This is a genomic window from Marinobacter sp. KMM 10035 (assembly GCF_046537445.1).
GTDB lineage: Bacteria > Pseudomonadota > Gammaproteobacteria > Pseudomonadales > Oleiphilaceae > Marinobacter > Marinobacter sediminicola.
The window spans coordinates 288,358-403,700 of record NZ_JBBVMG010000002.1; the positions used below are offsets into that span (position 1 = coordinate 288,358).

General features: G+C 53.2%; 87 protein-coding genes, 3 tRNA genes and 3 rRNA genes (2 of these 93 only partly in view). 44 read left to right on the forward strand and 49 right to left on the reverse strand.

Annotation, left to right across the window (positions count from 1 at the left end; genetic code table 11):
* The 3 genes in view from AADB16_RS13305 to AADB16_RS13315 are tightly spaced (each overlapping or abutting the next) and all read left to right on the forward strand, a layout consistent with a single transcriptional unit that may run on beyond the window.
* Window positions 1–3,346 carry the 3' portion of a NahK/ErcS family hybrid sensor histidine kinase/response regulator gene (locus AADB16_RS13305; protein WP_410803940.1) on the forward strand. 176 nt of this gene lie to the left of the window's left edge, so the window shows 3,346 of its 3,522 coding nt (coding positions 177–3,522); its start codon lies off the left edge, out of view; it ends in the stop codon at window positions 3,344–3,346.
* A complete protein-coding gene (locus AADB16_RS13310; RefSeq protein ID WP_410803942.1) occupies window positions 3,343–4,974 on the forward strand; it encodes a response regulator in 1,632 nt (543 codons plus the stop codon). Before AADB16_RS13305 ends, AADB16_RS13310 begins: the two co-directional genes overlap by 4 nt.
* On the forward strand, window positions 4,971–5,651 hold the full coding sequence (locus AADB16_RS13315) for a sensor histidine kinase (RefSeq protein WP_410803944.1): 681 nt from the start codon (window positions 4,971–4,973) through the stop codon (window positions 5,649–5,651). Before AADB16_RS13310 ends, AADB16_RS13315 begins: the two co-directional genes overlap by 4 nt.
* A gap of 78 nt (window positions 5,652–5,729) precedes the next feature.
* Here the strand turns inward: AADB16_RS13315 and rrf are convergent.
* The 9 genes from rrf to AADB16_RS13360 form a co-directional block, all read right to left on the reverse strand.
* Window positions 5,730–5,845 (reverse strand): 5S ribosomal RNA (gene rrf / locus AADB16_RS13320).
* 89 nt (window positions 5,846–5,934) lie between these two features.
* A 23S ribosomal RNA gene (locus tag AADB16_RS13325) occupies window positions 5,935–8,830 on the reverse strand.
* A gap of 309 nt (window positions 8,831–9,139) precedes the next feature.
* A tRNA-Ala gene (locus AADB16_RS13330) sits at window positions 9,140–9,215 on the reverse strand.
* Window positions 9,216–9,336: 121 nt separating this feature from the next.
* A tRNA-Ile gene (locus AADB16_RS13335) sits at window positions 9,337–9,413 on the reverse strand.
* 107 nt (window positions 9,414–9,520) lie between these two features.
* Window positions 9,521–11,061: ribosomal RNA gene (locus tag AADB16_RS13340) — 16S ribosomal RNA — on the reverse strand.
* Together the 16S, 23S and 5S rRNA genes with 2 tRNA genes alongside form the textbook arrangement of a ribosomal RNA operon.
* 523 nt (window positions 11,062–11,584) lie before the next feature.
* Window positions 11,585–12,781 (reverse strand): formate-dependent phosphoribosylglycinamide formyltransferase, encoded by a 1,197-nt coding sequence (gene purT / locus AADB16_RS13345; protein WP_410803945.1) that lies wholly within the window; start codon window positions 12,779–12,781, stop codon window positions 11,585–11,587.
* A 53-nt stretch (window positions 12,782–12,834) separates the two neighbouring features.
* Entirely contained in the window at window positions 12,835–13,017 is a 183-nt protein-coding gene (locus tag AADB16_RS13350) for a DUF1289 domain-containing protein (RefSeq protein WP_298453750.1), read from the reverse strand.
* A 12-nt stretch (window positions 13,018–13,029) separates the two neighbouring features.
* Window positions 13,030–13,557: a gamma carbonic anhydrase family protein gene (locus AADB16_RS13355; protein WP_410803947.1), complete on the reverse strand. Its 528-nt coding sequence runs from the start codon at window positions 13,555–13,557 to the stop codon at window positions 13,030–13,032.
* A gap of 13 nt (window positions 13,558–13,570) precedes the next feature.
* Window positions 13,571–14,152 (reverse strand): NUDIX hydrolase, encoded by a 582-nt coding sequence (locus AADB16_RS13360; protein WP_309045562.1) that lies wholly within the window; start codon window positions 14,150–14,152, stop codon window positions 13,571–13,573.
* A 96-nt stretch (window positions 14,153–14,248) separates the two neighbouring features.
* Here AADB16_RS13360 and AADB16_RS13365 point away from each other — a divergent pair, with 96 nt between their 5' ends.
* A complete protein-coding gene (locus AADB16_RS13365; protein WP_410803948.1) occupies window positions 14,249–14,812 on the forward strand; it encodes an NUDIX hydrolase in 564 nt (187 codons plus the stop codon).
* Here AADB16_RS13365 and AADB16_RS13370 read toward each other — a convergent pair.
* Together AADB16_RS13370 and purL are read right to left on the reverse strand one after the other, a co-directional pair.
* Complete coding sequence (locus AADB16_RS13370) at window positions 14,807–15,118, reverse strand: YqfO family protein (protein ID WP_309045564.1); 312 nt, start codon at window positions 15,116–15,118, stop codon at window positions 14,807–14,809. The genes AADB16_RS13365 and AADB16_RS13370 overlap by 6 nt on opposite strands.
* A 422-nt stretch (window positions 15,119–15,540) precedes the next feature.
* Entirely contained in the window at window positions 15,541–19,446 is a 3,906-nt protein-coding gene (gene purL / locus AADB16_RS13375; protein ID WP_410803949.1) for a phosphoribosylformylglycinamidine synthase, read from the reverse strand.
* A 289-nt stretch (window positions 19,447–19,735) separates the two neighbouring features.
* On the opposite strand from purL, the gene mltF reads away from it, so the two are divergent.
* On the forward strand, window positions 19,736–21,247 hold the full coding sequence (mltF, locus tag AADB16_RS13380) for a membrane-bound lytic murein transglycosylase MltF (RefSeq protein WP_410804570.1): 1,512 nt from the start codon (window positions 19,736–19,738) through the stop codon (window positions 21,245–21,247).
* Window positions 21,248–21,250: 3 nt separating this feature from the next.
* On the opposite strand, the gene AADB16_RS13385 is transcribed toward mltF, so the two are convergent.
* Window positions 21,251–21,736 carry a regulatory protein RecX gene (locus AADB16_RS13385; RefSeq protein ID WP_410803950.1) on the reverse strand — a complete coding sequence of 162 codons (486 nt, stop codon included), beginning with the start codon at window positions 21,734–21,736 and terminating at the stop codon, window positions 21,251–21,253.
* 198 nt (window positions 21,737–21,934) lie between these two features.
* Here AADB16_RS13385 and AADB16_RS13390 point away from each other — a divergent pair, with 198 nt between their 5' ends.
* Window positions 21,935–24,394, forward strand: coding sequence for a DUF349 domain-containing protein (locus AADB16_RS13390; RefSeq protein ID WP_410803951.1), 2,460 nt, complete (start codon window positions 21,935–21,937; stop codon window positions 24,392–24,394).
* A 12-nt stretch (window positions 24,395–24,406) separates the two neighbouring features.
* Here the strand turns inward: AADB16_RS13390 and AADB16_RS13395 are convergent, their stop codons facing one another.
* The gene (locus AADB16_RS13395; RefSeq protein WP_309045569.1) at window positions 24,407–24,670 is read right to left on the reverse strand and encodes a late competence development ComFB family protein; all 264 of its coding nucleotides are present in this window, start codon (window positions 24,668–24,670) and stop codon (window positions 24,407–24,409) included.
* 211 nt (window positions 24,671–24,881) lie between these two features.
* On the opposite strand from AADB16_RS13395, the gene AADB16_RS13400 reads away from it, so the two are divergent.
* The 4 genes from AADB16_RS13400 to AADB16_RS13415 all read left to right on the forward strand — a co-directional run bounded on the left by AADB16_RS13400 (window position 24,882) and on the right by AADB16_RS13415 (window position 31,560).
* A complete protein-coding gene (locus AADB16_RS13400; RefSeq protein ID WP_410803953.1) occupies window positions 24,882–26,090 on the forward strand; it encodes an acetyl-CoA C-acetyltransferase in 1,209 nt (402 codons plus the stop codon).
* Window positions 26,091–26,122: 32 nt separating this feature from the next.
* Window positions 26,123–28,273: a 3-hydroxyacyl-CoA dehydrogenase NAD-binding domain-containing protein gene (locus AADB16_RS13405; protein WP_410803954.1), complete on the forward strand. Its 2,151-nt coding sequence runs from the start codon at window positions 26,123–26,125 to the stop codon at window positions 28,271–28,273.
* A gap of 321 nt (window positions 28,274–28,594) precedes the next feature.
* Entirely contained in the window at window positions 28,595–30,766 is a 2,172-nt protein-coding gene (locus AADB16_RS13410; protein WP_410803955.1) for a carboxy terminal-processing peptidase, read from the forward strand.
* The gene (locus tag AADB16_RS13415; protein WP_410803956.1) at window positions 30,766–31,560 is read left to right on the forward strand and encodes a helix-turn-helix domain-containing protein; all 795 of its coding nucleotides are present in this window, start codon (window positions 30,766–30,768) and stop codon (window positions 31,558–31,560) included. The genes AADB16_RS13410 and AADB16_RS13415 overlap by 1 nt, the downstream gene beginning before the upstream one ends.
* Here AADB16_RS13415 and mtnA read toward each other — a convergent pair.
* The gene (gene mtnA / locus AADB16_RS13420) at window positions 31,549–32,646 is read right to left on the reverse strand and encodes an S-methyl-5-thioribose-1-phosphate isomerase (protein ID WP_410803957.1); all 1,098 of its coding nucleotides are present in this window, start codon (window positions 32,644–32,646) and stop codon (window positions 31,549–31,551) included. The two genes, AADB16_RS13415 and mtnA, sit on opposite strands and share 12 nt — an antisense overlap.
* A 137-nt stretch (window positions 32,647–32,783) precedes the next feature.
* On the opposite strand from mtnA, the gene AADB16_RS13425 reads away from it, so the two are divergent.
* From AADB16_RS13425 to rdgC, 8 genes are all read left to right on the forward strand, one after another.
* Window positions 32,784–34,124 (forward strand): TRZ/ATZ family hydrolase, encoded by a 1,341-nt coding sequence (locus tag AADB16_RS13425; RefSeq protein ID WP_410803958.1) that lies wholly within the window; start codon window positions 32,784–32,786, stop codon window positions 34,122–34,124.
* 35 nt (window positions 34,125–34,159) lie between these two features.
* The gene (gene ubiG / locus AADB16_RS13430) at window positions 34,160–34,876 is read left to right on the forward strand and encodes a bifunctional 2-polyprenyl-6-hydroxyphenol methylase/3-demethylubiquinol 3-O-methyltransferase UbiG (RefSeq protein ID WP_410803960.1); all 717 of its coding nucleotides are present in this window, start codon (window positions 34,160–34,162) and stop codon (window positions 34,874–34,876) included.
* The gene (locus tag AADB16_RS13435; RefSeq protein ID WP_410803962.1) at window positions 34,866–35,528 is read left to right on the forward strand and encodes an HAD-IA family hydrolase; all 663 of its coding nucleotides are present in this window, start codon (window positions 34,866–34,868) and stop codon (window positions 35,526–35,528) included. The genes ubiG and AADB16_RS13435 overlap by 11 nt, the downstream gene beginning before the upstream one ends.
* Window positions 35,529–35,593: 65 nt before the next feature.
* On the forward strand, window positions 35,594–36,343 hold the full coding sequence (locus tag AADB16_RS13440; protein ID WP_309045578.1) for a YciK family oxidoreductase: 750 nt from the start codon (window positions 35,594–35,596) through the stop codon (window positions 36,341–36,343).
* Entirely contained in the window at window positions 36,343–36,576 is a 234-nt protein-coding gene (locus tag AADB16_RS13445) for a glutaredoxin family protein (protein ID WP_309045579.1), read from the forward strand. Before AADB16_RS13440 ends, AADB16_RS13445 begins: the two co-directional genes overlap by 1 nt.
* Before the next feature lie 13 nt (window positions 36,577–36,589).
* Complete coding sequence (yaaA, locus tag AADB16_RS13450) at window positions 36,590–37,360, forward strand: peroxide stress protein YaaA (RefSeq protein WP_410803964.1); 771 nt, start codon at window positions 36,590–36,592, stop codon at window positions 37,358–37,360.
* 24 nt (window positions 37,361–37,384) lie between these two features.
* Window positions 37,385–37,585 (forward strand): DUF2788 domain-containing protein, encoded by a 201-nt coding sequence (locus AADB16_RS13455; protein WP_298453683.1) that lies wholly within the window; start codon window positions 37,385–37,387, stop codon window positions 37,583–37,585.
* Between the two features lie 19 nt (window positions 37,586–37,604).
* Window positions 37,605–38,531, forward strand: a complete 927-nt coding sequence (rdgC, locus tag AADB16_RS13460) for a recombination-associated protein RdgC (RefSeq protein WP_410803966.1) — start codon at window positions 37,605–37,607, stop codon at window positions 38,529–38,531.
* Between the two features lie 43 nt (window positions 38,532–38,574).
* Here rdgC and AADB16_RS13465 read toward each other — a convergent pair whose 3' ends face one another.
* Window positions 38,575–41,319, reverse strand: a complete 2,745-nt coding sequence (locus AADB16_RS13465; RefSeq protein ID WP_309045582.1) for a GNAT family N-acetyltransferase — start codon at window positions 41,317–41,319, stop codon at window positions 38,575–38,577.
* A 158-nt stretch (window positions 41,320–41,477) separates the two neighbouring features.
* Here AADB16_RS13465 and AADB16_RS13470 point away from each other — a divergent pair, with 158 nt between their 5' ends.
* Window positions 41,478–42,401, forward strand: a complete 924-nt coding sequence (locus AADB16_RS13470; protein ID WP_309045583.1) for a histone deacetylase family protein — start codon at window positions 41,478–41,480, stop codon at window positions 42,399–42,401.
* A 9-nt stretch (window positions 42,402–42,410) separates the two neighbouring features.
* On the opposite strand, the gene AADB16_RS13475 is transcribed toward AADB16_RS13470, so the two are convergent.
* Window positions 42,411–43,328 (reverse strand): flagellar protein MotY, encoded by a 918-nt coding sequence (locus tag AADB16_RS13475; protein ID WP_410803967.1) that lies wholly within the window; start codon window positions 43,326–43,328, stop codon window positions 42,411–42,413.
* Window positions 43,329–43,478: 150 nt separating this feature from the next.
* Here AADB16_RS13475 and pyrC point away from each other — a divergent pair, with 150 nt between their 5' ends.
* Together pyrC and rnt are read left to right on the forward strand one after the other, a co-directional pair.
* The gene (gene pyrC, locus AADB16_RS13480) at window positions 43,479–44,510 is read left to right on the forward strand and encodes a dihydroorotase (RefSeq protein WP_410803968.1); all 1,032 of its coding nucleotides are present in this window, start codon (window positions 43,479–43,481) and stop codon (window positions 44,508–44,510) included.
* Window positions 44,511–44,554: 44 nt separating this feature from the next.
* Window positions 44,555–45,211: a ribonuclease T gene (gene rnt, locus AADB16_RS13485; protein ID WP_298453667.1), complete on the forward strand. Its 657-nt coding sequence runs from the start codon at window positions 44,555–44,557 to the stop codon at window positions 45,209–45,211.
* A 67-nt stretch (window positions 45,212–45,278) separates the two neighbouring features.
* On the opposite strand, the gene AADB16_RS13490 is transcribed toward rnt, so the two are convergent.
* The gene (locus AADB16_RS13490; RefSeq protein ID WP_410804572.1) at window positions 45,279–47,264 is read right to left on the reverse strand and encodes an SDR family oxidoreductase; all 1,986 of its coding nucleotides are present in this window, start codon (window positions 47,262–47,264) and stop codon (window positions 45,279–45,281) included.
* A 373-nt stretch (window positions 47,265–47,637) separates the two neighbouring features.
* Here AADB16_RS13490 and AADB16_RS13495 point away from each other — a divergent pair, with 373 nt between their 5' ends.
* Window positions 47,638–47,937, forward strand: coding sequence for a hypothetical protein (locus AADB16_RS13495; RefSeq protein ID WP_309045586.1), 300 nt, complete (start codon window positions 47,638–47,640; stop codon window positions 47,935–47,937).
* 61 nt (window positions 47,938–47,998) lie between these two features.
* The gene (locus AADB16_RS13500; protein WP_410803969.1) at window positions 47,999–50,851 is read left to right on the forward strand and encodes an insulinase family protein; all 2,853 of its coding nucleotides are present in this window, start codon (window positions 47,999–48,001) and stop codon (window positions 50,849–50,851) included.
* Here AADB16_RS13500 and AADB16_RS13505 read toward each other — a convergent pair.
* Window positions 50,838–51,473: a TIGR04282 family arsenosugar biosynthesis glycosyltransferase gene (locus AADB16_RS13505; protein WP_410803971.1), complete on the reverse strand. Its 636-nt coding sequence runs from the start codon at window positions 51,471–51,473 to the stop codon at window positions 50,838–50,840. The genes AADB16_RS13500 and AADB16_RS13505 overlap by 14 nt on opposite strands.
* A complete protein-coding gene (locus AADB16_RS13510; protein WP_410803973.1) occupies window positions 51,460–52,167 on the reverse strand; it encodes a TIGR04283 family arsenosugar biosynthesis glycosyltransferase in 708 nt (235 codons plus the stop codon). Before AADB16_RS13510 ends, AADB16_RS13505 begins: the two co-directional genes overlap by 14 nt.
* A gap of 86 nt (window positions 52,168–52,253) precedes the next feature.
* On the opposite strand from AADB16_RS13510, the gene AADB16_RS13515 reads away from it, so the two are divergent.
* The 3 genes from AADB16_RS13515 (at window position 52,254) to AADB16_RS13525 (ending at window position 59,367) form a co-directional block, all read left to right on the forward strand.
* Window positions 52,254–52,330, forward strand: a tRNA-Arg gene (locus AADB16_RS13515).
* A 279-nt stretch (window positions 52,331–52,609) separates the two neighbouring features.
* Complete coding sequence (locus tag AADB16_RS13520) at window positions 52,610–58,519, forward strand: DUF4011 domain-containing protein (RefSeq protein ID WP_410803975.1); 5,910 nt, start codon at window positions 52,610–52,612, stop codon at window positions 58,517–58,519.
* 83 nt (window positions 58,520–58,602) lie between these two features.
* On the forward strand, window positions 58,603–59,367 hold the full coding sequence (locus AADB16_RS13525; protein WP_410803977.1) for an ion transporter: 765 nt from the start codon (window positions 58,603–58,605) through the stop codon (window positions 59,365–59,367).
* Window positions 59,368–59,527: 160 nt separating this feature from the next.
* Here AADB16_RS13525 and AADB16_RS13530 read toward each other — a convergent pair whose 3' ends face one another.
* Both AADB16_RS13530 and AADB16_RS13535 read right to left on the reverse strand, forming a co-directional pair.
* The gene (locus AADB16_RS13530) at window positions 59,528–60,271 is read right to left on the reverse strand and encodes a hypothetical protein (RefSeq protein ID WP_410803978.1); all 744 of its coding nucleotides are present in this window, start codon (window positions 60,269–60,271) and stop codon (window positions 59,528–59,530) included.
* A gap of 115 nt (window positions 60,272–60,386) precedes the next feature.
* Window positions 60,387–61,499 (reverse strand): SDR family oxidoreductase, encoded by a 1,113-nt coding sequence (locus AADB16_RS13535; RefSeq protein WP_410803980.1) that lies wholly within the window; start codon window positions 61,497–61,499, stop codon window positions 60,387–60,389.
* Between the two features lie 80 nt (window positions 61,500–61,579).
* On the opposite strand from AADB16_RS13535, the gene AADB16_RS13540 reads away from it, so the two are divergent.
* Window positions 61,580–62,041: a MerR family transcriptional regulator gene (locus AADB16_RS13540; protein WP_309045591.1), complete on the forward strand. Its 462-nt coding sequence runs from the start codon at window positions 61,580–61,582 to the stop codon at window positions 62,039–62,041.
* Here the strand turns inward: AADB16_RS13540 and AADB16_RS13545 are convergent.
* From AADB16_RS13545 to AADB16_RS13565, 5 genes are all read right to left on the reverse strand, one after another.
* Entirely contained in the window at window positions 61,939–62,670 is a 732-nt protein-coding gene (locus AADB16_RS13545) for an ABC transporter permease (RefSeq protein WP_309045650.1), read from the reverse strand. The genes AADB16_RS13540 and AADB16_RS13545 overlap by 103 nt on opposite strands.
* A 5-nt stretch (window positions 62,671–62,675) precedes the next feature.
* A complete protein-coding gene (locus AADB16_RS13550) occupies window positions 62,676–63,623 on the reverse strand; it encodes an ABC transporter ATP-binding protein (protein WP_410803982.1) in 948 nt (315 codons plus the stop codon).
* Window positions 63,620–64,780, reverse strand: a complete 1,161-nt coding sequence (locus AADB16_RS13555) for an ABC transporter permease (RefSeq protein WP_410803984.1) — start codon at window positions 64,778–64,780, stop codon at window positions 63,620–63,622. Before AADB16_RS13555 ends, AADB16_RS13550 begins: the two co-directional genes overlap by 4 nt.
* 3 nt (window positions 64,781–64,783) lie before the next feature.
* The gene (locus tag AADB16_RS13560; protein WP_410803986.1) at window positions 64,784–65,680 is read right to left on the reverse strand and encodes an ABC transporter substrate-binding protein; all 897 of its coding nucleotides are present in this window, start codon (window positions 65,678–65,680) and stop codon (window positions 64,784–64,786) included.
* A gap of 165 nt (window positions 65,681–65,845) precedes the next feature.
* Window positions 65,846–66,976 carry an aminotransferase class V-fold PLP-dependent enzyme gene (locus AADB16_RS13565; RefSeq protein WP_410803987.1) on the reverse strand — a complete coding sequence of 377 codons (1,131 nt, stop codon included), beginning with the start codon at window positions 66,974–66,976 and terminating at the stop codon, window positions 65,846–65,848.
* A 378-nt stretch (window positions 66,977–67,354) separates the two neighbouring features.
* Between AADB16_RS13565 and rnk the strand changes: the two genes are divergently transcribed.
* Window positions 67,355–67,738, forward strand: a complete 384-nt coding sequence (rnk, locus tag AADB16_RS13570; protein ID WP_298450458.1) for a nucleoside diphosphate kinase regulator — start codon at window positions 67,355–67,357, stop codon at window positions 67,736–67,738.
* 45 nt (window positions 67,739–67,783) lie between these two features.
* Here rnk and AADB16_RS13575 read toward each other — a convergent pair whose 3' ends face one another.
* Entirely contained in the window at window positions 67,784–69,406 is a 1,623-nt protein-coding gene (locus tag AADB16_RS13575; RefSeq protein WP_410803989.1) for a methyl-accepting chemotaxis protein, read from the reverse strand.
* A 228-nt stretch (window positions 69,407–69,634) separates the two neighbouring features.
* On the opposite strand from AADB16_RS13575, the gene AADB16_RS13580 reads away from it, so the two are divergent.
* A complete protein-coding gene (locus AADB16_RS13580) occupies window positions 69,635–70,300 on the forward strand; it encodes a hypothetical protein (protein WP_410803990.1) in 666 nt (221 codons plus the stop codon).
* A 3-nt stretch (window positions 70,301–70,303) separates the two neighbouring features.
* Here AADB16_RS13580 and AADB16_RS13585 read toward each other — a convergent pair whose 3' ends face one another.
* A complete protein-coding gene (locus tag AADB16_RS13585) occupies window positions 70,304–70,927 on the reverse strand; it encodes an L-threonylcarbamoyladenylate synthase (protein WP_410803991.1) in 624 nt (207 codons plus the stop codon).
* A gap of 41 nt (window positions 70,928–70,968) precedes the next feature.
* Window positions 70,969–71,295: a BolA family protein gene (locus tag AADB16_RS13590; protein ID WP_410803992.1), complete on the reverse strand. Its 327-nt coding sequence runs from the start codon at window positions 71,293–71,295 to the stop codon at window positions 70,969–70,971.
* A 279-nt stretch (window positions 71,296–71,574) separates the two neighbouring features.
* On the opposite strand from AADB16_RS13590, the gene AADB16_RS13595 reads away from it, so the two are divergent.
* From AADB16_RS13595 to AADB16_RS13610, 4 genes are all read left to right on the forward strand, one after another.
* Complete coding sequence (locus AADB16_RS13595) at window positions 71,575–73,737, forward strand: DNA topoisomerase 3 (protein WP_410803994.1); 2,163 nt, start codon at window positions 71,575–71,577, stop codon at window positions 73,735–73,737.
* Between the two features lie 71 nt (window positions 73,738–73,808).
* Window positions 73,809–74,513, forward strand: coding sequence for a response regulator transcription factor (locus AADB16_RS13600; protein WP_410803996.1), 705 nt, complete (start codon window positions 73,809–73,811; stop codon window positions 74,511–74,513).
* On the forward strand, window positions 74,510–76,147 hold the full coding sequence (locus AADB16_RS13605) for a FecR domain-containing protein (RefSeq protein WP_410803998.1): 1,638 nt from the start codon (window positions 74,510–74,512) through the stop codon (window positions 76,145–76,147). Before AADB16_RS13600 ends, AADB16_RS13605 begins: the two co-directional genes overlap by 4 nt.
* Before the next feature lie 31 nt (window positions 76,148–76,178).
* The gene (locus AADB16_RS13610; RefSeq protein WP_410803999.1) at window positions 76,179–78,746 is read left to right on the forward strand and encodes a CHASE2 domain-containing protein; all 2,568 of its coding nucleotides are present in this window, start codon (window positions 76,179–76,181) and stop codon (window positions 78,744–78,746) included.
* Between the two features lie 48 nt (window positions 78,747–78,794).
* Here the strand turns inward: AADB16_RS13610 and AADB16_RS13615 are convergent, their stop codons facing one another.
* The 10 genes from AADB16_RS13615 to AADB16_RS13660 form a co-directional block, all read right to left on the reverse strand.
* Window positions 78,795–79,220: a fibronectin type III domain-containing protein gene (locus AADB16_RS13615; protein WP_309045603.1), complete on the reverse strand. Its 426-nt coding sequence runs from the start codon at window positions 79,218–79,220 to the stop codon at window positions 78,795–78,797.
* 327 nt (window positions 79,221–79,547) lie between these two features.
* The gene (locus AADB16_RS13620; protein WP_200203974.1) at window positions 79,548–80,759 is read right to left on the reverse strand and encodes a YncE family protein; all 1,212 of its coding nucleotides are present in this window, start codon (window positions 80,757–80,759) and stop codon (window positions 79,548–79,550) included.
* 179 nt (window positions 80,760–80,938) lie between these two features.
* Complete coding sequence (locus tag AADB16_RS13625) at window positions 80,939–81,781, reverse strand: hypothetical protein (protein ID WP_410804002.1); 843 nt, start codon at window positions 81,779–81,781, stop codon at window positions 80,939–80,941.
* On the reverse strand, window positions 81,771–83,015 hold the full coding sequence (locus tag AADB16_RS13630) for a hypothetical protein (protein WP_200365590.1): 1,245 nt from the start codon (window positions 83,013–83,015) through the stop codon (window positions 81,771–81,773). Before AADB16_RS13630 ends, AADB16_RS13625 begins: the two co-directional genes overlap by 11 nt.
* Entirely contained in the window at window positions 83,015–83,650 is a 636-nt protein-coding gene (locus AADB16_RS13635) for a condensin complex protein MksE (protein WP_200203967.1), read from the reverse strand. Before AADB16_RS13635 ends, AADB16_RS13630 begins: the two co-directional genes overlap by 1 nt.
* Complete coding sequence (locus tag AADB16_RS13640) at window positions 83,643–87,368, reverse strand: ATP-binding protein (RefSeq protein ID WP_410804005.1); 3,726 nt, start codon at window positions 87,366–87,368, stop codon at window positions 83,643–83,645. The genes AADB16_RS13635 and AADB16_RS13640 overlap by 8 nt, the downstream gene beginning before the upstream one ends.
* Before the next feature lie 147 nt (window positions 87,369–87,515).
* Window positions 87,516–88,115 carry an NAD(P)H:quinone oxidoreductase gene (gene wrbA, locus AADB16_RS13645; RefSeq protein WP_309045609.1) on the reverse strand — a complete coding sequence of 200 codons (600 nt, stop codon included), beginning with the start codon at window positions 88,113–88,115 and terminating at the stop codon, window positions 87,516–87,518.
* A 121-nt stretch (window positions 88,116–88,236) separates the two neighbouring features.
* Entirely contained in the window at window positions 88,237–88,935 is a 699-nt protein-coding gene (locus tag AADB16_RS13650) for a pirin family protein (protein ID WP_410804007.1), read from the reverse strand.
* Between the two features lie 49 nt (window positions 88,936–88,984).
* Window positions 88,985–89,944: a quinone oxidoreductase family protein gene (locus tag AADB16_RS13655; RefSeq protein WP_410804008.1), complete on the reverse strand. Its 960-nt coding sequence runs from the start codon at window positions 89,942–89,944 to the stop codon at window positions 88,985–88,987.
* A gap of 34 nt (window positions 89,945–89,978) precedes the next feature.
* A complete protein-coding gene (locus AADB16_RS13660; protein ID WP_309045612.1) occupies window positions 89,979–90,437 on the reverse strand; it encodes a DoxX family protein in 459 nt (152 codons plus the stop codon).
* A 164-nt stretch (window positions 90,438–90,601) separates the two neighbouring features.
* On the opposite strand from AADB16_RS13660, the gene AADB16_RS13665 reads away from it, so the two are divergent.
* Complete coding sequence (locus tag AADB16_RS13665; RefSeq protein WP_410804010.1) at window positions 90,602–91,501, forward strand: LysR family transcriptional regulator; 900 nt, start codon at window positions 90,602–90,604, stop codon at window positions 91,499–91,501.
* Window positions 91,502–91,538: 37 nt separating this feature from the next.
* On the opposite strand, the gene AADB16_RS13670 is transcribed toward AADB16_RS13665, so the two are convergent.
* Both AADB16_RS13670 and AADB16_RS13675 read right to left on the reverse strand, forming a co-directional pair.
* Window positions 91,539–93,425, reverse strand: coding sequence for a monovalent cation:proton antiporter-2 (CPA2) family protein (locus AADB16_RS13670; protein WP_410804012.1), 1,887 nt, complete (start codon window positions 93,423–93,425; stop codon window positions 91,539–91,541).
* Window positions 93,426–93,620: 195 nt separating this feature from the next.
* Window positions 93,621–94,439, reverse strand: a complete 819-nt coding sequence (locus AADB16_RS13675) for a sterol desaturase family protein (protein WP_410804014.1) — start codon at window positions 94,437–94,439, stop codon at window positions 93,621–93,623.
* Between the two features lie 162 nt (window positions 94,440–94,601).
* On the opposite strand from AADB16_RS13675, the gene AADB16_RS13680 reads away from it, so the two are divergent.
* The 8 genes from AADB16_RS13680 to AADB16_RS13715 all read left to right on the forward strand — a co-directional run bounded on the left by AADB16_RS13680 (window position 94,602) and on the right by AADB16_RS13715 (window position 102,151).
* Entirely contained in the window at window positions 94,602–95,636 is a 1,035-nt protein-coding gene (locus tag AADB16_RS13680; protein ID WP_410804016.1) for an AraC family transcriptional regulator ligand-binding domain-containing protein, read from the forward strand.
* Between the two features lie 153 nt (window positions 95,637–95,789).
* Complete coding sequence (locus tag AADB16_RS13685) at window positions 95,790–97,046, forward strand: glycerophosphodiester phosphodiesterase family protein (RefSeq protein ID WP_410804017.1); 1,257 nt, start codon at window positions 95,790–95,792, stop codon at window positions 97,044–97,046.
* A gap of 193 nt (window positions 97,047–97,239) precedes the next feature.
* Window positions 97,240–98,184: a phosphate/phosphite/phosphonate ABC transporter substrate-binding protein gene (gene phnD / locus AADB16_RS13690; RefSeq protein ID WP_410804019.1), complete on the forward strand. Its 945-nt coding sequence runs from the start codon at window positions 97,240–97,242 to the stop codon at window positions 98,182–98,184.
* Window positions 98,185–98,220: 36 nt separating this feature from the next.
* Window positions 98,221–99,099: a phosphonate ABC transporter ATP-binding protein gene (phnC, locus tag AADB16_RS13695; RefSeq protein WP_410804021.1), complete on the forward strand. Its 879-nt coding sequence runs from the start codon at window positions 98,221–98,223 to the stop codon at window positions 99,097–99,099.
* Window positions 99,096–99,905 (forward strand): phosphonate ABC transporter, permease protein PhnE, encoded by an 810-nt coding sequence (phnE, locus tag AADB16_RS13700; RefSeq protein WP_410804022.1) that lies wholly within the window; start codon window positions 99,096–99,098, stop codon window positions 99,903–99,905. The genes phnC and phnE (AADB16_RS13700) overlap by 4 nt, the downstream gene beginning before the upstream one ends.
* Window positions 99,902–100,711 (forward strand): phosphonate ABC transporter, permease protein PhnE, encoded by an 810-nt coding sequence (phnE, locus tag AADB16_RS13705; RefSeq protein WP_410804024.1) that lies wholly within the window; start codon window positions 99,902–99,904, stop codon window positions 100,709–100,711. The genes phnE (AADB16_RS13700) and phnE (AADB16_RS13705) overlap by 4 nt, the downstream gene beginning before the upstream one ends.
* 29 nt (window positions 100,712–100,740) lie before the next feature.
* The gene (locus AADB16_RS13710; protein ID WP_410804026.1) at window positions 100,741–101,655 is read left to right on the forward strand and encodes an HAD-IIA family hydrolase; all 915 of its coding nucleotides are present in this window, start codon (window positions 100,741–100,743) and stop codon (window positions 101,653–101,655) included.
* 103 nt (window positions 101,656–101,758) lie between these two features.
* A complete protein-coding gene (locus AADB16_RS13715) occupies window positions 101,759–102,151 on the forward strand; it encodes a hypothetical protein (RefSeq protein ID WP_410804028.1) in 393 nt (130 codons plus the stop codon).
* Between the two features lie 252 nt (window positions 102,152–102,403).
* On the opposite strand, the gene AADB16_RS13720 is transcribed toward AADB16_RS13715, so the two are convergent.
* The 8 genes from AADB16_RS13720 to AADB16_RS13755 all read right to left on the reverse strand — a co-directional run bounded on the left by AADB16_RS13720 (window position 102,404) and on the right by AADB16_RS13755 (window position 112,147).
* Window positions 102,404–103,045, reverse strand: a complete 642-nt coding sequence (locus AADB16_RS13720) for a diguanylate cyclase domain-containing protein (protein ID WP_410804030.1) — start codon at window positions 103,043–103,045, stop codon at window positions 102,404–102,406.
* Window positions 103,042–104,151: an EAL domain-containing protein gene (locus AADB16_RS13725; RefSeq protein ID WP_410804032.1), complete on the reverse strand. Its 1,110-nt coding sequence runs from the start codon at window positions 104,149–104,151 to the stop codon at window positions 103,042–103,044. The genes AADB16_RS13720 and AADB16_RS13725 overlap by 4 nt, the downstream gene beginning before the upstream one ends.
* A gap of 6 nt (window positions 104,152–104,157) precedes the next feature.
* Window positions 104,158–105,771: a methyl-accepting chemotaxis protein gene (locus AADB16_RS13730; RefSeq protein WP_410804034.1), complete on the reverse strand. Its 1,614-nt coding sequence runs from the start codon at window positions 105,769–105,771 to the stop codon at window positions 104,158–104,160.
* Window positions 105,772–105,848: 77 nt separating this feature from the next.
* Window positions 105,849–106,685 (reverse strand): lysophospholipid acyltransferase family protein, encoded by an 837-nt coding sequence (locus tag AADB16_RS13735; protein WP_410804036.1) that lies wholly within the window; start codon window positions 106,683–106,685, stop codon window positions 105,849–105,851.
* Window positions 106,682–107,440 (reverse strand): GNAT family N-acetyltransferase, encoded by a 759-nt coding sequence (locus tag AADB16_RS13740; RefSeq protein WP_410804038.1) that lies wholly within the window; start codon window positions 107,438–107,440, stop codon window positions 106,682–106,684. Before AADB16_RS13740 ends, AADB16_RS13735 begins: the two co-directional genes overlap by 4 nt.
* Before the next feature lie 144 nt (window positions 107,441–107,584).
* A complete protein-coding gene (locus AADB16_RS13745; RefSeq protein ID WP_410804040.1) occupies window positions 107,585–108,319 on the reverse strand; it encodes an alpha/beta fold hydrolase in 735 nt (244 codons plus the stop codon).
* Complete coding sequence (locus AADB16_RS13750) at window positions 108,319–109,425, reverse strand: M14 family zinc carboxypeptidase (protein WP_410804041.1); 1,107 nt, start codon at window positions 109,423–109,425, stop codon at window positions 108,319–108,321. The genes AADB16_RS13745 and AADB16_RS13750 overlap by 1 nt, the downstream gene beginning before the upstream one ends.
* A 13-nt stretch (window positions 109,426–109,438) precedes the next feature.
* Window positions 109,439–112,147, reverse strand: a complete 2,709-nt coding sequence (locus tag AADB16_RS13755; protein ID WP_410804043.1) for a glycosyltransferase — start codon at window positions 112,145–112,147, stop codon at window positions 109,439–109,441.
* 343 nt (window positions 112,148–112,490) lie between these two features.
* On the opposite strand from AADB16_RS13755, the gene AADB16_RS13760 reads away from it, so the two are divergent.
* Window positions 112,491–114,233: an alkaline phosphatase D family protein gene (locus tag AADB16_RS13760; protein WP_410804045.1), complete on the forward strand. Its 1,743-nt coding sequence runs from the start codon at window positions 112,491–112,493 to the stop codon at window positions 114,231–114,233.
* A protein-coding gene (locus AADB16_RS13765; RefSeq protein ID WP_410804047.1) for a metallophosphoesterase crosses the window boundary here: on the forward strand, window positions 114,233–115,343 show its 5' portion. 47 nt of this gene lie beyond the right edge of the window; the window shows 1,111 of its 1,158 coding nt (coding positions 1–1,111); it begins with the start codon at window positions 114,233–114,235; the stop codon falls past the right edge of the window. Before AADB16_RS13760 ends, AADB16_RS13765 begins: the two co-directional genes overlap by 1 nt.

The following is a 115,343-nucleotide window of genomic DNA, read 5'->3' on the forward strand; positions in this document are numbered from 1 at the left end:
AGGCCGGGCCACTCAAGAAGGTCTTGGGTTTCTGCCTATCTATCTCGGCCCCTTGCTCGTCTTTGTATTCGGTGCGCCACTGCTACGACGCATCATCTATATAAGTAAGCGCAACAACAGCACCTCTATCGCAGACTTCATTGCTTCTCGCTATGGCAAATCCCAGCTATTGGCCGCTATGATCGCCGCCTTTGCTCTGATTGGTAGCGTGCCGTATATCGCTCTGCAGCTGAAAGCAATCGCCATGGGTTTCAGCGTGCTTTCCAACACCGGAACCGGAGCCCAACAGCTAAGCACTGCGGCATGGAGCGACGCAGCCTGGTACATCACCCTCGCTCTCACCGCGTTTACCGTGCTTTTTGGTACTCGCCACCTGGAATCTACCGAGCACCACCGTGGAATGATTCAGGCCGTGGCCTTTGAGTCGCTGATCAAGCTTATTGCCTTTGTGGCGGTTGGGCTGTTCGTCGGATATGGGCTCTATAACGGCTTTGGCGACTTGGTGGGCAATATAAAGCAAGCCGATCTGACCGGTATTCTTACAACCGATGGCATTGAGGCGCCTGCGTTCATCACACAGACGCTCGTTGCCATGCTTGCCATTATCTGCCTACCAAGGCAGTTCCACGTAATGGTGGTCGAGAATGCTGACCACCGGGACTTCGAAGTCGCACGCTGGGCAATGCCCGTATATCTCATTGTGGCCAGCGCCTTCGTTCTGCCCATTGCAGCGGCTGGTCTTTTGGCACCAGGAGCAGTCGCGAGCAACCCGGACATCCTTATTCTTCAGCTACCAATCATGGCTGGCAAAGAGTGGCTGGCGATTCTCGCGTTCCTCGGAGGCGGGTCGGCAGCGGCCGCCATGGTTATCGTATGTTCCGTCGCGATCGCCACCATGGTAAGCAATGAAATTATCATGCCGGCTCTACTCAAATTTTTTCGGCCTCGGATGAACCGGCAGGCCGATCTAAGCTCCCTGCTTTTGGGAATACGCAGGGTGGCAATTTTTGTGGTTCTGCTGACGGCTTACGGTTTTTACCGTATGGCAGGGGCAGACTACAGCCTGACGTCATTCGGGCTTTTGTCTTTCGCAGCAGCGGCACAATTTGGGCCAGCATTAGTAGGAGGCATTCTGTGGCGGCGCGGTAATGCCACAGGCGCCGCATGGGGTCTGGGGCTTGGCTTTTTCATATGGTGTTACACCCTTTTGCTGCCCGCGCTTGCATCAACAGGCTGGTTTAGCGATTCACTCATCAACGAAGGCATGTGGGGCCTGAGTTGGACCAGACCAACCGCGCTGTTCGGACTGGACCTCGACGAGACCAGCCACGGCATTATCTGGAGCTTGGGAACAAACACTCTGGTTTACGTCCTGCTGTCACTAGTCACGCGGCAAAGGGTGCGCGAGAAGATTCAGATTGCCTCATTCTTTCAAGACCCTCACCCGAAAGGCGATACCGTCCATCACCAGAGCTGGCAAGGTGAAATACTCACATCAGACCTTCAGGCACTTAGCGACAGGTTTATGGGCGAGGAGCGCTCTGAAACAATTTTTCATAACTATGAGCGCCGCAATGCGGTGAGGCTTCACCTGCACCGCCCTGCATCCTCCCATTTGATGAAATACGTAGAGCGCCAGCTTGCCTCGGTAATTGGGGCATCTACCGCAAGGGTCGTCTTGGAATCGACCCTCACGGGCCGCGATATGCAGATCGAAGACGTAGTTAGCATCGTCGACGAAGCCTCGCAAGCCATGACGTTCAGCCGCGAGCTGTTGCAATCAGCTATTGAGAACATCAGCCTTGGCGTGTCAGTGGTCAACCAGCAACAGCAGGTGGTGGTCTGGAATCAACGATACCTTGAGCTTTTCAGCTATCCGAAAGGTTTTGTAAAAGCCGGTAGACCTGCAGAAGATCTGATGCGCTATAACCTGACAAACGTCCACCTGCCAGCACGGCGTATTGATGAAATCATTTCAGACCACTACGCCAGCATGCGAGAAGGCAAACGTATCTCCTACGAGCGCCAGAGGCCAGACGGAACCGTCGTCAAGATAGATGGCAGCCCAATCCCCGGCGGCGGTTATGTAACGACATTCCAGGATGTTACAGCCATGCGTCGCACTGAGCAGGCGCTAAAAGAAACAAACACCTATCTTGAGCAGCGGGTTAAAGAGCGAACCCAGGAACTGCAAGTTATCAACGAGCAGATGCTAAAAGCCAAGTCGGTTGCGGAGAAAGCGAACCAAAGTAAAACCCGCTTTCTGGCCGCTGCCAGTCACGACCTCTTACAGCCTCTGAATGCTGCTCGCCTTTTTACTTCAGCACTTGCAGGTAAAGCCAGCAGTCCTGAGACAGAAGAACTTGTCGACCACATCGACAGTTCACTCGGAGCAGCGGAAGAGATCATCAGCACCCTTCTCGATATTTCCAAGCTCGATGCAGGCGCACTGGAACCAGACCTAGGCGTATTCCCGGTTAACGATATCATGCGCCATCTGGCAACAGACTTTACAGCGATTGCCGAAGATCAAGGCCTCAAGCTGCATGTAGTACCAAGCACAGCATGGATCTACTCAGATTCAAAACTGCTCCGGCGGGTGATACAAAACTTCCTCTCCAACGCAATTCGCTATACGACACAAGGCAAAATCCTGATGGGCTGCAGGCGCCTGAAGGGCTACCTGCGCATCGAGGTTTGGGATACTGGTCCGGGCATACCGGAAGATCAATTAACCTTGATCTTTGAGGAGTTTCGCCGCTTTCAACACGGAAGAGACAAAAAAGGTCTCGGTCTGGGCCTGGCAATTGTCGACCGTATCAGCGGCATGTTGAACTATCCTGTAAGTGTCCAATCCGTACAGGGCAAAGGCAGTGTCTTTGCCGTAACAGTTCCCCTTGCGCAAGCTATAGAAGCACACCAAGCCACGGAGAAAATTGCAGCAAAAACCTCTCGGCGCGTTTCCAGCCTTAGTGGCCTGAACGTTCTGTGCATCGACAACGACCCTGCAATTCTGCAAGGAATGGTCGCCTTGTTAGGGAACTGGGGATGCGACATCACACCTGCTGAAAGCCTGGATACAGCTCTGGAAAAGCTCGGTGGTATGCAGCCCGACATCATACTTGCGGATTACCAGCTTGATGACAACAAAAACGGGCTGGACGCAATGGATGCCATACGTGAATCGGTACAACACGTCGTACCAGGCATTCTGATAACCGGGTATATGGCTCCGGAAGTACGGGATGATGCTATTGATCGTGGTTACCAGATTCTCTACAAGCCAGTTAAGCCAGCAGCCTTGAGAGCCATGGTGAACAAATTACTGAAACAAAAACGCTCATGAGTACCCCCGTTAAGAGTGTGTTCGCTAAGCTCTCTTATCTCGTGGTTGACGATTTCGAGAACTTCAGGATCTCCATGCTCCACATGCTTCGCAGCTGCGGCGCCGACAATATTGAACTGGTCGCCCACGCCAAACCCGCCATAGATTACTGCACCTACAATCACGTAGATGTAGTGCTCTGTGATTACAACTTGGGCAAGGGCAAAAACGGTCAACACATTCTTGAGGAGCTTCGTTATAAAAAGCTTCTGAAACGGTCCTCGCTGTTTCTCATGGTTACCTCGGAGTCATCCAGAGAAATGGTTATGGGTGCACGGGAATACCAGCCAGATGCGTACCTCACGAAGCCAATCAACCACGCAATGTTGGAAAAGCGCCTTAGTAGCCTGATAAGTCAACGTAACGCTTTACTCCCGATCAACCGTGAAATAGACCGGGAAAACTATCCCGAAGCCATTTCGCTTTGCATTGCAGCCCTAACGCGACTACCACGGTACAAAACATGGTTAATGAAAACCTTGGGAGAACTCTATTTCCTGTTAGGGGACCTCTCGCACGCGATCAGGGTATACGACGACGTTCTGTCCCAACGCGAACTTTCATGGGCCCGGGTCGGGCGCAATAGGGTGCTCCTTGCCAACCATCGCTACGACGAAGCAGTTGAAAGTTTGCGGAAGCTGATCACGGTCCACCCTGACTACATGGAGGCCTACGACCTTCTAGCCGAGGGGCTAGAGCGTCAAAATCGCTCCGGTCAAGCCCAGAAGGTTCTGGAACATGCAACAACCCACTCTCCAAACGCCCTGCTTCGGCAAAAACACCTGGCTGAGTTGGCAGAAGTGAATCAGGACATGGAAGCAGCTGCAGATGCATGGCGGCAAACGGTTCGCCTAGGTGCCCATTCTATTCACCACAGTTCTGACCACCATATCGCTCTGGCTCATGCTCTTTGTGACCTGAGCGACGGTGAGAAGGATGAAGAGAGCGAAGCATTAGCGCATGAAGTAACTGCAGTTCTAGACAACATGGAAAGACAGTTTTCGGACAACGAAGTCATCGAACTTCGTAGCCTTATCATCCAATGCAGGATAAAGGCCGGGCTTGGAGAGGCGGAAGAAGCCAATTCAATACTTGAGAGCATCAGGGAAAGAATACACCAGACCGACCCTATGGACCTGGATACAGGGCTGGACTATGCAAAAAGCTTGTATCGACTGGACCACGCAAGCGAAGCAATAAGGCTGCTGGGACATCTACATGAGCAATATCGTCTAAATCCTGAAGCTGCCAGAAAGATCGAGAACCTATTGGACGAACCCGTCAGCTTCCGTATGAAAATCAAAGCCCGCGGCCTTAACCGGGAAGGGATCGCAGATTTCGAATCCGGTGCCTTCAAACAGGCTGAGCGTACTTTTTCTAAAGCACTTGAGATAATCCCCAATCACCCCGCGCTTAATCTCAATCTGGTTCAGGTGTTAATCAAACAATATGAAGAAACAGGTACAGCCGATATGCTGATCGAACGCTGTCAGCATCACCTTAGTCGTTTGGCTGCCCTTCCGGAGCAGCATGGGCAATACAGGCGTTACCTGGCTCTGCAACGAAAACTGAAGGCACTAACTTCATGAAAAACCGAAATATCGACTTTTCTATGGTTCTCGGTCTGGCGGTACATGATATGAAAAACTCGCTGGGGATGCTGCTCAACTCCCTGGATGAGCTACGAACCGAACATGAAGCAAAGCTGAACGAATCCTCAAAGTTTAATACCCTCCAATACGAAGCTGAGCGGATTCATAACGATCTGGTACAGCTGCTGGGAATATACAGACTTGGGGAAAACAACCTGTCAGCCCATATAGAAGAGCATCCGATCTCGGAGTTCTTGTCTGAACACCTTGCCAGGCATACGCCACTTCTAGACGGGTTGGGAATTGAGTGTTCTATTGAATCCGATGCCATCAACGGGTTCTTCGATGCAGATCTGCTTACAGGTGTTTTGAACAACACCATCAACAACGCAATACGGTATACAAAGAGCCAGATCAAACTAACCGCAACGGAACGCGGGGGTTACCTTGTTATCGGGGTAGAAGATGATGGAGAGGGATACCCCGAAAGTATGCACCATACAGGGACCCTTAGTTTCAAATCTTTGGACTTCAATACTGGAAGTACCAGCCTTGGCCTTTTCTTCGTATCTGCCATTGCCAACCTTCACAGCGAAGGAGATCGACGCGGCTACATTAAGCTCCACAATGGCGGTGATTTAGGTGGTGGCGTTTTCGAAATATGGCTTCCCTAAATGCTTTTACAATTATTTTTATAATTTCGGACATAAAAAAACCCCAGCCTCTTGCGAAGCTGGGGTTTGGTATTAAGAGTCTGACGATGACCTACTCTCACATGGGCAAATGCCACACTACCATCGGCGCAGGCCTGTTTCACTTCTGAGTTCGGGATGGGATCAGGTGGTTCCAAGCCGCTATGGTCGTCAGACAAAACGGTTGATCACTGGGGGACGAGATAGATGTTTTCTGTGATGTTGATTCTTTCGTTGCGTCATCCGCAATTGTCTTGGGTGTTATATAGTCAAGCCGCACGAGCAATTAGTATCGGTTAGCTCAACGCCTCGCAGCGCTTACACACCCGACCTATCAACGTCCTGGTCTTGAACGGCTCTTTAGGGACCTCGAGGGTCCAGGGAGATCTCATCTTGGAAGGGGCTTCCCGCTTAGATGCTTTCAGCGGTTATCCTGTCCGAACATAGCTACCGGGCAATGCCACTGGCGTGACAACCCGAACACCAGAGGTTCGTCCACTCCGGTCCTCTCGTACTAGGAGCAGCTTTCCTCAAATCTCCAACGTCCACGGCAGATAGGGACCGAACTGTCTCACGACGTTCTAAACCCAGCTCGCGTACCACTTTAAATGGCGAACAGCCATACCCTTGGGACCGGCTTCAGCCCCAGGATGTGATGAGCCGACATCGAGGTGCCAAACACCGCCGTCGATGTGAACTCTTGGGCGGTATCAGCCTGTTATCCCCGGAGTACCTTTTATCCGTTGAGCGATGGCCCTTCCATACAGAACCACCGGATCACTATGACCTACTTTCGTACCTGCTCGACGTGTCAGTCTCGCAGTTAAGCGGGCTTGTGCCATTACACTAACCGTACGATGTCCGACCGTACTTAGCCCACCTTTGTGCTCCTCCGTTACGCTTTAGGAGGAGACCGCCCCAGTCAAACTACCCACCACACAATGTCCTCGATCCCGATAAGGGACCAGAGTTAGAACCTCAAACATGCCAGGCTGGTATTTCAAGGTTGGCTCCACGCAATCTGGCGATCACGCTTCAAAGCCTCCCAGCTATCCTACACAAACATATTCAAAGTTCACTGTGAAGCTATAGTAAAGGTTCACGGGGTCTTTCCGTCTAGCCGCGGATACACCGCATCTTCACGGCGATTTCAATTTCACTGAGTCTCGGGTAGAGACAGCGCCCCCATCGTTACGCCATTCGTGCAGGTCGGAACTTACCCGACAAGGAATTTCGCTACCTTAGGACCGTTATAGTTACGGCCGCCGTTTACCGGGGCTTCGATCAAGAGCTTCGCACGAATGCTAACCCCATCAATTAACCTTCCGGCACCGGGCAGGCGTCACACCGTATACGTCCACTTTCGTGTTTGCACAGTGCTGTGTTTTTAATAAACAGTCGCAGGGGCCTGGTATCTTCGACTGGCTTCTGCTCCGTCCGCGAGGAACTTCACATACCACCAGCGTGCCTTCTCCCGAAGTTACGGCACCATTTTGCCTAGTTCCTTTACCCGAGTTCTCTCAAGCGCCTTGGTATTCTCTACCTGACCACCTGTGTCGGTTTGGGGTACGGTCTCGAATAGCCTGAAGCTTAGAAGATTTTCCTGGAAGCAGGGCATCAATGACTTCGCTCCCGTAAAAGGGTGCTCGTCGTCACGTCTCAGGATTGTGGATCCGGATTTGCCTAAACCCACTCCCTACACGCTTAAACCGGGACAACCGTCGCCCGGCTCACCTAGCCTTCTCCGTCTCTCCATCGCAGCTATCCAAGGTACGGAAATATTAATCCGTTTCCCATCGACTACACCTTTCGGTCTCGCCTTAGGGGCCGACTCACCCTGCGCCGATTAGCGTTGCGCAGGAACCCTTGGTCTTCCGGCGTGCGGGTTTTTCACCCGCATTGTCGTTACTCATGTCAGCATTCGCACTTGTGATACCTCCAGCAAGCTTCTCAACTCACCTTCGCAGGCTTACACAACGCTCCCCTACCCCGCATACAAAGTATGCAGCCGCAGCTTCGGTATCCAGTTTGAGCCCCGTTACATCTTCCGCGCAGGCCGACTCGACTAGTGAGCTATTACGCTTTCTTTAAAGGATGGCTGCTTCTAAGCCAACCTCCTAGCTGTCTGAGCCTTCCCACATCGTTTCCCACTTAACTGGAATTTGGGGACCTTAGCTGGCGGTCTGGGTTGTTTCCCTCTTCACGACGGACGTTAGCACCCGCCGTGTGTCTCCCGGATAGTACTCACAGGTATTCGGAGTTTGCATCGGGTTGGTAAGTCGGGATGACCCCCTAGCCGAAACAGTGCTCTACCCCCTGTGGTATTCGTCCGAGGCGCTACCTAAATAGCTTTCGGGGAGAACCAGCTATCTCCGGGCTTGATTAGCCTTTCACTCCGATCCACAAGTCATCCCCTGGCTTTTCAACGACAGTGGGTTCGGTCCTCCAGTTGATGTTACTCAACCTTCAACCTGCTCATGGATAGATCGCCCGGTTTCGGGTCTATGCCCAGCGACTAATTCGCCCTATTCAGACTCGGTTTCCCTACGGCTCCCCTAAACGGTTAACCTCGCCACTGAACATAAGTCGCTGACCCATTATACAAAAGGTACGCCGTCACAGAACAAGTCTGCTCCGACTGCTTGTACGCATACGGTTTCAGGATCTATTTCACTCCCCTCACAGGGGTTCTTTTCGCCTTTCCCTCACGGTACTGGTTCACTATCGGTCAGTCAGGAGTATTTAGCCTTGGAGGATGGTCCCCCCATATTCAGACAGGATACCACGTGTCCCGTCCTACTCGATTTCACTAGACTCAGGTTTCGGATACGGGGCTATCACCCACTATGGCGGCACTTTCCAGAGCCTTCTCCTACCAGTTGTCTAGCTTAAGGGCTAGTCCCCGTTCGCTCGCCGCTACTTAGGGAATCTCGGTTGATTTCTTTTCCTCGGGGTACTTAGATGTTTCAGTTCCCCCGGTTCGCCCCTTACACCTATGTATTCAGTGCAAGGTACCCGACCGAAATCGGGTGGGTTTCCCCATTCAGAAATGCCCGGATCACAGCTTGTTTGCCAGCTCCCCGAACCTTATCGCAGGCTTCCACGTCTTTCATCGCCTCTGACTGCCAAGGCATCCACCGTATGCGCTTAGTTGCTTGACTATATAACCCCAAGACAACTGTGTTCCATTCATCAACGCCCTGGTAAACCAGGAGGCCAATAAGTGGAGACAGTTCCTTGAAGCGATATAACAACCACTTCAACGACAACACCGGATAACGCTTGAAAAAATCGCTATCACATTGAACACATTTTCTCGGAGATAATGAGAAAACGTCTTCGTGTTCTATCTCGTCCAATTTGTTAAAGAGCAAATCTGACCCAGTGATCAGAAAGAAGGATTTCGAACTTAACAAAGTTGAAACACTTGTTTCTGTACACTGACCGAAGTCAGGTGACCAAGTAATATTTGGTGGAGCTAGGCAGGATCGAACTGCCGACCTCCTGCGTGCAAGGCAGGCGCTCTCCCAGCTGAGCTATAGCCCCAATTTAAGCTATGCCACCTCACTCATACTGAGTAGAGATGTAAATTGTTCAGATCAAGGCATCGAGGGGCGCCGCATAGCCAGCTATGCAAGTCACTCGATAACGCCGAGCTGAGCAATTTTGGTGGGTCTGGGTGGACTTGAACCACCGACCTCACCCTTATCAGGGGTGCGCTCTAACCACCTGAGCTACAGACCCGGTTTTGCTTGCCACAGACAAGCCAAGTCGGGCCTGAAAGACCCTTGCTCTCTTTATCAATCAACCAAGTAATTCGTGTGGACTCTGACCGAAGCTTCAACTTCGTTTAAGGAGGTGATCCAGCCCCAGGTTCCCCTAGGGCTACCTTGTTACGACTTCACCCCAGTCATAAACCACACCGTGGTAATCGTCCTCCCGAAGGTTAGACTAACTACTTCTGGTGCAATCTACTCCCATGGTGTGACGGGCGGTGTGTACAAGGCCCGGGAACGTATTCACCGTGACATTCTGATTCACGATTACTAGCGATTCCGACTTCACGGAGTCGAGTTGCAGACTCCGATCCGGACTACGATACGTTTTGTGAGATTAGCTCCCCCTCGCGGGTTTGCAACCCTCTGTACGTACCATTGTAGCACGTGTGTAGCCCTGGCCGTAAGGGCCATGATGACCTGACGTCATCCCCACCTTCCTCCGGTTTGTCACCGGCAGTCTCCCTAGAGTTCTCAGCATTACCTGCTAGCAACTAGGGATAGGGGTTGCGCTCGTTACGGGACTTAACCCAACATCTCACGACACGAGCTGACGACGGCCATGCAGCACCTGTGTCAGAGTTCCCGAAGGCACCAATCCATCTCTGGAAAGTTCTCTGCATGTCAAGGCCAGGTAAGGTTCTTCGCGTTGCGTCGAATTAAACCACATGCTCCACCGCTTGTGCGGGCCCCCGTCAATTCATTTGAGTTTTAACCTTGCGGCCGTACTCCCCAGGCGGTCAACTTAGTGCGTTAGCTGCGCCACTAAGGATTCAAGATCCCCAACGGCTAGTTGACATCGTTTACGGCGTGGACTACCAGGGTATCTAATCCTGTTTGCTCCCCACGCTTTCGCACCTCAGTGTCAGTGTTGGTCCAGGTAGCCGCCTTCGCCACTGGTGTTCCTTCCTATATCTACGCATTTCACCGCTACACAGGAAATTCCACTACCCTCTACCACACTCTAGCCGAGCAGTTCGAAGTGCCGTTCCCAGGTTAAGCCCGGGGCTTTCACATCTCGCTTACTCAACCACCTACGCGCGCTTTACGCCCAGTAATTCCGATTAACGCTTGCACCCTCCGTATTACCGCGGCTGCTGGCACGGAGTTAGCCGGTGCTTCTTCTGTGAGTGACGTCAATCCTCAAAGGTATTAACTTTGAGGCCTTCCTCCTCACTGAAAGTGCTTTACAACCCGAAAGCCTTCTTCACACACGCGGCATGGCTGGATCAGGGTTTCCCCCATTGTCCAATATTCCCCACTGCTGCCTCCCGTAGGAGTTCGGGCCGTGTCTCAGTCCCGATGTGGCTGATCATCCTCTCAGACCAGCTACGGATCGTCGCCTTGGTGAGCCATTACCTCACCAACTAGCTAATCCGACTTAGGCTCATCCAATAGCGCAAGGTCCGAAGATCCCCTGCTTTCCCCCGAAGGGCGTATGCGGTATTAGCAGCCGTTTCCGACTGTTGTCCCCCACTACTGGGCAGATTCCTAAGCATTACTCACCCGTCCGCCGCTCGTCAGCGGGGTGCAAGCACCCCCTGTTACCGCTCGACTTGCATGTGTTAAGCCTGCCGCCAGCGTTCAATCTGAGCCATGATCAAACTCTTCAGTTTAAATCATATTAAGATCCGAAGATCTTATAACCTTTGCTCAAGACAAAACTCAATTTTGACGAGTCGCTTGCCTTGGTATTTCTTGTCGAAATACTCCAGCCAGCGCCCACACGAATTACTTGGTCAATTTGTTAAAGAGCGTTTGAGCCGTTGCTCAATCAAGGTGGCGTATTCTACATCGTCTCGCCGCCTTGTCAACCGCTTAATTCGAGAGAAGTTAAAAATGAACTTTTCGAATCAAACCGTCACTTCCTAATCCAGATGAGCCATTCTACAGCGTTTCCTCATCTTGTCAACCACTTGCTCGAAGAAAACATTTAAAAATCTTCAATTCATTCAAGCGGTTACTCTTTGATCGGGAAGCGTCTCAGCTGTGCTCCCCTCGAAAGAGATGCGCATTCTACAGAGCTTGGCGCGGGTGTCAACGGTGCAATACAACTATTTCTAATTTTACCTCTGCCGCGCCGAGCACAACGTCCACTCTTAGCGCTTTCATAGTCGACCGGGGTCTTTGTGATCCTGCTTACAGGCAAACCTCGACCGCCCTAACTGCGGCGATGGCTTTGGATTTTGCCTCGTCAATAGTAGACCCTTTTGCCAGAGCAACACCCATCCGCCGACGCCCTACAAGTTCGGGCTTACCAAAAAGCCTTAACTGCACATCCGGCTTTGCAAGCGCTACGCTCAATCCGCTGAATGCTACAGATGAGGAATTCCCTTCTGGCAAAATGACTGCTGACGCAGAAGGCCCCTGCTGCCGAATGACCGGAACCGGCATTCCGAGTATGGCTCTAGCATGCAAAGCAAACTCCGACAAATCCTGAGATACCAATGTAACAAGACCAGTATCATGAGGCCGGGGAGACACTTCTGAGAAATACACATCGTCCCCGTGTATGAACAACTCCACTCCGTACACCCCATACCCACCGAGATTCTCGGTAATTTTTAAAGCAACTTCACGCGAACGCTCCAATGCTTTAGCGGTCATGGGCTGCGGCTGCCAAGATTCACGGTAATCGCCCTCTTCCTGGCGGTGCCCTATAGGCTCGCAGAAGCTAACGCCGCCGGAGTGCCTGACGGTCAGCAGGGTTATTTCATAATCAAACGTCACAAAGCCTTCAACAATAACCCTACCCTTTCCCGCACGACCGCCTGTTTGCGCGGACTCCCAAGCGGCTTCAATCTCACTTTCATCGCTAACCGTACTCTGCCCTTTACCAGAGGAACTCATCACCGGCTTAACAACGAGGGGCATTCCTATCGCCTTAACCGCTTCCAGGAATGCCTCTTTTGTGTCAACAAACCGGTAAGGCGACGTTTTCACTCCCAGCTCCTCTGCAGCCAGGCGCCGAATCCCTTCCCTGTTCATAGTCAGATGAGCTGCCCTTGCGGAAGGTATTACCCTATGACCTTCCTGCTCAAGCTTGATCAATTCAGCTGTCGCAATGGCTTCGATTTCGGGCACAATGAGATCAGGCTTTTCAAGTTCGACAATGTTTCTTAACGCCTGCGCATCCAGCATATCTATTACGTGACTACGGTGAGCTACCTGCATGGCGGGTGCATCGGGGTAACGGTCTGCAGCGATCACCTCAACCCCAAACCTCTGCAACTCGATCGCCACCTCTTTACCAAGCTCTCCGGAACCGCACAGCAACACTTTAAAAGCATTTGCTTTAAGTGGCGTGCCCAGCGTTACATTCCCAGCGTCATTCAAAACCCGATCCTCCAGAAAGTACCTGAACTATCTCAGGCATCTTTTGCATTCAGTTAAAGAGCTACTTCCCGCTCCCGCTCAGCGACTTTCACAAGCACAGCCTTACGTTCGCAATTGGTCATTGAGGTCCAGCGCAGGATCTCATCACCGGTACGCTGACACCCTATGCAGACATCCCGCTCATCAAGAGCACATATGCTCACGCAGGGCGAGCGAACCTTATCCTCAACAGCCATAACAAATTAATCTCAATTTTTTACAGGCTTCAAGCTCTTCACATAACGGCTTGCGTTGTGTACGTAATGCGCGGCACTGAGTTCGAGCATCTTCTTTTGCTGCTCTGTGAGCTCCCGCTTAATTTTTCCCGGAGAGCCCACCACCAATGAGCCATCAGGAATAACCATTCCTTCGGGGATAAGGGTGTTGGCACCAATAAGGCAATACTTTCCGATCTTGGCACCATTCAAAACAACCGCATTAATACCGATCAGTGAATAGTCCCCAACTTCACAACCGTGAAGCATGGTTTTATGACCGACGGTAACGCCCCGCCCTAGTGTCAGCGGGATACCCGGATCTGTGTGGAGAACAGAGCCGTCTTGAACGTTTGTCTCTGGCCCAATCGTAATAAGTTCGTTATCTCCACGGATCACAACGTTGAACCAGACACTGCTTTTATCGTGAAGCTCCACATTGCCAATCACCGTCGCATTCTCTGCGACAAACTGACTACTGCCTTTTAACTCCGGGACACGGCCATCCAACTCATAGAGCATTCTATTTTCCTTATCATGTTCGGGGTTTGAGCAAATCGATATCAGCATCGTACACAGCATTTAAAAAATCGACCAGAACCACAGCAGAGAGCCCCCAAATTTGATATCGCTCCCACCGGTAGCAAGGCACATGAATTGTCTGATCCTGAAAAGGGATTGCATCTGTTCGCTCGCGCTTGTCTTCGAGAAAGAAAGAAAGAGGTACACGAAAGACGCTATCAATTTCACCGGGGTTTGGTTCCAACGGATACTCCACCGGCACAACACCAACGTATGGAGAAACAAGTATCCCGTGAAGTGACATTACCTGGCTCAGCGGTGAAATAATTTCCACCTGATCTGGCGGCAGGCCAATTTCTTCATGGGTTTCCCGCAGCGCTGTCGCGGCCAATGACAAATCTCCGGGATCTCGCTTTCCGCCCGGGTATGCAACCTGCCCGCGATGGGTGCTCAAATTCGCCGAACGCAGCGTAAATATCATTTCCGGATTGCCAGTATCGTCAGTAACCGGCACAAGGATGCCTGCTTCGGTATAGTTCAGATCGAGCTTCCGAGGCGCATAGTCCGTTAAACGCTGTACAAGTAAATCACGCAAACCGGAACTCCTGGAAAAATCTGGTGTTGAATGAGACAGCAGTAGCTACGATCATTAAACTTAACATTCGTTGAATTCAAGTATACGGGGAAAAATATGAAGTACTGCAGCACATGCGGCCATCCGGTTAAACAGCGTATCCCCGAGGGCGACAACCGTCACCGCTATGTGTGCGTTAACTGCAGCACAATACACTATCAGAACCCACGCATCATTGCGGGCACTGTTCCGGTATGGGAAGGGAAGATCCTTCTTTGCCGTCGCGCGATTGAACCTCGTTACGGGTACTGGACGCTTCCTGCGGGATATATGGAAAATGGCGAAACTACGGTTGAAGCGGCCGAGCGCGAAACTCTGGAAGAGGCCCTGGCCGAAGTGAATGTTAAAGGCCTCTATTCGATTATCGATGTTCCGCATATTAACCAGGTGCACATGTTTTATAGGGCGACGCTCAAAAACGGGAAATTTGGCGCTGGCGAGGAGTCCCTTGAAACCCGCCTGTTTGCTCTGGATGAAATCCCCTGGGACGATATTTCTTTCCCTACTGTGCGCAAAACCCTGGAGTTGTTTCTGGAGGATCTGAAAAATGATTCCTTCGGTGTGCACATACGTGATATCCGGCGCCCTATCGCCACGACCCGAAGCAAAGACGATCTATAATACTTCCATGCGATAGATCTCGTAAGCAGGCTCTTCATAGGGGTGAGCCTGCTTGAGCGCCGCAACCGCTTTACGGATTAGTTCGTCGGTGCAGACAAGCTCAACCTTGAATTCTTCCACAACCTCCAGCCCCCCACGCTCTCCCAAAAAAGGGTTGCTACCCTCGAGGGGACGAAACTGTCCCTGCCCACTACATTGCCACGCACAGGAATCGTAATCACCTATGCGCCCCGCACCAATATCAAAGAGTGCTTGTTTGGTTTTTTCCAAATGTGTTCCGGGCACGAAATAGCATATTTTATACATGAAACCCCCTTTGGGCAGGACATTTTTTGTACAGATTAATGACTTAGGCACTTACCCACAGATTCTGTGGATAACTCTGGGGAAAGTTTTGGGGAACACCTCTATAAACCCCGTATTTACTGCACTCTCGTTAAATTGGTGACAAATTCACCTGATAAATTTAAGCACTATATTTCAATGAGTTACAGGCCTTGCGCAAACATTGAACGCCAATGCACTACATTGTTCACAGAACGCACAAGACAGAACTCTTAATGTGCATAAACATACTGAGTCAAGGAGTATTTTTCCAATATAGCCGCTTTATTTGCTTGATAAATTCAAAAAACCCGAAAATCAGACACAAAAAAACCGACTCCAGTAAGCTCTCCTTTTGAGGCTCGCCGAAGCCGGTTTTTCCAGTCCTACAATCGTTCAGCTCATCAGCTAAACCAGCGTCTGGCATTACGGAACATGCGAATCCAGGAACCGTCCTCCTGCCAATCCGCGGGGCGCCATGAGTGTTGGACAGCGCGGAACACACGTTCAGGGTGAGGCATCATAATGGTAATACGACCATCCCGAGTAGTTGCCCCAGCTATGCCATCTTGCGAGCCATTTGGATTATAAGGATAACGCATCGTCGCTTGGCCCCGATTATCAACGAAGCGCAGAGCTACTCGCTCGCTTTCTGCGAGCTCTGAAGCAGACGCACTGCCTGAAAACTCTACCCGGCCCTCACCATGAGCGACAGCTATTGGCATGCGGGATCCCGCCATTTCTTCCAGGAATGCTGAAGGTGACGGCATTACCTCAACCATCGCCAACCGTGCCTCGAATTGTTCCGACTGGTTGCGAACAAAGCGTGGCCATCCCTCACTGCCCGGAATTAGCTCGTGCAGGTTGGACAGCATCTGACAGCCATTACATACGCCCAGCGCAAGAGTGTCCTGGCGGTTAAAGAAAGCGGCAAACTGGTCACGAACACGGTCATTGAACAGAATGGATTTCGCCCAACCTTCACCGGCACCCAGCACATCCCCGTATGAGAACCCGCCGCAAGCCACGAGACTGTTAAACGTCTCGAGATTCACTCGTCCGGATAGCAGATCGCTCATGTGCACGTCGACAGACTCGAAACCAGCCCGGTCGAACGCCGCGGCCATCTCAACCTGCCCGTTAACACCCTGCTCACGCAATACAGCAACTTTCGGGCGAATACCCTTGTTGATATAAGGTGCCGCAACATCCTCGTTCACATCGTAGGTAAGTTCAGCATGAAGCCCAGGGTCACCCGCATCAAGCAGGTTATCAAACTCTTCCTGCGCACAATCTGCGTTGTCCCTGAGGGACTGTATGCGATAACTGGTCTCAGACCACAGACGCTGTAGATCGGTTCGCGAATCATCTGCAACCATTTCGCCTTCAAAGGCCAGTCGCAGGCGATCCTGATCATTCAATGTGCCAATAACACTGATGTGGTCCCCCAAGCCAGCAGCTGAAAACTGCTGCAGAACGAAATCCGTGTCACCCCTGCGCACCTGAATAACTGCGCCCAATTCTTCATTGAACAACTCACGCACTAACTGGCTAGCGTCGTCCGCCAATCCATCGAGTTTGATATCTATGCCGGTATGGCCAGCGAAGCACATCTCTGCAAGCGTCACGAACAGACCACCGTCCGAGCGGTCGTGATAAGCCAGAAGCTTTTCGTCGGCATTCAATCCCTGGATAACCGCAAAAAATGCTTTGATATCTTCCGGATCGTCGAGATCAGGCGCCACGGCACCAACCTGACGGTATACTTGAGCCAAAGCCGATCCACCCAACCGATTCTGCCCAGCGCCCAGATCAATAAGGATCAGATCCGTGTCTCCGGCATCCGTTATCAGCTGGGGCGTGAGGGTGCGTGAAACGTCGGTAACCGGTGCAAACCCACTGACAATCAAAGAAAGTGGCGCAGTAACGCTCCTCTGTTCGCCGTTATCCTCTTCCCAAACCGTCTTCATGGACATGGAGTCCTTGCCCACAGGAATGGTAATTCCCAGCTCCGGACACAACTCCATACCAACGGCGCGCACTGTTTCGTAGAGGTTTTCATCCTCTCCGGGATGGCCGGCTGCAGACATCCAGTTCGCTGACAGGCGAATATCAGATAGCTTGCCAATTGCAGCGGCTGCCAGGTTGGTAATGGCTTCCCCTACTGCCATCCGGCCAGATGCAGGCGCATCAATGGTTGCGATCGGCGTACGCTCGCCCATGGCCATGGCTTCACCAGCCAGGACATCAAAGGAGCTTGCCGTAACAGCAACATCGCTGACCGGCACCTGCCATGGACCAACCATCTGATCTCGTGCAACAAGCCCGGTAATTGTGCGGTCACCTATGGTGATCAGGAAATTCTTGGAACCTACCGAGGGCAGCCTCAGAACTCTGCGAATGGCCTCTTGGAGACCAATCTGGGTGGAGTCAAACAGCGGCTTGCTAAACGATGTTCTGTTAATACTCCGGTGCATGCGGGGCGGCTTGCCAAAAAGCACATCCATCGGCAGATCAACAGGCTTGTCGTTGAAATAAGAATCGCTCAACTCAAGATGATGAGCTTCAGTTGCCTCACCAATAACGGCATATGGGCAGCGTTCACGACGACACAGAGCATCGAAAAGCTCCAGATTCTCGGGAGCCACTGCCATGACGTAACGCTCCTGAGATTCGTTGCACCAGATTTCCAGTGGTGACATGCCGGGCTCATCGCTGGGAATATCCCGCAACTCAAACTTTCCGCCACGACCACCGTCCTTCACCAGTTCAGGCATGGCATTGGATAGACCGCCAGCGCCAACGTCGTGGATGAAGCACATAGGATTCTGCTCACCCATCTGCCAGCAGCGGTCGATAACTTCCTGACAGCGGCGCTCCATTTCCGGGTTATCACGCTGCACGGACGCAAAATCGAGGCTCTCGTTACTGGAGCCGGAGTCCATAGAGGAAGCAGCGCTGCCCCCAAGACCGATAAGCATGGAAGGACCACCCAACACGATGAGTTTGGCGCCTACAGGTATCTCGCCTTTTTCAACGTGCTCTGCGCGGATGTTACCAAGACCGCCAGCGATCATGATGGGCTTGTGATAGCCACGAACTTCATCACCCGCGGGGCCGGCAACCTTCTCTTCAAATGTCCGGAAGTAGCCGGCGATATTGGGACGGCCAAACTCATTATTGAATGCGGCGCCGCCAATGGGGCCCTCAATCATAATATCCAGAGCAGAAGCGATCCGCTCAGGCTTGCCGTAATTGATTTCCCAGGGCTGGGGATCATCTGGCATGTTGAGGTTAGAGACAGTAAAGCCTGACAGCCCAGCCTTCGGCTTGGAGCCGCGACCGGTTGCGCCTTCATCACGAATTTCACCGCCGGAGCCAGTTGCAGCCCCCGCTGCAGGTGCTATTGCCGTCGGGTGGTTATGGGTCTCCACCTTCATAAGAATGTGGATGTCTTCCTGGTTATAACCGTAAACGCCAGTTACCGGATCCGGGAAGAAGCGGCCGCCACGACTGCCCTGGATAACCGAAGCATTATCCTTATAGGCAGACAGTACACCTTCGCTGTTCATCTCATAGGTGTTACGGATCATGGCAAACAGGGATTTCTCCTGGCCCTCACCATCAATATCCCAGGAGGCATTAAATATTTTGTGGCGGCAGTGTTCGGAGTTTGCCTGGGCAAACATCATCAGCTCTACATCGGTAGGATCCCGCTCGAGACCTACAAACGACTTCACGAGATAATCGATTTCATCATCCGCCAGAGCCAGCCCAAGGCGCCTGTTTGCCTCTACCAGCGCGGTTCGACCGCCGGCCAACACAGAGATTCGCTCCAGAGGACGCGGCTCATCACGATTGAACAGCAACTGGGCGCCGCCCATTTCATGAAAAACCTTCTGGGTCATGCGGTCGTGGAGCAGCGCGGCAACATTCTCGCGCTGGTCGAGACCTAGCTTTTTGCTTGATTTAATGTAGAAGGCCGTACCGCGTTCAATGCGCTGAATCTGACGCAAACCGCAATTACGGGCGATATCCGTTGCCTTGCTGGACCAGGGAGACAAAGTTCCCGGGCGCGGCACAACGAGGAAAAGCACGCCATCTGGCTCTTCAACCGGAACGCTGGGACCATAGGTCAGCAGCCGATCAAGGATGGCCTGCTCGGAATCGGAAAACGCGCCCTCCAGATCCACAAAGTGCATAAACTCGGCATAAACATGCTCAACCTCAGGCACGATGGCCTTGATTCTGACAAACAGCTTATGGGAACGAAATGGTGAAAGCGCGGGAGCGCCGCGAAGTTCAAGCATGATATCAACCTGTATCGCGCGAAACGGGGAAGTCCGGGTGCATTCTGAGAAGGCGCATATCATACTCGAAAGCTCAGCCGGGATACAGCGCTGGAAAGCTTATTCCGCCAGCCTACATTTGACATTATTTTGCGCAGCAATTGATCAACTTGATTGACCCCTCTCACTGCAACAGGGATCATTGGGTTGTGGACATGGAGTCCACACGCACCACGACACCGGATGCCGCCAGCCAGTTTGCGCGCATCCTGTTGATCCAGCGGTAACGGAGAACAGGGACTTGCCAAGAATTTTGACTGTATACAATGCAGCAACGGCTTACAGATCGCTCCTCGCCTGCACACTGGCCTTGCTTGCCCTCGCAGGGTGTAGCCAGCCGAGCACCCTTCAGGAAATTCGCAACGAGGGTGTTCTGCACGTGATTACCCGGGTCGCGCCTTCTATCTATTATGAGGGGCGCGAAGGCCCCACAGGCTATGATTACGAACTGGCCAAACTCTTCGCCGACGAACTGGGAGTCGAACTCCGCCTCCGGATTGCGGAAGACAACACCGAAGTTCTTTCCGTCCTTTCCCGTGATTTTGCGCACATCGGGCTGGCGGGTTTGTCTGCGCAACCACTTTTTGAAAACCAGTACAAAACACTTCCCACCGGCATTATGGCGCAGTCGGTCGTTGTTTATAATCGCGATGTTGAGCGGCCCGAAACCCTTGCAGACCTGACGGGGCAAATGCTTCATCTGGTTCCCGACAGCAACCACGAGTATCAGCTTCAAGCTCACACGGACGCAGCTTCAGGTGTTTCCTGGCAAGTTCATCCAGGGCTGGATGCTGCTGGCATTCTCGCACGCGTTGAAACTGGCGAACTCTCCTATGCAGTCGTTTCCTCCAATGAGCTTGAACTGAACCACGTCTTTTTCCCTCAAGTTAAGCAAGCATTTGCGCTTGGTGACGCCAGCGAACTGGCATGGCTGCTCCCGGCAAGCCAGGACGACTCGTTGGTGGGTGCAGCCAAGGCATTTATTGAAAAGATGCAGGTCAATGGCACCATCGCTCAGCTTTCAGAGCGCTTTTACGGGCACCTAGACCACCTGAACTATGTTGGCGCCCGTACCTTCATGCATCATGTGGAAAACCGACTGCCAACCTACGAGTCTCTTTTCCGGGATAACGCTGCCATATTCAATATGGACTGGCGCCTGCTCGCGGCTATTGGTTATCAAGAGTCGCACTGGCGCCCGAATGCGGTGTCCCCAACTGGGGTTCGCGGGCTGATGATGCTGACGCGCAACACAGCAAACTACATTGGTATCAACAATCGACTGGATGCGGAAGAGAGCATTCAGGGCGGCGCCAAGTATTTCCGCATGGTGCATCGGAGAATTCCCGAGCGCATTGCAGAGCCTGATCGCACCTGGTTTGCTCTGGCCTCTTATAACGTAGGCTACGGACATCTGGAGGATGCTCGAAGGCTCACAGAAAGTGCCGGAAAGAACCCGGACCGCTGGATGGACGTAAAAGAGTTTTTGCCACTACTCGCGCAAAAAGAATGGTACAAACAGACCCGCTACGGGTACGCCCGTGGCCACGAACCAGTCCTCTACGTCCAGAATATTCGCCGATACTATGACGTACTCGCCCGGATGATGGAGCCAACGGACAATGTAACTGCTTCAGCCTCACCGTTTGTCGGTCTGGAGCAGAGCACAGATGCACATTCCTCGGCAGAGCTTACGGGAGATGGTGCTGACATGAGAGCTGGGCTGCCCCCCGAGCTTGGAATGATACCGCCTACGCTATAACGCCTAGAAGTCAAGATCAGACGCATCGTTGACGTCCAGAACCCGATCTACCTGACTAGCGGTAAACCCCCTGCGAGTTAAAAATCGGGCCTGCCGCAGCTTTTCGTCCCAGTCATCGCTAAGATCCGACAACCCGAAACGCTTTTCCCTCAGCAAAAGCGCATTTCGAATCCAGTCTGCATCACCAAGTTCGTCAACACAGGCTGGCGTCTGATGAATACCACGCTGCTGCAATTCAGCGAGTACTTTCAACGGACCATAACCCAGATCAATTCGTTGCCGGGAATAGACATCCGCAAACCGATTGTCATCCAACCAACCTTCGCCCTCATAGTCGTCCAAAACCTGTGAGATGATTGAGCTATCAAGCTTCCGCTGGCGTAATTTCAGCGCCAACTCCTGTCGGCTGTGCTCTCGACGAGCAAGCAACCTCAGCGCGACCGAGCGCACTTTGTATTCCTGTTCGCCGCTATTTTCCTGTTTTACCATTCAGCCCTTCCCGCAAACGTTCACAAAACGCTAGACTAGCCCCGATTTTATAATGTCGACGCAGGTTTTGACCCTCACTACCTGAACCTGCGACAAACGTGTCCGGCACTCTGAACCTGAATATCCGAGTGCCGATGGCCGGTGCCGGTTTACTTTGCCCGACACCGCAGACTGGTTTCAATCCCTAAGGATAACGTCATGGCTGCATTCCTCCAGAAACTGTTTAAATCCCGCAAACCCGCTCCATCAGGTCGCAAAGCGCCAGATCGCCCTCAACCTCCGGCAGAACCAGTGGAGGACAAACGCGCAGAGTTGCGGGAAGAGCAGCTTCAAATGTTGCAGGGCACCCCAAGTCAGGAAATTGCGGCAAACCTTGCCATTGAGGGCTCAACAGCAGACATCCGGCTTAGAGCTGCTGACCTGGTGCAGGATGGCGATCTCCTGCAGCGAGTACAAAAGCAGGCAAAAAGTCGCGATAAGGGCGTGTACCAGCTAGTGCGGCAAAAGCTGCAGTCTATCCGGGAAGAGCAGGCCGTTAAAGATGCTGTTTCAGCCACTATCACTACGCTGATCCGTAATGCCCACGACCAGGCTAAAAGCGACGACACCAGCCTGTTTGAGGCCCGCCTGGACACACTTCTCAACCAATGGGCTAAAGTAGAAGCCAGTGCGACGCCAGACCAACTGAGTGCGTTCCTTAAATCAGTGCATCGCTGCAGAGAGCGGCTCGCTGAAGTGAAAGCAGTGCAAGATGCTGAAAAACTGGAGATTGAACAGCGACTTCAGCGAGAGGAAACCCTAGAACTGATTTCGCAAACCATGAACGATCTCCGGCAGCAACCCACAGACACTCTTGCGTCACTTGCCTCGTTGGACGCACTTCAGAAGACTCAGGAAAACCGTTGGCTGGAAGCGACCCGCGAAACTCACGTTGATAAGCAGCAACAGAAATCCTATGAAGCTTCGATGATGGCGCTCCGCAATTACACCAACGCCATCCGCCATATCACCCAGTCAACAGAATCACTACTTGCGATCGCGGAGATCATGATTCAGGACGCAACCCCTGAAGACCAGAAGCGTGCCTCAGATCTGTTGGTTGAGATTAATTGGCCCGAAGGTTTTCCGGCTCCAGACACGCTGGATCCCGCAATTAAACTAGCTGGCAAGCCCAAAGCACCGGCAAAAGCCACCGAGGACCACAAGCAGCAACAGGCGTCGTCAGAGAGCCTGAAAACCACGCTGGATCAACTGGAAGAAGCCCTGGAAGCCAAACGACTCAAGAGCTCCCGTGAACTCCTGAAAAGTGCCCAGCAACATTTGAAATCCCTCGACCATCGCAATAGCAAGGGGTTTCAAGCCCGTATACAACTGCTGACCGGCCAGCTCAGGGAGCTAACGGACTGGCAAGGGTTTGCCACTGAACCCAAGCAAATCGCTCTTTGTGAGCAGATGGAATATCTCGCCGAACAGTCCATGGAGCCAGAAGCTAAATCCGAGCGCATAAAAGACCTGCAAAAGGAATGGCGGGAACTGGGTGGGTCATCAGATCGCCTCTTGTGGGCGCGCTTCAAACAGGCTTCCGACAAAGCGTATGAGCCCTGCAAAGCCTACTTCAAAGCCAAATCCGGCTTGAAACAGGCGAACCTGGATAAGCGCAAAACGATCTGCGCCGAGCTGGAGCTTTTTGTTGACGGCGCAGACTGGAGCAGCATCGACTGGAAAGCTGTCGAACATATTCTTCAAACAGCCCGCCAGGAATGGAAATCTGCCTGGCCTGTGGAATTCCGGGATAACCGGCAGGTGCAGAAGCAGTTCGATGGTTTACTGAAAAAGCTTGAAGCGCCCATTGAGCAAGAGCGTCAAAAGAATGAAGCTCTGAAGCTGGCAATTGTTGAACAAGCACAAGCTCTGACTACCCACGAACCTTTGCAGGAAGCCATGAACAAGGCAAAAGCACTGCAGTCGGACTGGAAGGCGGTTGGTATTACCCGTCACCGCGAAGATCGCAAATTGTGGCAGGCATTCCGCAAGGCCTGCGATGAAATCTTTGCTCGCCGTGAAGCTCAGCGTACGGAACAAGAGCACGCGGCAAAAGAAGCCGATTCGGCAGCAGAAACCTTGCTGCAAAAGGTTGCGGGTGTCGATTCCGATCAAGATGAGCAGTCGCTGGCAAAAGCCATTGCTGACCTACGCAGCATTGATGTTGCTCAGACATCAGCAGCAGTAAGAGAGCAAGTTGAGCAAGAAAAACAGCGATTGAGCCAAGCGGTTGCAGCACAGAAACTCAAAGCGGGCATCGCCGAATGGCAGGCACTTGTACTCGCGCGCGCCGTAGGCGATCTAGCTCCGGATATTTTGCCAGATAAGTGGGCGGCCCTTGCTGAAAATGCGGGTGAATTGGACGACCAGGAAATCGTCATTCGCGCAGAAATTCTTGCCGGCATACCCTCTCCTGACGCAGAACAAACAAAGCGTATGGCAATACAGGTTCAACGGCTGGCTGCAGGCATGGGGTCAACGGAGAAAACGGACAATGCTATGCAGGGCATCGAAGGCCTTGTAGCAGGGTGGTGCCTCAAGGCACCTGACGAAGGGGCCGATCTGTCGTTGGCAAACCGTTTGAACAGGGCACTGGATAGCCTGATTGCAGGCTAAATCTCGGGAGTCTCACTCCCGCTGATGTTCCCTTACAAACTCCCTGGCATTCTTGACTGCTGCCAGGGAGTTGTCTTTCATACCTCTAAGCTCTTCGTCCGCCAAATAGAACATCATATCGATGGTGTGCCGGTAGTATCGGGAAGGCAGCCGGTTCAAGGCCACACACATAACATCAGTTAAAAAATCTGCAGTGTCCCCGGGTTCTCTGGTCGCCTCTATAGCATCCATCACCAAACGTTCGTAAAAATTGTCGATAGCATTATTAAAAGACATGGCGCCGCACCTTTATAAGCCCATTTTTGGGCATCCGCAAAACCTCTCACCCAATCCTAAACATAGAAGTCGCAGGCTCGCCTGTCACTACCTCTGAGCAATTTTGCCAACGCGATTGGCAGGTGGCGTCATTACCCACATGGCCATCAAAGGGCTATGGTGACGTTTCTCGAAAATAAATCCCCAAGCAATAAACACCAGAGGACAAGCAATGACCACCGAGGCGTATATCTTCGATGCGGTCCGCACTCCCAGAGGGCGTGGCAAGAAAGACGGATCACTGCACAGTGTAAAACCCATTACGTTACTGACTACTGTGCTCAATGCGCTGCAGGAGCGGAACAACCTCGATACCTCTCAGGTAGACGATATTGTTCTCGGCTGTGTTACCGCCGTTGGTGATCAAGGTGCAGATATCGCCAAGACAGCCGCACTCGCAGCTGACTGGGACGAGAAAGTCGCCGGCGTTACCCTCAACCGGTTCTGCGCATCAGGCCTTGAGGCCGTTAATCTGGCAGCCATGAAAGTCCGCTCCGGCTGGGAAGACCTGGTTGTTGCTGGTGGCGTGGAGTCTATGTCCCGCATCCCTATGGGTTCTGATGGTGGTGCCTGGGCCATGGACCCGCACACCAACATGCATACCGGCTTCATGCCGCAGGGCATCGGTGCCGACCTTATTGCCACGCTGGATGGCTTCAGCCGTGAAGACGTCGATGGTTTCGCCGTCAAGTCGCAGCAAAAAGCAGCGAATGCCTGGAAGAACGGATACTTTGCCAAGTCCATTGTTCCTGTTACCGACCAAAATGGCGTCGTAATTCTTGATCGCGATGAGCACGTTCGCGGTGACACCACCATTAAGTCTCTTTCTGGCCTCAGACCTTCTTTCCAGATGATGGGAGAAATGGGCTTTAACAGCGTGGCTCGTGAAAAGTATCACTACGTGGAAACAATCAATCACGTGCACCACGCCGGCAATTCCTCTGGCATGGTAGATGGCGCAACCGGCCTTCTGATTGGCAGTGAAGCCAAGGGTAAGGAAATGGGGCTCAAGCCCCGTGCTCGCATCGTAGCCACTGCGGTCACCAGCACCGATCCGACCATCATGCTGACAGGCCCTGCCCCGGCTGCGCTCAAAGCGCTGGAAAAAGCCGGCATGACCGTGGATCAGATCGACCTGTTTGAAGTAAACGAAGCCTTTGCCTCTGTGGTAATGCGCTTCCAGAAGGAACTCTCGGTTCCGGATGAAAAAGTGAACGTCAACGGCGGTGCAATCGCCATGGGCCACCCTCTCGGCGCTACCGGCGCAATGATTGTGGGCACTCTGCTGGACGAGCTGGAGCGCCGTGAGTTGCGCTTTGGTCTGGCGACGCTATGCGTCGGCGGCGGCATGGGCATCGCCACTATCATTGAGCGGGTCTGAACCCCACACTTTTTCTGTAAGGAGAACCGATTATGAGTGCCATCCGTTATGAACTGGGTTCAGATCAGATTCTGACCCTCACCATCGATATGCCCGGCCAGTCTGCGAATACCATGAACATGGCATTCCGTGAAGCCCTCGACGAAACAGTCTCCAAGGTCCAAGGCGACCTGGAAAACATTCGTGGCATTATCATCGCCTCTGCCAAGAAGACTTTTTTCGCTGGTGGCGATCTGAACGAAATCCACAAAGTTACCCGTGACGACGCTCAGGCCTTTGAAGACATGGTCAACGGCATGAAGGCGCAGATGCGTGCGCTGGAAACCAGTGGTAAGCCTGTCGTTGCTGCAATCAACGGTGCTGCGCTGGGGGGTGGATTCGAAATTGCTCTGGCTTGCCATCACCGAATCGTGCTGAACAACAACAGCATTCAGCTGGGTCTTCCGGAAGTCACGCTTGGCCTGCTCCCAGGTGGCGGTGGTACTCAGCGCCTGCCCAGAATGATTGGCCTTGAAGCAGCATTCCCGCTGCTGATGGAGGGCAAGAAGCTACGCCCTGCTGCCGCCCTGAAAGCCGGCATTATTGACGAGTTGGCTGACTCCCCCGAAGACATGATGGCCAAGGCTCGGGCGTTTATTGATGCCAACCCCAAGTGCCAACAGCCTTGGGACCAGAAAGGCTACAAAATGCCAGGTGGCGCGCCCCACCATCCTGCGATGGCTCAGAAGCTGCCAATCGTGCCGGCCATGCTAAAGCAGAAGACCAAAGGCTGTTACCCGGCGCCTGAGTGCATTCTGGCAGCAGCGGTTGAAGGTGCCCAGGTAGACTTCGATAGCGGCAGCCTGATTGAAACCCGCTATTTCGCTGAACTGGTGATTGGCCAGGTCGCCAAGAACATGACAGGCACCTTCTGGTTCCAGTTGAACGATATTAATGCCGGTGGTAGCCGTCCAGAAGGCGTAGAGAAAGAGACCTTTAAAAAGGTGGGTGTACTGGGCGCGGGAATGATGGGTGCTGGTATCGCATACTCCACCGCTATCCGCGGTATAGATGTAGTGCTAAAAGACGTCACTGTCGAAGGCGCTGAAAAAGGCAAAAGCTACTCCGAAAACCTGCTGGCAAAACAAGTTAGTCGCGGCCGCATGACCGAAGAGAAAAAAGCGGAAATTCTGGGCCGCATCACGGCTACGGACTCTGCCGACGACCTGGAAGGCTGCGACATGGTGATCGAAGCCGTGTTTGAAGACAGCGACCTGAAAGCGAAGGTTACTGCAGAGGCCGAACCGAAGCTTGCAAACAACGGCATTTTTGCCTCTAACACCTCCACGATTCCCATCACCCAACTTGCAGAAGCTTCCGCCAAGCCGGAAAACTTCATCGGGCTGCACTTTTTCTCTCCTGTAGACAAAATGTTGCTGGTGGAAATCATTGTTGGCGAGAAGACGTCAGACGAAACATTGGCAAGAGCGTTCGACTACGTTCAGCAAATCGGCAAAACGCCGGTGGTTGTGAACGACAGCCGTGGCTTCTTCACATCCCGCGTTTTCGGCACCTTTGTTAACGAAGGGATCTCCATGCTGGGCGAAGGTATTCACCCCTCAAGTATCGAGAATGCCGGTTTGCTCGCAGGCATGCCTGTCGGCCCACTGACCATTTCCGATGAAGTCAGCATGACTCTTATGCACCTCGTTCGTAGCCAGAGTAAAAAGGATCTGGAAGCAGCCGGCGGCACATGGAAGCCACACCCTGCAGAAGCGATCATCGACCAGATGGTTAACGATCATGGCCGTCCAGGCAAGGCTGCCGGTGCCGGTTTCTATGAATACCCCGCCAAAGGCAAAAAGTACCTGTGGCCAGAACTTGAAACTCTCTATGTGGACAGCGAAAAAGCCCGCAAGGTCGAGTTGCAGGAACTGAAAGACCGGATTCTGTTCATTCAGGCCATTGAAACCGTTCGCTGCCTGGAAGAAGGCGTACTGCGCACCGTGGAAGATGCCAACATTGGTAGTATCTTCGGTATCGGGTACGCACCCTGGACTGGCGGCGCCATACAGTTTATTAACCAGTATGGTGTGAGAGCGTTCACAGAAAGAGCCAAAGAACTGGCTGCAGCCTACGGCGAGCGCTTTACCCCACCCGCGTTGCTGCTTGAGCACGCAGAGCAGGAAAAGCCCTTCGTCTGAAGGTGCTGAGCGGCGGAGGACACTGTCCTCCGCCGCTCGTTATACCTGGAACAATCCATACAACTCTCTCGATGTGCCCATGATCAAGCGGCATCCTGTGCAGCACGCCATTGCTACAATTCTCGGTAAACCTCCTCTACCCTGTTGATTCCTTATCTTTTTATGACTGAAAAACACCGGGTCATGGACAGATTGTCACGAACCGATACGTCATACCTATAGCAACGGGTGTAGCCCTTGCCTACAATAAATCTATCAGCCCACGGGTTAACCGGTTCCAGAACTGTCTGGCAGGTACCCAGCATCGTCAGGTATCTATCTATGACCATCGCGGAAAAAGCATCTGTTCGTCGCGCCCCGCTCAAAGCCGGCCGGATGGGTGTGTGCAAAGCGCTTACCGTCGCCCTGCTGCTGTCAGCACCTTTTGGCGCACAGGCAAAAGCGGTCGAACCGGAAGTCTATACACCGGTTGCGCCAACGATTGACCAGGCGCGCGCCAACATTCTCATTGCCAGGCAACTGCAGTTCACCCATTTCCGCGACCTTGGTATCAGCGACAAGCTTTCCGGCGATGTGTTTGACGCCTACCTGAACTATCTGGATGGCCAGCGAGTCTATTTGACTGGTGGCGACATTCAGGCGATGAACAAAGTCAGAAACCGGTTGGGGTCTGCCCTCAAAACCGGCCAATTGCAGCCGGGGTTTGATATCTACAACCTGGTTCAGCAGCGCATTATTGAGCGCCTGCAGTTCGCTTTGGAAACCCTCGACAAGGGCATTGATAACCTCGACTTCACCACTAACGAGACCATCCTGCTCGATCGCTCTGAAGCCGAGTGGGAGCCGGATCAGCAGGCTCTCGATGCACTTTGGGTTAAGCGCATCAAAAACGCCGTATTGGCTCAGCGCCTTAACGGTGCCGACGACGCTGATATTATCGATACCCTCCAGCGGCGCTACGAAGGCCAGCTTAAGCGCGCCTACCAGGCCCGCAGCGAGGATGCGTTCCAGGCTTATATGAATGCTTTTGCCGGTATGTGGGATCCTCACACCTCTTATTTTTCGCCGCGCACCTCTGAAAACTTTAACATTAATATGAGCCTCTCCCTTGAAGGTATTGGTGCGGTTCTGCAAGCGGACAACGAGTACACGAAAGTTGTCAGGCTGGTCCCCGGTGGCCCTGCGTCCAAGCAAGGACAGCTCAAGCCCGCCGACAGAATTGTTTCGGTTGCTCAAGAAGATGAAAAGCCGGTTAACGTGATCGGATGGCGACTGGATGAAGTGGTCGATCTCATCCGCGGCCCACGCAATTCCTTGGTAACGCTGGAAGTCGTTCCTGCCAGTTCAACTGATGAAACCCTGACCAAGTCCATCTCCATCAACCGCGATGAAGTAAAACTGGAAGAGCAAAGCGCCAGCAAAGACACCATCGAGCTTGACCGCAATGGCGAGAAATACACCGTTGGCGTGATTACCATTCCGACGTTTTATGCAGATTTCCGTGCTATGCAGGCCGGTGATCCCAACTACAAAAGCACGACACGTGACGTGCGGAAGCTAATTGCAGAGCTTCAACAGGATGGAGTAGACGGTCTTGTAATGGATCTGCGCAACAATGGCGGCGGCGCCTTGCATGAGGCCAATGACCTGGTCGGCCTGTTTATCGATACCGGTCCCACCGTGCAAATTCGCAACTCCAGCAACGAAGTTCAGGTTCTCAATGACGACGATGCATCCGTTGCCTACGACGGGCCTTTGGTCGTGCTTACCAACCGCATGAGCGCATCGGCTTCCGAGATTTTTGCGGGTGCTATTCAGGATTATGGCCGCGGTCTGGTAGTGGGTTCACAAACCTTTGGTAAAGGCACTGTACAGGCCGTTCGTCCTCTCAACCACGGTCAGCTGAAAATCACCCAATCAAAATTCTATCGGGTATCGGGCGGCTCCACCCAGCACAAAGGTGTGATTCCGGATATTGAGATTCCTTCCCGTATCGACAAAACCCGTATCGGCGAAGATGCTTTGGACCATGCTCTGCCCTGGGATCAGATCGACGCCGTTCCCCATACCCGCTACTTTGATTTCAGCGGCATCATTGAAGAACTTCGCAAGCGTCATGACGATCGTTTTGCGACGAGCCCGGATTTCAGACTCCTACAGCAAGAAATCGACTTTCTGAATGAACAGCGCCAAAGGAAAACCGTAAGCCTTAACCTGAACGAGCGAACTATTCAGCAGGAGCAAATAGAACGTACCCGGTTGACCATTGCCAATGCCCGCAGGGAACTGCGTGGTGAGGAGCCTTTTGAGAATCTGGAAGAGCTTGAAGACTGGCAGGATCAGCAAGCAGCAGACCTTGGATCTAGCGATGAGGAGCTCGACTTCGTGATTCGTGAAGGCGGTGACATCATGGCGGATATGCTGGAGCTGGATAAGCGCATGGCCTCCATCCTTACCCCGCAGCAGTTTGCAGCTCAGGCGGAAGCTCTGTAATGAGCCAAAAGGCTGACAAACCGGTAGCCAACGACCAGGAACGTCAGAACAAAGCGCGAGCCATGCAGGACATGCTTCTGGATGCGCTGCACGCCATGCGCTCCCAGGAAGAGGTGGATGTGCTGCGCAAACCGACACCGTCGGCTTCGGAAAAAGCGCCTGAAGGCATTATCGACCGCCTTGCCAGCCTCACCGGATCGGCCTTTCGCTTCGGTGCTCGTGCTACGGATACGTCCTTGCGCGTAGGTCGGGCATTGATCAACTCCCAGGACCAGCTCAGAGCTATGCTGGCAGCCGGGCAGTCTCTCAAGGATATTCGGGAAGTGGCCGGGCTGACGCTTTCGGAAATGAGCGAAGCGCTCGATCTTCGTGATAAATCCGTTCTTGAAGCCATCGAGAACGGCACTGCCACCCTATCCTTTGAGCTCATACTCCGCTTGACCGCTCTCATTGCACGGAATGATCCCATCCCGTTTATTATGCGAACCACCCGGAACTACAACCCGGAAGTTTGGCAGATCCTGAATGACTGGGGTGTTGCGCGAGTACCCTTGCAGTTTGAGCGGGAGCGGGAGTTTATCAATATCTTCCGCCGCCACGATTCGGCCCGAACGCTCTCGGATGAAGGCTTTCGCAAGGTTCTGGATTTCACCCGGCAGAGTTTTGAGATGTCCCTGCACTTTGCTGAGGATCAGGAAAAGCAGGTGGCGGAACTACGGGAAAGCCTTGCAAAACAAAGCGACGAACTCCCCGCCAGCAAGTCCGCCACTGGCAAAAAGCCCTCAGCCAAATAGCCCGTGCATCCCCGAAACACCCGGATTCTGCACCACACCTTTTTCCGTTACGATCAGATCGATCAAGCTTGCTGGCGTTACGTCGAACACCGGGTTGAACACCGGCACGCCCTCCGGGGCTAGCGGAATGCCTCTTATCTCCCGAACCTCTGTGCCACCCCGCTCCTCGATCGGGATTTCTGCACCAGACTTCAGCGCCATATCCACGGTGCTGGAGGGTGCCACAACCATAAATCCAACCTTGTGATACCGCGCCAATACCGCAAGGCCGTAGGTGCCAATTTTGTTGGCAACATCGCCATTGGCTGTAATCCTGTCGGCACCCACGATGATCCACCGCACCTCACCCGCTGCAAGAATCGCTGCCGCTGCGCCATCGGCATTCAGGGTTACCGGGATACCATCCCGCATTAATTCCCAGGCAGTAAGACGGCTGCCCTGCAGCCAGGGCCGGGTTTCATCCGCGTATACTTGTTTCAGCAGGTTTTTCTCATGCAGCCGACGAATAACACCCAACGCGGTGCCGTAACCACCGGTCGCAAGCGCACCTGTGTTGCAGTGGGTAAGGACCGAGACAGGAGCTGGATAGTCGGAAGAAAGCTCCATCGCTTCAAGTGCGTAATCTGCCATTGCGAGGTTCGCGGCAAGATCCTCTTCATGAATGGCAATGGCTTCATCTTCCAGCCGCTGCCGGGCTTCATCCAGCGCTGCACAGCCCTCAAGCACTTGCTCCATTCGCTGTAAGGCCCAGAACAGGTTCACAGCCGTTGGCCTTGATGCAGCCAACTCCCGGACAGCCATTTTGATCTCAGCTTGCCAGTCATCACCTTCCGCTTTCCGGGCAGCCAGTGCGACACCGTATGCAGCACTGATACCAATCGCCGGGGCGCCGCGCACCACCATGTCGTGAATGCTCTGCGCCACGCCGGTAGCGGATTCCAGAGATAGCCAGTGCTCCTTTGCAGGCAGCAAGCGCTGATCCAGCAATTCCAGGCTGCCACCCTGCCACCGAAGGGCAACCGTACCTGCAGATCGCGGATCAGAAGAAGGGGTATGTAAAGGTCGGGATTCTCTGGGATTATTCATCGTCTGGCTCCGCTTTCATAACGCTGAAAACGGCCAGTATAACGGTTATACTTCCGGGCTACATTTTATCGTTCGGCGCGCTTGTGCATTCCTAAGCGCACAATCGCATTTGTCGCCGGCACTGCAAGGTAGGGTTAATGACGGCAGATACTATCACCGCAGCCGATATGCGCATCAACGCTCGATGGCTGATTCCAATAGAGCCTTCCGGAGTGGTGCTTGAGCATCAGGCCGTTATTATTCAGGGCTCGCGGATTGTGGCGGTATTGCCCGTGGCACAGGCAGATCGCGAGTTCCGTACCCGAGAGACCATCAACCTTCCCCACCATGTGGTTATGCCCGGGCTGATCAACATGCATGGGCACGCCGCAATGTCGCTGTTCCGGGGCATGGCAGACGATCTCCCATTGATGACCTGGCTTAATGACCACATCTGGCCTGCGGAAGGCCGTTTTGTCAGTGAACAGTTTATTATCGACGGCACGCAGTTGGCCATGGCAGAAATGCTGCGAACCGGCACAACCACATTTTCAGACATGTATTTTTTCCCGGAGATTGTGGCCCAGTTGGCTCACGATACCGGCATGCGCGCTCAAATCTGCTTTCCCTTGCTGGACTTCCCCACGGCGTGGGGCAGCGGGCCAGATGACTATCTGAACAAAGGCGAGGCGCTGATCAATGAGTGGAAAGACAACACTTACATCATGCCAGCCATTGGCCCCCATGCGCCCTACACTGTATCCGACGAGCCGCTGAGCCGCGCTGCTGCACTCTCCAAGAAAACCGGTGCCCGCATTCAGATTCATCTACATGAAACCGAATTTGAAGTGACAGAAGCTAAAGAAAAACACGGTGAACGCCCAATTGAACGGCTTGCGAAACTTGGTGTTCTAGGTGCTAAAACCCAGTGTGTCCACATGACCCAGGTCAGTGACTCAGACATTACCCTGCTAGCGGACTCTGGCGCGCACGTTATCCACTGCCCCGAATCCAACCTCAAGCTCGCCAGTGGTCTTTGTCCTGTTCATAAACTCCTGGAAAATGGCGTTAATCTGGCCATAGGCACAGACGGTGCCGCCAGCAACAATGACCTGGATCTGTTCGGCGAAATCCAAACAGCCGCTATGGTCGCCAAGGTCGTCGCCAACGAAGCCACCGCACTTTCTGCTCATCAGGCGCTGCAGGTGGCCACGATCAATGGCGCCAAAGCGCTGGGGCGGGAGCATGAGCTGGGCTCATTGGTGCCTGGCAAATTGGCCGATATCATCGCCATCGATCTCAGCGATCCTTTTATCCAGCCGGTTTACGATCCGGCTTCCCATCTTGTTTACAGCAATCATGGCCGCGCGGTAAGCCATAGCTGGATTAACGGCGTACCTCAGGTACAGGATGGCAAATTGACGCGCATAGACGTACCGGACCTCATGCTCCGCGTTACAGACTGGGCTGAGAAAATCCGCGAGCAACAGGCTGTCTAACCGAATTTCGATAGATTGAGCAGGTAGAAGAGACGATGACAAACCAGAACGTTGACCGTAACGAGATTGCCAAGTTTGAAGCCTTGGCTAGCCGCTGGTGGGACCCCACCAGCGAATTCAAGCCTCTCCACGACATTAATCCCCTTCGCCTCAACTACATCGATGAGCGCGTATCCCTCGCGGGCAAGCGAGTAGCAGACATTGGCTGTGGCGGCGGGTTGCTGTCTGAGGGCATGGCTTTGCGCGGTGCTCATGTAACCGGTATAGACATGGGCGAAGCACCTCTGGCTGTAGCCCGGTTGCACGGACTGGAAAGCGGAATCAAGGTGAACTACCAGAAGATCACAGTTGAAGAGCTTGCCCGGGATCCTGAGCACGCCGGCCAGTACGATGCTGTCACATGTCTTGAGATGCTGGAGCATGTGCCCGATCCGGCTTCTGTTATCAAGTCTTGCTCCGCACTGCTAAAGCCCGGCGGGCACCTGTTTGTATCCACCATCAACCGGAATCCCAAGTCCTTCCTGCTGGCCATTGTGGGTGCCGAATACGTGCTAAACATGCTCCCCAAGGGTACGCACGAGTGGAAAAAGTTCATCCGGCCGTCAGAAATGTCCGACCACCTGCGTCACGCAGGGCTGGATGTGCGCGAGCTCACCGGCATGACCTACAACCCCATTACCCGCTCCTACAAGCTGGGCCGGGATGTAGACGTAAACTATCTGATGCACGCCCGGGATACCCGTGAAGACTGAACGGCCATCGACCGTTCTGTTTGATCTGGACGGCACCCTGATCGATACAGCACCGGATTTTATACGCTGCCTGAACGAGCTGCGCCAAATCGACGGGCTCCCGGCGCTTCCAGCGGAGCACATACGCCGATCCGTTTCCAACGGAGCCCGGGCCATGGTGCGTGTGGGCTTTGGGCTGGAGCCTGAGCACCCGGGCTATCTTGCCAAACACACCGCCTTTCTGGATCTATACGAAGCGGGCGTTGCCGTTGAAACTCGCCTTTTTGAAGGCATGGACTCCCTGCTTCAATCACTGGAGCAGCGGGAAATACCCTGGGGAATCGTAACCAATAAGCCAGTACGTTTCGCCGCACCGCTGGTTCAGGCCCTGGGTCTAGCTGAGCGCTGCGCATCGCTGGTGTGCCCGGACCACGTCACTGATCGCAAGCCTCATCCGGAATCCCTGTTTCTTGCGTGCCAGCAAATTGGCGCAGAACCTGAGCAGGCGATTTATGTAGGCGATCATGAAAGAGACATAGTGGCCGGCCGCAATGCCCGCATGAAAACCATCGCCGTGCGCTATGGCTATATCGAAGAGCCGGAAACCGTTGACCTATGGCAAGCCGACATGATCGCTGACACCGTGAACGATCTCGCAAAGCTGTTACAATAGCGCGCTTCTGAAACGGGCCATTTTAAACACACTGATGAACTCCCAGTCTGCTACGGAGACAGGTTATGCAAGATTACCAGGCACCCGCTGATCTTCTGAAAGACCGCATCATACTGGTTACCGGTGCGGGCAGCGGAATCGGCCGTACCGCCGCAAAAACCTATGCCGCTCATGGCGCCACGGTCATCCTTGTGGGCCGAACCCTGAGCAAGCTGGAAACGGTCTACGACGAAATCGAAGCCGCCGGGCACCCCAAGCCGGCTCTTGTGCCTATGAACTTCGAAGGCGCAGCGGTAAAAGATTACGAAGAACTGGCCATGACCCTGGAAGATAACTTCGGCAAGCTCGACGGTATCCTCCACAACGCAGGGATTCTGGGTGACCGCAGCCCGGTGGAAATGTACGACCCGGAAACCTGGAACAAGGTTATGCACGTGAACGCAACAGCGCCGTTCCTGCTTAGCCGTGCGATGATTCCCTTGCTGCGTAAATCTGATGCGGCTTCGGTTATCTTCACCTCGTCTGGGGTCGGACGGCAGGCAAAAGCTTACTGGGGCGCTTATGCCGTTTCCAAGTTTGCCGTTGAAGGCCTTAGCCAGCTTCTGTCTGATGAGCTGGATGACAAACAACATAACGTGCGGGTAAACAGCCTAAACCCCGGCGCCACCAGAACCAATATGCGGGCACATGCCTACCCGGCAGAAAACCCGCAACAGAACCCGGCGCCGGAAGAACTGATGCCTATCTATTTGTATCTGATGGGCACCGACAGCGCCGGTGTAAACGGCCAAAAGCTGGATGCACAGCCGAAGTAATGGAACTGCTTTTTTACACTACGTCCCAATGCCACCTGTGTGATTTGGCCGAAGCTCTGCTGATAAGCACTCCGATGCCAGTACCAATACCGGTGGATGTGGTGGACATTGCGCAATCGGAAGAGTTAGTCGAGCGCTATGGCACGCGAATCCCGGTGCTCCGGCGCAAGGATACTGGGCACGAACTCAACTGGCCATTTACCCGGGAACAGTTACTCACGTTTCTGCAATGAGGAATTATCTGACATGTTGATGGTTATCTCACCCGCTAAAACCCTCGATTATGAGAGCCCGCCGGCAACTGAAACCTATACCCAGCCGGATTTCCTGGACGATGCCTGCGAGCTGATTGATCAGCTCAAAGAGCTGGAGCCCCACCAGGTCAGCAATCTGATGAGCGTCAGCGACAAGCTGGGCCAATTGAATGCTGAGCGCTTCCAGAATTGGCAAGTGCCCTTCTCTCCAAAGAACGCGCGCCAAGCCATATTGGCTTTCAAAGGTGACGTGTACACCGGGCTGGACGCACAAAGCTTCAGTGAGCAGGATTTCAGCTTTGCACAAAAGCATCTGCGCATGTTGTCCGGGCTTTACGGCATTCTTAAACCGCTTGATCTGATGCAGCCCTACCGGCTGGAAATGGGTACAAAGTTTGAGAACAAGCGTGGCAAGGATCTTTACGCATTCTGGGGGGACAGTCTTACCCAGGAAATGAATCGCCTGCTGAAAAGCGACGACGAAGTACTGGTAAACCTGGCCTCGAATGAATACTTCAAAAGCCTGAAGAAGAAAAACCTTGATGGCCGGCTGATTACCCCCCAATTCAAGGATTGGAAGAGCGGTCAGTACAAGATGATCAGCTTCTACGCCAAAAAGGCCCGCGGACTTATGTGCCGCTATGCCATCCTGAATCGCATTACCGATGCCAACGACCTCAAGGGCTTCGACCTTGACGGTTACTATTTCAGCGAAGACCAATCCGACAATAATAACTGGGTTTTCCTGCGAGATGAACACTAATCCAGATTAAGCTCGGAGCAACTCATGAACGAAGCAGTTTTTTCCCAGATCGCCATGCTGGTGTTTCTGACAGGCCTTATTGGCTGGATGGGTTTCATCGTTTGGGACCTGGCCAAAAAATCCCAGGCCGGAAAGTTTGGCACCATCGCCCTTTTTACAGTACTGGGCGCAGGTGTTTTCGGCTTTATCGTCAAAACAGTACTCGTAGAAATCATCCAAATATGAACGACAAGGATCAAGCCTGATGTGGTTTCGCAATGCCCGCGTTTTCCGTTTTACCAAGCCGTTTGATATTTCTGCTGAAGAGCTGGAAGAAAAGCTCAGCGGCGATGCATTCAAACCGTGCGGTCCACAAGAAACCGCCCGCCAGGGCTGGGTTCCGCCACTGGGTAAACACGGTGAATTACTCGTTCACAGTGCCAATGGCTATCACCTGATCGCGCTGCGCAAAGAAGAGAAAATCCTGCCTGGCCCGGTAATAAAAGATGCGGTGGAAGAAAAAGCCGAAGCCATCGAGATCGAGCAAGGCCGCAAGGTTCGCCGTAAAGAAAAAGAAGAGATCAAAGAGCAGGTCATGCTGGAAATGCTGCCCCATGCATTTTCCAAGAACCGGCGCAGCTTTGCGTACCTTGCACCGAAAGACGGCTTTATGATTGTTGATGCAGGCTCCGCAAAACAGGCGGAAGATTTGGCCTCATCACTGCGCAAAAGCCTGGGATCTCTGCCTGTACGCCCGCCCGCTCTGGAGCAGGCCCCTATCTCTACCTTTACTGGCTGGTTGAACGAGTCCATCGACCTACCCGCCAGAGTGGTTTTAGGCGATGAGTGCGAACTGAAGGATCCTTCCGAAGATGGCGGCGTGGTTCGCTGCAAAGGACTGGATTTGAAGGCAGACGAAATCCGCAACCATCTGAATGCCGGGATGGAAGTGACCAAGCTGGCCCTTACCTGGGACGACAATGTCTCTTTCGTTCTGGATGAGGAAATGGGGGTTCGCCGGCTGAAGTTTGGCGAAACACTTCAGGACCAACTCGATGATGTCGATGTGGATGACGCTGTCGCGAAATTTGATGCTGCCTTTACACTGATGACTCTTGAGCTGTCCAAACTGATCCCTGGCTTACTGGAAGCCTTGGGCGGGGAAGATCGCTCCGCCCTCGTCGAAGGATAACCCTCCAGGCCCAAAAGTCCCACTGAAGCACTCAGCAAAAGCTTCAGTGGGTATACTTCCCCAACCTTTCTTTCTGCCATTCATTTTCCGGCTCATTCAGTACCAGCCGCAAATCCATCACTTCTTCTTCGACGTTGTACTTGATCTCAAAGCCCAGATGCTCCGCCAGTTGCAGCATCGGTCGGTTGTCTGCCAACACATCACCGACCATCTCTACGGTGCCACGGGCGCGACAGTAATCGATCATTTTCTGCATCAGCGCGATTCCCAGGCCTTCACCCTTCATTTTGTCGTGGACCATCACAGCAAACTCGCATCGCAGGTTATCTGCGTCAGTCCAGGTTCTTACGGTGCCCAGAGTTTCTTCGCCGTCACCATCCTCTTTCGGGGCATTTGCGATGAATACCATCTCCCGGTCGTAGTCGATCTGCACCATCTGAGCTACGTCTTCCCGTGAGAAGTGTTTACGGTACTGGAAAAAACGATAGCGAATGGACTCTGGGGATTGCAGCTCATGAAACTCCCGATGCGACGGTTCATCCTCAGCCAGAGCCGGGCGAATAATCACCCGGCGACCGGACTTGGGCAATACCAGCCATTCCTCGAGTTCTCTTGGATAGGGCTGAATAATCGGCTTTCCAGGTACCTCGGACAGATTGATTGCCACCTTTACCGCAACAGCGCCTTGGTCATTGAACAGGAGAGGCGAAATCTCCAACCCGCGGATCTCAGGTATATCGATCACAATCTGAGAAAGGGTCACCAGTGTTTCAGACACCGCTCGGATATCCGTTTCCGGTTTCAGGCTGTGCTCCCTCAGAAGCTTGTACATATAGGTGCGGCGCAACAACTCCCGTGCCAGAACCATGTTCAGCGGCGGAAGCGCGATTTGTCGATCCGTCATCACGTTCACATGGGCACCGGATGCACCACAGACCACCAGAGGCCCGAACTGGGCATCTCTGGTGATGCCCACGCTGAACTCAATACCGCCAACATGCTGGTAGGAGTGTTGCATTGCAAAACCGAGAAACCCGCTCTCGGGGAAGTATTCCTGATACTGCTCCATTAAAAAGCTACAGGCATCGATGATTGCAGCCTCGCTACTCAGCTTCTGCACCGTCGCCTTATGACGACGTTGCGCCACAGTCAGGTTGGCAAACGGATGGCAGGCCTGTTCGTGCACGACGGTAACGTCTACAGGGCGACGCTCAATAGAGAAGGCTTCTAGCACCTCCTCCACATCGTCACAGTAAATCGTCTCAATGGTATTGATACCGTAATCACGAACCACTTCCCGCGCTTCTTTGCTAGACAGATGCAAGCGTCCTGAACGCAACGCGTTCATGACCACTCGGCGGGTTTTCGTATGATCCGAGAAATGGTCGGTGAAGGATTCGGGGGTTTCTTTCAGCAAGCGCTGGAGCCTCTGGTGCCGCACATGCTGCATGAACGCCACAATGGCCTTTTCCGGGTTGAAGAAGGAAGGCAGACCCGCCCGATAAAACTCATCACGGGCCTCCATTACCGTGCTCTGCCCAAGCCAGCAGGTAAAGATATTCAACCGCGTACCCTTTGCGGCCTGCACGACCGCATCGGCAATTTGCAGACTGTCTTCCGTCAAACTGGGCGCGTAAAGCACAAGCACGTTGGCTACTTCAGGGTCCTTAGCCAGAATCTTGATCGCCTTACCATAAAGCTCGGGGGATGCGTCATAGTTCAGGTCTATAGGGTTTTTGCGTGTCCAGTACGTTGGCAAAAGTTCGGCCAGAGCGCCGACACTGGCTTCAGACAAGCGGGCAAGCTCTCCGCCCAGATCCGCCAGGCGATCCACAGCCAAAACCCCCGGTCCTACGCCATTGGCCATGATGGCGAGTGTCTCTCTACGCAGCGGGCGCATGCGGGTCAGCGTTTCCAGGGCATCAAACATTTGCCCCAACCCATCCACCCGAAGAACACCCGCACGCTGGAGCATGGCGTCGTATATAGGATCGCTGCGCCGGATACCTTCAGGCAGCTCATGGGTCATCCATTCAGACTCCGGCACTCGGCCAGATTTAACGCAAATTACGGGCTTGGTTCTGGAAGCCACCCGCACCGCAGACATAAAGCGCCGCGGGTTTGGGATGTGTTCAATGTGCAAGAGAATGGCTTGGGTCTGGGTGTCCTGGGCAAGATAATCGATGAGATCGTCATGATCGATGTCCATACCATCGCCAAGGGTGAGGAAATAGGAAAAACCAACACCTCGGGCAAAGGCCCAATCGATGACTGAACTGGCGATGGTGCCCGACTGCCCTACAAATGCCACGCGGCCGGGCAATGCTCCCATGTGTGCATAGGTGGCGTTCAGGCTTCTGGCGGGTACCATCAAGCCGATGGTATTAGGCCCCAGCACTCTGATCCCCGTGTCCTTTGCCGCATCTCGTACCGAATACATAAGTGGTTGGCCGGTTTTACTGTGAGTACGAGACATGCCACCTGTCATCACGATGGCGGTGCGCACGCCGGCTTCACCCAATCGCCTGATGGTTTTTGCTACGGTCTGGGGAGGTGTACAAACAATAGCCAGATCTGGCGAGAACTCCATTTTGGATACTTTTCTAACACAGGGCACGCCGTGAACGTTGTCATAGTCCTTCTGGTTGACAACCAACAGCTTACCCGGATAGCCGCTGCTCATCAGGTTTCGCAACACCATACCACCGAGATTTCCAGCACGCTCAGACGCCCCGATCACTGCGATGGAAGCAGGATTGAACAAACTTTCCAGGTACTGGGTGCTCACGCTCTCTCTCCTTGATATGTTGTTAACGCTATATTATGCATTGATGAGCCCTTGTGAAATGCCTACTACCCTTATACGGCTAAAGAAACTCGGCGCTATCAGGTTATCCCTGATAAGATCAAAGAAAATACAAGTATAGCTGGGACGTTTCGAGAATTATGACCACCGCATTTTTTTCTCATGATGATTGCATGAAACACGACATGGGGCCGGAGCACCCCGAAAGCCCAGCCCGCCTGGCAGCCATCATCAGCTACATCGCCGACACCGGTATCGCGGAAAAACTAGACTGGGTACGCCCGGAAGAAATTACCCGCGACCAGCTCTTGAGCGTGCACCCGGAAAGCTACCTGCAGCAGCTAGATATGTTGCAGCCCTCACGGGGGCGGGTCTTCACCGATCCGGATACTGCCATGATGCCCGATACTCTGCGCGCCGCAAGGCTTGCGGCCGGTGCAAACATTCAAGCAGTCGACATGGTTATGAGTAGCCAGGTAACCAACGCATTTATCTGCGCACGCCCACCCGGTCACCATGCTGAACGCACAAAGTCCATGGGCTTTTGTTTTTACAACAACATTGCTTTGGCTGCCATGCGCGCGCTCAATTTCCATCATCTTGATCGAGTTGCCATTGTCGATTTTGATGTGCATCAAGGTAACGGAACTGTGGACATTGTGAGTGGAGATGAGCGGATACTGATGTGCTCCAGTTTCCAGCACCCGCTTTACCCCCACTCCCACGTACATCGTCAAGCTGACAATATCGTGAACATTCCCATAGAGGCAGAGTGCTCTTCCGCGGATTACCGGAAACAGGTAGAAGCAGGCTGGATGAAGCGCCTGAATGCCTTCAAGCCTCAGGTGATTCTGATATCTGCTGGGTTTGATGCCCACCGGCTTGATCCGATGGCGGAACTGAATCTGGAAACCGAGGACTACCGCTGGTTGACCGAAATGCTGACAAGCGTTGCAAGCGAACATAGCAACGACCGTATTATTTCAACGCTGGAAGGTGGTTATCACCTGAAAGCTCTCGCAGAAAGCGTAAACGCCCATCTGGACGTATTGAGTTCGATTTAGCGGGTTTCCTTAGCCTGCGCTGGCGCCACCGTAGCCATTAGCTTGTTGTAAGCCCGGGCGCTCGCCCTCCCGCTGCAAACGTATGGTTGTGCGACGGTTTTCGCCATAGTTTCTGGACACCGGATACTGATCCCCATGAGCCCGCACGGTAATCAAGTCGGGGTCTATCCCGCGATCTTTCAAATAGTCTGCCACTACATTGGCGCGCTCCTCAGAAAGCGCACGATTGTCGATTCGACTGCCAACTCGGTCGGTATGCCCATCAATAAAGACCCGCTCTACTGTGGAATCCGCCATTAAATAGGCAACAATATCATCCAACAGATCCATGTCTGCACCCGAGAGCGTTGCGCTGCCGCTTGAAAACGCCACCCGTGAACGACCAATCTGATCAATGTTAACCGGCAACAGATTCGCGGCGCATGACCTATAGCGCTGATACTGCCCGTTGAAGTTAATATTCGAGACCTGCACCCGCACCGGGCTGCCGTCATACCAGGAATCCCGGGTAACGGTGGGGCGCATGCCGTCCAGCAGGCTTTGCGCAAGAATTACCGCATGACGGGTTTCAAGCGATACCTGCCGGAGCCCTTCAGACACATCAACCGTGCCTACCGAGCGTGGAGCGACCCCGGGGCGCCACGGTGGCGCCTCAACAAAAAGAGAGCCTCGCCCGGGGCGCATAAGATGGGATTCGGATTCCAGAAAAAATGACAGATTTTCCCCGGCACGGTGCCGAAAAACAGCCCGGCCGTAACCTGGAACATCATGCACCAGCGAACACTCGAAAACGGACTCGGCAAGATACCACTGGCTGTTCGATATTCCGGCACCATAGCTTGCGGCTTGGCCTGATCCGGGCAGAACAATGCCGAGCGCCAGTGTTGCCAAAAGAGTCTGTGTTCTTTTCGTGAATGCGAGTGCCATAAGAGCCATACCGTTATTTCACGGATGTTTCGTGGTTTCACTGTTTAACGGCACCTGCCCCGTGTTCTTTAATCGGCGAGAGGAAAAACAATCACTGGCACCTTCTGCTATAATCTGCCAAATTTTTTAAGGCATTGCGGAAACCAGACCATGACCGATCAGCTTACTCTTGTGCGCCCCGACGACTGGCACCTCCACGTTCGCGACGGCGACGCCCTGAAGAGCGTTGTGCCTGCAACCGCAGCCTGTTTCGGGCGAGCGATCATCATGCCGAACCTTGCGCCCCCGGTAACCAATGCCGCTGAAGCCTCGGCATACCGGAACCGCATTCTGGCAGCCGCCGACGGAACCGCCTTCCAGCCATTGATGACGCTTTATCTGACCGAATCCACCAGTCGAGAGGACATCCTCGAAGCGAGCGCAGAGGGTATTGTTGCAGCCAAGCTTTACCCTGCGGGGGCCACCACCAACTCCGCGTCCGGCGTGCAGGACATCCGCAACATCTACCCGGTACTGGAAGCCATGTCAGAGTGCGGCATGCTGTTGCTTGTTCATGGTGAGGTTACCGATACAGACATTGATATTTTTGACCGGGAGAAAGTGTTTCTCGAGCGAGTACTAGCCCCGACACTGGAGGCGCTTCCCAACCTCAAGGTTGTACTTGAACACATAACCACCGCTGATTCCGCGGAGTTTGTTCGGCATTATCAGGGCAGCAACTTGGCTGCAACGCTTACGCCTCAGCACCTTATGTACAACCGCAATCACATGCTGGTGGGCGGGATCCGCCCTCACCTGTACTGCCTTCCGATTCTCAAGCGCAATCGCCACCAGCAAGCCCTGAGGGATGCCGTCGCCAGCGGAGACAAGCGATTCTTTCTGGGAACAGATTCTGCCCCCCATGCAAAAGACAAGAAAGAAGCTGCCTGTGGCTGCGCAGGCTGCTATTCCGCGTACGGTGCGATCGGTCTGTATGCAGATATTTTTGAAGAGCTTGGCATTCTCGATCAACTGGAAGCCTTTGCGAGTTTTAACGGTGCGGATTTCTATGGTCTTCCACGAAATACCGATACCATTACACTGGTGAGGGAGCCTTGGATAATGCCCAACGAACTACCCCTCGCGGACGGCACCATCGTTCCGCTAAAAGCAGGCGAAACCATCAACTGGCGCCAGGTATAAACCTGCCCCTAATTCCTTGATAAACGGCCAAGACCGGAGTTTTAGTGACTGACGAAAACAGACAATCGCACCCAATGTCCCGCAGATTCCGTGGTTTCCTGCCCGTCGTTGTCGATGTGGAAACCGGTGGATTCAACCCGGACCGTGATGCTCTGCTGGAAATAGCTGCGGTGATGCTGACCATGGACGAAGACGGCCGCTTGCGCCGTGCAGAAACCCATTTGCAACAGATTGACCCTTTTGAGGGCGCCAACCTGGAGCAATCTGCATTGGATTTCACCGGAATAGACCCTTGGAATCCGGAGCGTGAGGCTGTACCCGAGCGCGAAGGATTGAGTGAAATATTCCGCCCCATCCGCAAAGCGGTAAAAGCACACGATTGCAAACGAGCCGTTTTGGTAGGTCACAACGCGACCTTCGATCATAACTTTGTATTTGCCGCAGCACAGCGGGCAGAAATCAATCGAAACCCGTTCCACCCCTTCTCCACATTCGACACTGCCACTCTGGCCGGTCTGGCCTATGGGCACACAGTGCTTGCGCAAGCCTGCAAATTGGCCGGTATTCCTTTTAGCAACAAGGAAGCCCATTCCGCAGCTTACGATGCAGAAAAAACAGCCGATTTGTTCTGCGGGATAGTCAATCGTTGGCTGGACCTGGGCGGGTTTCCGCCACCTTTTATGATGGACGAAAGCGAATAGAATACAGCAGGCACAAAAAAACCCGCATTGCGGGTTTTTTTGCTTCAGTGCTATGAACAATCTCGGCTTACCAGTGGATGCCCCGCATCACGGCTGCAAATGCCACCTGCTCTGTCGACACCTTGGGCTTCTCAGTCGACTTTCCACCTACTGCCTGAGTTGAGTCCGGGAACATGCGGTAGCCGGTATTCATCACGATCTCGCCCACCTTCGGAGCTAGTGCGTGCAATACCTGCGCAGTGATACCAAGGCGCGTAGCAACTCGCTTGGGGCGATCAATGATTGAATTGGTCACCAGATCAGCAGCCTCTTCCGGCGACAGGGTCGGCACGGAATCGTAGATCTTGGTGGGTGCAATCATTGGCGTTTTCACCAACGGCATATTGATGGTGGTAAAGGTCACGTTTCGATCTGACCATTCAGACGCCGCACAGCGACTGAACGCATCCAGTGCTGACTTCGATGCCACATAAGCAGAAAAGCGCGGAGCGTTGGTAAGAACGCCAATGGATGAAATATTCACCACATGCCCACGACGACGCTCAAGCATGGAAGGTGCAAACCCCATGATCAAACGTACTGAGCCGAAATAGTTCAGCTGCATGGTGCGCTCAAAGTCATGGAAACGATCGAACGACAGCGACAACGAACGGCGGATCGAGCGCCCCGCATTGTTCACCAAAACATCGACGTGGCCATGGTTATCCAGTACGGTTTTCACAAACCGGTCGCAATCATCCATATCGGAGAAATCACACTGGTAGGCGTGTACATTGCCGCCTTTGGCTTCCAGAGAAGCAGCCACTTCATCCAATTTTTCTTTTGTACGGGCGCCTATTACCAAGATAGCGCCGGCTTCTGCCAGCTTCTCAGCCGTTGCCAAGCCAATGCCTGAAGTAGCACCGGTAATCACGCACACCTTGCCACTCACCGTACCTTTCAGCGTACGATCCTTGAACAGATCGGGGTCAAGGTTGCGCTCCCAGAAATCCCAAAGCACCGGGGCATAATCCTCAAGGCGAGGTACTTCAATGTCTGTTCCCTTCAGCGCTCTCTCGGTTTCGCGAGCATCAAAGCGCGTGGGGTAATTAATGAAAGACAGAACGGAGCGTGGAATACCCAAATCATCAAGTATCGAACTGGTGATCTGCTTAACCGGCGGCAGGTTCTTCAGGCTCTGGCGAATAAAGGGCGGAATAAACCCGAACATGCGGGAATCAATACGCATGCCCATCTTGGGAGCGTGGCCAGCCTCGCAGAAAATATTGAGAATTTCGCCGACTTTATACGGGTCGGTATCCACAAGATGGAAGCATTTGCCGTCCTCGCCTTCCAGGTGCGCAATGTGATCCATTGCATCCACCACAAAGTCCACGGGAACAACGTTCAGCCTGCCACCTTCAACACCAATCGTCGGCACCCACTGAGGCAGTGTGCGGCGAATTTTCTGGATCATTTTGAAGAAATAATAGGGGCCATCGATCTTATCCATTTCGCCCGTTTTCGAATGGCCAACCACCATGCCCGGGCGGTAGATGCGGAATGGCACCTTGCACTCTTCACGCACAACCTTCTCAGATTCGTGCTTGGTCATCAGGTAGGGGTGATCCAGCTTTTCGGCTTCTTCAAACATGTCCTCGCGGAAAATGCCCTTGAACAGGCCCGCGGCAGCAATAGATGAAACATGGTGGAAGTGCTTTGCTTTCATCGCGCCGGCAGCATTTACGGCCGCTCGCGTACCTTCAATATTCGTGGCCTGTTGGGCTTCTTCATCGGCGCCCATATCGTAAACGGCCGCGAGGTGGAAAAAGTGATCGACCTTTCCTGCCAGTGCTTTCAGGGTTTTGGCATCTATACCCAGGTTCTTGCTAGTGAGGTCGCCAATGACGGCCTTCACACGGGATTCATCGACACCCCATCCTTCCCTCAATGCATCAAGCTTACCCAGGGACCGCTCTCGCACCAGCAGGTGCACAGTGCCGCCGCGTGCCAATAATTTTTCCACAAGAAAACGGCCAATAAACCCGGTACCACCGGTCAGGAAATAATTCATTGATAATCCACCCTGCTTGTTGCTCTGTTGTTGTCTATCCATGCCAACCGTCTTAGACCAAAGTCTTATAACGAACTTTAACGGTCGGCATTGTACTTAATTGCAACCTTCATGTATCGGTCTATTTTAGAGCCTTTACTCTGTAACCCGTTGTTTTAACTAGAGCTATTACTCTAAAACCAACTTGAGACGAGTGTGCATTTTCCCGACACATTAAAATTTAGACTAGCACAGTAATCGGCTCCCGCCCTCCCCAGCGACGAATTACCGCAAAGCAATGAAACAGCCTGCCAGCAATGCGATAATCTGGAACTTATTGCCTCTTCAGGCGTCAGTCCTTTTCACAGACCAAGCGATATCCGGAAACCAGAGCATGCAGAACGATAACCCGAACACCGAACGTTACATCGCCATTGCCCGCGCCTGCTTGAAAGCCATTAATGATACGGCGAAGAATGCCGGGGACAGGGACCAAAAAATCCAAGCGGTATACCAAGCCATCGATACTGCTTTCCAGGCGGAGTTTGCAGACTACCGCCAGTCCGTCGCTATTATGGCATCGGTTCTGGAGCGTATTGCGTCTGGCGAACTCGACGGTGGGAAAGCAGCAGATCTCGCCCGCAAGACCCTCGATCAACAACCGGATAGCACTCGCAAAACAATGATGCACTGAGCACCATTTACCGGCTTCCGCTCGCATCTATTCAGGCTCCCAAACGGATAACAGAGGCTTTATGCATATCAGCTTTCCAACGACTATTCGTATGCAGCTGCTGGCTGCACATGTACTTGCACTGCTTTTGCTATTCTTTGTCAGTTCGCCATCCTTCGCGGAAACATCCCCGGACAAAAGCCCGAACGACAACAACGAATACTGTTTCATTGAGCTGGATAACGGTTTGCGGGCCATCCTGATTTCCGATAAAGCGGCTGAAAAAGCGGCAGCTTCCATGAACGTGGCCGTCGGCAGCGGTGATGACACGAGAGAGCGAGAGGGCATTTCACACTTCCTGGAGCACATGCTGTTTCTGGGTACAGAAAAGTACCCTGAGCCCGGCGAGTATCAGCAGTTCATCAAGAGCCACGGCGGTAGCCATAACGCCTTTACTGCTTTCCGCAACACCAACTACTTTTTTGACATACAGGCCGATTACCTGGAATCAGCCCTTGACCGCTTCGCCCAGCAATTTGCCGCGCCCCTGTTTACTGCCGAGCTTGTCGACCGTGAACGCAATGCCGTGCATTCGGAGTTCAGTGCCAAACAAAAGGAAGATGGTCGGCGCTTCTATTCAGTCAAGAAAGCCGCCAGCAACCCTGAGCACGCATTCCACCAGTTTGCTGTCGGAAATCTGACCACCCTTGAAAATACCGATGCCAATCCTCTTCGGCCAGACTTGATCGAATTCTGGAAAAGCCATTACTCCGCCAACCTGATGACGCTCGCGGTTTACGGCCCACAGTCTCTCGATGTGCTGGAAGCCATGGTGCGAGTGCGTTTTGGCGCCATTGAGAACCGCAACCTCAAGCCTAAGATTCACTCCGCCAGCCTGCTGAACACCAATACTCTGCCCGCCAAGGTATCTGCGGAAGCCATCAAGGATGTGCGCAGCCTGTCGCTGTCGTTCCCGATTCCATCGCAGCAGGAAAACTACCGAACCAAGCCCGCCAGCTACATTGCCAACCTCTTGGGCCATGAAGGACCGGGAAGCCTGTTTGATGTGCTCAAGAAGAATGGCCTGGCGGATAATTTGTCTGCCGGCATGGGGATGGACACGGGTACAGACGCCACTCTGGACATAAGCATTGCGCTTACACCCGAGGGCCTTAGCCGGCATAAAGAGATCGTAGCTCTGGCATTCCGATACATCGACGTCATTCGTGATCAAGGCATCAGCCAGAAGCGCTTTGAAGAAATGCAACAACTGGCCCAGATCGATTTTCGCTTTCGCGAACAAAGCGAGCCCATGCACGAGGTTATGCGCCTTTCGAGCCAGCTCCAGGACTATCCGGCAGACGACATCCTAAGCGCACCCTGGTTGATGGAACGTTACGCACCCGACCAATATCAGGCCATTCTCTCCCGGCTAACCCCGGAGAACGTGATGGTCTATTTGCTGGCCCCGCAGCTTGAACTGAACAACCCGAACCTAACCCGGTGGTATGAAACACCCTGGCAACTTGAACCTCTGGATGTGCAAGCGCTTGAGTCCGACGCGCCCAGAGCGCTGGCCAATGCGCTTCGGCTTCCACTGCCCAACCCGTTTGTGCCTGAAAACCTTACCATGGTGCCAGGCAAGACCATGGACAAGCCCGAACTCTTGAATAGCCGCGACGGCATGGCTATATGGTTTGCACGGGATACGCGCTTCAACACGCCCAAAGCCAACGTATTTTTCAGCTTGCGCACCCCTGCGGCCCGTGTGTCTGCCCGTAGCAGTGTGCTTACACACTTGCTGGTAGACAGCATTAACAGCAACTTGAATGCCTGGGCTTATTCCGCACGCCTTGCCGGGCTCGACTACAGCATTTACCCACATTTGCGCGGCGTCACCGTGCGCGTGGGTGGCTACAACGACAAGCTGCACACCTTGATGAATCGCATTCTTATGCAGATTTCAACACCCCATATAACGCAGCAGCGTTTTAATATCGCCAAGCAGAACCTGATAGACAGCTTGCAGAACAAAGCCAAGGACCGGCCGGTGGCCCAGACATCTGAGTTCATCCAGACAGCTCTGCTAGAGGGTGCCTGGAGCACGGAAGAAAAGCTACGCGCAGCTCGGGAAGTCACCCGCGATGAACTCATATCATTCACCGAGGCACTGCTCTCGGAAGTAGACCCGGTGCTACTGGCACACGGCAACATAACGGAAGCCTATGCGCTTAACCTGGCACAGCAGATTGACGCCATTGTGCTGGGAAAGAGTGAATTTGTAGCGGTTGAACGCAGCCGAGTTCGGAAGTTACCGACAACCGAAATGCTTGTTTCGCTGGATGTAGAGCACCCGGACACCGGATACACGCTATACGCACAAGGCAAGAACACCAGCTTTGAAGAACGCGCCCGCTTCCGCCTGCTCGCACAGATTATAAGTAGCCCGTTCTATGAGGAAATCCGCACCACGCGCCAACTCGGCTACATTGTGTATGCCACTCCGTTTGAAATGCTTGAGACACCCGCTCTGGGCTTTGTGGTTCAGTCCCCAAGCGCCAGCCAGAACGACATAGACAAAGCAGTTCACGAATTCGCCGCAGGCTTTGAGGAGACTCTCGGCAATTTGGATGAACAGCGCCTGAAACGCGAAAAACAGGCAGTCATCAGCAGTATTTTGGAACAGGATCGCCAACTGGGTGAGATTTCAGGTCGCTACTGGCGTGAGATTGACCGGGGCTCAGATGGCTTTGATTCCCGCGAACAACTCGCAAAGGCCGTTAATGCTGTCAGCCTTGACGAGCTGGAGGCTACCTTCCGCGACTCAGTACTGAACAGAAACAGCGCTCTGCGTGTCGTGACGGGTGGAGAGGGTTTGGGCGCCAACGAAGCCCGGGACCTTATCCTTCAGCAACCAGCGGTTATTGCAAAGTAAGCTGAAAACGCACCCAATCCTCAGGCTCATCCACGTCCCAGCGGGGCTCCAGCAAGCCAACGCTGAGCCCCAGTTTTTTGAGCCGAGCACAGGTTTGCTCAAGCACACCAGCGGTGCCCCACTCAATGCCATCAAGCATGCCGGGAACAATCCGGCGAGCACCAATCAGCACGTAACCACCGTCATCGGACGGCCCCAGGACAACATCGTAGTGTTCAAGGCCAGTCACCGCCTGGTGCACATAGCCCGGTTCGACCGATGGGCAATCGCTGCCCACAATTAATGCGTGGGCGTGTGATTGAAGGCCGTTCTCCAGAGCATTCAACATGCGACTACCCAGGTTAGCGCCCTGCTGTATTCGCTGTCCCAGCCCCCGATGCTCGATAGCGCGAACAACCTCCACCGCATCAACAGGAACAGACTCTACCTCTCTATCCCACCAGAACTGCACTGTAAGGCCTGAGCTATACAGATTTTCGAGCACCGCAAGCGTAAGTGTTAAATGTGCTCTCAAAGCCCCATCAACGCCCAGCGCAGGTATAAGGCGCGTTTTTACCCGGCCCGCTTCCGGCCATTTAGCAAACTGCATCAACACTGCATTGGGGGAGTTAGTCTTTGCCATTACGAACATCCGAACGGTAGGAGTGAGCGAGGGCCTCCGGGGACTCCCCGCGCCAATATCGCCAGCGTAAGCGCCACATAAGAAAAATCGTTTGCCATACACCCCCCTGCTCCCAGCGCCGGCTATCCGTAATGACTGGGTTCTTTATGCAGTAAGGGCGGGAAACAAGCCGAAGCCGGCGGGAAATCTCAATATCTTCCATGATGGGCACAGGCTCGAATCCCCCGAGAGCTTCAAAAACATCCCGGCGCATAAACAGCGCCTGATCGCCCGTGCAAAGACCCGTTAAGCGCGAGCGCTGGTTCATAAACCAGGCAATCACCCGGAACATCGCCCCGCGGCCGCTCAAGCGCACATTGAAGCGCCCCCAAGCTTTATCGCTTCGAAAAAAACTTGTCAGGGACTCCAGGGCGTTTAGAGGAAGGCGGGTATCCGCATGAAGAAATAGAAGAACATTGCCTTTAGCAACAGAGGCGCCTGCGTTCATCTGCACAGCCCTGCCCCTTTCTGAGTGAATCACCCGGTCTGCAAGCGGGCTTGCCAGTGCGACGGTACCATCAACACTACCAGCATCCACTACAATCAACTCATGCCCTCTGGTACGTAACGGTTGCAGGACCTCGAGCGTCTCTACAATGCCTGCAGCCTCCATCCAGACAGGCACTACGATACTTAGCACGAAAGGGTCAGACACAGCACGCTCCCAAAGCAACAGAAATCACGGTAACACCTTGAGCCATAAGCCTCAGGCCGTTATCATACCGATCTTCTTAACGAAGCGCCTTCGTAGCTCATCTGGATAGAGCGTCCCCCTCCTAAGGGGAAGGTAGCAGGTTCGAGTCCTGCCGAGGGCACCAACTTTCCTCCCACACCAGCGCTAACATCACAGGGCCCGCAACAATGCTGACCGGATCGCGCCGCTTGAATAGCCCGATCGACGATCCGAGCTCCACACCTCGCCCGCAGCTAAATACTCAAGATTCCGCTCGTAGTTACATAGCGGGATATTTCGAGTAATAACCTAGATTACGAATCAGCACCCGCAGTTGGCTGGCACCAACACTCCCACTTTGCAAATAACATAGCAATTTGTGGCATCATGATATATCTACTCTGTATAACCAAGGATCGGACGCGTGACCTTATCTATCCATGCCGATGTAGCTCCAACATTTTCTTTGGCGGCCCAACAAAATGCATACCCTCTGCTGAAACGGGTTTTAATCACACACCCCGATGCTGTTGATGAGTCCAGCACCAAAATGGTTACGGACATACGCGTCCGGCTATCCTGCCAACCCCAGTTCGTTGAGGCTGAGGAATGGTTGATAGATCGCCTTGAGTCCGGGCAATCAGTCAGATTGCAAGATCGCCCCCTGAAACCCAACTATGAAAAGTTGAGTGGATTAACTGAAGAAGTGTTGGTTCAGTTGTTATTTTCGGTGTCATATGTAGATAACAATGGGCAAAGCCATGAGCTATTTGAAAATCATCAGGTGAGCTTCCTGCCTGCTGATTACTGGGGTGGAGAGTCCAGGCAGGCAGAGCTGCTTGCTGCCTTTGTTCAACCAAACGTGCATACCGTAGAGTCCATTACCAGTCGAGTTGCGCAAGGCTTGAGAAATGCAGGGCAGAACAGCGCTATTGATGGGTATCAGTCTAATACGCGAGAGCGTCCTTTCCTGTTCGGCTCAGCTCTTTGGTCAACCCTGTTCAATGAACGACTGATGTACCTTACACCACCAAATGGATGGGCTAAGCTTGGGCAACGCATCCGCTCTGCTAGCGACATTCTTGAACATAAAACAGCCGCATGTCTCGATACCTCAGCGCTCTTTGCCAGCTGCCTCGAAAATATGGGACTGAATCCAGTGATCGCACTAACCAAGACTCACGCTTTCGCTGGCTTTTGGCTAATCGATGAATGCTTCCCTGTTCTCACGAACGACGACCCGATCGATTTGCGCAAGCGAATGGATACGGCTGATATCGTGATGTTTGAGACCACGCTCGTTACAAATGACACTCCGGTCACTTTCAAGCAGGCAATTGAACGCGCAAAGACATTGCTCGAAGAAGATCGCGAATCTGAATTCGTCATGCTGATCGATATCAAGCAAGCACGGGCAAGACGTGTGAAGCCGCTTGGAATAGTTGAAGATAAATCAGCATATGGCACTGCGTTGAGCGAAAACGGAAAGACATCATTAGCGCTCGGAATAGATGCACCACCTCCACTTCCGCCAGTTCGAGGCGATGAGCGGTTGATAGAGGATACGCCAGATACCCGCGTGGATATGTGGCAGCGAAAACTGCTGGATCTCACGAAAAGAAACCCTCTACTAAACATAAAAAGCTCTGCATTAAAGCTGTTCTGCCCGGATCTACCAACTCTTGAAGATATGTTGGCCGGCGATGAGGTATTTAGCTTTGTATCAGCAGAAGAGACCCCTTTAGTCAGCAATGAACGAAGCACAGAAGCGTTCCGTCTGAGCACAGGTGCAGACTTGCACCGCGAGTTCGCGCTGCAGCAACTCAACAATAAAAAGCTAATTATTAACGATACAGCTAAGCGAAAAGACACCAAATTGGTCGAGTTATTGCGCAAGGCCAAGAACGACCTTGAAGAAGGTGGTAGTAATACCCTATTTCTCGCACTGGGCATGTTGCGCTGGAAAGAAATGCCAGAAAGCGACAAATCATACCGCGCTCCATTGATCCTGCTGCCGGTAAAACTGGAGCGGCGCAGCGCCCAAGCCCCCGTCAAGATGCGCCAACTACAGGATGAAGAGCCCATTTTCAACCTTACGCTCATCGAGATGCTACAGACAGACTATGATATCAATTTGGATTCTTTGCGCCACGATCTTCCTGAAGATGAATCTGGAGTGGATGTTGCAGGCATTTGGAATATTGTTCGCGCTGCCATTAAAGAACAGCCTGGATTCATTGTGGTGGAGGAGATTGTTCTGGGCTCCTTCTCATTTGCAAAGTACTTGATGTGGAAGGATCTCAGAGATCGCACTGAACTCCTCAAGCAGAGCCCCTTTGTCGAACACTTGGTTGACCACCCTTCTGCAGCTTATCAACAAGAAAGTCATTTCATCGAGCGCAATCAGGTTGATGAGAAGATAAAACCGGAATCTTTCTACGCGCCACTCAATTGTGATTCGTCTCAGATGGTTGCTGTAGAAGCTTCAAGCCACCCGCAAGATTTTGTGCTTGAAGGACCGCCCGGAACCGGCAAATCGGAGACGATTGCTAATATCATTTGTCACAACCTCGCGCTGGGACGAAAGGTGCTGTTCGTGGCTGAGAAGATGGCTGCGTTGCAGGTCGTCTATCGCAGGATGGAAAAGGTCGGGTTGGCACACCTTTGCTTGGAGTTACACTCCAATAAAGCCAATAAAAAATCCGTTCTGGACCAACTAGGAGCTGCTTGGTCTCATCGTGAATCAGAAACCCAGACCGACTGGATAAGGAAAGCGCAAAAGCTTGAGGATGTCCGTGAGGGCTTGAACAAGTATGTCGCTGAACTCCACCGTCAGCACTCGCTTGGTCTTTCTGCTCGTGACGCGATGGCGCGCGTTGTTCGCTTTCAACATGAGCACCCACTAAGACTTTCATGGATCTCGGACCTATCGCAAGCCCCTGTCAAATCAGGGACGGACATCGACTCGTATTTAGAAGCCGCCCGGGATCTTGGTATTGCCTTTCGGGAGATTGAAAGCCTAGATCCGAATAGCTTCGCTCCTATCACGCAAATCGAGTTTTCCAATCAGTGGCAAACAAATACAGTCTCGCTTACCAACCGGTTAGCAATCGCGGCCAAACGGGCGCGTTCGAGCACAGAGGTATTGCTCTCGACAATTGGCTTACAAGTGAATCACATTTCAGCTCGTACGGTTGCCCAGCTAGCGAGCCTAAAGCCACTTTGTGATTTAGCTATGACGGGTGAAGTGGACTTCGCAATACAGAGTGGCGGCCCGGGCCGAGTCAAGGCACTGACTGAAGGTGTTGTATTGCACAGGCAGCTACACAAGCAAGTGACTGCCTTCGGGCATAGCCTCACGTGGCCAATGCTGGAGGAACTTGACTGGGAGCTTTGGATTGCGCGGCGAAATGAAGCGACTGGACTATTCGGCTTCTTTAAGCGGTATAGCCTGCGCAAAACAATCAGAAAAGTTGGACTGGACAAAGTCATTGATCTTTCAACCCTTGATCTGGGGATTGAAGCACGAGAAACGCTCAAGAAATTGAAATCGGCTGTATCGGATATCGACGGCACGCCGGCATGGCCAGGAGTGGATGCCGAGGCGGACAAGCTCGCCCTGATACTCGACAAGGGCGAGAGGACAATCGCACTATTGAAAAGGTTTGTTGGCGCGTTTTCAGATCCGACCGATGCTGTCATTGCACTCCGAAAACAGCTGATTGATGGGCGGGACTTCCTATCCGAGAGTTCTCAGATCGTCCGTGTAGCAAATAGCTTGCATGAAGACTACCAGACATTTGCTTCCTTGATAGGTAAAGCAGAAAAACTCAATGTAACCGTCGATACGGCTTGTGAGCTGGCCAAGGTCGTTGCCGATTTCAGAGCGATTGGAGAGCAAGGCCAGCGGTTAAATCGGTGGTGCCGATGGCTGGCAATGAAGAAGGTAGCTGCGCGTTACGAACTCGAGCCTCTATCGGCTGCGCTCGAGAATCGAGTAATTTCACCGAAAGATTGTGAAGACAATGCGATGACCGCATTGTGCGTCTGGCTGGCCCCTAAGCTTATTGACCATAGCCCTGCCCTTGTTCAGTTTGCGGGTGCATCGCATGAGTCGATGATCGAGCAATTCAGGGAGTTAGATGCCGACGTATCTGAAACAACAGCTGAGTATATCTTCGCAAAAACAGCTGGGAGCGTACCGGATCGCAATGCCTCAAACGCACCACCAGAGTATGGCGTTCTCGCGCGGGAGCTAACGAAAAAATCACGACACAAACCTGTCAGGGCACTGGTCAACGAAATGGGCAGCAGCCTGACGGATCTTGTACCCTGTTTTATGATGTCGCCACTATCGGTGGCCCAATTCCTACCTGCAGATTTTGCGCTTTTTGATCTTGTTGTATTCGACGAAGCATCTCAAATTACGACATGGGATGCCGTGGGCGCGATTGCCCGCGGAAAGAACGTGATTGTAGTAGGAGATCCCAAGCAGATGCCGCCCAGCAACACCTTTGGGCGCAAGGAGGAAGAAGATTCCGATGAAGGCGACCTTGAATCCATCCTCGACCAAGCGCTCGCGGCACGCTTACCGCATCTTCGGCTAACCGGACACTACCGTAGCCGCCATGAAACGCTAATTGCGTTCTCGAACTCTCACTACTACGAGAATCAATTAACCACCTTCCCCTCGGCCGAAACGAAACAGAGCGCAGTTACTCTGCATCGTGTAAATGGGGTCTATGCGAAGGGGCGCGGACAAACCAACTCAATTGAGGCTCAGGCCGTTGTGGGAGAGGTTGTTCGTCGACTGGAGCGAATGCTCACCGGTGTGGAACAAACGAAATCCTTAGGTATCGTCACGATTAACTCGCTGCAGCAGCGTATGGTCGAGGACTTTCTCGACGAAGCTCGACGGGAAAACCCTGCCTTGGAGCCATTCTTTACTGCGACTGATACGTTTGACCCCGTTTTCGTGAAGAATCTCGAGTCCGTGCAAGGAGACGAGCGGGATATTATTGTGCTTTCGTTGACCTATGGCCCGACGGAGTCCGGTGGGCGTACCATGAGCATGAACTTCGGACCGCTAAATAAGCAAGGTGGTGAGCGCCGCTTAAATGTCGCAGTAACCCGGGCTACAACCGAAGTGCTGGTTTTCTCAAGTTTCGACTCATCGATGGTGGATCTCTCCAGAACCAAAGCAACAGCAGTCGAACATCTCAAGAACTACCTGGAATTCGCGGAACGTGGCCCCATCGCGCTGGCCGAGTTTAGCACTGCAAATTATGGGGTTGACCAGTTCGACTCCGATTTTGAACACGCTGTTGCCATGAATCTCCGTGAGAAAGGCTGGAAAGTCCAGACCCAAGTCGGCGTATCAAAATTCCGCGTCGATCTTGGAATCGTACATCCCGATAAGCCGGGCGAATATCTTGCTGGAGTCGAATGTGACGGTGCGACTTACCATAGCTCTCCCTCAGCTAGGGATCGCGATCGTGTTCGTCAGTTAATTCTTGAAAACTTGGGCTGGCGCATCCTTCGTCTATGGTCAACGGACTACTTCCAAGACCCAGAATATGCCTTGAAAAAGCTCCACGAAAACCTGGAATTATTTCTCGAAGCAGATAGAGAGCGCAACTGTGCTCCGGCAAACGAAAGTGATGATAGTGGTATAAAGCCCCAAATACCCGAGGCGGATACTCCGGTCAGAGAACCAGTGGCCGAAGCCAGTCCCGACAAGCCCCTAGTCGTGGCTGGAAGAAGTACATATGAGCTGAATGAACAGGCCGTCGAAATCGGCGATGACCTGTTTTATGAGTTCACACAGGAGCCTCAGCATCTCGAGGATGTTTTGGCTGATTTACCTACCTACGATAAAGAGCGATATTTCTATACCGATCATCGGATGAACCTTAGCGATCTTGCTAAAGCGGTTTTAGAACGCAAAAACGGTATTACATTACACGAGCTTACGTTGAACATAGCCCAAAAACATGGACTAAACCGAAGCTCTCGCAAGCAACGCCAGCACCTGCGTGATGTGATCAAAGGCTGGGCAGGTTTCTGGCGCGAGGGCGAAGAGCGCACAACGGTTTGGCTATCGCCTGATGACATCTGTGATGAAATTCCATGGCGGGGATTGTTTGCATTTGGCGTTGAGCGCGATTGGAAAGATCTCTGTTATCAAGAGCAAACAGGAATCGCTCGAGCTGCATTAGCTGCTCAGCCAAACGATCCCATAGATTGGCTCTTCAGTGAATTTTCCATAGCTCGTCGCCACGGCTCCACTGCGGAGGTATTCCAAGTATGGTTAGATCGGGCACAACCTGATTGATAAATCCCTTGCTGGCTGGGTGTTGCAATTTCTACTTCATTATTGGCACCTAAAGCCATAAGCACGGAACACTGGACCACAACATGCGCATGTTTCTTTATAAGTACGTGGACGCCACGGCTTGGGGCCGCAAAGGACTTTCCCCCTTTAACTTTGCGATATGTATTCTGATCATTGTATCTGTCTTTCTGGCAGTAATTGAGACCGAACGTCCGATCAGAGACGCCTACCCTGCGCTCTTTGTTCTATCAGAGAGGCTTTTTTTCACATTGTTTGTCGCTGAATATTGCCTCCGAATTTACGTCGCACCGGAAAACCCAAAATACTCTGGCGCGTTCGGGCGGCTCCGCTACATAAAATCTGGATGGGCTATTTTCGATTTACTGGCACTGTTATCGTTCATTGCACCATTTGTCTCCAACTCCTTGGCTTTCTATATCAGGCTGACTCGCATATTTAGAATTCTTCGAGTATCTCGACTCGGACGGTTCACACAGGCTTGGAACCTTCTTTGGGCAGCTACAGCCAGGCGCAAGTTCGAACTGCTCATGAGCGCAACAATCGCCTTTATCCTTCTACTGGTTTCCAGCGCATTCCTATATTTATTCGAAGCAGAGCTCCAACCAGAAGACTTCGGAAGCATCCCCAGGGCTCTATGGTGGAGCGTGGCCACGTTAACAACTGTAGGGTATGGAGACGTCACGCCGATCACTGCTGCCGGTAAGTTTTTTGCCAGCCTAACAGCCATTTCAGGTATCGGTATTGTTGCTATGCCAACAGGTATACTTGCGGCTGCATTCAGTGATGCTTTCCAAGCCCGGCAGAAGGCAGATGAAAACAAGGAATAACCCAGTACTTCATGGAGGGGTGCGAGGGTTTTTATATTAATCAGGCATCGATTTTTCAGGACGAAAAATGAGGTATGCCGGCGGGTGCCGGCACGGGTGAAGCTGGATTTCAATGTGTGGTTGCTGCCTGCCACCACACTTTTGAAATAAAACACCTTATCTACTGAGGCACCGTCATTGTAAACGGCGGAGTTACCGCTGACTCCGCAAATGAAGCCGGGTCCGCTGACGTGGCATACTTCAGAGGGAAGCTCAAAAACGCATCCATAAAACTTGAGCCTGGTAGTGGATAATCCGCAATCACCGCATCTCCGAACCCGTCGAGCCAGCGATCATACTCACTGTTGTGATCCGCCTTGAAGATTTCCGTAAAGATATCGAAAGGAACATCACTGCCACCGGACGCTGCTTTTAACGCAACCTTCACATTTCCGGTAGCCGTGCTTAGCTCAGATCCAAAAGCTGCAGGGTCGACCGTATCTACATCCAGTCCCATCAGTGCGGTCTGGCCTGTGTGGTCCATCATAGCTCTATGGAAAGCCAAGGTAGTGAAAGGCGTCAGGTTAACTCTTCCGGGCTGGTTGGTGTAACTCAGCAAATTGCTGCTCTGCAAACCGACCGTGCAGGGAAATTGGGCACCATGTGCATCGAATGTTTCCTGCGGCAAGTAAAACTCTCCTTGTGCGTCGGCATCCACAATCATGGGAATATCGTTGGTTCCCTTGCAGATAATGTGGATGGTATCGCTGCCCGTGTAGGGCGCACCTGTCGCGGCCGTTCCCTCAATAACCCTGGGGCCATTACCACCGCCGCCATTGCCACCTCCGCCTCCGTCGCCACCACTGCTGCCTCCACAGCCAGCAATCAACGCGACAGCAAGACTCACCAATAAACGCTTTTTCATATCAACACCTCGTTGTGTTGACGTCCGCACATCTGCAGATAGATTCGGCAAAAACAGCGAACGCCGGGCTATTCCTATGCTTCACAACAAGATTATCGGCTGAATTAACAATCTTCTATCCCTCGTTTGAGTGAGGAGTCGGGGTTGCGGATGTATTTTCGCCACAAGGGCGCATGACTGGAGGGTTTGATATTCGCTGCTTCTGATACCAATAAGCGCTGGCCTCTATCGCCGAAACTATATTCGGACGAAATAGCCCCTGGCGCTCGAGAAACCGCTCCGTATTGGCCGTGTCGAAGCGTTTTGCCTGAATGAAGTGCAGAGCTTCCGGGTAGGTATTCATCAGTTTGGGCACCCCCGGAATGGACAGAATTGCACGCAGTACAGGTAAGGAAATGAATCGGCGTGGTGCTTTAATGCCTAGCGAACCACTGGCCATGGCAAGCACTTGCTGAAGTGTCGGGGTGTCCGGATCCAGACACAACAAACGCGCAGGCACATTTTGCCCAATTGCCGCCGCAGCGATCACAGCAGACAGGTGATCTACTGTCGTCAGCGGTAGCCAGTGTTCAGGCGTTCCAGGTACCAGTGCAAGGCGCCCCCGGGACAGATTTTCCAGCAATTGATATAAAGGCTGCGCGGCGTCCAGTTCGCCTGTTTGGCTTTGGCCCGCAACGGTTGCCGGCTGGACTTCCACCATATCCAGCGAGGTTTGTTCAGCGAACAACCTGACCTTGAGCGCAGCTTCCAATTTGCTGGCTTCGTAGGCGCCCGCTCGCCGATACACCTTTTGCCAGTTGGTTTGTTCTGGCCTAGCCGGGTCAATACCCAGTTGACTCAGGTGTTGCAGGTTTTCAAGCATAAACCCACTGATAAACACCAACCGGCAATTCAGTCTTCGGGCCAGTTTTGCAACAGACAGACTGCCTTCAACGTTAGACGTGTAGACCTCTTTGCGCGTCAGCTGCCAGGCAAAACGGGCACCAAGGTGAATCACCGCATCCACATGAGGTAGCGGCTCGGAAATGCCCAATCCGGGTGCAGACAGATCGCCGGGTAGAGCTTGTATCAAATCGCCGTTCCCCCCCAACCTGTCTACCCTTGCACGTAGCTCCGGGAGATCTTCGGGCCGACGCATCAGAGCGACAACGGTGTAATTCCGGGCGGTTAAACAGGCACATAAATGGCGTCCAATAAAGCCAGTGGCACCGGTAATTAACAGGTTCATAGAAAGATCCTTTTGGTTGAGTTCGTGAGAACCCTAAGGTATAGAGTGAACTCTAAGGTCAATAGCCTGGAGGACTTATTATGAAAATTTCCGAGCTGGAACTGCATACCGGCGTAAGCCGCCATACTTTGCGTTACTACGAAAAACAGGGGTTGCTGCGGGAAGTGAGTCGGCGCGACAACAATTACAGGGACTACCCCGAACAGGCAGTTCAGCGCGTCCACATGGTGCGGCAGTTAAAAGACCTGGGATTTTCTCTCAAGGAAATCGGTGATGTTCTGGATGCACTTCGCAAGGACACACTGGACTGCGCGCAAGGCGCCTTGCTGATGGCACAGAAGCGCGCGGTTGTAGATGAAAAGATTGCGGAGCTGAAGTCGCTCAGACAGATGCTGGAAAATGAACAGAAGCGGCTGGAACGCAGCGCCGCGCAACAGAATCAGATTGAAAATGCCCGGCCCCAAGCCCGCTCTATCGCCTCAAACAAGCTGTCAGTAGCCAATGCCAGCAGGCCGATCAGGATAGCGCCTTGTAAGACGTAAGCGGTATTACCATTCACCAGCCCCGCAATCACCGGGTCACCTAATGTGCGGGCGCCAATGGTAGAGCCAATCGCTGCGGTGGCAATGTTGATGGTAACGGATGTACGTATGCCCGCCAGTATCACTCGCCCAGCCAGCGGAAGCTCCACTTTGAACAGCACTTGTGCGGAAGACATTCCCATCCCTTTAGCAGATTCCAGCACCGTCGGGTTAATGCCGCCGAGCCCCGCCAGGGTATTTCTCAAGATTGGAAGCAAGCCATAAAGCACCAGCGCGAGGAGTGTGGGCTTCTCACCAAACCCCATAACCGGAACGGCCAGCGCCAGCACAGCGACAGGCGGCACGGTCTGGCCGATAGAGGCTATCTGGCTTACCAACGGCAAAAAGTCGCGGCCTGCAGGGCGGGTTACAAAGATGCCAGCTGAGACCGCTACCAGCGAACCAATGGTGGCAGACACCAGAACAAGCCAGATATGGCTCTGCAACAGAAACCAAAAGCTGTCTCTGGTGTAAACAAGATTGTCGTTGCCCGGCTCCACCCACGAAAACAGCGGTGCCATCGAGGGTAGCAATGCAGCCAGAGCACACAGCAAAGCAACCCAGGCAACCGGAGTAATCCACGGGCGCATTTGCATCAGGCCCCTCCCTGTAGAAGTTGTTCGCGTGTTACTGTGCCAACCGCTTCGCCAGCCTCACTGAACACCGGAAGTTCACCAGAGTTTTGCCAAACCATAATGGATAAAGCAATGCGCAGGCTGTCCGTTTCTTTCAGGACCTCGGCTAAAGGTTCTGGCTGACTGGGCAGGGCGTGGCGTGCCATCACGTCACCCACAGTTCGTAAACCCAGAAGCTTGAGGCCGCGATCACCCTTGCCTATCAGGTTTTCCACAAAGGCCGATGCAGGCCGCCGAAGAATCGCCTCTGGCGTATCGTGCTGGATAATCCGCCCCTGGTCCATCACAGCGATACGGGTGGCCAGTTTCAGGGCCTCGTCAATATCATGGGTCACGAACACCGTGGTTTTATTGAGTTGCCGCTGGATGCGCAGCATTTCCTGCTGCAGGTTTTCCCGAGTGATGGCGTCCAGTGCGCCGAACGGCTCATCCATCAGGAGAATATTGGGATCACCCGCCAGCGCTCGCGCCACGCCAACGCGCTGAGCCTGGCCGCCGGAGAGCTGATGGGGGTATTTGATGGCATCGGTGGCCGGGTCCAGCCCCAGTAAGGTTAATAATTCACTGACCCGCTCATCACGTTTGCGGGCTGGCCACTTAAGCAAGTCGGGGACCACGCCAATATTGCGAGCGACGGTCCAATGGGGAAACAACCCGGTGCTCTGTATGGCATAGCCCATATTCAGTCGCAGTGCCTCGGGGTCGGCGTTGTTGATATCTTCGCCGTCCACAAGAATTTCGCCGCTGGTGCGAGGTAGCAAGCGATTAATCATCCGCAGAGTGGTGGATTTTCCGCAACCGGAACTGCCCACCAGTACGCAGACTTCACCCGTTTCTATGGTCAAATCGATACTATCCACCGCTACGGCGTCGCCGAACCGTCGAGTGACGCCTTTCAGCTCAATCATCTGGGTGCCCTCTGGAATTTTAATGCGGACAAAATGGCATCGGCCGCCAGGGCCAGAAACACTGTGGGCAAGGCCCCAAGCAATACCAAATCCATAGCCGCCTGGCCCAAGCCTTGAAAAATGAAGGTGCCAAAGCCACCAGCACCGATCAGCGCGGCAACCGCGGTCAGGCCAATGGCTTGTATTGTGGTTATTCGAACACCCTCAATAATGACCGGCAAAGCCAGTGGCAGCTTCACCTTGAAAAATATCTGCCGTTCATTCATTCCCATGCCACGCCCGGCATCGACCACAGGCTCGGGCACCTCCATCAAAGCGACGTAGGTATTGCGCACCATCGGCAACAGGCTGTAAGCAATGAGCGCTAGCATCGCAGGCGCCCAGCCAATGCCCCGTATGCCGAGTGTTTGAAGAAAGGGATATGCGGCTGATAAAGCGCCCAAAGGTGCGATTAACAGCCCAAACAGAGCGAGGCTAGGAATGGTTTGCATAAAACTGACCAGCCCCAGCAGAGGTCTGCGTAACCGCTCTCGCCTCACCATGGCCAAAGCCAGGCCAAACGCGAGCACCGCACTGATGGCAACGGCCCCGAGAGACAGTGATAGATGCGTGGTCAGAGCCTGGGAAAACTGGTCAGCACGATTTGCGTATTCACGGATAAGCGATAGGCTGGACAACCCTTCGCGGCTGGCGCAGAACCACCAACTTACGACAACCAGAAGCACCACTGAAAACTGCAGTCGGCGGGAAGCTTTGAGCCGTCCCAGTGTTTCCAGCAGCATCAGCGCCAGAAAAAATGCCAGGCACCAGAACCCTGCACCTATGCCAATACGGGCATAGGCAGAATCCTCCGGAAGCTTGCGCAGCGCAAACACCTCAAGCAGCAGCGGCTGGGCCATCAGTGCAGTGGTGAGCAATAATATCAGCGCCCCGAAACGCTTCGGGGTAAGCTTTGTTGCGAGCACGATGACAACCGCCAGCAGGGACGACACAACCACCGCCCCAAACCAACCGGTGGCGGCATAAAGGCCGTAGCCGGTGCCAGACACAATGCGATTGGGCTGCACCACGCCAAGATCAAGCAGCCACATACATGCAAAAGCAGCCAGTGCTAGCACGGGTATTACGCGGTTTGGTGGCTTTGTTGATACGGGCACGAATCAGTCCAGATCAAGGCTCTCGAGATAATCCCGGGCCACCGCCGCGGCAGGGGCACCTTCAACCGCCACTTTTGCATTCAGCGCTTGCAGGGTTTCCAGATCGAGGGATTCAAACACCGGCTTTAGCAGCGGGCGTATTTGCGGGTATTCCTTCAACACGCTCCCACGGATGATGGGCGACGGCTGATAGACCGGCTGCACGCCTTTGGTGTCTTCCATCACTTTCAAGCCCAACGCATTAAGCCCGCCATCTGTGCCATAGGCCATGGCCCCATTAACGTCGTTGGAATCAATCGCCGCTGCACGTAACGTTGCCGCCGTGTTTCCGCCAGACAGAATCAAAAGCTGATCAGACGTCAGGTTAAACCCGTAAGCTTCCTGAAACGCGGGCAATGCGCTGGCTGATTCGACAAACTCAGCACTGGCCGCAAATTTAAAGGGCTTACCGGCGTTAATATAATCCGCCAGATCCTCCAGGGTGTTCAAATTGTGCTTTTCTGCGAGGTCGCCGCGCACACTCATGGCCCAGGTGTTGTTGGCGTTCGCAGGCGTAAGCCAAACAATGTCTTCCGCTTCGAGATCAAGCTCCGCTGCCGTGCTGTAAGCCTTTGCTGCATCTTTCCACACCGGGCTATCCGCCTTGCCGTAAAAGAACGCGGCGTTGCCTGTGTACTCAGGGTACAGATCAATCTCTCCGGCCTTGATTGCACTACGCACGATACTGGTGCTGCCAAGTTGTAGACGATTCTCTACCGCAATGTTCGCACTCTCCAGGCGCTGCAGGATCATCTGGCCGAGAACGCTGCCTTCTGTGTCGATTTTCGATGACACCACCACCGGCTCTTGTGCAGAAACCGCGCCCGTCACAAACACCAAGGCAAGCGCAAGGCAACTCACTATGGATTGTGATATTCCACGGCACCTTCTGTTTGGAACCAGTGCACTACGCAGATGCTTTACTCGATATTTTCTGATAATTGGCAAAGACACAGGCATTCCCCTTGTTCACGGGGCCGCAATAGGCAGCCCAAAGTTCATTGAGTTCTAAAACGTTTTGCACACTCAGCCTTGAACGGCCGCCAAAGCCACTCTCAGGTTTTCTACTGATCGATCTACATTGTTCAGCTTTTCCAACCCAAACAAGCCCATACGGAAGGTACGGAAGCTCTCGGGTTCGCCACACATCATTGGCACACCGGCTGCTATCTGCAGGCCCTGTTCACGGAACAAGCTAGTGTTGTGAATATTGAGGTTGTCGGTATGCAGAACCACCACACTGGGCGATTCAAAGCCCGGGGCCGCAACGCTTTTGAAGCCAGCACTGTAAAACAGTTCGCGCACCTGCCTGCCAAGTTCTTCCTGTCGCCGGTAAAGCAACTCAGGGCCGGCTTTCAGTGTTTCGAGCATGGCATCGCGGAGAACAACCAGGGTGTCTGTCGGCATGGTGGCATGATATGCATGATTACCGGATTCATAGGCCTGCATAATCTGCGACCATTTGCGCAAATCCCCCGCAAAGCTACTGCTGGTGGTTTCTTCCATTCGGGCAATGGCGCGTTCACTCAACGTAATCAACGCGGCGCAGGGTGAAGCGCTCCAGCCTTTTTGAGGCGCAGTGATGAGCACATCCACGCCACAGGCCGTGGTATCAACCCATAGGGCACCAGAGGCTACGCAATCCAGTACAAACAGGCCGTTAACCTCTTTTACGGCTTCACCAATGATGGTCAGGTAGTCGTCGGGCAGTACAATACCGGCGGCAGTTTCCACGTGCGGTACAAACACAACGGCGGGTTTTTCTGCCCGGATACGCTGCGCAACTTCCTCCGCCGGCACTGGCGCGTAGGCGGCCTGAGGCGAATCGTCCAACGGTTGTGCTTGAAGTACGGTAACGCGATCAGTGATTCGGCCTGCTTCCAGTATTTGCGTCCATCGATAGCTGAACCAGCCATTGCGAATTACCAGGCAGCGCTCGTCGTTGGCAAACTGGCGAGCCACGGCTTCCATACCAAAACTACCGCCACCAGGCACGATTACAGCGCCCCTGGCGTTATACACTTGCCGCAGAGTGGAGGAAATATCCCGCATTGCTTGCTGGAATGGCGCAGACATATGGTTCAGTGAACGATCATTGAATACCACGGAATATTCCAATAGCCCGTCGGGGTCGATAGAAGGAAACAATTTGGACATGGGGCCTGGGTTCCTTGCCTGATGCAGTTTGTGAATGAATCGTCTATGGTATGAGTCTAACAAATCTGGCGTTATGCGCTTTATTTCTTACGTTTTCTGCAAGCCTACTTGTGGAACCCGACAAAAGCTTATAAATTGACCAAAGCGGCCAAGTTCCCGCTTTTTCTTTATTTATACAGACAACACACTTGGTGAGCCTGTGAGATCATTATTCTCAGAGATCATTCCTTCCTACCATTTAAGCGTCCGCCGTCAGGTTGGCACTGCTGGTGTGTTGCCCGCTTTTCTCTTTTCTCGCTGAATCCGCTTTAGAAACGCCGGGTTCGGCGCCTGAATCCTGAAATTTTGAATTACTAATTATATTTTTTGGAGATAACTATGGCTGATATGCCGGAAGTTCTGGTTGCTGAAGAAGATTTCAACCGCTTGACCACCTTGATCGAAAAACAGGGCGACTCGGATGTGGCAGATGGCCTGGATGATGAGCTGAGCCGCGCCACACTGGTGCCGCTGGCAGACATGCCCGCTCACGTGGTGACCATGAATTCAAGGGTGCGTTTTCAGAATGCAGATAGCGGGCAGGAGCAGGAGCTGACGCTGGTCTATCCTCACGAAGTAGGCACTGGAGAAGGCAAGATCTCTATACTGGCACCGGCTGGCTCAGCTTTGCTTGGACTTGCTGTGGGCGATTCCATCGAGTGGCCAATCCGGGGTCGCAACAACATTCATCTTAAGATCATTGAGGTTACCCGAGAGGGCTAATCGCCGGGTAACCGTTTGCGGGGGCGTCCTGAAAAGCTCGCCCCGTTAGCTGTCTTTCCTCACCAACCGGAACTGCTCAATGGTTTGTCTGAGCGCTTCTGCCATCACCAGCAAATCACCTGCAATACCTGCGGTTTCCTGAACATCGGTTGCTGCCTGCTCGGCTGAACGACTGATTTCAATCACGTTCTGGTTGATAATTTCTGACACATCACTCTGCTCGTTCGCCGCACTTTCCATTTCCTGATTAAGTGACGTAATTTCGCGAACCGCCGACGCAATGCTTTGCAGCTCAGATTCCACCTTCAGAATCGCATCCACCTGATGCCCTGCCATATCCGAGGCGTCGCTCATGGTCTCCACACATTCCGTCACTTCGCTTTGCAGGGAGTGAATCGTTTTGCGAATTTCCTCTGTGGAAACCTGTGTCCGTGAGGCAAGTGCCCGAACCTCATCTGCAACCACTGAGAAACCACGGCCCTGCTCACCCGCTCTGGCAGCTTCAATGGCGGCATTCAGCGCCAGCAGGTTGGTCTGCTCAGCTATGTTGGAGATTTCTTCCAGCATCTTCGCCATCTGGCTGGTACGTTGATTCAGGTCCCCGATTCGTTTTGCACCACTCTGGACTTCCGTATTCAACGCCTCAATGCCTTCTACCGCAGTGCGTGCGAGCTGCTCACCGCTGTTCGCAGACTCCGCCGTTTCTGCCGACTTTCGAGCTGTATGGTTGGCATTTTCCCGCACCTGAACAGCAGATGACGCCATCTCGGTGGTTGCGCTGGCAACCTGATCCGTATTGTCTTTTTGAGCTGTGACTTCACGGCCCGTAGTTTGTGCTTTTTCAGCAATGCTTCGCGCTGCCTGCTCAACCTGCTCGGCGTTATCCATAACCGTATTCATGCTTTCACGGATTTTTGCCATCATACGATTAAACGCAAGGGAGACCGTCCCGATTTCATCATTTCGTGATACATCAAGTGCAATGGTGAGATCGGAATTTCGGGAAATCTCATCCATACTCATCTGAAGTCGGCGCAAGCGCGAGAAGACCAGTCGATTCAATGCCAGCCCGGTCAGGAAAAACACGACAACAAAGATCACAACCTGCATGCCACCACTGGTTAGCAACTGCTGCCGCAAACTGTCGTCACTCTCAGCAAGAGAATAATCCACACGAATCGCACCCAGTACGTCGCCTTCTTGGGCCTGATGACAACCCAGGCAGTCCACACCCTGGTAGTCTGACTGCGCAATCACCGGATCAATTAGCGTGTAAACACGCCCGTTTTCATTGCTTGAGTAGAGCTCAATCCGTTGGCCAGCCAGCGCTTTTCTGTCATCGGGGTCACGCTTCTGCTCGGCCTGAGTACCCTTACCGAACATCCGATTGAGTTGGTCACTACGAATCACCCTCACGTCCAGCACATCCTCGGGCGCCATCACTTTGTCCCGAAGCACCTCGCGGTTGCTGATCGTGCCAGTCACCATCATGGTGTTCAGCCCGTCAAAATAGGACTTGGCAAGGCCATCCACATATTTGTGACTGAACTCTTCCATATGGTCGCGCTGGGCATTGGCGCTATAGAGCACAGTAAAAACGAGGATAAGTGAAAAAGCGGCTGCCAGCGCAGCGAGCAGCAGAAATCGAATGGAATATTGGTTTTTCATAGTGACCCGATCGAAAGAACAATGAACACCAGGCTTTATCTGGCGCTTTCAAACATTCTATGTGGTTGACGGCTAAAGGACGGTTAACTTTATAGATATACGTCAAATAGTTACTGACTCAGATCAGAATCGCTCATATTTCATTGGCTGGCCCGAAATGTGCATCCGATATAAAACAGACGATAATTTTCTGGCGCGCTTGTGCGAGCCAGTGGAGGAATAGATGCCATGTCACTGCTGACATCACTTATCCAGGCAAGCACCCGCTTTCAGCAAACACTGGAAAACCGCCCTGCGGCAAACGGGCCCGCTGAACAGAACGCCAAGGGCGCAGCCAGCGCTGAGGCATTACAACCTTCCGGCCCTGGGGACGACCGTTTCACGCCTTCAGGAGACCTATTGGCTGATGCGGGCAAGCTTAAATCACAGAAGTTGCCACTGTCGGACTACAAGCAGACAGTAGGGCAGGATCTTGCCTTCGTCAGGGAAACCCTGCGGCACAAACTTGCCGAATACAACTTGAATCCGTCGTTGGCAATCAGCGTCAACAAAAACGATAGCGGTAAAATTGAGGTAGGCGGGAACCTGACAGAGGAAACCCGCAGCCAAATTGAGAAGGATTTGAACGTTAACAAAAACTTTGCGGATGCCTTCAGCCGGCTAAGCCAAAACGAGCCGACGCTGCACTTTATGGACAATGCTTTGAAGCTCAACCAGGCCTACGGCGTTAATAATTCACTGCTGGATACGCTGATCAGCGAAAACCAGCAGTTCAACGGCCTGCAGGATCTCGTGCACCGCTACGACACCCTGCGGCGCTCCGCTCCGACTGACCAATTTAACGTTGCAGCCAACCGGGGCGCTTACGCCTTCAACCTGAACACCCGAGCCTGAGCCCTACTGTTCAAACGGTGTCGGATCGCCCTTGCCCACCCGGGTAACCTCCGGCACTTCACCGGTAAAGTTCACCACGGTGGTTGGCTCCATGCCACAGAAGCCGCCATCGATAATCAAATCAAGCTCGTGCTGCAGCGTATCCCGTATATCGTAGGGGTCTGTCATGGGGTCAGACTCACCCGGTAAAATCAACGTGCTGCTCATAATAGGCTCGCCAAGCTCACCCAAGAGATCCCGGACAATCGCATTATCAGGAACCCGCACACCAATCGTGCGACGCTTCGGGTTCAGCAGGCGCCTTGGCACCTCACTCGTTGCATCCAAAATAAAGGTATAAGGACCGGGCGTGAAGGTTTTCAGCAACCGGTACTGGGTGTTATCCACCTTGGCATACACACCGATATCCGACAGATCCCGGCACACCAATGTGAAGTTATGCTTATCGTCCAGCTTTCGAATGCGCTTTATCTTGTCTGCCGCCGGTTTCTCACCCAAATGGCACCCAAGGGCATACCCGGAGTCGGTAGGGTACACAATCACACCCCCACCACGAAGAATCTCAACCGCCTGCTTGATCAACCGCTTTTGAGGATTTTCCGGATGAATCTGAAAAAACTGGCTCATGAAAGCCCTCCATTGTGATATTTAGCGCCTGAAGCCGCCGATTAAGAATCCGCCTTGGAACCGCCCATACAATTTGGCGAACTGGGCGCAACCTGCCCGGATGCATCCCACTCTTCAGGAGAGTATAGATGCAACGCCAGCGCATGCACGCCACCGGCCATTTGCAACTCTTCAGAAAGCAGCTGATAAATAGTCTGATGCCGCTTAACCTTCATCTGCCCTGCAAACGTTGGCGACACCATGGTCACCTTGAAGTGCGTCTCCGAATTAGGCGGCACGCTGTGCTTGTGACTCTCGTTCTCCACCTGAAGAATGCTGGCGCTAAACGCCTCATTCAGCTTGGCTTCAATTGCATTCTGCATTTTCATTACTTATTAACTCCACAGTTCGCTCTGTATGTAGTGGCGATATCTCTGAGCCTGAAGCGGCTGTGGGCGTCGGCTTCCCAAAAGTGTGTGTTGCCAGGGATGGCAACACCAAGCCCCCATGGATGGGTTCACGGCGTCTTTTGGGAAGCCGACGCCCGCAGCCGCCACCTCCAGAGCAAACAGTCTACTACAGAACAAGCAGCCCCCGAACCTTGACACCCAACACCCAAACCGCCACATTCCCCACCACCCCAAATCCAGACAAAACCATACCCAAACATGCTTCTCTACATAGCTGAAAAACCCAGCCTCGGCAGAGCCATTGCCGCCGCCCTCCCCGGCCCCTACCAAAAAGGCCAGGGCTGGATTCGCTGTGGCAAAGGCAATGAGGCTGCGACCGTGAGCTGGTGCATCGGCCACCTGTTGGAACCCGCCGAGCCGGCAAGTTACAACCCGGCGTGGAAAACGTGGCGCCAGCACGACCTCCCCATGTTCCCGGACAAATGGCAGCTAACCCCAAAAGACAGCGTGCGCCAGCAACTCAACGTACTGGAGTCCCTGATTCGGCAAGCGAAATCGATCGTTCATGCCGGAGACCCTGACAGAGAAGGCCAACTGCTGGTTGATGAGGTAATACGCTATTTCGGAACCCAGGCCCCCGTAAAACGCATACTCATCAACGATCTGACACCTGCAGCAGTGGCCAAAGCCATACAGCACCCCAGAGACAACCTGGAATTTCGCAGGCTGTCCCACTCGGCCCTCGCCCGGCAGCGAGCCGACTGGCTCTACGGCATCAACCTTACCCGTTTTTACACCCTGAACTACCAGCAGCAGGGCCAAAAAGGCGTCTACTCCGTGGGCCGGGTACAAACTCCGGTGCTGGGTCTGGTGGTGGAGCGCGATAACACCATCGAGAACTTCGAACCCAAGCCCTACTTCCCCATTGAGGCACGATTCAAAGCCCAGGAAGAAGAGGCAGACCAACGGCCGTTCACCGCCAAATGGCTGCCGGACGAACAATTCCAGGATCATCTGGACGAAGAAAACCGCCTATTGGATCGCGCCACCGCCGAGCAGATTGCCGCCAGTATTCACAACCGGCCAGGCTCCATATTGGAATCCCGCTTCCGCGACCGTTCAGAAACACCGCCCCTGCCCTTATCTCTCTCGGCTCTGCAAATTGAGGCGGGGCGCCTGTTCCGCATGGGGGCCAAGGATGTGCTGGACACAGCGCAGAGTCTTTACGAGCGGCACCAGTTGATCACCTACCCCCGATCAGACTCCCGATACCTGCCAGAAGGCCACTTTGCCCAGCGCGAGCAAGTCACCGGTGCTATTGCCCGAATCTCGCCTGATCTTGCAGATGCCTGTACCAAAGCCGACTTCAGCCGCAGAACAGCCGCGTGGAACGATAAAAAGGTTGATGCCCACCACGCCATTATTCCAACCAGTCGCACGGCACCCAACGGCAAACTTAGTGACGGCGAACAGAAGATCTATGGGCTTATCAGCAGCTACTATTTGATGCAGTTCTTTGCCGATACCATACACCGCGAAGGCCAACTTACTGTGCGAGTATCAGAACACCGATTCCGCGCATCAGAAACAGCCGTGCTTGAACCCGGCTGGAAAGTTCTGGAGCTAAAACTCCGGGAGAATAAAAAGGACCCCGCCAAAGCACCGCTGCCACGCCTGAGCCAAGGCGAACCCGTATTCTGCGAAAACAGCACCGTACTCCAGCGGAAGACCAAGCCCCCCCAGTATTTTACCGATGCCACGTTGCTCTCGGCGATGACGAACATTGCTCGATTTGTAACCGACCCCGAACTCCGCAAAACCCTGCGAGAAACTGACGGATTGGGCACTGAAGCAACTCGAGCGAACATAATCGACACTCTGTTCAAACGGGACTACCTGTGTCGGGATAGCCGACATATTCGCGCCACCGACAAAGGTAAAACGCTGATCAGCGCACTGCCACAATCGGTCAGCACACCGGACAGAACTGCTGTCTGGGAAGCAACACTGGAAAGTATCCGCAGGGGCGAGGACGACCCCCGAAAGTTCCTGGACACGCTGAAGGCCGAGATACGCCGCTTCATTGGCACCAAGGTGGATGCGCCTGGTTCAGACTCCAAATCCAAAGCACCCAACTGCCCAAAATGTCGCACGCCAATGGCCGAGAGAGATGGAAAATTTGGTCGCTTCTTTGCCTGTACTCGGTACCCGGACTGCCGAGGCACGCGCCCGATTGAAGATGCGACTCCGCAAGACGGTACCGGGCAAAAACCCGTACCCTGCTCCCACTGTTTTTCGCCCCTGGTCAGGAGGAAAGGTAAAAAAGGCTGGTTCTGGGGCTGCAGTAATTTTCCTGCCTGCCGACAAACGGTAGACGACAACAACGGAAAGCCTGCAATTCCTTTACGCAAGGCTACATAACGACACTGAATACATTGCTGCAATTTGTGATAATTGACTGATACAACACCACTTATCCCGGGAGAAGCGTAATGCGCATCGCTCTGCTTGAAGACCAACAAGAACAGGCGCAGCACATACAGTCTATTTTGTCTGAGCACGGGCACGACTGCGACAGCTTTCCTACAGGCCAAAGCTTCATCAGCGCAGCGCTGCACCGCAGCTATGATCTGATGATTCTGGACTGGCAGATTCCCGACATGACTGGCATCGACGTGCTCAAAAGCATAAGAGCACAAATTAACTGGCCAATTCCCGTGGTGTTTCTCACCCAGCGCGACAGCGAAGCCGATATTGTTGAAGCTCTGGATGCTGGCGCAGACGATTTTATTGCAAAGCCCGCACGGGCTGCGGAATTAGTGGCTCGCATTAACGCCTTGGCACGCCGCGCCAATCCAGACAGTGAAAAGGAAGTGCTGGTATATGGGCCTTTTGACGTCAATACGCAGCACAGAACCATTGCCCTTCATGGTGAAGAGCTGACCCTGACCGACAAAGATTTCGACCTGACACTGTTCCTTTTTCAGAACCAGGGCCGCCTGCTCACCCGTGAAGTTCTTCTGGAGCGTGTTTGGGGCTTGGCGCGAGACATCAATACGCGAACGGTAGACACTCACATGAGCCGTCTAAGGCGCAGATTGGGTTTGAATCCGGAAAACGGGTTCCGCATCAAAACAATTTACCAACGCGGTTATCGCCTTGAAGCTATGAAAGCTGAGGCAACCACTGAAGAATGATTGAATACCCTGTGCCTTTTCTCACTAAAGCATTTCTGGTGCTGGCTTTACTGGCATTAGGCGCCCCTGTGAGCGCAGAACTTTCACTCACACGTGGCTCAGCAACAACCATCGCGAATTCCTCCAGCCAAACCGTGCCTGAGTGGCTTTATACTCTGAAAGCAGGCGAGAGTTTTACAGAAGTTGCCAGCGATCTTCTGATTAAAAGCCACAGCGCAGGCCGACTGCTTCAATACAACGCTATCGAAAACGCCGCCATGCTTGGAGAGGGCGATCGCATACGCATTCCCTTATCCTGGCTGAAAAGACAACCTAATCCCGCACGTGTCACCTCGGTTTCTGGCAGCGTTCAGCTGATATCCGGCATTGATGGCCGTAAAAAGCCGCTGACAAAAGACGCGCTTATACGGGTAGGCGATGAAGTTCTTTCCGCCGCTGGCGCCGCAACCATTGCACTGGCAGATGGCTCAGAAGTGCGCATCTCCCCGGATTCCAGGCTGATATTCAACCAGTTAACCCAGTACGGTAAATCCGGCATGGTTGATACACGGCTTAGATTAAACCATGGAGAAGTGCACACTCGGGTAAAGCCGGTCATTGAAGGTGGCGCTCGCTTCGAAATCGAAACGCCTTCTGCCGTGGCGGCCGTACGTGGTACCGCATTTTCGCTACAAACCGGACCGGAAGGCACCCGTTTGCAGGTAACCGAGGGCGTTGTTGAGTTTGGGGCCCCTAATCGGTCTCATCAAATTCCTGCAGGCTACAGCGCAACGGTTGCCAGCAATAGCAGCAGCAAACTGAACATACGGAGGATGCCAGCAGCCCCCGAAATTAACCCGCTCCCACCGGTGCTCAAACAACTCCCGGCTGAAATGACCTGGAAATCAGGCCAAACTGCCAAGTATCGCCTGGATATATTCGAAACAGAAAGCGGACGCTGGGTCGAAAGCCGTGAAGTCGGCGGAAACCGTTTCGACATCAGCCGCCTGGATAACGGTCAGTATGTTGTGCATCTAGCGGCACTTGATCCGCAAGGGATGGCCGGTATGCCCGGAATCGTACCCCTAGAGGTCTATCTGCAAGCTCGCACCGCCAGTCTGCTCACGCCTGAAAATGGCGGCAGTGTGAACGATGACATGCCGGAGTTCCGTTGGGCACTTAACGGTGAAAACGAGGTGGCCCGGGTTGAAATCGCTGAGGATGACGCGTTCCGCAACCTGGTCGCAAGCAGCGAATGGGCACCAGGAACCGCTGCGCTGCCCTCCCGCCCATTGAGCCCCGGCCAGTATTATTGGCGCGTAGTAACAGAGGCCGGCGGAAACTCAGTCGCAACCACCCAACCAAGAAAACTAATCGTAAACGGCACGCTCCCACCGGTGCGAATCATCAGCATAAATTACATCGACAGCCAGGTGCGCGTGTTCTGGGAAAAGGTCGATACGGCGGCCAATTACCGGTTACAGCTGGCAGAAGAACCCGGTTTTAACGACATAATTAAAGAAGCTACACTACCAGACACTACAGCAGCCTTGCGTCTTATTCCCGGAAGGCGGTATTTTGTGCGCCTGAAAGCACTTTCTGATGGCCCACTACAGAGCCGCTGGGGACCAGGGAGGGAACTGTACCTGGAATAACTCCGAACACTTAACATGCAAAGCAGGACTCATGAACCGGGATTGGTTGCCAATTAAGACGACTCCATGGACGCTCGGCCTGTCACTCCTGCTCCTGTTTTTGCTCGCCGAAACAACGGAGTTGCCCCAACGTATTGATTACTGGCTCCTGGACTCTGCCCTGCTCGCCAGTCCTGCTTCTATTTCCCCAGACATAGCCATTGTCGCCATTGACGACCACAGCCTCGCCCAACAAGGCCGCTGGCCTTGGCCAAGACACACCCACGCCGATCTTATCAGGAAGCTTCACCAGGCCGGTGCAAGCACCATTGTGTTCGACGTACTGTTCATAGAACCCTCTCCAGACGATGGGGAGCTAAGCAGTGCCATGCAGGCCCATGGCAAGGTAATACTGCCCATTCATCTGGCTCCCTCAAGCTCCCGTCTTTTACTCAGTGAACAGCTTCCTCCTGGCAACCTGATCTCTGCAGCGGCCAACCTTGGACATGCCCATGTAGAACTGGACCACGACGGAATTGCCAGAGGCCTATACCTGTTTAATGGCATGGGGCGACAACTCTGGCCCAGCCTCGCACTCGCAGCATCAGGGGTCGCTCCCCGACAACCTCACACCCAAGGACTACCTGCATTTGTAAACGTGCGGGACGACTATCGAATCGTTCCCCTTGCGGGTGGAGCCGGCACCTTACCTACATACTCCTACAGCGACGTACTTGGTAATCCTCCCGCAACCGATGCATTTCGTGGCAAAACGGTTTTTGTCGGAGCCACAGCAGCAGGCCTGGGTGACATTCTACCGACCCCCTTCTCCGGTTTAAGCCAGCCGATGTCGGGCGTGGAGTTTCATGCAAACACATTTTCTGCCATCAATCAGCGTTTGCTGATTATCACAGCCCCGAAATGGGTTGGCCTTGCTCTGGCGATGATCACACTTATAACCCTGGCCTTGCTATTACCCCGAATACGCCCTGCGCGCACGCTGCCCACATGCCTCATGGCCAGCGGTGCAGTTATTGGCATCTATCTGGTCATGCTGAGCGTATTCCAGGTCAGGCTGTTAGTTGCTCAGGCGTTGATCATTCCTCTATTTGCGTTTCCGATAGCCAGCGGCTTGCGACTGGCCATGGCCAACCAGTTTCTGAACCGGCAACTTGATGAACTGGTGCGCAGCCCCAGGGTCGCCTTACCGGAGCCGTCGAAACGCCCGGCAACCCAGCTTCTTGAGCACTTCCAGGCGCTGTTCCAACCCCAGAGCTGGCTGCTAATGGAAGCCCACAATATTATCTCCCTGCGAACCCTGAATCCGGCCGACGTTCCAGAAAACCTGGAGCCAGGACTTTGGCACCACAATGGCAATCAAAGCTGGATACAGCTTTACCGTGGCAGCAATTACTACACATTAGGATTCACACTCCCCAACGACCTGAGTCGTGAGGCCATACAGCGCTATCTGCGCCGCCTAAAGCTCTCCGACATGGCCCCAGCCGTAATAAAGCCAAAACCCAGTGAAAACATATCTGCCCGCATTGAGCGCGTTAAAGTAGCGACCGACCGCCTGAACCACATTCAGGAATTCATCAGGCGCAGCTTCGAGAACATGCCCGATGGCATCATCGTAACCGACGAACTTGGCATAATCCGGTTTGCCAACGGTCACATTGAAAAGTGGTTCAGAGAGCCCATGCCAAGCTTAGGTGGACTGCCTCTGACACGGCTTCTTGAAGGCCACGATCCGCGTGAAACACCACCGTGGCATGAGACCGTCTCCGAAACGCTGACGCTACTTCAAAGCCGGACCGTGGAGCTCAAAATCCATGAGAAAAACTTTCTGATCCACTTCGCACCCTTTGCGCTTCCCGATAGCGTGCAATACGGAATCATTGCCAACATATCCGACATATCCGAACTGCGGGAACAGCAGCGCCAACACAGAGAAGCCATCGACTTTATATCCCACGATGTACGCTCGCCCCTTGTGTCGCAACTGGCTCTTATCGAGCAACTAAAGCGCGATCCGACTCATATTGATCAAAGCCAGCTAGAGCAATTAGGCCGCCTTGCAAGGCGAAGCTACCACCTGGCTGAAGAGTTCGTTCAACTGGCACGTGCCGAGCAACTTACCGAAACCCGATTTTATGAATGCGAGTTTCTGGCCATAGTAGAAAACGCCCGCGACAGTGTCAGCGAGCAGGCTGTAGAAAAACGAATTTCACTGCAACTGCAAGGAACAGAGGATCTATGGCTGAGAGGCAATGCAGAACTGCTAGAAAGGGCTGTTATTAACCTGCTAACCAACGCCGTGCAATACAGCCCAAATGGCTCAGTGGTCAGCCTTCAGGTGTTTAGAGCCGGGCATGAGGCCTGCCTGACCATTGCTGACGAAGGCGCTGGTATCGATCCGGAAGAGCTGCCTTTCTTGTTTGACCGCTACCGGCGCCAAAAACGCAGCGAACTGGCAGGTATCCACGGAACCGGCCTGGGGCTTTCGTTTGTAAAAACCGTGGTAGAAAAACACCGTGGCGAGATATACGTTGTGTCCAGACCCGGGGAAGGCTCAGCTTTTACGCTAAAATTACCCATTGCCGATCCCTTGTCATAAGCCCTGTGAGCCAGGGCCTATGAGCAGCGATCCGATCTCACCTTTTCTTCAGGATTTGATTTCCTTGTTAACGAGTGCAGAAGGTGCACTTAACAACCCATTACTGTCCTGAACCAGAATCGTGAAGTACCAGACGCCTGTGTCCAGTCCACTCACCTTGTGCGTCATGTGCGCATCCACCTGGGCATCCGCAATAACAATTTCATGATCCAGAGCGTCTGCATTTTGGCCGTACTGAATAATGTACTTGTCTAGCTCGGCCATTTTGATGCCTTCCCCGTTCACGCGACTATCGGGGGCGCTCCAGCTCAACACTGCGGCCTTCTCGATTCCTGGAGAGACAGACTCATTGCCGGAACCTACGGATCCTACGGAACCTGACCCCGAAGAATCACCACCACCACACCCAACAAGCAAAACTCCTACAGAAAACGCGGCGATCCATGCCTTCGACATTTTAATGACGCGTTTCATATATATTTACCACCAATATATCGTCGTATTTGTTAAATTGTACAAAACGCGGACGATTATCGATGAGAGGCTTGTCACCCCCGTAGTTAAAAATTCGTCAATATCCCGTCACAAAATGGTAATGATACGATCAAATTGCCGAGCGCCCTTGATTGCTCAGGCAATTTTTTGCTCGATGCGTTGAGTAGAAGGTTTCGCAGGGTGGGAAAAAAATATTAGTTGATAATTGGGGGTTGTATTCGGGTATAAAAAAGGCTTGAAGGTAGGGGCGTGTATAGTTTGAGGATAGTGCCAGACAAGGGCCCCAACGGGACCCTTGTCAAAGGATTAGTAGCCGGTACCCCAACCTTGCGGAACCGAACCTTCGCGAATTCGCTGAGGGTGGTCACCAACATCCACGCGAGCAATTTCCTCAGCACGCTCGATGTTGATCACAGATATCTGATCGGTGCCACTCCAGGATACGAAGCAGTTTTCTCCGGATTTGTCCCGGGTGATCCAATAGGGCTTCTTCCCGAGGCCTTCCAGAATTTCGTACTCGAAACTCTCACGATCAACAATGGCCACGTAATCGCTCATGGTGCCAGCAACACAAAGCTTTTCATCGTTGCCGCCCATGGAAATACCGTGGTGGGCAGAATCGTTTACGTAGCGTTCCACGGGAAGGTTGGGCACCAAATTAGGCAAATCGGCCACGCGAGTAATCCGGTCGTTCTCCATGTCGTATTCCACGAAACCATGGAAGAACGAAAGCTGGAAATAGAAGAACTTTTCATCTTCGGTGTGTGCCATCGGGCGAATCGCCGGGCTCATGCCCGGGTAACCGGCCTCTGCCAGTTTGTCGCTGATATCAAAGCTTTTGATTTCCTCAAGCGTGTCGGCGTTAACCACCTTGAAGATGCGGTTTCCCTTGATATCCCTGAGTGCCCCCCTATCGGCCAATGTGAATACGTGGCCAATGCTGGCGTGATAGATTTTCTTTCCATCTTTGGAGTAAACATTTTCGTGGGGTGAATCTCCTGTTGGAAATCTTCCCCGCTCCTTGCCCGTGCGCACATCCAATATGTGTACAACTTTGCCAGTGGATGCAGACACTGCAACTTCGGTTCCATCTGGCGACAAGGCCATGTGATCCGAACGATACCCTTCAACCTCAAAGCGCCAGACAATCCTGTTGGTTGCGATATCTATAGCAACCACATCTGCAAAGCTGGGGCGGGAGACGATCAGTAATTTTCCGTCCCGGGTGCTGTACATATCGTCCACATACTGATCGTTACCTTCACCGATCAGATGACGCACAACCTGAAAGAAAAACAGCTTATCCGGGCGCCAGATTATTTCCCGAAGGCGTTTTCTCCTGTCAGGAATGCCATTAATGCGGCCAATCCTTTCATAGGTTTCGGCATCAATAACATCGATCATGCCTTCCCAATTGTTGCCGACAAACACTGCCTCGCGGGCGTTGCTTCCAGTCCCGGCAAGCGCATTGAATGACAGCGTAATGAGTAGTAAGAGAGAAACTCTGATTGGTCTCACGATTCAGTCCCTTTTTGTAGTTGTTGGTTTAACCCAGCCCAACCACTACGAGACAAAACGTCTATCCCGGTCGGCGCCAAACTGTAGCAACGCCAAAAAGCATCGTGCATGGCAGAAATGACACAGGCCCGGGCTTCTGGGCCAGCGTCGTTTTTATGGACACTTAAAGGAGTCGGCCGTCAGGCCAACGGCAGCGCTGAAAGCAGTATATTCCGCCGCACCATGTGCTCCTGCATCACCGCCAGCTCTTCGCTCGCCATGTGTTCGGCAATGGCGAGAAGCTCCCCGTCAGCTCGGCCTTTCAGCCTTGTCAGGGCGACGGACTGGTTACGGTGCACTTTGGGTTGGTTAAATGGCGTGTGCTTGCCAAGTTCACGCCAACGGGCAGGGACGAGTGTGCTGCCTTTGCCCTGATCGAGAGCGAGGGACTGCCCGGATGGGTCGAAATCGAAAAACCAGGCAAGTTTGTCTGCGGGTTGATTGCTGACCAGCTCTGTAACACCGCGAACGTTTTCCCTGTGCCCCCGGTACAGGATGATTGAGTCCGCGAAGGAATCCGGAAGCATGATATCCGCCCAGTAAGGCATCAATCCCCCGTTTTCGATAATCACTAAATTCTGAGTTTTAACGTGTTCAGCATCCAGGCAGTCCGGTCGAACGCTGAGCACACTGCCCTGAGGTGTTGTGACATTCTCACCGCTCACCCTTAAATGTGCAGTTCCGGCAGTCGCCAACACGAGCAGTTCGCCGAAGACTGAATCAGGGCTGAGCTTTTCACTGGCATTGTGGCTGGCCATTGCCATGCGGCCACCAGCACGGGAATCATATTGCGGGTCTAAACCATGCTCAGCTTTGGCGTATTCTCTAAGCCGTTGGCGCTCTTCCGGCGTGAAGCGAATCTCCTTGCCAACGACCTGCCCTACACCCGTCTCTGCGCATATCTGGTCCCAGACTTTTCCGCGCCTGACCGATGACTTGCCGCCCCTTAACAAACGCTCAATGGCGGCAATTTCAGCCGGCATTGCTATACCTTAGGGTAAGATCTGAGATCATGACGTTGTCTGGATATACCCGGTGCGGCATTTGATGATAGATCACCTCAATATACTGCTGGTCCCCGTCAGACAAGGATTCGATTTCGGACACAATGGCCTGTAGCCAATCGGCTTTATCTATCTCCAGTCCCGTGCTGGCCAGGGCTTCTGAGGCAAGAATACTCCGTTCACCAAGTGCACCATCAACCACCAGCTGAATCAGCTCCTCGATAGCCTCTTCTACGGGGTCGTCTTCCTCAACTTCGGTTTCACCCTCAACGTCAAAGTTAACCGTGGCCACGCCGTCCGGAACCGGCTTATCGTCTATCTCGACAGGGATTGTCCGAGCCTTTGCGGCAATTTCTATCAGTTCCAGATCGTCGGCTGAATCATAAATATCACCAAAGCCCTTTATCTGAAACGGCTCAACCGTATTCAGAAACTCCGGAACATACCTCAAGTCCAGATGGTCGATGGAGGGTTCGAATCCGCGGTTGTTAATAAAGTGCGCTTCAAAGGCACCCACCATTCGGCTTAGCCGTTGATCCTCACGCATGCGCACCAGCATTTTGCGCAGCTGGTTAAGGGCGTAGGAGAGGTTCTTCTGTGAGGATTCCAGGGTGGCCGGCAAATGCCGCAATAATAGTCGCTTCAAGAAGGCATCGGAACCCGCCTGCTCCGCCAGCTCCCGTATACGAAAGCTTTCAAACAAGGTAATGAGGCGACCAGCGCGCTCGATTACCCGCTCGTTTTCACGGATGCGCAATTGCAAGTCTGTGATGTAAGCGAAGCCGGTATTTATGTATGTGGCGAAGGCCTCCGTGGCGTTTCGGATATCCTCAATTACGTCTGCAAGGCATTCCTTGATCTCACCTTCCAGCCGATCAATATCACTTAAAGCAGACCGCTTTTTTGCTTCTTTGTATTCCAGGAACAGCTCACTGAGTTGCTGCCAAAGAATATCCACCTGGGCATTGGCGTAACGGCGTCGCTCAGACTCGGTGATGTGATCCAGAAACTGAACCAGCACCTTCTTCAATTGCAGGTCTTCGTTGTCACCAATCCGCCAAACCAGTCGGTGGTGCTCAAGGGTTTCGATCAGGCCAAGGTTGTCATCGGAATCCGGCACCCGGTTGCCGTTTCGCAGGTGGGCCTCCAGAATGGCTTCGCCATATTTGGCCAAGGCGCGCAGTGTTCCGTGGGCATCATGAGCGCGGGCCATCAGTGTAGCCTCATTTGCTCGGAATCGGTGTCGTCAGAGCCCTGAATGCCTTCGTGGGTCTGTATAAATGTCATGGCATCGTACAGCCAGCTCCAACGGCCAGTGGCCCTGAAAAGGCTGCCGCTGGTGCCTACCGACTTCAGGTACCCCATCTTCTCCAGACTGGAGAGCACAGCACGAATCTGGCCAGCAGAGTCTGCACGCTTGGTATGAAACACCTTTTTCTCCGCCAGCGATCTCAGTTTCGATTCCAATGCAGGCGCTGCCGCAATGCGATCCAGAATGGCGCCCTCAGACAGCTTGTCGCCTGGCAAAATCGGGCGGTCGTTTGCTTCCAGCATCATCACAAGCCGCAGAAACTGCACGAAGGCTTCAAGGTTGTTGGCAACATCCCGAAACTGGTGGCGAATCGCATCTTTGGTATCGGAGTCGGAGGTGTCCAGATAGGCGCAAACGAAGGCATCGTGAGCACTGGTCTGACGAAGCGTTCGGTTTATCTGAGCCAGGAATCGATTCACAGAGTCCTGATTAGCCGGCATTAGCAGGTAGTTGTACAGCTCATCGTCACTGACTTCACAGATAACCCGCTCCTGAAGCAAGGCCGTTACGGTTCGCTCGAATAACGGACTACTCATGGCTTGCCACCTCATCTGTTACTTGTTCATCCTGGCTCACGCTCGAGAACAGCTCCGCGTGTTTTCCTTCAATCCCGGAGGATTCGTAGGTGTGAATCCGGCCCTGTTTGAGGGAGATTTTATTTTCAAAGAACTTCCTCAAACTTCTGTCCAGCTTCGGGCAGGCAGAAATCATGGTGAGATTATTGGCCTCCAGCATATCCGCCAGATGAGAGATGTTGTTGGGGCTGAGCGTACCCAATTCATCAATGGGCCAGGTAATGCGGGTGTTCAAATCCGGGCACAGGTAACGGGTGAGCCCCATGAACACGGTCATTATCGCCAGATAGGTCAGGCCGGTTGAACTGGCAGACAAGAAATCAGCATCGGTGCGGATAACTACCTGCCGGTCGTTCTCTTTCATTTCCAGGCGCATGTCGATCATCGACTCGACGCTGTCTTTTACCTTGGCGTCACTGAGCGTGTCTGTAACCAATTTAAAGCGCCGCAGAATGGCATCGCTCGGCAGAGCACGACGATTCATCTGAATCCAGTTTTGCCATTGGTCCACAAACTCTTTCAGCGGCTGCCAGGTTTCGTCTTCGTAAATTCTGGGTTCCAGCACAACCTGTATATCGCTCAGGCTTTCAATTTGCTGGTCGGTATTAATTTTTTGTTTCAAAAGATTGGAAACCGCCTTCACCTCACGAGCCATGACTTGCAGGCTGTCGAAATACTTCACCAGGCTGTCGGCTTCAGACACAAACTGATCAATCAGTGCATCCCGGAGCTGGGGTATATCGGTATCCAATAACTCTCGCAGATCCGGAACCCGCGCCAGCTTGAAGCTCTCCTCATGGTCCAACACCTCGCCCGTCATCTGTCCGCGCCGATAGGCTGATAGCTTCTGCCACGCCTGCTGGATTTGGGTGTTGTCGTACCGATTCAAAATGGCTGTAGCCTGATCGAACGTGCCCACGACCTCCCTGCGCAGCTGCTCCAGCTTTTGGAAAGCCCCCTGAAGCTCCTGGGTAAGATCGGCCATATTGCCCGGAAAGCCTTCGGAGAAGGTATTGCTCTGGAAATGCTTGAGCACCGCTTCTGCCGCGTCTGTTTGATCTCGCTGGTGTTTGATTGCTGCTTGATGCTCAGCAATAGACACCTTCAGTTTGCCATCCTGCTCTTTCCATGAGCGCTCTGCTTGCTCCCGGGTACGGGCTGCAGCCTCACACTTGGCTTTGGCCTGATTGGCTTGTTCGGTAAGCGCTTCAACCTTGCTCCACTCCTGCTCGCGCCATTTGCGGTAGCCACGAACAAGGTCTTCAGACGCCACAATGTTTTCGACAGTGTCTTTGAGCTTGGCTAACGCCTCTCGAGCCTTTTGAACTTCCTTCGGATCAATGCCCTCTTCTGAAAGGCGCTGATCGTATATCTGGCGCTTACTCTTGAGCCGTGCTTTGTGGTCGGATTCTGCGGTCGCAATCAGCTCGCTTTGGTGATCTATGCTGGATTGCAGCTCAGACTCTTTCTCTGCCCAATGAGCGCGCATATCCAGCACTTGCTGCTGGAATCCGGATTCAACCTCCCGCACGCCCTCGCCCGTTTGCTCATCGAAGGCCTGAAGCTTACTCTGGACGGTTTCAAGCTCTTTTGTGATCTTTGCGATCCGAGCGGCCTGCGCCTCTTTAACACGCAGGCGCACGTTAGTCAGTTTATTCTGCGCGTTATCGCGAGCACGTTTGACCAGCGAAAACTCAGTTTCCAGCCGGTCGGCAGCGGCGGCACGTTCTTTATAGGTCTCATGCCTACGCTGAGCCTCGCGCTCGGTTTCCGCTCGTTGTTTGAACGCAGCCTGGCGCTCTGTATCTATGTTCCGGCTGCTTTCCTGCAAGGCTTCTTCAGAGGCTGCAAAATCCGGAATTGGCAAGGCATCCAGTGCAAGCTGCCAGCCCATTACTGCCGCGCTGTTCGCCTCATGATCGCGGGTAGGCGCAAGATCTTTTCTGTGCAGCAGATCGGGATTGACGACCTTAGCCAAGCGGCTGCCCCACTCCGGGTCTTGGGCCCGCAGCAGTGATAACCAGGTACCGTCTTCAGGGGCGATCTGCCGTTGGAGTTCGTTAAACGTGTCTTCCAGCGCCTGGACTTTGTCATCCATGTGCTGAACCTGATCCTGCGCAGCTTTCCAGTCCCGGTCTGCCTGATCTCTTTTACGACCAGCTTCTAACCGATTTTCATGGGCCTGGGACACCTGCTCCGATGCTTCTTCTGCGGCCTGCTCCGCAATCGCGATTTCCTGCTGCTCCGTTTCCGTTTGCCCCGGATTTTCCCGCAGTGCTAACAGACGGGCCTGCTCACTCGTCAGTTCCGAGCGCTCCTCCGAACGGCCACCCTTGTACTCAGATACCGCCGTAACCTGACTTGTTTTGATGGAATTCAGTTTCAGATCATACGCATGCTTTGCTGAGGTAAGCGCGTCAGTAGCTTCCCTTAACCGCTGCTGGCGCTGGGCCTGCTGCTTCTCGTGCTCGCGCTGAATGCTCTGCTTTTCCTGCTCGTACTCGCCTTCAATCGCAGAGGCTTTACCCGTCAGGCTGTCGTAATCTGCTTGCGCTGTGGCCAAGCGCTGCCGGTAGTCGGCGAGATTGTCGAAACTCTGGGCCAGCTCTGAGAGCCCATCCTCTTCATATCGGTCGTTCTGTTTGTGCAGGGCTGCCACCTGCCCGTCCAGAGACTCAAATTCGGCATTGTGATCCGTAACCTCGCGGGCCAGCTGGCGATCGCTGTCTTCAAAATCTGCTCTTCGATGACTTCTCTCTGCCTCAAGCCGCTCTTTCTGCTCCCCCAGTTCACTGACCTTGTCCCGGGCCTCATCAACAGACGCGTGCAGGTTGGCTACGGACTTATCCGCCTGTTCAAGAATCGCTCTGCGCTCTGCATCCTTTCTCAAGCATTCACGGATTTTTGCCTCCTCGCCCGCAAAGGCAGAAAGGCTCTGTATATCCGCGATCAGATCTTTGCGATCAATAGCCCGGGGCTTGGCATGCTGGTGGATATTCTCAAACTGAGTTTCGCAGATCATGGTCTTGAAACTGCTTAGCAGCCGGTGCTTGTTCAACACCACATGAGTCAAGCGCTCAATGTTGGTCATCTGGGTGTCGCTGTCACCCAGGCCATGCTCGGCCGCCAGAGCGCGAAGCGCTCGTGCATCCGCAGGCAGCCGCTTCAGCAACTTTTGATTACGCTGAATAATTGCCCGGTAGTTGGTAATGGTGTCGATCATTTTCGACGGATTAACACTTTGACTACGGAGCGCTGCAAACACGTCGTCTGCACTGGCTCCAGCCTGAAGCAGTGGCTTTACTTCCGGCGAGAAAAAAGTGTCCTCAGCGGAACCAGCCACAAACCGATAGCAAGGTTTTCCCTGTGCGTGGCGATACATAACGGCACAGTGCAGCCCCGTGCTTCGCCGGTACTCAAAAATAATCAGGCTTTGGAAGGTTGGCAGGTAGTAGTCCAGAAAGGACAGCTTGCCGGATGCCTTGGTAACGATGCGCTCGGGCTCTTCGCCAAAAAACGCCGGTATAAGCGCCAAGACAGAGGTTTTGCCAGCCCCGTTCACACCCCCAAGGTGCGTACGCTCGCGGCAGTCGATTTTGATGGTTCGTCCCTTCACTTGCTTGAAGGAGTGATGCAGGACGATGCTTTCTAATCCGTAGCTAACAGTCTCACCAGACAAACTGATTTCCCCGTAACGGCAGGTCGTTCTTGATACCCGCAGTATACAGTGAATAGTTCACGGACAAAGCCATAGAGCCGGTGCAATCAATTCTCACCGCCGCCGGAAGACTCTATGCCTCCAACGGCGGTGACAGAAGTAGCTTAATTAGCCTTTAAGCTTTACTGCTATTTGTGCGACATGCTCACCTTGATGGCGGGCAATGCCTAGCTCACGTTCGTCTGGCTGGCGTGACCCATCGCCGCCTGCAATTGTCGAGGCGCCGTAAGGGGTACCACCGCCTACTTGTGAGATGTCAAACAGTGCTGGCGTGGTATATCCGATTGGAACAATAACCATGCCGTGGTGTGCCAAGGTAGTCCAGGTAGAGGTGATCGTCATTTCCTGGCCACCACCCGTGCCGGTTGAGGTGAATACACTGGCAACCTTACCTGCCAATGCTCCCTTGGCCCAAAGGCCTCCGGTCTGGTCGAAGAAGGTGCGTACCTGCCCTGCCATGTTGCCAAAGCGGGTGGGTGTGCCGACAATGATTGCATCGTAGTCCGCCAATTCTGCAGGAGTTGCAACTGCAGCTTCCTGATCAACCTTGCCGCCAGCCGCTTTAAAGGCTTCTGCATCCATGGTTTCCGGAACACGCTTTACTGTCACCTCCACCCCGGAAACGCCGCGAGCGCCTTCTGCAACCGCTTGTGCCATGGTTTCCATATGGCCATACATTGAATAATAAAGAACCAGAACTTTTGTCATCTATATGTCCTTTTTCTGCTTGGCTTATGTATACACTTCTGCTTTCAGTGAAAGCGAGGCGCGGGCAAGAACTCACTAAATGTAGTTGCCCCGCCCGCATCCAACAAGCTGGCCTGCTTGCTTAGGCCACATCTACCAGAACGATTTCGCTATCTTCCAGAGCCTTCACGTTCAGCAGCTCTTCATCTCTAATCGCAACCCCGTCACCAGCAGAAGCTACCACTCCATTGACCTCTATCTTGCCGGTAGCAGGTACCAAATAAACCTTACGCCCTGGGGCGATGTGATATTCAGTAACCTGGTCTGTTTCCAGCGTTGCTGCCACCATGCGAGCATCCGTACGAATTGGCAGAGCCTCATCGTCACCGGGCATGCCGCTAGCCAGAGTTACAAACGAACCGCTGCGCTCACCCTTGGGGAAAGGCTTAGTGCCCCAAGTAGGTGGTAAGCCCACCTCGTTGGGCATAATCCAGATCTGGAAGATCTGGGTTGCCACGTCTTCTTCATTCATCTCACTGTGGGCGATGCCTGTTCCTGCACTCATCACCTGCACATCACCTGCCTCAGTACGGCCCTTGTTGCCCAAGCTGTCCTGGTGAGTGATGGCACCTTTGCGAACGTATGTAATAATCTCCATGTCGCGGTGCGGGTGCCGTGGAAAGCCCGAGTGAGCAGCAATCGTATCGTCATTCCACACTCTGAGGTTTCCCCAGTTCATGCGGTTAGGATCGTAATACTCAGCAAACGAGAAATGGTGGCGAGTATCCAGCCAGCCGTGATGAGCGCCGCCGAGTTCATTGTAGGGTCGAAGTTCAATCATTTTAGAATCTCCTGTTTACTGTATTTTGTGAATGAAAGCTTGCCTTGCCTCAAGGGATCAGAACGATCTTTTCAGAGCCGCCTTCATTTACCTTGTTGTAGGCCTCAACTGCTTTCGAGAGCGGCAGTTCCGTAAAGTCATCAGGTACTGGTAGTTCACCGTCAAACGCCGCACTTATTTTCTCAAACATTTCTGCGCACTCTTCCAGGCTGTACAGCAGCGAATTAATGCCAATCACTGAGCCGCCGCGGCGGTACAGATCAAGAATAGGCATACTAATCAGCCCATCCACTGGCGCTGCAATAACCGCGATCCGCCCAAATGCTGCAAGCGTGTTAACTGCCGCTGACAACCAGTAGCCGGTGGTGTCGAAAATCACCTCAGGCGCAAGCGTCTGAAAATGCACCTGTGCCTGCTCTGGTAACTGACCCGCCTCTGGCAATTCAAAAGCATCAACACCTTGCGCTTTCAGCTCTCGCACAACATCGGCTCGGCGCGCGGCCATAACCACTTCGGCACCCCTTGCCTTAGCCAGCGCTTGCGCTGCTTTTGCCACTGCTCCGGCGCCAATGATCAGGAACCGTGTACCCGCTTTAACCTGGCTACGTTCCAGAGCATCCCATGCAGTGATGTAGGGGACACCGAAGGTTGCCGCCTGAGCAAAGCTCAGTGATTCCGGCTTTGGCGCTACTGCATTCGCCGGTACAACCACATACTGGGCATGGCAACCGTCCTGGGTGAAACTGAAGCCTTTTCCTGTCCCACCCCAAACGGCTTGGCCGATAAGCTCTTCCGGCCCCTCCACAACAACACCTGAGAAATCCCTGCCGGGAATGCGCGGCGTTGTGGTGTAAGGAAAGCGACCGAGAACATTTTTCAGATCGCTGGGGTTCAAGCCAGCAGCCCGAACCTCAACCAGAACCTCACCGGCACCAGGTACCGGTTTGGCCAATCTCTTTACTCGCAACGAATCGAGTGAGCCGGTTGCTGAAAACTGTAGAGCTTGCATAATCGACCTCGATAGCAAAATTTAAAGTTGTGCCTTATCGACGAGTACCGCCCAACCGTTCCAGCAGCACGTTATCCAACGCAAACCGGCCACCGCCCTGAATCGCAAGAGCCAGCGCCACTACGAACAAGGTCAAGCCAAACTCGTAACCATTGTTGGCCATGAACAAGCCGTTACCTATGTGCACGGCAAAAATGGCAACCAACATGGCAAAGGCAATAACTACTGCGGCAGGGCGTGTCAGCAGACCCACAACCAGTGCCAGCCCTCCGAAGAATTCTGCGCTGCCAGCCATCAAAGCCATCAGATATCCTGGCTCCAGGCCAATACTGGCCATCCACTGACCGGTCCCTTCAAGACCGTAACCGCCAAACCAGCCAAAGAGCTTCTGCGCACCGTGTGCTGCCAGGGTCAGTCCAACCGGAACCCGCAATACCAGCGAAGCAAAACCGCCGTTGGAATTGAACAATGCTTGAGTAAGTTTGGAGCCCATGATTATTCCTCTACTAGTGATTTGTTGGTTTGCCCCTGAAGCGTCGCTCCAGATGATGTAGCTACTTTACTATCACCAAACCGGCAGAATAAGAGGGTATCTGTTGCATTACTATCAACGCAGCGTTGATAATTGTCTAAAAACCACAAAGTCAGGATATACCTATGGATCGCCTCGACGCCATGCGTGCTTTCGTTACGGTAGTTAGTGAAGGCGCCTTCACCCGCGCCGCCGAAAAGCTGGACCTATCCCCTCAACTGGTCAGCAAGTATGTTTCCCAGCTGGAAGAGCACCTTGGCGTACGCTTGCTCAACCGCACCACCCGGCGCCTTCACCTGACAGAGGCAGGAGCAAGTTATCACGAGCGAGCACAACAGGTTTTACATGACATTGAAGATATGGAGTGCCAAGTGGGCGATCTGCAAACTGAGGCTCGTGGCATTCTAAGAATCAGTGCGCCTGTATCTTTTGCCATTCGCCATATGGCGCCGGTATTGAGCGAGTTCCAGAAAGCCCACCCCGGCGTAGGCATCGACTTGCAGCTTAATGACCGCAAGGTCGACCTGGTTGAAGAAGGGTTTGATGTAGTACTGCGGATCGGCCACCTGAAAAGCTCGTCATTGATCGCCAAAAAGATTGCGCCAATCAGGATGGCAGTATGCGCGTCCCCGGACTACCTGAAACAGAATGGCACGCCAAAGCAACTGGAGGATTTGCAGGGCCACCGCTATCTGCGCTACAGCTACATCGAACTCGATTCCAGCCAGCCTCTGCACCGGTGGCTGCAAAACAACGGTCAGAACGACAGCAACGGCATGACCAGCAATAACGGCGACGTACTGGTGGAATCGGCTATTGCAGGAGCGGGTATCGCCTTACAGCCAACATTTATCTCTGGCACGGCGATCAAGGAAGGCAAGCTGCAAGTCATACTGCAGGATTTTGAACCTGAGCCCATGGGGCTGTATGCAATGTATGCACACCGCCAACTATTAGCGAGCAAGGTTCGGACTTTTGTTGATTTTATCGATGGGTATTTCGGCGACCCGCCCTACTGGGATTGAGCCCCGCTCATCTTTGCCTTCAAACAGTTCAGAGCACTTATCGCTGTTCAGGTGGCGTCCAAACTGGAACATCTTCGGGTTTCGGCTCTTCCCACTCGCCATGCATCGCATTGCTCAGGGCGCTTTCCAGCTTCATAAACAGCTCGCCATATTGCGGGCTGAAATGAATGCCTTCTTCAATTTCCTTCCAGGCTTCGAACAACTCATCTTCATGTGCGCGCTCGTTATCAACAAAGGTCCAAGTCATCTGCCTTGCCCGCAACGGATGTACGCCCATGGCAGTAAGTGCATGACTGCCGAGTTCCAGTGCTGAGTAATAAGTTTCACTCACCACATCGTCCGCTCCGGCCGCTCGTAATTGATAACCATGGCCGCGATCGAATGCCCGGGCCAACACCCAAACCTCGGGAAAGAACTGCTTTACGTGCTCGACCATGGCCACTGTGCGCTCCCTGTCATCAATCGCTACCACCAACAAGCGAGCTTTGGCGATGCCGGATTTCTCCAGCAAATCGGGCCGACTGGCATCCCCAAAGAAACTCTTTATATTGATCTGGCGTACGTTCTCAATCTGCTCAAGCTCGTGATCAAGCACCACAATGGGGACGTTATTGGCTCGCAGTAAACGGCATACAATTTGGCCAAACCGCCCCACCCCTGCCACGATTACGGGCGCTTCTTCATCAATCGTATCGGCATCCCGCTCATCACTTTTGGAGCGCCGGTAACGTGGCAACACGATGTAGTCATATACGATGAACAACAAAGGGGTCAGGAACATGGAAAGCGCAACAACCAGCGACAATATCTGGGACGTTTCCAGAGGAATTACATGGCTTTGCACACTATAGGTGAGCAGCACAAAGCCAAACTCGCCCGCTTGCGCCAACCCGAGGGTAAACAACCAGCCGTTGCTGCTGCGAATCCCGAACAACTGCGCAAGCGCAAATAGCACCAACGCCTTGCCGGCAATAACAGCTAAACCTAAAGATACGACTGTGCCCCACTCGGCTGCCAACACATCAAAATTTATACCGGCGCCAACGGTGATAAAAAACAGGCCCAGCAATAATCCCTTAAACGGCTCAATATTGGCCTCCAATTCATGTCGGAATTCACTGTTGGCCAACACTACCCCGGCGAGAAAAGCCCCTAAGGCGGGCGACAGGTTTACCACACTCATCAGCGCCGCGATGCCAATCACCAACATCAGTGCTGTGGCCGTGAACACCTCGCGCAGCCCTGACTTCACCACATAACGAAACAAGGGCCGGCTCAGGTAGTAGCCGCCAACAATAACAACCGCAACCGCCCCTACCACAACCAATGCATGTCCCCAACCAGGCAGGTGCGCAACAAGACTCAGCCCCGATTCCGAATGCGACGCAGAGCTCGCGCTTTCCCTAAGGCTGGGCAGTGCCAGTAGCGGGATAAGAGCAAGCATGGGGATGACGGCTATATCCTGAAACAACAGAACCGAAAACGTATTACGGCCACCCTCCGTTTTCGACAGTCCCTTTTCATCTAGGGTCTGCAGCACAATCGCCGTCGACGACAGCGCAAAAATAAGACCAATGGTCAGCGCAGTCTGCCAAACAACGCCCAGCCACCAGGCCACTGCCATACCGGCAGCGGCCGTCAGAGCCACCTGCAATCCGCCAAGCCCTAACAAACGAACCTTCATTGCCCAAAGTGCTTTTGGGTCGATCTCCATACCTATCAGGAACAGCATCATCACCACACCAAACTCGGCAAAGTGCTGAATTGTGGTCGTTTCTTGGCCGACGAGCCCCAGTACAGGCCCTATCACAACACCTGCCACCAGATAACCGAGTACAGAGCCAAGACCAAGGCGCTTTGCCAATGGCACCGCAATCACAGCAGCCAGTAGATAGATAAATGCCTGAATAAAATAGGAGGTCATTAGATTGGAGTCATCTTCGAAAATAGGAGCAAAACTTTCTCAGGCTACTCTGTTGCGTGGTGCCTTTGTCAACAGAGTGCCAGAAAAGTCAGGTTTTCGAACAATATACACATATACTTCAAACATACACATATTGCAGACTTCGTTTTCGGATTACAGCTGCCTCTGCCAGAACGTTTCCCTGGTTCCGGGCTGCTAAATCGTCTTGTTTTGCTGATCAATCTCTGCAGCCGTTAACCCGCGCTTCTTCGCCCTCAGGTAGTTCAGGTACGCAGGTATATAGGTTTTACCCATGTACTTATCAAGATACGGCAGAAAGCCTGCGTAGTTACCTTTGAACTTCGCGTGGTGAAAATCGTGATAAACAGGGCCTTCGTATACAGGTAACAGATGCACCGGGTTCCAGGGAATGTCATAGCCAATGTGGCCATCCGCACCCTCAATTTGTCGGATGATCACCCAAAGCCACACAACATAGATATGTGCGCCCAAAAGAATAGGGCCTATCAAGGTGAGCGTTGCTGTTAACGTATATTCCAGCCAATGCATGTAGTTACCGTTGATCCCACAGGTGTTGCGGATCCGGTGGTGCACACTGTGCACATTTCTTAGCAGCCACTTGTTCTCATGCATGTACCGGTGCATCCAGTAATACAGAAAATCATCCAGTAACACGAAAAACAGCAACTGCGCCAAAATCACATACCAGGCAGGCAACTCGTTTTGGTGCACGCCCGTATGTTTTAGCAACGGCCAACTCAGCACCAGCCACGATGCCAGGATAATATTGTTAATAAGAATGCGCCCAAGGGACGGCAACAGGAACTTTTTAACCTCAAACGGCTTCTGCTGAATTTTGTATTTTCTCAACGAGACCGGGTCCAGCCACGCAACAATTGTCCAAGGCGTTGCAACAAGCAAAAACGCCGCCATGCTGATGGCCAGTGTGGCCATAGGAAACTGCCAGAACCAGGGATCGTTATATAAGCCATCCCAAACACCAAATGCATTCATACCGACTCCAAGCAAGCTAAACCCACGGTCAAAATGCGGTTTTCAAAAAGTTAGGTCACACTGTATTGGTATCTATGACTCGCTATTTGAAAAGCATCCTAGCCTGCTTTAACCTGACTTAATTGTTGGATCGCGAATAAAAATTACTATAAGGCGGCAAGATTGATCAGCAAACCAAAGCGGGATACTTCGCGAGACCACCCACTCAACTTTGTGGTTGGCGCGTACATTCAGCCAATTCTCGTCGCTTACCTACAACAAGGCGGACGCCTCTCTCCTCTTTCTGATGCCGCGGCTGTGAATGACTTGTGGATGATCAATCCTCCGGAAATAATCGCCGTAGAGGACTACTTCCGGCTATTTCTCAGTGCAAGTGACCTTCTTCATGATCCCCTGCTCGGCATAAAGGCAGGTCAAAGCGCAGGCCTGGAAAACTTTGATGTGCTGGGCGAAGCTCTGGCCAATTTACGCGCAAAATCTCTGACACTGGGCCACGCATTACATCAGGTGATGACTCTTGAGCGGCTAGTGCACCGGTTGGGGACCTCTCGCATAGAATCAGTCGGCGGGAACATACGGCTAATCTGGAGGGCTCACTTCCAACAGCACAAGGCCGCCCGGTTAGTTTGCGAAAGTGTACTCGCGGGAATAATTCATCTGGCGGAACAACTGACGGGGCGATTGATACCCGTAATGGAGGTGTGCTTTGTTCACTCGAGGCCGGTCGATTATCACGAAGCAGAGTACCAGCAAGGATTTAGAGCCCAGTGCCGTTTCAGCCAGAACGATAACAGCATTACGATCGCCGCAGACGTACTGGCCTGGCCTTTAATAAACATCGCCCGTCCTTCCGTTGCCGACTCCGCTGCAGGGCAAGTTGTTGATCAGGTAAAAAATCACATTGGAAAGAATCTGCTGAACAGTCCGAAGCTCCCCCAGATTTCCGCCATTCTCGGACAGAGCGAGCGCAGCTTGCAGCGACAGCTAAAGCACCAGGGAACAAGCTATCAACAGCTGTTGGCCGATGTTCGCTTACACCATGCGCAGGATTATCTAACGTATTCAAATTTAAGCATTCTGCAGATCAGCCAGCTGTTGGGGTTCCGGGAGCAGAGTTCGTTTAACCACTTCTTTTTAAGGGGCAGTGGCATGTCTCCTAAAAAGTGGCAGGAAGTGAATCGGGGTGGGGGTGGCTGAAACTAATGAGGGCGGGAGCAGACTGTCATCAGGCGTTCATCAAGTGCGGGCAATATTAGCGCCTGTAAAGCCTGAGATTCATTAGCCGCCCCATTTTCGCGAACCAAAGCGGTGCCGGGGCAAGCCCAAAAGATTCAACAGAAGGACTCTGTTATGAAGATATTATTCGTATTGCCCCTGGCTATAGGGGCTCTCACTCTGGTATCCGGCTGCAACGACAACGACAACAACTCGAACGCGCCCGAAGTAACACCTGCGGAAACAAGCCAACCGCTGATTCAGCTTGGGCCCAGACCTTACTTTCTGGTTAACGACATGGATGACGGTGAACTGAAGAATGCGCTGCAGGCTTGTGAGTCTTTGCCTCCAGCCTCAAGCAACTTCTCCATTGCCCACCGGGGTGCGCCCTTGCAGCTTCCTGAACATACCCGCGAATCCTATGTCGCAGCGGCCAAAATGGGAGCGGGAATCATTGAGTGCGACGTTGCCTTTACCAAGGATCGGCAATTAGTTTGCCGTCACGCACAGAACGACCTGCACACCACCACCAACATCGTAGCCGTGCCGGAGCTGAACGCAAAATGCACCAAGCCTTTTGTGCCTGCTAATCCAGGCGCTGGCACAAAGGCTGAGGCCGAGTGTCGCACCAGCGATATCACGCTGGCAGAGTTCAAATCGCTCCGGGGTAAAATGGATGCCTTTGACGAGAACGCCACCACGCCCGAGGAGTACCTGGGCGGTACTGCTAATTGGCGAACGGATCTTTATGCCACAGAAGGCACCCTGTTAAGCCACCGCGAAAGCATCGAACTGATTAAGGAGCTGGGTCTTAAGTTCACACCTGAACTGAAAACGCCGGTGGTTGATATGCCTTTCGAGGGTGATTACACCCAAGAGGATTATGCCCGACAGATGATTAACGAATACATCGCCGCTGGCGTGAAGCCCGAGGATGTATGGCCGCAATCGTTCCTGTTGGACGATGTCGTTTTCTGGGTTAATCAAATGCCTGAGTTTGGCCGCCAAGCCGTATTCCTGGATGAGAAAAGTAACGACCCGGATAACGTATCCATGGCGTATATGGAAAGCCTCACCCAAAAAGGTGTTCCCATTCTGGCACCTGCCATCTGGAAAATGCTCACTCTTAACAGCCACCAGGAGATTGTTCCGTCCGAATACGCACTCAATGCCAAGGCTGCCGGCCTGGATTTGATTGGTTGGTCACTGGAGCGCAGCGGCCCACTCGCTGAAGGTGGGGGCTGGTATTACCAAACCATCAACGATGCCATTAACAATGATGGCGACATTTATAAAGTGATTGATGTATTGGCTCAAGACGTGGGTGTTATCGGGATTTTTTCAGACTGGCCTGCAACGACAACCCATTATGCTAACTGCATGGGCCTGTAGTAGCAGCGTAGTCGAACGTTCATAATTGCAATACCAAAGCCAGCGGATGACATCATCCGCTGGCTTTTTTCTCTGGGCCCACCTTCAAGCCCCTGCTTACGTGACAACCCCAACATTTTGGTCTTGTCACGTAACCATAACAATCCTTGGTTAGGATCTGGCCGTCGAAGATTCATAACCTGAGGATGCAAATATGAAAAAGTTAATGTCTCTTACATGTGCTGCTCTAATGACCCCTATGCTCGCCCAGGGCGCATTCAAACTGGACTCCCGATACAGCGACAATGACGGCGATCTGATTGCCGACATTCCTGCCAAGTCTGAGCAGATCGATCCTTCCACTCTGATTTTTGCTTACACCCCGGTAGAAGACCCCTCAGTTTACGCTGAGGCTTGGTCCGATTTTCTGGACCATCTGTCTGAGAAAACCGGCAAAAAAGTCCAGTTCTTCCCGGTTCAATCCAACGCTGCGCAAATTGAAGCCATGCGCGCCGGTCGCCTCCATATTGCCGGTTTCAATACCGGTTCCAACCCGATAGCCGTTGCCTGTGGCGGCTTCCGCCCTTTCACCATTATGGCGTCCGCTGATGGCTCATTCGGCTACGAGATGGAAATCATTACCCACCCCGATTCTGGAATTACCGAGGTTGAGGAACTGAAAGGTCGCGAACTGGCCTTCACTTCCGAAACCTCGAACTCGGGCTTCAAAGCGCCGTCTGCAATCCTGAAAGCCGATTATGATCTTGAGCCAAACAGGGATTTCACCCCGGTATTTTCCGGCAAGCACGACAACTCTGTCCTTGGCGTTGCCAACAAAGACTATGACGCCGCCGCTGTCGCTAACTCCGTGATGGCGCGGATGCTGAACCGGGGCGTTGTCAACGAAGATCAGATCGTGTCTCTGTACAAGTCTCAGACCTTCCCGACCACAGGATATGGCGTTGCTCACAACCTGACGCCAGAGCTGCAGGACAAAATCCAGCAGGCATTTTTTTCCTTTGAATGGGAAGGCACTTCTTTGGAAGAAGAGTTCTCAAAGTCGGGTGAGGCCCAGTTCATCCCGATTACGTTTCAGGAGCACTGGGAAGTTATTCGTAAGATCGATGATGCCAACGGCGTAGTTTATAACTGCCGCTAAAGACTCAGTCCCCAAACCGCCTTCAGCGGGTTGAGCATGTCGCGAGATGTGCTCAACCCGCTGACTCATATAAATATCAGCAATGGCAAAAAAACTGTGCTTGAACTGAAATCCTTATCAAAAACCTACAAAACCGGCGACCGGGCACTGACCGACATCAGCTTCTCGGTGCCTGCAGGCCAGGTTGTAGGCCTTATTGGCCCCTCTGGCGCCGGCAAGTCGAGCCTGATCCGGTGTATCAACCGTCTGGTTGAACCCAGCTCCGGCAGCATTTACCTCGGCGAAACAGAACTAACCAAGCTCAGCGGCCGGGCTTTACGCCAAGCTCGCCGGCGTATCGGTATGATTTTTCAGGAATATGCGCTGGTTGAACGCCTTACAGTGATGGAGAACGTGCTATCGGGCCGTCTGGGTTATGTCTCCAGCTGGCGGTCTTTCCTGCGTCGGTACCCGCAGACCGACATAGATCAGGCCTTCAGCTTGCTGGAGCGGGTCGGCCTGGGTGATCACTACAACAAACGGGCAGATGAACTTTCTGGCGGTCAGCGCCAACGAGTAGGTATCGCCCGGGCGCTGGAGCAAAACCCGGAACTTCTGTTGGCCGACGAGCCCACCGCGTCTCTCGACCCAAAAACCTCCCGCCAGATCATGCGCCTGATTCAAGGCGTCTGCCGGGAGAGAAACTTACCAGCCATCATCAACATTCACGATGTGGTGCTGGCGCAAAACTTCGCCGATCGAATCATCGGGTTGCGGGCTGGCCAAGTAGTATTTGACGGCCCACCATCAGCCTTGTCCCATGAGGCACTGACCCGCATTTATGGCGCAGAGGATTGGGACCAGGTCCAACAGAGCAGTGAGTCACAAAACGACGAGTTTCTGTTCAGCAGCGCCAAAGTGCTGGAGCTAACATGACTGGCGCAATCACCTCTTTGAGGACCTGGAAGCGGCCTCCGGTACTACTGAAAGACCCACGATGGCGCTGGACCATTTTGTTAGGGAGTGCGATCTACCTGGTTCTGGCGATCAGCTCAGTGGAGGTCAATTGGTTTCGGGTTTATGAAGGTCTTGAGCGCGGCTGGAAGTTCATTCAAGGGTTTCTATCGCCGGATTTCAACTCCCGCTGGCGGGACATCCAGGCCGGGCTGATCGAAAGCCTGACCATGACTCTTACCTCCACCGTGGCCGGTGTATTGATCTCGGTGCCGATCGGTCTTGGCGCCGCACGCAATCTGGCACCGTTGCCGGTGTATACGATCTGTCGGAGCATTATTACGCTGTCCCGCTCATTCCAGGAAATTATCATTGCGATTCTGCTGGTCGCCATGTTCGGATTCGGGCCCTTTGCCGGGTTCCTTACTCTGACATTTGCCTCAATTGGATTCCTCTCCAAGCTGCTTGCGGAAGACATAGAAGACTGCGACAGCGCCCAAATAGAAGCCATTCGCGCGACCGGCGCAGATTGGTGGCAAGTGATTAACTATGCCGTCCAGTCTCAGGTTATGCCACGGCTGATCGGCCTCTCCTTGTATCGGTTAGACATAAATTTCCGGGAGTCATCGGTCATCGGAATCGTCGGTGCCGGTGGAGTTGGGGCTACTCTCAATACCGCTATTGATCGATACGAATACGATTCGGCTGGCGCCATCCTGATCATCATCATCGCTATTGTATTAGTGGTGGAATACTCATCATCCTACATTCGGCGGTGGGCCCAATGATTGCCAGTACAAACACGAAGACATGGCAGTTCCGCACCCCTAAACAGTACATACTGCGATGGGCTGGCTGGTTCTGGCTAGTGGCTTTGACAGTGTTCTGCTGGAACCTGATGACGGAAGACACCATTTGGGCTTTTGTAGCAGACGCACCCCGACAGGCTTCCGATATCGGTGGCCGCATGCTCCCACCGCGCTGGGGCTATCTCAATCAACTCTGGCAGCCGCTCTGGGATACGCTGAACATCGCAACCCTTGGTACGCTGATCGGAGTGATCATTGCGATACCCGTTGCCTTCCTGGCCGCTGAGAACACAACCCCGAGTCGCCATTTTGTGCGCCCGCTGGCGTTGCTGATCATCGTGACCTCACGCTCGATCAACTCGCTTATTTGGGCCTTGCTGTTGGTGGCAATTATCGGCCCGGGACTGTTGGCTGGCATTATCGCGATCGGTCTGCGCTCCATCGGCTTCGTCGCCAAGTTGCTGTACGAGGCCATCGAAGAGATCGATGAAAGCCAGGTGGAAGCAGTGCGCGCAACAGGTGCCTCTGGAACCCAGGTGATTGACTATGCAATTATCCCGCAGGTTCTGCCGGCATTCTGGGGCATTTCAGTGTTCCGCTGGGACATCAACATTCGCGAATCTACCATTCTCGGGTTGGTAGGTGCCGGTGGCCTGGGCCTGCAACTCCAGTCATCCCTGAGCACCTTAGCCTGGAACCAGGTAACGGTAATATTTCTCGTTATACTGGCGACAGTGGTTGTTTCCGAATGGGTGTCTGCAAAAGTTCGGCAGGCGGTGCTCTAAAGTGGCACTATTGCCAGCAGGAATAGCCTATGACACCTTCACCGCGTTGGGCCTTTGAGGCTTATCAGCGCATTCGCTTTCGGCTTCCAGAGCTGGTTTCAGAATCTGTCACACCACAACAAGTGCCATCTCTGGAGGCTATTAGCGATCGTTTCGACGGCTTTATTTTCGATGCCTTCGGTGTGCTCAATGCAGGCAATAATGCCTTACCTACAGCAGTCGCGCGGTTCCAGGATCTGCAGTCGAAGGGCAAGCACTGTTTAGTCCTTTCCAATGCCGCCTCGGCTCCCCAACAGGAGCTGGTGCGGAAATACCGCAACCTCGGCTTTCCAATTACATCAGACCAACTGATTTCCAGTCGCATGCTGGTGAGCGATGCCCTGCCATCCGAGCCACGACGAACTTGGGCCATTATGGCGCCTACATCGGCGCACGCCGACCAACTGCCCTGCCACGGCTTTGTCATTGGCGATCTAAAGGCAAAACCCAATCGAGAAAGACTCGATAACGCCGATGCCATTTTGATGTTAAGCGCCCAGGGATGGACCCGAGAGCTGCAGCAAGGCCTGGTCCACAGCCTTCTCCTCCGGCCTCGGCCGGTCTGGGTGGCGAACCCCGATCTGGTGGCTCCCCGTGAGAACGGCCTGTCTCTGGAACCGGGGTACTATGCCCACCACCTCATGGACGCCACCGGCGTCGACACGGTGTTTTTCGGAAAACCCTTCAACAATGCCTTTGACGCAGCCAAAAGCAGGCTGTCTCCAATTCCAACTTCCAGATTGCTGATGGTGGGGGATACCTTGCACACAGATATCCTCGGGGGTCGCAATTCAGGGATAAGCACAATGCTCGTAACTGCCCATGGTGCGCTTAAAGGTCTGGATGTGAATGCCTGTATAGCAGCATCGGAGATAGTTCCAGATTTTATTGGGCCTGAAATTTGAGAACCGTTTTACTCCCCCTCCGGGCAATAACCGCCCCTGAAACAATCATCAAACTACCCTTAGCCCCTCAACCTTCCACGCCATGCCTGGCACTGATTCTCCTTTGATTGCCTATCGTCCGAGTGAGTATGAGATCAAGCCTTCCGCCTTCGAAACGTCACAAATACCCAATTGCTTTGAAACAAGTGCTTTGACAGTTGGAACTACAAAGCTTGAGGTAGCTATCAGGTTGGCTGCTACAGAGAACCTTACTAGTAAAAATTCTTGCCAGTATCGTTTTCAGGAAGGCTTTGGGTTGATGTTTAGTTTTGCGAGAGAAAACATTTATACCGGGGCTAGCTATGATTTTGGTAAGTTCGGGCTTGGGGCAGATTACAGTGTTACCGATGATGGCAACACAAATAAAGATACAACCCTGTTCAACGTAGCTGCCACCGTTGACGTGACAAGCACCACCGGCTCAGAAAAATGTCAGCGTTTTCGCAGAAATTGCTGACACAGACAAGGACAACACTGACATGGGTTTCCTTGCAGGTATGCGCTTCAAATTCTAAGTCATTGCCCAATAGCTTGAGAGCTTCACTAAGTAAGGTTTGCTCCAGAAGCTAAAAGGCCGGATGTTGCCCAAGCCACTCGACTTAAGTGTGGTTCGGGTGAATCACAAGCCGAAAAAAAGCGCTATGCCACTGGATTTCCAAGCGGTCTAGCGCTTTTTTTATGAGCTCACAATTTTTCCAGGCAAAACCATCTAGAATTCCGCTTCCGCAACACGCTCACTTCTGACAATGTGAATTCCGCCGGCAGACTTCTTTGCTTTAGCCTTGGCGTCCGCTGCGTTAGCAGCCAAATCTGCAGCAGATCCAAATGACCGACTCTCTGCTATTACGATGCCTGCCGAGAGGGCAACAAGCGGAAAGCGTTTTAGCTGGCCATCACGATCTTCTGCAGTCATTGAGCGGGCCTTGCGCATTGCTGCTGGGTACCGCGACAGGGCCTCCGACTTAAAAAGATTTTGCACTTGCTCGCAGCGCTTTTGGGGTTCAAGTTTACCGCTATACACCACAAAATCATCCCCACCAATGTGACCAACCCAGTCTGTATCTCCATCAAAAACCGCGCATAACTGTCGTGCAAGCGAGAGAATAACCTCATCGCCCTCGCCATACCCCATCACATCATTGAATGGCTTGAAATGGTCAATGTCGAAGTAAATGCAGGCAAAAACTTCGTTTTTCTGAAGCCTGCGCATGGCTTCCTGTTGAATAAGAACATTCCCAGGCAATTGGCTAAGGGGATTGGCATGCTTGGCCTGCTCAACCCAACGCCAGGTCATCATGCGAAGTAGAGAACGCGTTGAACCCAAGCCCATGTATCGACCATTTCTGGTCACAATAAATTTTGCTTGAGATAGTAAAGATCATCCTCCAAAAGCGACTGACTGACGCCCTCTAGAGGCTCATCATGCTCTACTACAAGCGCGTCACGAGCTGTCAAACTATCTACCGGCTTAGCCTCATTGAGCGAGCGCCCATAGGTAGAGCTAAAAACCTCCATTACGCGCCACTTATGGAGCAAACCGAGAGGCCTATCGTTTTCCACTACGGGCAAAGCAAATATTGATGGCGACGACTGCAGAATTTGCCAGGCATGTCCAAGCGACGTATTTGGCGAGAGGGGGGCGATATAGCGCCCCAAATACCCAGCACCGGCGGCGATAGGATCTCCGCTTACGGGTATTGAGTCACCCAGTGCAGACAAATCAGCTGCAGGAAAGGGGTTGGGGCGCCCCAACAAGAATCCTTGGATAAGATGAATACCCATTGATCGAAGTAATGTCAGTTCCGCTAGAGTTTCAACGCCTTCTGCAATCAGCCGGCATCCCAAGCGTTCGCAAAGGTTGATTACCGACCGAACAAACTCCTTCTTTACCAAGTCCCGGTCAACGTCGCGAATGAAGTGCCGATCAATTTTGACAAAGTCCGGCTGAATCTCAGACCAACGCTTTAGCCCTGAATAGCCCGTCCCCAAATCGTCTATCGCAACTCGGAATCCGCGCTTCTTCAGCGCAATGAGCCGGGCTTTGAGCACCGCTGAATCGTCGACCGGATAACGCTCAGACAACTCTATAACGATCTGATCCGGCTTAAGGTCATTCATTGTTAGAAGAGCATGTAAACTATCCTCCGGAAAGGAATTCGGTAACAGCAGTTCTGGCGACACATTCACGAAAACCAGGCGACTGACGCCGTATCGATTACATGTGTGCCCTGCTTGTTTCAAGCAAGCTCGCTCCAAACTAATAACCTGGTCGCACTGCTCTCCTGCTTGGAACAATGCGGGCGCTGCGTGAAGTGGGCTATCAGATGGGCCCCGGCTAAGCACCTCGTAACCAAGAACACTTTTTTCCTGGCAGTCCACAATTGGTTGGAACAACGTGGAGATTAGCTGCTGATCAATAATTCTCTGCAACTCTTGGGTCTGACCGTTCAAAGTCATGCTGGCTTAGGCTCCGTGGATCTGGAAACGAGCAATCAGGGCTCTTAGTGATTCGGACTGTTCACGTAGTTGCTCACTAACCGTCTTTGTGCTGCCAATATGTCGCTCGAGTGACTCAGCGCTTTCTCCCAGCGCAGTCGCACGCCGCCCCACACGGCCAATCTCATCACGCTGAACATCAATCGCTTCGTCGACCTCATTTGAAAAATGATTCAGGTCGTCAAAGGTTTTGTTGAGCGCCACAAGATGAGTTTTAAGCGATGCCAGCGTTTCCCGATTGGAATTGCCCGCCTCCCGGGTATCACCAAGTAGCCCATGAGCGCCATCAACCTGAGCAACCAACTCACCAACCCACTGACGCACCTGGCTGGTAGATTCGCCTGTTCGGCGAGACAGGTTTCGCACTTCGTCTGCAACAACAGCGAAGCCCCTCCCCTGCTCGCCAGCGCGAGCCGCTTCGATGGCTGCGTTCAAAGCCAGCAAGTTCGTCTGTTCGGCAATGTCAGCAATCACGCTGATGACCTGTTCAATTTTTTCGCTGGATCCTCGAAGCGCCTCAATTGCTTCCGCCACACGATTGATTACCTCGACCGCATGTTCAGCGGCCTGCTCACTCTCACGCAACTTAATCTGAACATCATCATTGCCTTTGACGGCACCAGTAACCTGCGCGCGGGAAAACTGTGCCGACCCTTCAATCTGGCTGGCGCTTTCAGTAATGGCACCCATTGATGAAACTACATCATGGATCTGCCGGTTGTTTTGCTGTGATGAAGCCTGAACTGCGTCAGCCTGTGCATCCAGATTGGCAGAACGCTGCTGCAAGGCAGTAGCGGCGTCGGTGACCTCTTTTACAAACACAGTGAACTTGGCAATCAATCCATTGATTGCCAATGCAACGGCCGTTACTTCATCGCGTCCTGAAATCGGCAGTGGTGTGGAAAGATCCGATGTCGCCTCCATAATCCTGAGGCGTTCAGCGATCAACTGAAGCCTGGTAGTCACAGTCCGGCGGAGCCAATAGGTCAGAAGCAAGGCTCCCAGCAATACGAAGAGCGAGCCTGCGAGCAACAAGTATTGTTTCTGTTCGAGGAATGCGATCAGGGATACTGACCCTGCATGAGCCTGCTGACGGCCCACCGAGCGTTGGGCATCAATTTCTGCAAGCATGGGATCAAGCGCCTGATGCAACTGAAAATCGACAACTTTCCCGGCGGAATAGTAGCTCGCTTGATCAATGGGTTCTTTCAGCGCTACAAGAAGATCCAAAACCACCTGATGCGCCCCCATGTTCTCATTTGCCCAGTTCTGCAAGCGAGGGTTCTCAAGCGCGGACTGCCATTGCGTTTTTATTGCGGCGGAAGCTTCCTCAAACTGTTCGTTGATCTCATTCCACAACAAAAGCTGAGCTTTTATCTTGTATGCCAGGTCTTTGAATTGACGGTGGCTACGATCAAGATCCGTCAGCAGCCAAACATCCGACATTTGCTCCCGTACAAGGCTATCTGTTGCCTCCTGGGCTTCTCCCACCACTGACACCGAAAGCCATGCCAGACCAGAAAGCGCAATCAAACAAAATCCGGAAAACACCAGCAATCGCTGACGGACGGTAAGACTCATAACGTGAACTGCCTCTCAAAATGTTCATGACGAGCCTAGACCGCAATGATGACAGTTTTGCTACAAAACACCTTAACCTAACCGAGTTCGGTACCACTTTCGTTACTGTCATGGAGTGAACTTTGGCAATCGGATGCGCCCTTTTTTTCGCACAATATCACTAGCCCTTCACTGACTTGCTGGTGAAGTAGTTGGGCTAAGGCGGCGGGACTGCCACTGGCAGAAACTGCCAGCGTTGGGTGGAACAAAACATCCACTCGCACCGCAGGCTTTTTCAACAAGCGGCATAGGTGCGCAACAAAATCATCATCACCCGTGAAAGGCACCAACCAGTCGGGTTGCCCATCCCGGTGGTAAGCAATCGTTATCGCCTGCACCGGGCACTGGGCCTCGATTGCTGCCCCGAGCATGTGCGGGTGAAACCGTTTCACGCTTTCACCGGTGGTTGTCGTTCCTTCGGGAAACACCATGACTGAACTCTCGCCTTCCAAAGAAGAGACCAGCTTTTGTCGTACCTTAGCGGAATCCCCCGCCCCCCTCTGCACAAAAATCGTACCGACTTCACGTGCAATCCAGCCAATGAGAGGCCAGGAAGCCACCTCGCGCTTGGCTAGAAATCGTAAAGGAAGGCCCGCGGCCAGAATGGGGATATCGGTCCAAGAAACATGATTGCACACACGCAATGCCGGGCCCTCCATCGCCAAGCCATGAGTCTGGATGCGCATGCCCAGCAGGCGGCACAAAACAACCGAGTAACCCTTCACCAGCATGGCTCGATCGATTCGTTGCCTGCTACAAAATTCAAAGATTCGAACCGATACAAGGGTTGCCATACTGAGCAACAAAAAGACTAAAAACGCACTGAGGCGGCTGAAGAACCGAATACTCTCGACAATCCGCTCCAGTTTGCTCAAGCGATCCTGGCCTCCAGGTTGTAGCGCCGCACATAACGGGCAGCCAGGTTATCCACCCTCAACAGCACCAGCAGATCTGCACAACGGAAAGCAGGGTCCCAGCAGGGATCACCACACACCTCGGCACCCAAACGCATATAACTGCGGATCAGCGGTGGAATCACAACTTTGTCTGTTTGTGTGCACTGGTTGGCAAGGTGGGGCAAGGTGCGCTTAGGCGTGACTCGGAATTCCTCTGCGGCAAGGTATTCCTGTTGAACTTGCTGGGTGATTCGCCAGGCCTTGTGACCGCCGTCGAGCATACTGATGCTGGCGCAGCCCAGCAGGTAGTCGATGCCTTGCTGAACCAGATACTGTGCCACCTCTGACCACAGCATACTTAACGCCGCCCCCGAGCGGAAATCACTGCGAATACAGGTTCGGCCAAGCTCCGCAAACACGCCGGAATTCTGTTTCAGGCGATCGAGATCGAATTCATCTTCCGAATAGAAACCACCAATTTTTGCGGCTACCTCACCGTGCAGAAGCCGCGTGGTTGCCACCACCTCGCCCTTTTGGTTCATTACCACGAAATGTTCGCACCAAGGGTCAAAGCGGTCCTCGTCAATGCCGGTATCCGTCTCTATATCTGCGTCATATTCGCTGGTGAATACCTCATACCTTAGCTGCTGGGCCGCAACAATCTGGGCCGGCTCCGTTGCTATACCGGAGGTAAGCTTTCGGCTGCTACTGGATACTCTGGACTGATCTTGCATTCTCTAACCCCTTCCTCTGGCGGATTCGCAGACCGCTGACCTACAGCAGGCCGATATACACCGAGATTGAAGCCTGAGTTTTACAACCAGATGAAGAATTTACGATGAAGCGATGACAGTTCAGTCAGTGCCCGCCTGAACGGATTAATCGACTGGAAAGTAAGTATTCAATTGCTCGATCAGCCACGAGGAGTCATCCAGTGGCAGGTCATGCCCAGCACCAGAGTGCAGCTCCAAGGGGCACCCAAGCGACTTAGCCAGATCCCGACTGCAACGCCAATCTGTCAGGCGATCGCGATAGCTGGCCAACACAAGGGTTGGCATGCCTGGAAGCTTTTGTGGTGGTTTATAACGGGAGGCTGCATAGAGTTGGCGAATTACGTCGCCCCTCCGCACCGGGCGCTCACGCTGAATCGCCTGCCATTGCTGTGCAACCTCACCACGAATGGGGCGATTACTCGTAAGGGCCAGAATGGCGCGTTCCCGCGCATCACTGTCGGCTTGTGTCAGCATACGCATAACAGGCACCCATTGAGTGGGGCGCATTCGCCGCCAAGGAGAGCAAAGTCTGGAGCTGGAGGAAATCAGCACCAGACTCGCGCAATCTTCAGGCCGATTGAGCGCCCAATCCAGCGCCACCATACCTCCGAGAGACAGTCCAATCAGCCCTAGCGGACGTGGCAGCCGGCGAGTCGCCCGATCAGCGAACTGGCGAGCCTCCGCAATGGAGGTGGGCGAGCGAAAATCCCGAGCTAGCCCGGTGCCAGGTAGGTCAACTGTATGGAATCTATCCTCCGGGCGTGCCCGTCGAAGCTGCTCGGGCCAGTCACCCCAATGAGCACTTTCCCTTGCCAACCCTCGGATTAACAACCAATCCATTACAGATTCTCGCCCTTGCTGTACCAATGCGTTCTGGCAGCAGCCCGCAGCCACTCACCTTCAGAAGGGGTGGGCAGCCAGCTGTCGTAATTCGCGCTTGCGTTGAGCAGGAAATCAAACAACAGCATATGGCTGCGAAGAACCCGGTGATGACGATGAGTCACCAGAGGATTGAACAGCCCTTCCCGACTGAACAACTGGCGGGGACGCTTACGCAACCAGCGCCACGAGCCCATCTCAAGCGTCAGCGGAAGCCAAGGGGCGCTAGCCTCACGATTATGGCGTTTATAAAAGTAGTCCCACAAATCACCATGGGTAACGTAATGCTCCGATTGCGGCTCGAACTGATAGTCGTGATGGGGGTAGGCTTGTTCCCAAAGCAGCTTCAGCGCCATAACAGACGAGATGTTACGCATTGGACGGCGCCGGTAGGCGTAGGGAAACCAGATCTGGTCACGCCAGCCGAAGCCTGAGTGGCAATCGAGCGACACGCTGAATGGCCGGCCGGGCAACACCTCTTCGATAATACTCTGCAAAGCCAGGTTCTCAGGCTCCATCCCCTGGTCGAGCTTGCCTCTGTACCATGGTAGCAACGGTGATAGTCGCTGCCCGCCCACCAAAAAGGTACTCGGGCTCTGGGCCGAAATGGGCGCATTACGCATAAGGTCCACACCAGCAGGATTGCTGCGTCGGCTCAGATACATACCGCCGGGATTGAGCATGGGCACAACCACCAACCGTACCTGCTGCAGAAGTTCAGCCAGATGCTCATCCCAGCGCAGCCTGTTGGCCAGGTTTTCCAGCCAGGCCATAACCACCTGGGTGCCAATGCGTTCCAACCCGTGCACGCCACCCAGTAACAGCAATGCAGGACGGTCCGCTGGCGCATCGCCGATATCGACACGGTAAATTGGCAGCTCAAACGAGTCCACCGGAATGCTCGCACTCACCCGAACTGAAAACTGCTCCGGTGATTCAGCGAGGATACGCTCCAACTCAATAAGTTCAGGTAATCGTCGGCGCAACTGCTGCCGCTGCTGTCCATCACGCTGGCTCTGTTGTTCCGGCACCACCTTGACGTGGGTGAGGTCGCAAAGTTCAGTCATGGCTTCACCTTATCTAGGCCACCGAGGCTTGAGCGTATGCCCGTTCTGGATATTCAAGCCCCAGATCCGAAAGAAACTGCCTCATGATAGGCTCCGCCAGGAATCGGCCTGCTCGTTTGCGGGCATTTTCAGCCATACCAGCCCGAACTTCCGGCTCGTTGAAGAAATCCGCGATCGCCGCCACCATGCCGTCGATATCTTCAACCAGGTATCCACTCTGTTCGTGCTCAATGACGTCTTTTGGCCCTTTGCAGCTATAGGCCACTGCTGGCATACCATGGGCCAAAGCCTCAAGCACAACATTGCCGAACGTATCGAAGCGTGAGGGAAATACAAACAGATCCAATCCCAGATAAAGCGACGCCAGTTGCTCTCGGGTTTGCCAGCCCATAAAGATCGCATCAGGCATTGCTCTTTGCAGCTCTGCGCTGGCAGGACCGGACCCGGCAATCACGATTTTGAGATGCGGCACCAGTAAGCGCGCTTCCGATACAATCTCCGGCAGATCAAAGATGCCTTTCTCACGACTCAGCCGACACGCAATAAGCAGCACAGGCGTTTTATCATTCGCGCCGGGAATCAAGTCCGACTTGTGCACTGGTTGAACTGTAAGGTCTCGCGGGGAAGTGTGATGGGCGGTGAGGAACACTTTTTCTGCCGGCATCTGCATTTCATAGCCGGTCAGCCATTCCTTGTGTTCACGATTAAGCACAAAGATGCCGTCAAACCGGCTATAAAGCGCACGCATCAGGCGACGAATCCGGTCTCGTTCGTATTGGTTCAGGCTGGTGGTGTGAGCAATGAAGTCGACCCAGTCCGTGTGCATGAAAAAGTAGCTGGGCACATTGAACATCTGTTGCAGGAACAGGCCAACAAGTGCCATCGGCCCTTCAGTAGAACAGACAATACGATCGTAGCCCCCTTCATAGAAAATTCGAGCAATTTCCATTACATCCGGAACCTGCAGGGATTGCTCACCAAAGGGGCGCAGGTCAATATCAGCAATAGGCTGCACGACATGCAGATGCGGCTCAGGCACTGCTAGCGGGTGGCAGATCAGATAATCGATCGGGAGGTTCGTGCGCTTGATTTCCTTCAGTTTACCGCTCAGCGAAGTCGATACTCCGTTCTTGTCGAACAGAGTATCAGTGAGATGCAGTGCTCGCCGGGAATGCTCATTTTTACCAAGTTCCCGGGCAAACCGGTTCAGGAGGTCGCGGTTCTGATAAAGCACACGAGTGGAGACCAAAGTCGACCCTGCCAATACGATGCTGACCAGCATTGGGAAAGACAGGCTATCCAACGCCTCGGCCAGGTTAACGTTACTCATATTGTCCTGGCGTTTACCATCACCTAGAAACAAGGATGTTAGTTGACTCGGAATCTCAAGTTGGCGGGTGAGCTCTTCAGTGGAGATTTCCTTTAAACTGAGCCCCTGATGCTTATCCAGCGCTTTGTGAATCCGCGTTGCGATGAGCCTGTTCAGATGGTTGAACAGCTCGCCGATGCTGTCATTTACGGTATCAACGAACTCTTCAGGTCGGTTGCGCTTGGCATCGGCAATCTTCTCCAGTTGGGCTACGCAGAATTTAAAATCTTTCGCCGCCTGCCACCTCAAGAAGCGCGCGGGCTTTTTGCCCTGGAGCGCGTCGTGAATAAATGAGAAGAATTTCATGGTTTTCTTGTGCTTTTGCATTTCCAGAAACAGGTTGGCAGAGATAAAACAGCCCGCCTTGTCCCACGTTGACCCCCGATGAAGCAGGATGCGTAACAACCCAGGATCCTTGAGCTTAGTCGCTACTTGGGAAAAATAGTCCAGCAGAGCAATGTTGAGTTTCTGGTTCTCGCCGACCGTTCCAAACGGCGCAACCTGACCATTGCGCAGTGCTTCCAAGGCAAGATCTGAGGCTGCTTCGGTTTTAAGGCGTTTTTGAAGATCTGGCACGTAAAGCTGCGAGCCGCAAAGCCCGGCAAAAAGACCGGAGTGATCGTCGGAGCCGCCCGTTAACACTTTCGGCAGATCAGGGTCTACACCGAACTCGGCTGGGTTCAAGTTGTGCTTACGTGCATACATGCGAATGCGATCCGGTGTCAGGCTCTGCGCCCAGTTCAGGGTCAAAACGCTCTGCCACAAATCCCGCTGACCATTCAGCACCTCGAAGCGCCAGAACATAACAGCGAGCTTTTCGAACAAGCACAAATCAATCCGGTCATTACGGCTATACAGATAAAGCGGGTGCGGCAAAATCACCGGTATGTCATAAAGAGCTGCATAGCGAAGGAACTCATAAATATTCTGGCGCTTCTCATTGAGAACCGATTCCTGTTCCCGGGTAAAACCATAGGCGAGCACGTGAACGAATAAGTCGTACTCCGGGAAGAAACAGGTAAATTCGCACCCAACCAAAACATCAACGCCTTTGTCCTGAAGCTCCCAACACGTTCGGGCATTATTGTGATTAGTAACCGTAATCACAGAGCAGCCGTTCTGCTTCAGAACCTTCACCAGTTTTTTGGTTTTCAGCCACGTTTCCGGCAGCCGCAATATCCGGCCCCAGAGTTCATCGGGCACGTCGCTATTATGGTCGTGGCAGTGAAAATCGATGCGCAGGCAATTCTCGGAATCGAAGCGCTGTGCCTGATGCGCCATGAAGCTATCAAATTCGTTTCTCAGACCCCGACGAAAACCGGGCTCGCCGCTGCCATGCAATCGAACTGACATACTTAATCCACCTCGCTTGAGTGTTGATCCCGCCCCGTTGCCTGACTGACTCCTCTCGCCCGGGTGTATGGCACTGTAAGAATGGAATGCAAATTGGTGATCTGAAGCAGAAGGCTTCGCTTTGCAGCCGCAACCTAAACATAACGGAACCACATGAAGCCCATGTGTCAGCATTCCTACAGATGCATGACAAACCAAGCCTTGAACTGCTTGATCGCTAGCTCTAGACCTTTTCGATTGCTAACCCAACTCATTCAGGGGTTCCGTATTAAAACGGTAACCACGCGTTAACAATCTGACTATAGAGTGCCCCGCTGCATTGACTCCAAGGGGGAGACACTCCATGAAACGAAGAGACTTTATCACTCAGGCAAGCGCAGCAGGGCTCTCGCTCGGGTTGCTGTCTGCGTGTGGTGGCGGATCAAGCGGATCCATCCCGGACACCAACGCATCGAATAACACCAGCCAGCCTCCAGGCAATACCCTGGACAACATTCGAGACCACATGCCTGACTACAACGGCCCAACCCCATTTATTCATGGCGTTGCCAGTGGTGACCCTCTGGCCTATCAGGTCATTCTCTGGACTCGGATTACAGCAGAAGGCCTGGATGAGATCCCTGTTATTGCGGAAGTCTCGGAAACGCCCGACTTCAGTGCACTGGTTTATGAAGGAATCGGCTACGCCCGATCCAGCTCGGATTACACGGTAAAAATTGACGCCCACCTTCCACGGGCAGGAACGACCTATTACTACCGTTTCGAGTCGCTAGGGCAACTGTCGACGGTGGGCCGCACTCGAACCACGCCGGCACCCAGTGAGCAGATGGATCACCTGCGACTGGCTGTCGTTTCCTGCTCCAACTACCCTTACGGCTACTTTAATGCCTACCGAAGAGTCGCCTATCGCCCAGACCTTGACGCGGTCATCCATTTGGGCGACTACATCTACGAGTACGCTCAAGGTGAGTACTCCGACAAGAACCTGACAGAAGAGCGACCGATCGACCCACCCCACGAGATTGTCTCTCTTGAGGACTATCGTCGTCGCTACGCGTGTTATCGCACTGACGGAGATCTGCAGGAGTGCCACAGGCAACACCCGTTTATTTGCGTCTGGGACGACCACGAGATCACTAACGACTCATGGCAAGGCGGCGCCGAGAACCATAACCCAGAAAAGGGTGAAGGCGACTATCTGGAACGCAAAAGAGCGGCGGTCAAAGCCTACTTCGAATGGATGCCTATTCGTCGCGTGGACCCCGACAACGAGATCCGCATCTATCGCCACTTCGAGTTCGGGCAACTACTCTCGCTGATGATGCTGGACACCCGCCTGATCGGACGCAGTGAACAGGTATCCATACCATCACAAGCCCGAGATCCTGACAGACAACTTCTTGGCCATGAACAGGAAAAATGGCTATTTAACCAACTCCAAACTTCCCACAGCCGGGGCGCTAGTTGGCACGTAATCGGTCAACAAGTCATGCTCTCTCCCCTCACGCTAGGAACACTGCCAGACAATCCCAACTGGCATATTGGCGGCGGTGCCCAGCTCAACTACGACCAGTGGGATGGGTATGAAGTCAGCCGGAAAAACCTGCTAGGACGCTTGGAAGCCATGGGGCTTAACAACGCCGTTGTACTTACCGGTGACATCCACAGTTCTTGGGCCATGGATGTTGCTATGGACCCCGGCAATCTATTGTCTTACAACCGGTTTACTGGCGAGGGCTCGTTGGCGGTCGAGTTTGTCACACCCGCAGTCACCTCGCCGGCAGCTCCCACCAAAGGTCTGTCAGACCTTGCGGCCGCCGCCCTGATTCCTCTGAACCGACATCTTAAGTGGGTCGACCTTTACCACCGCGGCTATATGGTCCTGGACGTAACCCCTGAGCGCTGCAAAGCCGACTGGTTCCATCTCGAAACCGTGTCTGAGCCAAGCAACCAGGAGCACTTCGCCCGCTCCTACCTGACGAAAGACGGCGGCAATCACGTGGAGCGCGCGAATGCTCCCAGCGCACCTAAGCTGCACGCCCCGGCCCTCGCACCCGCCGCCTCACAGACCAAGGAGATCCTCTGATGAGCGTTGATCGCAGAAAGTTTTTGAAAAATTTCCTGGTTGGGGCCGCAACGATCCCGACACTGACCGCCTGTGGTGGCAGCAGTGATAGCAACAACACGAATGGAGGAGGTAACACCTCCCCCGAGTTACCGGGAGGCCAGGATGGTACGCCAACCGAGAAACTTCAGTTTTTGGTTGTGGGGGACACAGGGACAGGCACACAAGGGCAATACCACGTGGCGGCAGCCATGGAAAAGGTGGCCAAGGCTCAAGGCGCGCAATTTATACTCGGCGCCGGAGACAACATCTACGAGGAAGGAGTGACATCGGTTGATGACCCTCGATTCCTGGATAGCTTTGAATACCCCTACCAGAACCTAGATCTGCCGTTCTACATGTGCCTCGGAAACCACGACTGCGCCAGCACAATTTTTGGTGGTGGCAGCGACAATAAGCGCGGTGATTATCAAGTTGACTACCACTACAGCACCAACCGGTACTCCAATAAGTGGAACATGCCGGCCCGCTTCTATAACGAGATATTTGGAAATCAAACTAGCGGTGCCCCATTCCTGGAGCTATTTGTTGTGGACTCCAACCCCTTGACGAGCTTTTACATCGACAGGGATGAAAATTTCAATTGGCAGAACTACGGCTACCCACAACAGATGTGGATGAAGGAGACAGTAGAATCCTCACAAGCTCACTGGAAGATCGCCATGTCTCACGTTCCCTACAAATCCAACGGCAAACATGGCAATGCCGGAAATCTCGACGAGGGCACAAGGATTCTATTCAACAACCCGGATGCGGATGGGCTGAGATATAAGACGTTTCTGGAAGACGCCTTCGCCCATAAAGTCGACATGCTGTTCACCGGCCACGATCATTCAATGCAGTGGATCAAGCCGGTACCGGAGTTCGGGCGTGCACACATCATCGTTTCAGGAGCCGGCGGCAAAACCGACACCCTGAAAGAACCTGAGAGGAACCCCACGTTCTATCAGATGGAAGAAATGCTGGGGTTTGTCCGGATTGAACTGACCAAATCCACCATGAAGGTTGAATTCTACGTTGTGGACCCTGATACCGGGGATTACCGTGTCGGATTCGCTCGGGAAACCACAA

Excerpts from the sequence above, each read along its gene's own strand:
- AADB16_RS13310 (WP_410803942.1), top strand. The coding sequence starts at position 3,343 with ATGAGTACCCCCGTTAAGAGTGTGTTCGCTAAGCTCTCTTATCTCGTG.
- AADB16_RS13315 (WP_410803944.1), top strand. The coding sequence starts at position 4,971 with ATGAAAAACCGAAATATCGACTTTTCTATGGTTCTCGGTCTGGCGGTA.
- AADB16_RS13350 (WP_298453750.1), bottom strand. The coding sequence starts at position 13,017 with ATGGCTGTTGAGGATAAGGTTCGCTCGCCCTGCGTGAGCATATGTGCT.
- AADB16_RS13355 (WP_410803947.1), bottom strand. The coding sequence starts at position 13,557 with ATGCTCTATGAGTTGGATGGCCGTGTCCCGGAGTTAAAAGGCAGTAGT.
- AADB16_RS13365 (WP_410803948.1), top strand. The coding sequence starts at position 14,249 with ATGAAGTACTGCAGCACATGCGGCCATCCGGTTAAACAGCGTATCCCC.
- AADB16_RS13370 (WP_309045564.1), bottom strand. The coding sequence starts at position 15,118 with ATGTATAAAATATGCTATTTCGTGCCCGGAACACATTTGGAAAAAACC.
- purL (WP_410803949.1), bottom strand. The coding sequence starts at position 19,446 with ATGCTTGAACTTCGCGGCGCTCCCGCGCTTTCACCATTTCGTTCCCAT.
- AADB16_RS13385 (WP_410803950.1), bottom strand. The coding sequence starts at position 21,736 with ATGGTAAAACAGGAAAATAGCGGCGAACAGGAATACAAAGTGCGCTCG.
- AADB16_RS13390 (WP_410803951.1), top strand. The coding sequence starts at position 21,935 with ATGGCTGCATTCCTCCAGAAACTGTTTAAATCCCGCAAACCCGCTCCA.
- AADB16_RS13395 (WP_309045569.1), bottom strand. The coding sequence starts at position 24,670 with ATGTCTTTTAATAATGCTATCGACAATTTTTACGAACGTTTGGTGATG.
- AADB16_RS13400 (WP_410803953.1), top strand. The coding sequence starts at position 24,882 with ATGACCACCGAGGCGTATATCTTCGATGCGGTCCGCACTCCCAGAGGG.
- AADB16_RS13405 (WP_410803954.1), top strand. The coding sequence starts at position 26,123 with ATGAGTGCCATCCGTTATGAACTGGGTTCAGATCAGATTCTGACCCTC.
- AADB16_RS13410 (WP_410803955.1), top strand. The coding sequence starts at position 28,595 with ATGACCATCGCGGAAAAAGCATCTGTTCGTCGCGCCCCGCTCAAAGCC.
- AADB16_RS13415 (WP_410803956.1), top strand. The coding sequence starts at position 30,766 with ATGAGCCAAAAGGCTGACAAACCGGTAGCCAACGACCAGGAACGTCAG.
- mtnA (WP_410803957.1), bottom strand. The coding sequence starts at position 32,646 with ATGAATAATCCCAGAGAATCCCGACCTTTACATACCCCTTCTTCTGAT.
- AADB16_RS13425 (WP_410803958.1), top strand. The coding sequence starts at position 32,784 with ATGACGGCAGATACTATCACCGCAGCCGATATGCGCATCAACGCTCGA.
- ubiG (WP_410803960.1), top strand. The coding sequence starts at position 34,160 with ATGACAAACCAGAACGTTGACCGTAACGAGATTGCCAAGTTTGAAGCC.
- AADB16_RS13440 (WP_309045578.1), top strand. The coding sequence starts at position 35,594 with ATGCAAGATTACCAGGCACCCGCTGATCTTCTGAAAGACCGCATCATA.
- AADB16_RS13445 (WP_309045579.1), top strand. The coding sequence starts at position 36,343 with ATGGAACTGCTTTTTTACACTACGTCCCAATGCCACCTGTGTGATTTG.
- yaaA (WP_410803964.1), top strand. The coding sequence starts at position 36,590 with ATGTTGATGGTTATCTCACCCGCTAAAACCCTCGATTATGAGAGCCCG.
- AADB16_RS13455 (WP_298453683.1), top strand. The coding sequence starts at position 37,385 with ATGAACGAAGCAGTTTTTTCCCAGATCGCCATGCTGGTGTTTCTGACA.
- rdgC (WP_410803966.1), top strand. The coding sequence starts at position 37,605 with ATGTGGTTTCGCAATGCCCGCGTTTTCCGTTTTACCAAGCCGTTTGAT.
- AADB16_RS13470 (WP_309045583.1), top strand. The coding sequence starts at position 41,478 with ATGACCACCGCATTTTTTTCTCATGATGATTGCATGAAACACGACATG.
- AADB16_RS13475 (WP_410803967.1), bottom strand. The coding sequence starts at position 43,328 with ATGGCACTCGCATTCACGAAAAGAACACAGACTCTTTTGGCAACACTG.
- pyrC (WP_410803968.1), top strand. The coding sequence starts at position 43,479 with ATGACCGATCAGCTTACTCTTGTGCGCCCCGACGACTGGCACCTCCAC.
- AADB16_RS13490 (WP_410804572.1), bottom strand. The coding sequence starts at position 47,264 with ATGAATTATTTCCTGACCGGTGGTACCGGGTTTATTGGCCGTTTTCTT.
- AADB16_RS13495 (WP_309045586.1), top strand. The coding sequence starts at position 47,638 with ATGCAGAACGATAACCCGAACACCGAACGTTACATCGCCATTGCCCGC.
- AADB16_RS13500 (WP_410803969.1), top strand. The coding sequence starts at position 47,999 with ATGCATATCAGCTTTCCAACGACTATTCGTATGCAGCTGCTGGCTGCA.
- AADB16_RS13505 (WP_410803971.1), bottom strand. The coding sequence starts at position 51,473 with ATGGCAAAGACTAACTCCCCCAATGCAGTGTTGATGCAGTTTGCTAAA.
- AADB16_RS13525 (WP_410803977.1), top strand. The coding sequence starts at position 58,603 with ATGCGCATGTTTCTTTATAAGTACGTGGACGCCACGGCTTGGGGCCGC.
- AADB16_RS13530 (WP_410803978.1), bottom strand. The coding sequence starts at position 60,271 with ATGAAAAAGCGTTTATTGGTGAGTCTTGCTGTCGCGTTGATTGCTGGC.
- AADB16_RS13535 (WP_410803980.1), bottom strand. The coding sequence starts at position 61,499 with ATGAACCTGTTAATTACCGGTGCCACTGGCTTTATTGGACGCCATTTA.
- AADB16_RS13540 (WP_309045591.1), top strand. The coding sequence starts at position 61,580 with ATGAAAATTTCCGAGCTGGAACTGCATACCGGCGTAAGCCGCCATACT.
- AADB16_RS13545 (WP_309045650.1), bottom strand. The coding sequence starts at position 62,670 with ATGCGCCCGTGGATTACTCCGGTTGCCTGGGTTGCTTTGCTGTGTGCT.
- AADB16_RS13550 (WP_410803982.1), bottom strand. The coding sequence starts at position 63,623 with ATGATTGAGCTGAAAGGCGTCACTCGACGGTTCGGCGACGCCGTAGCG.
- AADB16_RS13565 (WP_410803987.1), bottom strand. The coding sequence starts at position 66,976 with ATGTCCAAATTGTTTCCTTCTATCGACCCCGACGGGCTATTGGAATAT.
- rnk (WP_298450458.1), top strand. The coding sequence starts at position 67,355 with ATGGCTGATATGCCGGAAGTTCTGGTTGCTGAAGAAGATTTCAACCGC.
- AADB16_RS13575 (WP_410803989.1), bottom strand. The coding sequence starts at position 69,406 with ATGAAAAACCAATATTCCATTCGATTTCTGCTGCTCGCTGCGCTGGCA.
- AADB16_RS13580 (WP_410803990.1), top strand. The coding sequence starts at position 69,635 with ATGTCACTGCTGACATCACTTATCCAGGCAAGCACCCGCTTTCAGCAA.
- AADB16_RS13585 (WP_410803991.1), bottom strand. The coding sequence starts at position 70,927 with ATGAGCCAGTTTTTTCAGATTCATCCGGAAAATCCTCAAAAGCGGTTG.
- AADB16_RS13590 (WP_410803992.1), bottom strand. The coding sequence starts at position 71,295 with ATGAAAATGCAGAATGCAATTGAAGCCAAGCTGAATGAGGCGTTTAGC.
- AADB16_RS13595 (WP_410803994.1), top strand. The coding sequence starts at position 71,575 with ATGCTTCTCTACATAGCTGAAAAACCCAGCCTCGGCAGAGCCATTGCC.
- AADB16_RS13600 (WP_410803996.1), top strand. The coding sequence starts at position 73,809 with ATGCGCATCGCTCTGCTTGAAGACCAACAAGAACAGGCGCAGCACATA.
- AADB16_RS13605 (WP_410803998.1), top strand. The coding sequence starts at position 74,510 with ATGATTGAATACCCTGTGCCTTTTCTCACTAAAGCATTTCTGGTGCTG.
- AADB16_RS13610 (WP_410803999.1), top strand. The coding sequence starts at position 76,179 with ATGAACCGGGATTGGTTGCCAATTAAGACGACTCCATGGACGCTCGGC.
- AADB16_RS13615 (WP_309045603.1), bottom strand. The coding sequence starts at position 79,220 with ATGAAACGCGTCATTAAAATGTCGAAGGCATGGATCGCCGCGTTTTCT.
- AADB16_RS13625 (WP_410804002.1), bottom strand. The coding sequence starts at position 81,781 with ATGCCGGCTGAAATTGCCGCCATTGAGCGTTTGTTAAGGGGCGGCAAG.
- AADB16_RS13630 (WP_200365590.1), bottom strand. The coding sequence starts at position 83,015 with ATGGCCCGCGCTCATGATGCCCACGGAACACTGCGCGCCTTGGCCAAA.
- AADB16_RS13635 (WP_200203967.1), bottom strand. The coding sequence starts at position 83,650 with ATGAGTAGTCCGTTATTCGAGCGAACCGTAACGGCCTTGCTTCAGGAG.
- wrbA (WP_309045609.1), bottom strand. The coding sequence starts at position 88,115 with ATGACAAAAGTTCTGGTTCTTTATTATTCAATGTATGGCCATATGGAA.
- AADB16_RS13650 (WP_410804007.1), bottom strand. The coding sequence starts at position 88,935 with ATGATTGAACTTCGACCCTACAATGAACTCGGCGGCGCTCATCACGGC.
- AADB16_RS13655 (WP_410804008.1), bottom strand. The coding sequence starts at position 89,944 with ATGCAAGCTCTACAGTTTTCAGCAACCGGCTCACTCGATTCGTTGCGA.
- AADB16_RS13660 (WP_309045612.1), bottom strand. The coding sequence starts at position 90,437 with ATGGGCTCCAAACTTACTCAAGCATTGTTCAATTCCAACGGCGGTTTT.
- AADB16_RS13665 (WP_410804010.1), top strand. The coding sequence starts at position 90,602 with ATGGATCGCCTCGACGCCATGCGTGCTTTCGTTACGGTAGTTAGTGAA.
- AADB16_RS13670 (WP_410804012.1), bottom strand. The coding sequence starts at position 93,425 with ATGACCTCCTATTTTATTCAGGCATTTATCTATCTACTGGCTGCTGTG.
- AADB16_RS13675 (WP_410804014.1), bottom strand. The coding sequence starts at position 94,439 with ATGAATGCATTTGGTGTTTGGGATGGCTTATATAACGATCCCTGGTTC.
- AADB16_RS13685 (WP_410804017.1), top strand. The coding sequence starts at position 95,790 with ATGAAGATATTATTCGTATTGCCCCTGGCTATAGGGGCTCTCACTCTG.
- phnD (WP_410804019.1), top strand. The coding sequence starts at position 97,240 with ATGAAAAAGTTAATGTCTCTTACATGTGCTGCTCTAATGACCCCTATG.
- phnC (WP_410804021.1), top strand. The coding sequence starts at position 98,221 with ATGTCGCGAGATGTGCTCAACCCGCTGACTCATATAAATATCAGCAAT.
- phnE (WP_410804022.1), top strand. The coding sequence starts at position 99,096 with ATGACTGGCGCAATCACCTCTTTGAGGACCTGGAAGCGGCCTCCGGTA.
- phnE (WP_410804024.1), top strand. The coding sequence starts at position 99,902 with ATGATTGCCAGTACAAACACGAAGACATGGCAGTTCCGCACCCCTAAA.
- AADB16_RS13710 (WP_410804026.1), top strand. The coding sequence starts at position 100,741 with ATGACACCTTCACCGCGTTGGGCCTTTGAGGCTTATCAGCGCATTCGC.
- AADB16_RS13725 (WP_410804032.1), bottom strand. The coding sequence starts at position 104,151 with ATGACTTTGAACGGTCAGACCCAAGAGTTGCAGAGAATTATTGATCAG.
- AADB16_RS13730 (WP_410804034.1), bottom strand. The coding sequence starts at position 105,771 with ATGAGTCTTACCGTCCGTCAGCGATTGCTGGTGTTTTCCGGATTTTGT.
- AADB16_RS13740 (WP_410804038.1), bottom strand. The coding sequence starts at position 107,440 with ATGCAAGATCAGTCCAGAGTATCCAGTAGCAGCCGAAAGCTTACCTCC.
- AADB16_RS13745 (WP_410804040.1), bottom strand. The coding sequence starts at position 108,319 with ATGGATTGGTTGTTAATCCGAGGGTTGGCAAGGGAAAGTGCTCATTGG.
- AADB16_RS13750 (WP_410804041.1), bottom strand. The coding sequence starts at position 109,425 with ATGACTGAACTTTGCGACCTCACCCACGTCAAGGTGGTGCCGGAACAA.
- AADB16_RS13755 (WP_410804043.1), bottom strand. The coding sequence starts at position 112,147 with ATGTCAGTTCGATTGCATGGCAGCGGCGAGCCCGGTTTTCGTCGGGGT.
- AADB16_RS13760 (WP_410804045.1), top strand. The coding sequence starts at position 112,491 with ATGAAACGAAGAGACTTTATCACTCAGGCAAGCGCAGCAGGGCTCTCG.